This is a genomic window from Mesorhizobium loti (assembly GCF_003148495.1).
Lineage (GTDB): Bacteria > Pseudomonadota > Alphaproteobacteria > Rhizobiales > Rhizobiaceae > Mesorhizobium > Mesorhizobium loti.
Genome location: NZ_QGGH01000004.1, coordinates 1 through 115,343 on the forward strand (window position 1 = coordinate 1; position 115,343 = coordinate 115,343).

The following is a 115,343-nucleotide window of genomic DNA, read 5'->3' on the forward strand; positions in this document are numbered from 1 at the left end:
GCTCCAGCGCATGGCCGATCCCGCGGAGATCGCGGCGGTGGCTGCCTTTCTCGCGTCGTCGGACAGCAGCTTCATGACCGCCAGCGAAGTCGCCGTCGACGGCGGCCTGGCGCAACTCTGACCCCGGCGCGATCCCGCATCTGGGCAGCACAACGAAGGATACAACATTATGAAAAAACTTGAAGGCAAAGTCGCAGTCATCACGGGCGGAAGCAGCGGGATCGGGTTGGCCACCGCCAAGCGCTTCGTGGAGGAAGGTGCGCACGTCGTGATCACCGGGCGACGGCAGAAAGAGTTGAAGGAGGCTGCGGGCTTCATCGAGAGAAACGTTACGACGGTCGTGGGTGACGTGTCGCGCTTGGAGGACCTGGACCGGCTCTATGCCGTCGTGAAGGAGAAACATGGTCACATCGACGTTCTCTTCGCGAACGCTGGCGCGGGGACAATCGCACCGCTCGCAGTAGCTACTGAGGCCCACTTCGATCAGACCTTCGACGTGAACGTGAAGGGGCTGTTCTTCACGGTGCAGAAGGCCCTTCCCCTCTTCAAAGACGGCGGTTCGATTATTCTGAATTCTTCGGTTTCGAACGTGTTGGGGTTGCCGGGGTTTAGCACATACGCCGCGAGTAAGGCGGCAGTGCGCAACTTCTCGCGCGCTTGGACACTGGAACTGAAAGACCGCAAAATCCGAGTGAATACGATGAGCCCCGGAGCAATCGAGACCCCCGCGTTGGAGACAACAACGGGCCTTACCCCTGAGCAAGCCGAGCAAGCGGTCGCCCAGTTTGCTTCACAGATCCCAATGGGTCGCAGGGGCAAACCAGAGGAAATCGCGGCAGCTGTCACGTTCCTCGCCTCCGATGATAGTTCTTACATCACCGGTGTGGATCTCGCCGTTGATGGAGGCATGGCGCAGGTCTGACCCCGGCGCGGTCCCGTGGCTGGCCCTTCAGCCCCGCCAGTAGTGACCCCGCTTCTCAAACGTTAGTTCCAACACAAGATAGGAATAGGAGAAGCATTATGGGCTACGCAATCATCGGCTTCGGCAATATCGGCCGAGCACTGGCCAAGGCGTTTGCTCGCAAAGGCATCGACGTGTCCGTTGCAACCACGCGCGACCCGGAAAGCTTTGCAGCCGATGCGGCCGCGATCGGGCCCACGGTCATTCCAAAAACACTGGCGGACGCAGTCAAGGCGGACATCATCTTTTTGGCTGTCCGTTTCGAGTCGCACCCGGAGGTCGCCAAGGCGCTCGCCACCTGGCAGGGGAAGACCATCATCGATGTGACCAATGCCTACGGCGTGCCCCCCGAAAAACTGGGGGGACAGCCTTCTTCCAAGTTCGTTGCACAGGCATTCTCTGGTGCAAGGCTGGTCAAGGGCTTCAACCATTTGATAGCTGCCACCCTTGACCAAGACCCGGCCGTGCATGGTGGCAGGAGAGTCGTGTTCCTGGCGAGCGACGATGACGCTGCCGCAGCGGAGATCGGTGCGCTCGCGGAAAATCTCGGTTTCTCGCCGATCAAGCTTGGCGGGCTGTCGGAAGGTGGGCTGCTCGTCCAGGCGCGCGGAAATAGCTGGGGTCAGCTGATCTTCAAGGACCTGGTCAAGTTCGATTGATGAACACGACTGCCAACCGGCATGGCCACGATGCACGGATCGGATCGAGCGTGATGCGATCCGAAATGGAGAAATTCCCATGAGCATTGAGAGGAACATCCAGACCGTGAGGGACTTCTTCGCCGCGATCGGCCGCGGCGACAGGGAGGCTCTGCTGGCGCTGGTCGCCGAAGACATCGAGTGGATCATTCCGGGCCAGGACTGGCCGCTGGCCGGAACGCGCCACGGACACGCCGGGCTGGCGGATTTGCTTGAGACGGCATCCAAGTCGATAGAAACGTCCACTGAACCTCGGGAGTTCGTGGCGCAAGGAGACCGGGTGTTGGTCCTCGGCGTCGCTACGGGGAGGATCAAAGCCACAAACAAGACGTTCGAGGACGACTGGATCTTCGCCATCACGGTCCAGGACGGTAGACTGACCAAAATCCGTGAATACGTTGACACGCAAGCGCTGGCCCGGGCCTCGCAGTTGGACGCGCCCGGGCCGGCTTAGAGCTGGCAGACTGCGGCCGACGGTTCGGGTGAATCAGCCGAAAACCGCCTCATTGTTCGCCGCGCACTCGTCGAATGCCCAACCGTAAAGGAGATTCCGATGTACGACCAATCCAAGCTATCCGAGTTGACCCGGTTCGCACGTATAGATGCGGGCTCCACCGTCATTGACGTGTACCCAGGCGACGGAGACTGGACGCGCCTGTTCTCCGACGTCGTGGGACCCAAAGGGCGAGTCTTCAGCTTTGTGCCGGCCGAAGTCGCCCACTTCAAGAACGATCCGGTCGGCCGCATCCAGACGCTCTCGAAGGAGCCGGGCCGAGGGAACGTCGAGGCCGTCTCAGCGGACCTCGTGGCGATGTCAGAGGTCACGCAACCAGCGGATGTGCTGTGGCTGCACCTGTTCTACCACGATCTCCACACCGCGCTGATCCAGGCGAGGGGCGCGACGGCGGCCGACTTCAATCGAGCCGTCTACGATCGGCTGAAGCCTGGTGGGTCCTACGTCATCGTAGACCACGCCGCCGGCGTCGGGGCGGGCACGAGCGACGCCCAGTCGCTGCATCGGATTGAGCCTGCATCTGTTCGCGAGGAGGTCGAGGCGGCCGGCTTTGTACTGGACGCGGAAAGCACCATCCTCGCGAACAATGATGATGCGCATTCGATCAAGGTGTTTGATCCCTCGATCAAGGGCGAGACCGATCGCTTCGCCTACCGATTTTTGAAGATCTAACACTGAGCTATTCGCCAACGATGAGGTCGGCACTCTTACGGGACGCGGCTTTGACAAGTGCGACGACCGATTGTGGGTTGGTTTCGGAACGACAGCTCACCGCAGAAGCTGGTTGAAACCGGATCGTCCGCTGTCGGCGGCGGGTTCAACCGATCGCTGCAACACACTCAGCGAACTTCTCCGCTGGGGTCTGATAGAGCAAGGTCTTTCTGGGGCGTTCGTTGAGCTGCCGCGCGATGGCGCTGAGCTTTGCCTGGCTGTGCAGGGACAGGTCGGTGCCACGTGGCAGATATTGGCGCAGCAGTCGGTTGGTGTTTTCATTCGAGCCGCGCTGCCAGGGTGATCGAGGATCGCAGAAGTAGACCTCGACGTCCGTGGCCAGTGTCAGCCGCTGGTGGTCGGCAAGCTCTTTGCCTCGGTCCCATGTCAGCGATTGATAGAGTTCCCCGGGCAATTTCTGCGACTGCTTGATTAGGGCTGAGACGACGCTTTCGGTATCTTTGTTGGCGACCTTGATCAGCATCACATAGCGCGAGTGACGCTCGACCAGCGTCGCCACGTAGCTGTTCTTGGACCCGCCGATGAGGTCGCCCTCCCAGTGGCCGGGAACTGCTCGATCTTCGACGGTTGCGGGCCGTTCGCTGATGGAGATTGCATCCTTGATCTGGCCCAGCCCACTCCGCTTCATGCTGGCGTGCCGGGAACGGCGGATCGTGCGCCTGGCTCTAAGATGCTCCAGCAGCTCCTTTTTCAGCACTCCACGTGCCTGGATGAACAGGCTGCGATAGATCGTTTCGTGCGACACCTGGTTATGCGGCTCCCCTGGGTAGGTGCGCTTGAGCCAGCCGGCAATCTGCTCTGGCGACCATTTCCGCTGCAGCTTGACCGATACTGTCCGGGCTAGGGACGGACAGCAAGCCAGCTTGCACAGCTTGGGGCGCAGGGCCCGATCCCAAGCGGCGTGATCGGAACGTGCTGCTCTATACCGATCAGGCCCGCCATTGCGAAGGATCTCACGACTGATCGTGGACGGCGATCGACCCAGTGTGTGGGCGATCGAACGCAAAGAGCACCGCGTACTGAGCCCTCGGGATATCTCCTCCCGCTCGCCCCTTGGGCGCCCGTCGCCGCTCGGCTGGGCGAATGCCGCCGGCTGGGGAGATCACCGAGAACACCGATGATGACGCCCGATCAAACCGCCGCCCAATCGACTTCATCGACTCGCCAGCCTGCCATCGATCCCAGATCTCCGATCGCTGGACAGCAGAATAATAGATGCGACGTCGCTGCTTCATGGCCCACACTCCATCTTTGATGAAAGACTAGTGTGTTGCCCTCACCGATTGAGCCCACCGCCCATCCCGGTCATTCGACAACCGGTGGCGAATGACTGTTCTGATTTAATGTAGTTACTGCGCGTGCCAGCCTCGGGCTTCCGCTGCCCACCCGTCTCAGCCATTGGCGGCAGTCAGTTGATTGAGTTTTGACCCAAACCCACTTCGACTGACCTTTACTCCTTTGCCGCCGCCTTGATATCCAGCAGCCCGTAGCCAAAATCATTGTCGCGTCCCTTGGGGCCGAGATCCCTGGCCGTTGCCGCCAGCGCCTTTTCGATGTCGTCGGCCGAGCGGTCGGGCGCGGCATGGATGAGATTGGCGATGGCGCCGCTCACGATCGCAGCCGCAAACGAGGTGCCGGTGACCACGTCCGAGCCGGCGCCGCTCGGTGCCACCATCTCGACGCCGGGCGCCGAGATGAAGACATAGGCGCCGCGATTGGCCTGCGGCATCAGCCCGTCCTTCGCGTCGGTGGCGGTTACCGCGATGACGCCGTCGAAGGCGGCCGGATAACCGTAGGGTGCTTTCGGCCCGTTGTTGCCGGCGGCAGCTACCAGCACCATGCCGAGCGCGCGGGCATTGCGGCAGGCGATGCCGAGCAGGTCGTTCTTCGGCCCGACAAAGCTCATGTTGATGATGCGAACGTCTTGGCTCGCCGCCCAGTCGAGCGCCGCCAGGATGACGTCCATGGTCGACTTGCCGCCCTCGAAGGCACGGGCGTGGTAGATCCTGGCCCCGGGCGCCATGCCCTCCAGCGCGCCGACGCCGGCGATCAGGCCGTCGATAGACGTACCGTGATCGCGCTTTTCGATCGGCACGTCGGGCATGGCGTCGAACTGCCCGGCAATGACGCCTGACAGCGCCGGATTGGTGTCGTCGATGCCGGTGTCTATGACCGCGATGCGGACGTTTTCGCCGCTCGCCTGTTTGGCATCGAGGGCGATGCGGTCGAAGGCATAATTGACGATGCCGGCGGCCTGCTGCAGCGAATAGACATGGTTGGGCTCGCGCCGCTGGGTGCGGCCGTCGGCAGCCAGTTGCGCCAGCACGACGCCGACGGGCCGGCCGTCGGGAATTCCGAAGCGCACCAGCGTGGTGCCAAGCAGCCGCGACTGGCGCTGTGAGCGCACCTGCAGGCCGAAGGAGGCGGCGATCTGCTGGACCGCGCCGGCATCGCCGTCGACGGTCACCAGCACCTCGTCGGGCACGAAATCGCCAACCACCGCGCGCGGTGGCTGAACGGCGATGAGATCGGTCGGCGAGACGATCGGGCCACTAGTAGGCGGAGGGCCTGCCTGAGTGTCGGCAGGTGGCGTCGCCGGTTCTGGCCGTGGCGTCGGCACCGGTGCCGGAGGTGCCGCCGGGTTGGGGAACAGGTCGACGATCAGCGCCGGCAGGAACACCGCGCCGGACTGCGCCGCATCCGATCCGCTCTTTGTGTCAGTGCCATCCTTGGCGCAGTCGGCTCCCGCCGCGTTGGTCCCGTTGCGGCAGTCGATTTTCGTCTGATCTGGATTGGGGTCGTTGGTTTGCGCTGACGCAGGCACGGCGGCGATTGTCATCGCCGCCGCAAGCATTGCCGCAAATCGAATGACTGCCTCAGCCGCCATCAACCGGTTTCCTTCCCTCGATCACAGTCTCCGTAAAAGGCTGGGCGGCAATAAGGCCGATTTGCTTCGTGTAGTCGGCTGCGTTGGCGGCCGGCATGCCAAGCCGGAACACGCCGTCGGCGGTCGGTCCACCGATGATCTTCAGACCGTTGCTGCCGAGGAACCCCGAAATGTCCGACATCCTTGCATCCGGCTTGAACTTGACCAGGGCGAACGGCATTTTCGCCAGATCGTCTTCAGCGCCGGCAATCTCGAAATCATTTCCCTTGCCGCCAGGCTCGACAAACGACTGCACCATGACCAGGGCCAGCAGAACCGCGGCCGCGGCCCAGGCGACACCGACCGGCACCGCCATGAAGCGGCCCCAGGCCTGCGCCAGCCAGGATGAACCTGCCGGCTTGCGCGCAGGTCCAGCCTCGGCGTCCAACGCCTTGGCGAAGCGGCTGAGTGCATCGGCCGGCGGCCGGATCGCTTCGTTGGCGGCCGTGGCGCCGGAGAATTCGGCTTCCGCCTCGCCAAGGGCGGCAAGTGCGGCCGGATCGCTGGCCAGCCATTCTTCGATCGCTTCCAGATCCGAACCTTCCAGCGAGCCGTTCAGATAGAACGGCAGCAGCGTTTCCATTTGATCGCGGCGCGACATCTTTTCAGCGGCACTCATGGCCACCCCCTGTCGTAACCGGCGGCCTTGAGGGCTTCGCCGAGTTTCTTGCGGGCGTAGAACATCCGGGTCTTGACCGTCGCGACCGGAATGTCGAGCACCTCGCCGATCTCGCTCACCGACTGTCCGTGATAATAGGCAAGGTCGATCACAACGCGATGCTCTTCCGGCAAGGCGTCGACGAAGCGTCGCAAGGCGGCGGCCTTGTCTTCCTTCATGGTGACGACTTCCGGCGTGTCGGCGCCGTCGGGCACCGCGGCGGCGGCCTCGTCGTCGATCCAGTCTTCCTTCTTCTTGCGCAGCAAGGACAGCGCCTTGAAACGGGCGATGCCGAGCAGCCATGTCGAGACTTCGGAGCGTCCCTCGAAGCCTGGCGCCTGGCGCCACAGTTCGAGGAACACTTCATTGGCGATATCGTCAGCCATCATTTCCGATCCCGTCTGGCGCGCCACGAAGCGGTAGACCCGCGCGTGGTGACGCATGAACAGGAGCCGCACGGCGGCACGGTCGCCCTTCGCGACCCGGTCGACGAGCGCGCGATCGGTCTCCGTCGCTGCCGTCATGGCCGGTTGAGCCGCCTGGCTCCTGTCTGCTCTGTCGCCGATCGGTCCAAAAAGGTTCATCCTCCGCCAAGGAATTTTGCGGAGGCTAACCGAAGTCATTAGGTGTTGCCAGAGGCAGGACCTTCCCTTCTCCCACAACAAGGGGAGAAGGGAAGAGCTCTGCGACCCGCTTCTCACCCCAAGAACGGCTTCGCCTTCATCGTCGCTGGCACGGGAACACCCAGCCGGCTCAGCACTGTCGGCGCCAGCTGCAGCTGGTCGAGCAGGGTGTCAGCCTGCGGACCCTTGCCGGCCCCGAAATAATACAGCGCGAAATCCTGCATCTCGTCGTCATGGCCGCCATGATGGCCACGATCGGTCTGGCCGTGGTCGGCGGTGACCATGACCTCGTAGCCGGCTTCGATCCAGCGCGGCAGGAAGGCCGCCAGCATGCCGTCCATCGCATAGACGGCATGGTCCATCTCGTGGCAGTCATGGCCGAAGCGGTGGCCCATCGAATCCAGCGTGCAGGTGTGCAGGATGCCGTAGTCGATGCCGTGGCGTTTGGTCAGCATGGTCAGGGTCGCGAATAGGTCGACGTCGCTCGGCGTCATCTGGTTGCGAGCGTTGTAGCCGGTCATGGTGTGGAAGCGGCCATGCGTGATCGGCCCGCTCGGCTCGTCGAATTCCATGTCCTCGACCAGGTCGAACGGATAGGCGCGGAAGAACTCCGACCAGTAGGAATGTGTCACCGCACCCGTCTTGCCGCCCGCCTTGCTGACTTCGGAGAAGATATCGGGCTGCGCGACGCGGAACCGGTTCTCGTTGGACAGGATGCCGTGCACCTGCGGCGAAACCCCGGTATGGATCGAGGCGTAGCAGCAGGCCGAGGTCGACGGCAGCACGGAGCGCATCTTCCAGACCCGCGCCTCGCCCGATTGCACCCAGCCTTCGAGGTTGCCCATCAGCCGGCGCCAATTGCGATAGGGCACGCCGTCGAGGATGATCAGCAAAAGCTTGGATTTGAGCGCCATGGGCGGCTCCTTGCAATTTGGCAGTTGAAACGGGAACGCCGTGTGCCGTTTGGGCACACAGCGTTCTTGATAAATGAAATCGGACGATCAGATTTCGGCTAAGCGTTGAGCCAGCACTCGCCGAGCGCGTAGCCGTCCATCATTTCGCCGATCGGGCTCTTGGCAAAGCCGCTGATCTTGTTGGTGGCGGCAGCGTCGATGAACTGGTTGAAGAAAGGCACGATCAGCCCGCCTTCGTCGCGCATCATCACCGCCATGTCGTGGTAGATCGCCTTGCGTTTGGCCTGGTCGAGTTCGCCGCGCGCGGCAAACAGCATCTTGTCGAATTCCGGCCGCTTGAACCGCGTGTCGTTCCAGTCGGCGGTTGAGACATAGCCGGTGGAGTACATCTGGTCCTGCGTGGCGCGTCCGCCCCAGTAGGAGAGCGAGAAGGGCTGCTTGTTCCAGACCTCCGACCAGTAGCCGTCGCCGGGCTCGCGCTTGATCTCGATCTTGATGCCGGCCTTGGCGCAGGACTGCTGATAGAGCTGGGCGGCATCGACGGCGCCCGGGAAGGCGACGTCCGAGGTGCGCAGCACGATCGAGCCGCTATGGCCTGACTTCTTGTAGGCCGCCGCCGCCTTCTCCGGGTCGAACTTGCGCTGTTCGATGTCGGTGGAAAACAGCGGATAGGCCTCGTTGATCGGGAAGTCGTTGCCGACCGAGCCATAGCCGCGCAGGATCTTTTCCAGCATCTCCTCGCGGTCCATGGCAAGTTTCAGCGCCATCCGCAGGTCGCTGCTGTCGAAGGGGGCTGTGTCGCAGAACATGTTGAACGGGTAATAGCCCTTGCCCGATACGTTCTCGATGGTGACGCCCGCGATGCGCTTGACCAGATCCACGACCTTGGGCTCGACGCGGTTGATCATGTGCACCTGACCACCCTGCAAGGCTGCAAGCCGTGCGGTCGCATCGTTGATGACGACGATCTCGATCTGGTCGGCATGGCCGGCCTTGTCGCCTTGCCAGTAATTGGCGAAGCGCTCGCCGCCATGGCGCACGCCTGGCTGGTTGACGGTGACCTTGTAGGGGCCGGCGCTGATGCCGGCATTCGGGTTGTCCTTGCCGCCATTCGGCTGGATGACGAGATGGTAGTCGGCCATCAGATAGGGGAAGTCGGCATCGGCGTCGCCAAGCGTGACGATCACTTCCTTGCCGCTCGCCTTGACGCCCTTGATGTTCTTGAGGATGCCGAGCGCGCCCGACTTCGACTTCTCGTCGGCATGGCGCTCGATGGTGGCCGCGATGTCCTCGGCGGTGACGGTCTTGCCATTGTGGAACTCGATGCCGTCGCGCACCTTGATCGTCCAGGTCTTGGCGTCCTTGGCGGCGCCGATCTCCTCGGCGATCAGATTTATCAGGCTGTTGTCGGGCATTAGCCGGACAAGGTATTCGCCCCACTGCTTGCCGAAGCTGTAGGTGACCTGGCTGAGGTTGAGCGCCGGGTCGAGGCTGTTGGTCGATTCGCCGCCTTGCAGGCCGGCCTTGATTGTTCCTCCCTTGACGGGTGTCTGGGCAAAAGCCTTGCCAGCCAGTGTCGTTGCCAGTGCCGCCGAGACGCCAAGGGCGGCGGTGCGGCCGAGGAAGTCGCGGCGCGATATCCGGCCCTGGCCGGCGAGCTCGGCGAGATGGTCGAGTTCAGTCTTCATGTCCTACCCCTTTTAAGAAAAAAAATTGTACGGGCGCTGCCCGTCCGCAGGACGTGTGGCGCTGTAGTGTTGCATCCGGATGACGGCCGCCGGCTCCCCTGACCCTAGCGGACCGCTGGCTTGCCAGAGCAATTCCAGGAAAAGTGTGAAACGGTTTTCCCGGGAAAAGCGCATAGCGCGCTTTCCCTTGGGAATTGCGTCAAAACAAAGAGTTAGAGCGGTTCGCCGTTCCGTGAAACGCTGAACTGCCCTAGTTCCCCGCGCTGGCCATGCGCCGTCCCTTGATCGCCTTTTCCAGCCAGCCGATCTCCATCTCGGGGACCGATGACAAGAGAAGGTCGGTATAGGCGTCGAAGGGCGGCGCCAGCACCTGGCTCTTGGGGCCGTAGCGCACCACCTCGCCGCGATACATCACCGCGATCGAATCGGCGATCGACTTCACCGTCGCCAAGTCGTGGGTGATGAAGAGATAGGCGACGTTCTCCTCCTTCTGCAGCTCGAGCAGCAGCTCGAGGATGCCGTGAGCGACCAGCGGGTCGAGCGCCGATGTCACCTCGTCGCAGATGATCAGCTTCGGCTTGGCGGCAAGCGAACGGGCGATGCAGACCCGCTGCTTCTGGCCGCCGGAAAGCTCGGCCGGGTAGCGGTCGGAAAAGCCCTTGCCCATCTCGATCTTGTCGAGCAGTTCGGCAACGCGCTTGTCGCGTTCGCGGCCGCGTATGCCGAAATAGAACTCCAGCGGGCGGCCGATGATGGTGCCGACGGTCTGGCGCGGATTCATTGCCACGTCGGGCATCTGATAGATCATCTGCAGCTGGCGCAGATCCTCCTTCGGTCGATCGGCCAGACGGTTTGCCAGCGGGCGCCCGTCGAAGGTGACGGTGCCCTGTTCGGGCGGCAGCAGGCCGGTGATGGCGCGCGCCAGCGTCGACTTGCCCGAGCCCGACTCGCCGACGACGGCAAGCGTCTGTCCCGGATAGATGTCGACCGACACGTTCTTCAGCACCTTGATCTGGCTGCGGCCATAGGCGGCGGTGACGTTCTTCACCGACAGGAACGGCGTCATGCCGGGCTTCTGCTCGGCATGTTCGATCTCATGCACCGACACCAGCGCGTTGGTGTATTCCTGGCGCGGCTCCTTGATGATCTGCCTTGTGCCGCCCCATTCGACCAGCCGGCCATGGCGCAACACCATGATCTCGTCCGAGACCTGGGCGACGACGGCAAGGTCGTGCGTGATATAGAGTGCCGCCACGTGGGTGTCGCGGATGGCGTCCTTGATCGCCGCCAGCACGTCGATCTGCGTCGTCACGTCGAGCGCGGTTGTCGGCTCGTCGAAGACGATCAGGTCCGGCTCGGAGCACAGCGCCATCGCCGTCATCACGCGCTGCAGCTGGCCGCCCGAGACCTGGTGCGGAAAGCGCTCGCCGATGGTTTCGGGATTTGGCAGGCTGAGCTTCTTGAACAGCGCAACGGCGCGCTTCTCGGCCTCGGCACGCGTCGCCGTGCCGTGCAGCAGCGTGGCTTCCACCACCTGGTCCATCAGCCTGTGCGCCGGATTGAAGGCGGCTGCCGCCGACTGCGCGACATAGCAGACCTCGCGGCCGCGCAATTTGCGGAAGCCATCCTTGCCGCCCTTGAGGATGTCGCGGCCATTCAGGATGACCTCGCCGCCGGTGATGCGCACGCCACCGCGGCCATAGCCCATCGACGACAGACCGATGGTCGACTTGCCGGCCCCGGATTCGCCGATCAGGCCGAGCACCTTGCCCTTCTCTAACGTCAGCGAGACATCGTGCACCAGCACGATGTTCTTCGGCGGTTCGCCGGGCGGGAAGACGGTGGCCTCGATGCGCAGATTGCGGATGTCGAGCAGCAGGCCGGGTTTCGCTTTGCTGTCGGCCATCACCCGCGTCCTCCCTTGAGGCTTGTCGTCCGGTTGAGCACCCAGTCGGCGACCAGGTTGACGGAAATCGCCAGCAGGGCGATCGCCGCCGCTGGGATGAGTGCCGCCGCGATGCCGAAGACGATGCCGTCCTTGTTTTCCTTGACCATGCCGCCCCAGTCGGCGTCCGGTGGCTGCACGCCAAGGCCGAGGAACGACAGCGTCGACAGGAACAGCACGGCGTAGATGAAGCGCAGGCCGAGTTCGGATACCAGCGGCGACAGCGCATTGGGCAGGATCTCGCGGAAGATGATCCAGGCGCTGCCTTCACCGCGCAGTTTCGCTGCCTCGACATAGTCCATGACATTGATGTCGACGGCGACGGCGCGCGACAGGCGATAGACGCGGGTCGAGTCGAGAATGCCCATCACCAGGATCAGCGTCACCAAATTGGTCGGCAGCACCGAGAGCACGACGAGACCCATGATCAGCGTCGGGATCGACATCAAAAGGTCGACGAGACGGGACAGCAGCGTGTCGAACCAGCCGCCGAAGACGGCCGCCGAGAAGCCGAGGATGGCGCCGAGCGAGAACGACAGCGCGGTGGCCAGCACCGCGATGAACAGGGTGATGCGGGCGCCGTAGATCATGCGCGAAAGCAGATCGCGGCCGAGATTGTCGGTCCCGAGCAAATGGGTCGCCGACATAGGTTCCCAGACATCGCCGACGATTTCGCCATTGCCGTGCGGCGCAATCCACGGTGCGAAGACCGCCGCCAGCACGAACAGTGCCGTCAGGATTATGCCGATCAGTGCGGGGATGGGGATGCGTTTGATATCGAGCATATCCGCCCCCTATTTCGGATGTCTGAGACGCGGATTGGCGACGATCGCCGCTATGTCCGCAATGATGTTCAGGCTGATGTAGACTGCGGCGAAGATCAGGCCGACCGCCTGGACCACCGGCACGTCGCGTTTGGTGACGTGGTCGACCAGATACTGTCCCATGCCCGGATAGACGAAGATCACCTCGACGACGACGACACCGACGATGAGATAAGCGAGGTTGAGCATGACGACATTGATGATCGGCGCGATGGCATTGGGGAAGGCGTGCTTGCGGATGACGTTGAAGGCCGACAGGCCTTTCAGTTCCGCCGTCTCGACATAGGCCGACTGCATGACATTGAGGATCGCCGCACGTGTCATGCGCATCATGTGGGCGAGCACGACCAGCGTCAGCGCCGTCGCCGGCAGCGCGATCGCCTGCATCCGCTCGCCGAACGGCATGCCGTCATAGACGGTCGAAATGCCGGGGAATATCTGCCATTTCACGGCGAAGAAATAGACGAGCACATAGCCGATGAAGAATTCGGGGAAGGAGGTCGAGGCGAGTGCCAGTCCGGAGATCAGCTTGTCGACCCAGCCGTTGCGGTAGCGCACCGCGATCAGGCCGAGGATGATCGCCAGCGGCACGGCGACGATCGCCGCCCAGAAGGCGAGGAACAGCGTGTTCCACAGCCGTCCCTTGATCGACGTGGCGATATCCTGCCCGCTCGACATAGCCGTGCCGAGATCGCCGGTCAGCACGCCGCCCAGCCAATGGAAATACCTGAGATAGGCTGGCTGGTTGAGCCCGAGTTGCTCGCGCAGGTTGGCGAGCGACTCCGGCGTCGCCGACTGTCCGAGAATGGCTTGCGCGACGTCGCCGGGAAGGATCTGGGTGCCGGCGAAGATCAGGACCGAAACGGCCAACAAGAGGAGAATGCCCAGCGCAACGCGCTGGGCCACCAATTTCAAGATGGGTGAGGACATATCCGCAAGGCCAAGCTCAGGCTTCGAGCCAGCACTTCGCCAGCGCGTAGCCGTTCATCAGCTCCTGATGTGGATCGTCGACCCAGCCGCCGACCTTGGCGCCGGTCGCGTCGATGAACTGGTTGAACATCGGCAGGATCAGGCCACCGTCGTCGCGCACCATGACGGCCATGTCGTGGTACATCTGCTTGCGCTTGGCCTCATCGAGCTCGGCGCGCGCCGCCAGCACCATCTTGTCGAAATCCGGACGGATGAAACGCGTGTCGTTCCAGTCGGCGGTCGACAGATAGGCGGTCGAGTACATCTGGTCCTGGGTCGAGCGGCCGCCCCAATAGGAAGCGCAGAAGGGCTGCTTGTTCCAGACCTCGTTCCAGTAGCCGTCGCCGGGCTCGCGCTTGATCTCGAGCGTGATGCCGGCCTTGGCCGCGCTCTGCTGGAAGAGCTGCGCTGCATCGACGGCGCCGGGGAAGGCGACATCCGAAGTGCGCAGCAGCACCGAGCCGTCGTGACCAGATTTCTTGAAGTGGAACTTGGCCTTGTCCGGGTCGTACTTGCGCTGCTCGATCTCGGTGAACAGCGGATAGGACGCATTGATCGGGAAGTCGTTGCCGAGCGAGCCGTAGCCGCGCAGGATCTTGTCCAGCATTTCCTCGCGGTCGATCGCCAGCTTCAGTGCCATGCGCAAATCGGCGTTGTCGAACGGCGCCGTGTTGCAATGCATGATGAACACGTAGTGGCCGGGACCCGCGTGGTTGCGGATGGTAACGCCCGGCAGGCGCTTGATCAGGTCGACGATCTTCGGCTCGACGCGGTTGATCATGTTGACCTGGCCGCCCTGCAGGGCGGCCGTGCGCGCCGTCGCGTCGTTGATGACGATGACCTCGATCTGGTCGGCATGGCCCATCTTGTCGCCTTGCCAGTAATTGGCGAAGCGCTCGGCGCCATGGCGCACGCCGGGCTCATTGGTCTTGACCACGTAAGGGCCGGCCGAGATGCCGGCATCTGGCTTGTCCTTGCCGCCGTTCGGCTGGACGATCAGGTGATAGTCGCTGAGCAGGTAGGGAAGGTCGGCGTTCGCCTCCTTCAGCGTCAGCACCACTTCCTTGCCACTGGCCTTGATGGTTTCGATGCCCTTCATGTAGCCGAGCGCGCCGGATTTCGACTTCTCGTCGGAATGGCGCTCGAGTGTGGCGGCCACGTCCTCAGCGGTCACCGTCTTGCCGTTGTGGAATTCGACGCCGTCGCGGATCTTCAGCGTCCACACCTTGGCGTCGTCTGACGAGCCGATCTCCTCGGCGATGCGGTTCTCGAGCTTGCCCTCGGGGGACAGCTCGACGATCATTTCGCCCCAGCACTTGCCGAAGGCGAACGGCACCTGTGTCATCATCAGCGCCGGATCGAGGCTGTTGGTGGATTCACCACCGACCAGGCCGGCCTTCAGCGTGCCGCCCTTGACCGGGCCTGCCGCGCGCGCAGCACTTGAAAGCAGCGAGTTGGCGAAGGGTGCGGAGACACCGAGCGCTGCCGCCCGGCCGAGAAAATCACGACGGCTCAGCTTGCCCGATGCGACACGCCGGCTAAGGAATTCGAGTTCGTTTGACATATTGAGTTCCTCACTCTGTTGGTTCGACTCTGCGGTCGTTTTTCTTGTTTCTTGTGAGGAGAATAATGACCGCAAGGGAAAGCGGTAAGCAAGACCGAATGCGACATGCCGTGGCGTAAATCGTACGTCGCAATTGGACCAACGAAATCGGCGCTCAAAGAAGCGCGCGCGGCACCTTCTCCTCGAAATTGCGCTCGAAAACGAGTTTCTCGCCCTCATAGGCCTCGATTCTGGCGCTGACGATGAAGTTTTGCGCGTCCGACCGCATTTCGGCCGATGTCTCGGTGCGCACCGACCATCCATTTCGCGACAGGGTCTGCGTCCAGTGCGTCTTTCCCGAGGCCGACAGCGGATCGTCGGGATGGATCGTCCAGGTCTCGCGAGCGATGCTGCCATTGGCCAGGCCATGAGCGAGATCGCGCACCTCGCCGAAATCATCAACGATGGAAAGTGTCACGATTCCCGTTTTTTCGTCACGATCGACATGACGCTCGGAATTGGCGGCGCGGATCGTCTCTGTTGCCCAGGGGGTGGCCCCCTCCGGCTCGGCGAACGTCACTTCGTCGCCTGTCGCCAGCGGCCGCAGCGGCAAGCTGAGCGTCGCCGCCGACAAGGTGAGCTGGACCGGCTCCGGCGATGGCCAGATGGCAGGCCAATAGGTGTTCGAAACGGCAACGCGCAGCCGGTGGCCGGCCGGGACGCGGTAGGCGCATTGATCGAGCACGGCGCGCACTGAGACGATTTCACCCGGCACCAGTGCTTCCGGGAATTCGTGCGAGTTGCGATGCGTCAGATTGAGCACGCCGTAGGAGATCAGCTCCGAGGCACCGTCGGGATGCACGTCGCACAGCCGGACCGCGATATTGGCCTGCGGACGATCGGAGGATAGCCGCACCTCAACTTCGGGCGCGCCGACGATGTCGATCGCCTCGTTGAGTTCCGGCTGGTCGAAACACACCGACAAGGCATCGTCGGGGCGCTGATCGCCGGGCAGTTCCGGGCCGAAGGTGAACGGGAAATACTCGCCGCCGGCCAGGCCGCAGCTTTGCGGCGATGCGACGATGGCGGGTTCGCCTGCGGGGATCAGATCGACCGTTTGCGTCTTGATGGTTGGCGAGGGCCATTCCTGCTCCGCCACCCAGCGGCCCGGTCGCTCGGGATGCCAGCGTGCCGGACGCACGCTGTCCATCACATAGGCGCGGTAGGCAGGGTCGGCCTCGACGCCGGTGTCGACATCCTTCAGCCAGCGGTCCCACCAGCGCAACGCCTCCTGCAGGAAGCCGATGGCGGGCTTAGGCCCGGCGTAGTGCGGGTATTTGTGGATCCACGGCCCGATGATGCCCTTGACCGGGGCTTCGATGTTGCTGGCCAGATGCGAGACGGTGTTGCGGTAGCCGTCATGCCAGCCGCCGATCGACAGCACCGCGGCTTTGACGGCGGAAAAATCCTCGCAGATCGAGCCGCGCTTCCAGTAGGCATCGCGGTGCTGGTGCTTCAGCCACAGAGGTGCCAGGAAGGACTGGTTCTCCAGCCGGGTCAGCCATAGATCGCGCCATCTGTTGTCGCCGGCCAGCAGCGGGTCCGGCGGCCGCGACGAGTAGGAGAGCATGGTCGAGGCCCAGCCGAAATTCTCGATCAGCAGGCAGCCGCCCTTGTAGTGGATGTCGTCGGCATAGCGGTCGACGGTCGAGCACAGGCTGATCACCGCTTTTAGCGCTGGCGGCTGCTTGGCCGCCACCTGCAGGCAGTTGAAGCCGCCCCAGGAAATGCCCATCATGCCGACATTGCCGTTGCACCAAGGTTGGCTTGCCGCCCAGGCGATGACGTCGCAGGCGTCCTGCAATTCCTGCTCGGAATATTCGTCGTCCATCAGCCCTTCGGAATCACCGTTGCCGCGCATGTCGACGCGGATCGAGGCGTAGCCGTTGCCGGCGAAATAGGGATGCGTCAGCTGATCGCGAAAGATGGTGCCGTCGCGCTTGCGGTAAGGCAGATGCTCGAGGATCGCCGGCACCGGATCATCGCCGGCATCTTCCGGCATCCAGACCCGTGCCGACAGCCGGCAGCCATCCGGCATGACGATCCCCATATCCGGGAATTCGACGACTTTGCGGGGAAATTCGGTGACGGTTTTCATGGCATGCTCCAGGATTGCCAGATGATGGAGCCTGCCGTACCGCGTCGTGGGCCAGCCAACGAATTCTGCTGGTCAATCCGCGTCAGTTCAGCGGAATGTCGTTATCGTCCTTGTTCGCCTGATAGACGCCGGACAGATCATCGTAGCGCGCCGAAATCGCGCCAATACGTGTTTCCAGCCGTTGCCGCTCGGCCGCGGGCAAAGCTCGCACCAACCGACGTATGGAAAAGCTCTTCCAGTAGGCGTTCTCGGCATTGTAGCCGCCGGGATCGAGAGTGAAGACCTCTTTCAGGATTTTCAGATCGTGCGGGATGGCAAAACTGTCGCGCGAATCCTCATGGCTGAACAGATAGTAGAAATTGTCGAAGCCGGTCCAGGTGATCGCCGACAGGCACAGCGAGCAGGGTTCATGCGTGGCGATGAAGATGGCGTCTTTCGTATCGACGCGCTCGGCCTTCGGCATTTCGTAGAAGCGCTTCAGGCAGTGCACCTCGCCATGCCAGAGCGGGTTTTCCATCTCGTTGTTGGTCTCGGCCAGCACCAGCGAACGGTCGTCCTTTCTCAGGATCGCCGCGCCGAACAGCTTGTTGCCATGGGCAACACCGTCGGCCGTCTTCGGCACGATGTCGTGCTCGATGACGTCGAGCAGGCGGTCGATCAGTGAAATATCGGTCATTACGGGGTCTCCTGCTGCATGTCGCCCAAAAGTGCCCCCGGTTTTGGGGTAACGACACGCACAAAAAATTAAGGGAGATGGATCTCGTAGGCGTGCGAGAAATGGAACTCTTCGAGATTGGAGCCGTCGCCGCCACGGTCGACGATCAGGAAATCCTGCGCCTCGCCAAGCGGCGTCAGCACGCCATGCCAGAGATTACGGGAATAGTTGATGCCTTGTCCGGGTGCGGTGATGAAGGCATGCGGCTCGCCCGGTCCCTGCTCACCGTCATGGCAGACGACGACCAGGAACGGGCGCGGCGACAGCGGGATGAAGGCCTGGCTGCCGAAGGGGTGGCGCTCGACCATGCCTAGCCTCAGCGGCAATTCGTATGGCGTGCCGCGCACCATCGAGATCAGCACGCGGGCGTTCGGCCCGGTCGCCTCGGCGGTTGCGAGATCGTGGTAGCGCTCGGCCCTGCCGCCATTGATCGGGTAGTGGTTGTCGCCGCCCATGTCGATGACATCGCCGAATGGGGCAAAGCTCTCGCGGGTCAGCGGCCGCGCGACGATACGGGTCATGGCGCGCGCTTTGCAATACCGGCGCCGCCGAGCTTGGCGTGCCGGTTGACGTCCTTGTAGAGCAGATAGCGGAATTTGCCCGGGCCACCGGCATAGCAGGCCTGCGGGCAGAAGGCGCGCAGCCACATATAGTCGCCAGCCTGGACCTCGACCCAGTCCTGGTTGAGGCGGTAGACCGCCTTGCCTTCCAGCACATAGAGACCGTGCTCCATGACATGGGTCTCGGCGAAGGGAATGACGGCACCCGGTTCCAGCGTCACAATGGTCATGTGCATGTCGTGGCGCAAATCGGCCGGATCGACGAAACGCGTCGTCGCCCAACGGCCCTCGGTGCCAGGCATCGGCGTTGGCGCGATTTCCTGTTCGCTGGTGAAGAAGGCTTCCGGCACATCAAGACCGTCGACCGCCTCGTAAGCCTTGCGAATCCAGTGGAAGCGGACGTCGGCCTTGCGCTCGTTGCGAACCGTCCAGCCGCTGGCCGGCGGCAGGAAGGCAAAGCCGCCGGGCCGCAAGACATGCTTCTTGCCGGCAAGCAGAACCGTCAGTTCGCCCTCGACCACGAACAGGGCGCCCTCGGCACCGGCATCGGGTTCCGGCCGATCGCTGCCGCCGCCGGGCGCGACCTCGACAATGTATTGCGAGAACGTCTCGGCAAAACCTGATAGCGGTCGCGACAAGATCCAGACGCGCGTCTTGTCCCAGAACGGCAAGGCACTGGTGACGATGTCCTGCATCACCCCCCGGGGGATGACGGCATAGGCTTCGGTGAAGACGGCGCGGCCGGTCAGAAGCTCGCTCTGGCCGGGGTGGCCACCATGCGGTGCGTAATAGGTTCGGTCGGGCATCCTGATCGTATCCATGGGTTCAAACCTATTGCGGAAGCATGTCCTTGAGGCGGAGCAGCGCGATGCGCTCGACCTGTTTGCAGGCGGTCTCGAATTCGACGCCGCGGCTGTTGCCGATGCGCGCCTCGAATTCCGCCAGGATCTCCTCCTTCGTCTTGCCCTTCACCGCGATGATGAAGGGGAAACCGAAGGTGGTGACGTAGGCGGCATTGAGCTTGGAAAACAGTTCGCGCTCCTTGTCGGTCAGCGCGTCGAGGCCTGCAGAGGCCTGTTCCCTGGTCGATTCCGCCGTCAGTCGTTTGGCCTTGGCCAGTTTGCCGGCAAGGTCTGGATGGGCGTTGAGCACCGAAAGCCGCTCGGTTTCGCTGGCGGAACGGAAGATGCGGCAAAGCGCATTGTGCAGGCCGCCTGAAGTGTCGTGCGCCGGGCCCAGTTCCAGCTCGTAGGCGCGCTCAGCGATCCACGGCGAATGCTCGAACACGCCGCCGAATGTGTGGACGAAGGTCTCGAATTCCATCTTCGATGGGCGGAGTGCCGCCGGCTTGTAAGGATTGACCTGTTGCCAGTGCTTGGCGATGTCGATGCGCCGCGCCAGCCAGACCTTGTCATGCGATTTCACATAGTCGACGAAGCGCTTCAGCGCCGCGACCCGCCCCGGCCGCCCGACAAGGCGGCAATGCAGGCCGATGTTCATCATGCGCGGCCGGCCGGCCTGGCCCTCGGCATAGAGCGTGTCGAAGCTGTCCTTCAAATAGGCAAAGAACTGGTCGCCCGAGTTGAAGCCCTGCGGCGTGGCGAAGCGCATATCGTTGGCGTCGAGCGTATAGGGGATGATGAGCTGCGTGCCGCCCTCATGCTCGAACCAGTACGGCAGTTCGTCATCATAGGTGTCCGACACGTAGTCGAAACCGCCTTCTTCCGCGACAATCCGCACCGTGTTGATCGACGTGCGGCCGGTATACCAGCCGGTCGGGCGCTCTCCGGTCACCTCGTAATGCAGCTTGATCGCCGCTTCCAGGTCGCGGCGCTCGTCCTCGGCGCTGTGGTCGCGGTAGTCGATCCATCTCAGCCCGTGCGAAGCGATCTCCCAGCCGGCTTCCTGCATGGCCGTGACCTGATCCGGCGAACGGGCGAGTGCTGTGGCGACGCCGTAGCAGGTGATCGGCACCTCAGCCTCGGTGAACAGCCGAAGCAGCCGCCAGAAGCCGGCCCGCGCCCCATATTCGTAGATGGATTCCATGTTCCAGTGGCGCTGGCCCACCCAGGGTGCCGCGCCGACGATTTCCGACAGGAAGGCTTCAGAGGCCTTGTCACCGTGCAGCACGCAGTTTTCGCCGCCTTCCTCGTAGTTGACGACGAACTGCACGGCGACATGCGCACCGCCAGGCCATTTCGGGTCCGGCGGATTGGCTCCGTAGCCGCGCATGTCTCTTTCGTAACGCATCGTCCCTCCCGCCGGGCATGGCCCGAAGTATGATCAGGATATCGAAAGGGCTGCCTGCGCATTCCCCCGAAAATTTTTGAAAGTGTTTTTGTCGCACTCCGCTCGACCGGGACTTATGCATCGCCTTTAATTGGCGCACAATTCACTGTTGATACTTGATCGTACCGGGCCAATTCGCTCGTACCGGAAATGGGAGGCGGCCAATGGCAGAAACGTCGAAAGCCGATGGCGGGCGTCTGACGACCCATGTCCTCGACACGGCGACCGGCAAGCCGGCAGCGGGACTGTCGATTGCGCTCTATCACCTCGAGGGCAAGGCGCGGACACATCTGAAGACCGTTGTCACCAATGCCGACGGCCGTTGCGACAAGCCGCTGCTCGCCGACGCGGAATTCCGCACCGGCGAATACGAACTGCTCTTCGCCGCGGGCGACTATTTGCGCCAGCAGGGGTTGAGCCTGCCGAAACCCGCCTTTCTCGATGTGATACCGATCCGCTTCGGCATGGCCGAACCGGTGCATTATCATGTACCGCTGCTCGTCTCGCCCTACGGCTACTCGACCTACAGGGGGAGCTGAGGCATGGCCAAGGTCAATATCCGCAACGAGATCCGTTTCATTCTCAATGGCAGGGATGTAGCGCTTTCGTCGGTGGTATCAGATGCGACCCTGCTCGACTGGCTGCGGCTCGACCGTTCGCTGCGCGGCACCAAGGAAGGTTGCGCCGAGGGCGATTGCGGCGCCTGCACCGTGCTGGTCGGCAAGCTCTCGGCCGGCGGGCTGGTCTATGAAAGCGTCAATGCCTGCATCCGCTTCCTCGGCTCGCTGGACGGCACCCATGTCGTGACCGTCGAGCATCTGCGTGGTTCACCCGGCCAGTTGCATCCGGTGCAGCAGGCTATGGTCGATTTCCATGGGTCGCAATGCGGCTTCTGCACGCCGGGCTTCGTCATGTCGCTCTATGGTCTGTGGATGAGATCACCAGACCCGTCGAACGCTTCCATCGAAAAGGCTTTGCAAGGCAATCTCTGCCGCTGCACTGGCTACGAGGCGATCATGCGCGCGGCCCAGGCCATCTCCAGCTACGGCAAGGCGGCGAGGGATCCGCTGGCAGCGGAGCGCAAGGCGATCACCGCGAGGCTAGAGGCTATGCATGACGGCGCCCGGATCGAGATCGGTTCGGCCAAGGCGCGGCTGGTCGTGCCGGCCGATGTCGATGATTTCGCCGCCGTGCTGGACAAGGAACCCGGCGCCACCATCGTTGCCGGTTCGACCGATGTCGGCCTGTGGGTGACCAAGCACATGCGCGATATTTCGCCGGCCATTTTCATCGGCAATCTCGACGGACTTTGCACCATCTCGGAAGACAAGGGCGTCATTTCGATCGGCGCCGGCGTCACCTACACTGACGCCTTCGCGACGCTGGCGAAGCGCATCCCGGCGATGGGGCCGTTGTTCGATCGCATCGGCGGCGAACAGGTGCGCAACATGGGCACGATCGGCGGCAACATCGCCAACGGTTCGCCGATCGGTGATACGCCGCCGCCCTTGATCGCGCTTGGCGCACGCCTCACCCTGCGCAAGGGTAAGAAGCGGCGGACCATCCCGCTGGAAACCTTCTTCATTGCCTATGGCAAGCAAGACCGGCAGCCGGGCGAGTTCGTCGAGGCCGTGCACGTTCCTGTTCCAGCCAAGGATACAAAATTCGCAGTCCACAAGATCACCAAGCGCCGCGATGAGGACATTACCGCGGCCCTCGGCGCCTTCTTCCTAAGGCTGGCCAAGGACGGCACGGTCGCGGAAGTGCGCATCGCCTATGGCGGCATGGCGGCGACGCCGAAGCGGGCGTCCTCTGTCGAAAAAGCGCTGCTGGGCAAGCCGTGGACCGAACAGACTGTTGAGGCAGCGCTGGCCGAATATGCCAGGGATTTCACTCCGCTCACCGACATGAGGGCCTCGGCTGAGTATCGCGCCCTGGCAGCGCGCAACCTCTTGCTGCGCTTCTTCGCCGAGACCAGCGGCACCAGGGAGCCGATCCAGGTTTCAAGGCACGAGGCGGCATGATGAACAAGCACGCCAGCACCAATCTCAAGGCCGAAAAGATCGTCGGAGGCGTCGCCAACGACCAACGTCACGATTCCGCGCACAAGCATGTCAGCGGCACCGCCGTCTATATCGACGACATGCCGGAACCATCAGGCACGCTGCATGGCTGCCTCGGGCTTTCTGCCGCCACGCATGCCACGATTACCAGCATGGATCTCTCGGCGGTGCGTACAGCGCCCGGCGTTGTCGACGTGCTGACGGCCAGTGACGTGCCCGGCGAGAACGACATTTCGCCGACCGGCCGCCACGACGAGCCGGTGCTGGCCGACGGCAAGGTGCAATTCTATGGCCAACCGATCTTCTGCGTCATTGCCGAGACGCGCGAGCAGGCGCGCCGTGCCACAAGGTTGGCCAAGGTCGAATACAAGGAATTGCCCTTCGTCACCGACATTGGTGCGCTCGATCCGAAGAAGGACAAGCTCGTCACGCCGCCTCTCACGCTGAAGCGCGGCGATGCCGCCACAGCAATCCGTCAGGCGCCGCGCCGGCTAAAGGGAAAAATGCGCATCGGTGGCCAGGAACACTTCTACCTCGAAGGCCATATCGCCATGGCCATTCCGGGCGAAGATCAGGACGTCACCATCTATTCCTCGACCCAGCATCCGAGCGAAGTCCAGCACATGGTCAGTCATGCACTTGGCGTGCCGAGCAATGCCGTCACGGTGGAAATCCGCCGCATGGGCGGCGGCTTCGGCGGCAAGGAAACGCAGGGCAATCAGTTTGCGGCATTGGCCGCGATCGCCGCAAAGAAGCACCATCGCGCCGTGAAAATCCGGCCCGACCGCGACGACGACATGATCGCCACCGGCAAGCGCCATGACTTCCTCGTCGACTACGAAGTCGGCTTTGATGACGAGGGCAATATCCTCGGCGTCGATTTCATGTTCGCGGCGCGCTGCGGTTTTTCCTCGGACCTTTCCGGCCCGGTGACCGATCGCGCCCTGTTCCACTGTGACAACACTTATTTCTGGCCAGCGGTGCACGCTAAATCGGCGCCACTCTACACCAACACCGTGTCGAACACCGCCTTTCGTGGTTTCGGCGGCCCGCAAGGCATGGTCGGCGCCGAGCGCGTCATCGACGAGGTGGCCTTTGCCGTCGGCAAGGATCCACTCGAAATCCGCAAGAAGAATTTCTACGGCACATCGGACCGCAATATCACGCCCTACCACCAGACGGTCGAGGATAACGTCATTCAGCGCATTGTCGCTGAGCTGGAGCAAAGCGCCAGCTATGCGCGGCGGCGGCGCGAAATATCGGCCTTCAATGCCAACAGCCGTTTCATCAAGCGTGGCCTGGCGCTGACGCCGGTCAAGTTCGGCATCTCGTTCACCGCCACGCATTACAACCAGGCCGGCGCGCTGGTGCATGTCTACACCGACGGTTCGGTGCATCTGAACCATGGCGGCACCGAGATGGGACAGGGCCTCTACGTCAAAGTGGCGCAAGTGGTGGCGGAAGAGTTCCAGATCGATCTCGACCAGGTGAAGATCACCGCGACCACGACCGGCAAGGTGCCGAACACCTCGGCCACGGCAGCGTCGTCCGGCTCCGACCTCAACGGCATGGCGGCTCAGAATGGCGCTCGTCAGATCAAGGATCGGCTGATCGATTTCGCCGCCGAAAAATATCAGGTGCCGAGCGATCAGGTGCTGTTCCTGCCCAACCGGGTGCGCATCGGCAACCAGGAAATCGCCTTCGCCGATCTCATCAAACAGGCCTATATGGCCCGCATCCAGCTGTCGGCGGCCGGTTTCTACAAGACGCCTAAAATCCACTGGAACCGCGACAAGGGCGAGGGCCGTCCCTTCTATTATTTCGCCTATGGCGCCTCGTGTTCGGAAGTCTCTGTCGACACGCTGACCGGCGAATACATGGTCGAGCGCACCGATATTCTCCATGACTGTGGCCGATCTCTGAACCGAGCCATCGACATCGGCCAGATCGAGGGCGGCTTCATCCAGGGCATGGGCTGGCTGACGACGGAAGAACTGTGGTGGGACGCCAAGGGCCGGCTGCGCACGCACGCGCCGTCGACCTACAAGATTCCGCTCGCCTCCGACCGGCCGAAGATTTTCAACGTCACCTTGGCAGACTGGCCGGAAGCGAGCGAGCCGACGATCCACCGTTCCAAGGCAGTCGGCGAGCCGCCGTTCCCGCTCGGCATGTCGGTGCTGCACGCCCTGTCGGATGCGGTGGCGAGCATTGCCGACCACAAGATTTGTCCGCGCCTCGATGCGCCGGCAACGCCGGAGCGGGTGCTGATGGCAATCGAACGGCTGAAGGACGAGGCCAAGGCCTGAGTCTGGCACCAGGGTCGGCAATACGTGCAATTCAGGCCGAAAAACCCTATGTTTCCGGCACGGGAATGCGAATGATGAATTCGAAAGTGCAAAGCCTGAGAGATTTCCTTGCTGGTCAAGGCCGCATCGCTTTGGTCGAAGTGGCCGGGACAAAAGGCTCGACGCCACGCGAAAAGGGCGCCTTCATGCTCGTCTCGCAGACGGCGATCTTTGGTACGATCGGCGGCGGTCAGCTCGAATACATGGCGATCGACAAGGCCCGGCAGATGGTGGGTAAAGAGGCCCGCATCGAGGTTGACGAGATCTGCGCCACGCTCGACGTGCCGCTCGGGCCGGAGATCGGCCAATGCTGCGGCGGGCGCGTCGAAGTCTTGATCCGGCTTGTCGATGCCGCGCTCGTTGCCGAACTGGTTGTGGCCGCGGAGGCTGAGGAAGCGCATCTGCCGCATGTCTACATCTTCGGCGGCGGCCATGTCGGACAGGCGCTGGCGTCGACGATCGCGCTTCTGCCGGTGCACGGCGTCGTCATCGAGACGCGGGCCGAGGCGCTGGAAGGCATGCCGGAAACCGTCGAGACACGGCTGACGCCGATGCCCGAGGCCGAGGTGCGCAAAGCTCCCCCCGGCACCGCCTTCGCCATCCTCACCCACGATCACGCATTGGATTTCCTGATCGTCGCCGAAGCGCTGAAGCGCGACGACGCGGCCTATATCGGCATGATCGGTTCGAAGACCAAGAAAGCCACCTTCAAGAATTGGTTCCTGAAATCGGCGGACGGTAGCGAACCGGAGTTTGCCCGTCTCGTCTCGCCGATCGGCGGCGATGCCGTCAAGGACAAGCGCCCGCCGGTGATCGCCGCACTTGCGGCCGCCGAGATTATGACGGCGCTGGTTGTTCACGCCGCTGCCTCGGGTGCCGACCATCAGGTTTCGCGTGACAAGGTTATGGCCGGTTAGCCGCAGCTGAACATCGGCTTCTTCGTTTTCCAATCGCCCCAAACATGCGTTTGCTGTATCCACCGGCCTTGCAGCATGGGCGAAGGCATATGGACGTTTTGAAAATCGCGGCCTTTTCGGATGGCAACACCGGCGGCAACCCTGCCGGAGTCTTGATCAGCGATATCTTGCCCGATGCGGCCGACATGCAGCTTCTGGCGGCGCAGGTCGGATTCTCGGAAACCGCCTTTGCCGCTCCTGAAGGCGACGGCTGGCGGGTCCGTTATTTCTCGCCGGAAACGGAAGTTCCCTTTTGCGGGCATGCCACCATCGCGCTTGGTGCGGCGCTGGTCCGGCAGTTTGGCGATGGAGTTTTCCCGCTGACCCTGAACCAGGCCAGCATAACCGTCGAAGGGTTTCGCGATGGTGTAAATGTCGCTGCCGCGCTGCAGTCGCCGCCGACACGCAGCAAACCGGCCTCGCCTGAGCTGATTTCCGAAGCGCTGGCGCTGTTCGGTTACACCTCAAGCGATCTCGATCCGGCCATTCCACCGGCGCTGATCCATGGCGGCGCAGACCATCTTGTGCTTGCCCTCAAGTCGCGGCAGGCGCTGGCCGCCATGCGCTACGATCTGAAAGCCGGGCAAGCCCTGATGCGGCGAGAAGGGTTGGTGACGATCCTGCTGGCCTATGCGGAAACGCCACGGCTTTTCCACACGCGCAATCCGTTTGCCTCCGGCGGCGTCTATGAGGATCCGGCGACAGGTGCCTCGACGGCCGCCTTCGCCGGCTATCTGCGTGACATTGGCTGGCCGCATGGCGGCGCGATTGATGTCGTGCAAGGCGAGGACATGGGCATGCGCTCGCGCCTGCACGCCGACATTCCACCAACGCCCGGAAGTTCGATCAGGGTTTCAGGCAGCGCCCGGATGATGGACGAAGCATAGGCCCACGCATGCTCATGCCGGCCGTTTCAGACCCAGATGGTCGCGCAATGTGCGGCCCTCGTACTCCGTCCGGAACAGGCCTCGCCGCTGCAGTTCCGGCACAACGAGCTTGGCAAAGGCATCGAGTTCGCCGGGGAAGTAAGAGGGCATGACGTTGAAGCCGTCAGCCGCGCCACCTTCGAATCGCGCCTGCAGCTCGTCGGCGACCTGGGCCGCTGTGCCGACAATGCGCCAATGGCCGCGCGCGCCGGCAAAATGGCGGGCGAGCTGGCGAATGGAAAGATTGTCGCGGCGGGACTGCTCTATGACCAGCGCTTGCCGGCTCTTCATCCCCTCGCTCTCCGGCAGTTCCGGCAGCGGCCCATCGATCGGATAGCGCCACAGGTCGGAGATGCTGAGATAACTGGATAAAAGCGCAACGCCGACATCGTCGGGGATCAACTCCTGCAATTCCTCGTATTTTTCACGGGCCTTCGCCTCGGTCTCCGCCACAACTGGCGCGACGCCGGGCATGATCTTGATGTCGTCAGGCTCGCGCCCATAGGTGGCCATGCGCCCCTTGAGATCGTCATAGAAGGCCTTGGCTTCCTCGAAGGTCTGCGCCGCCGTGAACACCACATCGGCGGTGCGGGCGGCAAGGTCGCGGCCGACATCCGAGGCGCCGGCCTGGACCATCACCGGCGCGCCTTGCGGCGAGCGTGGCAGGTCAAGCGGGTCGCGAACCGAAAAGCTCTGGCCGTCGTGGCCAGAGCCGAGCTTCTCACGCCAAAGCCTGGCAACCACTTCGGCGAACTCACGCGCGCGCTCATAACGGTCGGCATGCGGACGCAAGCCGGTCGAGCCGAAATTCGCGGCTTCGATGGGGCTGGCCGAGGTGACCAGGTTCCAGCCGGCCCTGCCGCCGCTCAGATGGTCGAGCGACAGGAAGGTTCGCGCCAGCCCATAGGGCTCGTTGTAGCTTGTCGAGGCTGTTGAGACGAGGCCGATGCGGCTGGTCTGGGCGGCGAGCGCCGAAAGCAGGCTGATCGGCTCGAAACCGATCGAGCGCGATGTCTGGCTGGCGATACCGACATTGGCTTCGCGCAGGCCGGCGGCGTCCTCGCAGAACACCATGTCGAATTTCGCCGCCTCCGCCGTGCGCGCCAGCTGGATGTAATGGTCGATGTCGATGCCGGCGGTTACATGCGCCTTGGGGTGGCGCCAGGCGGCGATGTGATGGCCTGTTGCCCAAAGGAAGGCGCCGAGCTTCATCTGGCCAGCGGTCATTGGTCACCTCCGCCGGCAAGCCCGAGGTGCGAGCGCAAAATTGTCCCGCGATAGTTCTCTCGAAACAGGCCACGCAGCCGCAGCGCCGGCAAGACCAGATCGACGAAATCGTCGAGTGCTGAGAGTTGTGCCGGCATCAGGATGTTAAACCCGTCGCAGTTTTTCGCCCGGAAACCTTTTTCCATGCTGTCGGCAATGGTCGGCTTGGCGGTGCCATTGGTGACGAGCGAGATATTCATCAGAAGCCTCACGGCATCCGGATCGCGTCCGCAGGCGGCGACGCGGCGCTTCAGTTCGTCATAGCGTGCTTGCGCATTCTCGATCGGTTCGTCGTCAAGCAGGATGACATCGGCGGTGCGGGCGGCAATATCGAAGTCGGATTCCCGCAGGCCCGACAAGACCAGCACCGGCGTGTCCTGTGGCGACCGTGCGACGTTCAGCGGTCCGCGCACGGAAAAGAACTCGCCCTTGTGCTCGAGCAGGTGCATCTTTTCGGGATCGTGGAAGCGGCCGCCGCTCTGGTCGAACAGGAGCGCGTCCGCATCCCAGCCGTTCCACAGGCCCTGAACGATGTCGATATATTCTCCGGTGCGGCGGCGGAAATCGCCTGATGAAAACCCCTCCGGCCGGCTAAAATTGGCCGCTTCGCGCGGATTCTGCGCCATGGTCGCGTTCCAGCCGGTGCGGCCATGGCTGATGATGTCGAGTGAAGCAAAACGGCGCGCCAGATTGTAGGGCTGGTGGGCAATTGTCGAGGCAGCGGCAACGAGGCCGATCCTGGTAGTCACTGTGGCCAGTGCGGCCAGCAACGTCGTCGCTTCGAAGGGCATCTGCCTACTTGCTGCATCGTTACTCGAAGCCGGCACGGAATCGGCAAGGAACACCATGTCCAGCCCAGCTGCTTCGGCCTTTTGCACGAAACCAGCCAGGCGGCTGAATTCCGGCTCCGGTGATGGATCGGCGGTTCCCGCAAACAGCGAAACGGCAAGATGCATTGTGGCGCCGTTGTCCATCGATGGTCCCTGCAAGACGAAAATCGACCTGAACTATGTTCGCCACGTCCTGGGATGGCAACCGCCGGCGCTGGGCCAACCGCCGCTCACTTGCCGGCCAGTCCTATTTGCCAGCAAGCAGATCGTTGATCAGCCGCTGGCAGCGCTCGGCCATGAAGTCGAGCAGCAGCCGCACTTTTGGATCCTGCAGCTTCTTATGCGGATAGACGGCGGCGAATTGCACCGGTGTCGGCGGCGTGCTGCTAAGGATCACCTTCAGCCGTCGGTCGCGGATAAACGGCTCGACCTCGAAGCGCGGCTTGTTGATGATGCCGCGGCCGGACAGTGCCCAGCCGGTCAGCACGTCGCCATCGTCGGTGTCATACGGCCCGTGCACCTCGAATTTCTGCGGGCCTGTGGGGGTCTGCAGCGTCCACACATATTCGCGCGCGCCGGAATAGCGCAGCATCAGGCAGTCGTGCTTCTTGCCGATCAGTTCCTGCGGCTCCATCGGTTCGCCGCGCGCCTCGAGATATTTCGGCGCCGCCACCAGCACGCGTTCGCATTCCATGATGCCGCGCATCCTGAGGCTGGAATCCTCGATGATGCCGAGCCGGAAGGCGACGTCGATGCCTTCCTTCATGATGTCGACATTGTGGTCCGAGAGCCTCAGCCGCACCTCGATATCAGGATATTTGTCGTGAAAATCCGGAATGCCCGAAGCCACCAGCCGGCGCCCGAGGCCGAGGGGCGCGGTCACACGGATGGTACCGCGCGGTTGCCCGGAAAGCGCCGAGACCGCCGCTTCCGCCTCGGTGATCGCCTCCAGCACCTGCTTGGCGCCTCCGTAAAAAACCGTGCCATGCTCTGTCGGCATCAACTGCCGTGTGGTGCGGTTGAACAGCCGCACCCCCAGATGCTTTTCCAACTCCTTGATGCGGTTGGAGGCGACCGCTGGCGAGATGCGCATGTCGCGGCCGGCCGCCGACAGATTGCCGAGTTCGACGACACGAACGAAGACGGCGATGTTGTCGAGATAGGCCATACGGAGCACCTTCGCCGGTTTGCAGCGATCAGCCTAGTATTTTCCATTTTTTTTTGAAAGTCATCGTGCACCTCGCCTCTTTCCGTTTGCGCTCCAGCCCGTAAAGTCACCGGATCGGCAGGGACGACTTCAATGATGGATTTCGCGATTTTCTGGGACTGGCTGAGCTTTGCCGTGCGCTGGCTGCATGTCGTCACCGGCATCGCCTGGATCGGCTCGTCCTTCTACTTCGTCGCGCTCGATCTCGGCCTGCGCCAGCGTCCGGGCATGCCTGTCGGCGCCTTCGGCGAGGAGTGGCAGGTGCATGGCGGCGGTTTCTACCACATCCAGAAATATCTGGTGGCGCCTGCCGAGATGCCGGAACACCTGACCTGGTTCAAATGGGAATCCTACGCCACCTGGCTGTCCGGCTTCGCCATGCTGTGCGTCGTCTATTATGCCGGAGCCGATCTGTTCCTGATCGATCCGAATGTGCTGCCTATATCTGTGCCGGTCGGCATCCTGCTGTCGCTGGCGACCATAGGCGTCGGCTGGGTGGTCTATGATCTGCTGTGCCGCTCGCCGCTGGGCAAGAGCGATACCGGGCTGATGCTGGTGCTCTACTGCGTTCTGGTGTTCATCGCCTGGGGGCTGACGCACCTGTTCACCGGCCGCGCCGCCTTCCTGCATCTGGGCGCCATCACCGCGACGATCATGTCGGCCAATGTCTTCATGGTCATCATCCCCAACCAGAAGATCGTCGTCGCCGACCTCATCGCCGGCCGCAAGCCTGACCCGAAATACGGCAAGATCGCCAAGCAGCGTTCGCTCCACAACAACTATCTGACGCTACCGGTGCTGTTCCTGATGCTGTCGAATCACTATCCGCTGGCGTTCGGCACTGAGTTCAACTGGGTCATCGCCTCGCTGGTGTTTATCATCGGCGTGCTGATCCGGCACTATTTCAACTCCATCCATGCGCGCAAGGGCAATCCGACCTGGACCTGGATGGCAGCACTTGTCCTGTTCATCGTCATCATCTGGCTGTCGACCGCGCCGAAGGTGCTGACCGGCGAGCCCAGGGAATCGGCGGCGGCGCAAATCTATGTCGCTTCAGCGCATTTCCCGGCCGTGCGCGACACCGTGCTCGGCCGCTGCTCGATGTGCCATGCGGCGGAGCCGGTCTATGAGGGCATCTATCATGCGCCGAAGGGCGTGATGCTCGACACCGACGCTGATATCGCCAACCACGCCCGCGAGATCTATCTGCAGGCCGGCCGCAGCCACGCCATGCCGCCCGCCAACGTCTCGCAGATTACCGACAAGGAGCGGGCGCTGCTGGTGGCCTGGTTCGAAGGCGCGGGAAAATAGCATGACCTCCACGCTTCTGCGCGGCCGCACGCTGTCCTTTGTGCGTTGGCCCGAAACCATCGACGACCATTCCGCCTGGCGCTACGAGGAGGATGGCGGTCTGCTGATCCGCGACGGCAGGATCGTCGCCGCGGGCACCTATGCCGAAGTTGAAAAGCAGGCCGGCGAGGCGGTGAAAAAAATCGACCATCGGCCGCATTTGCTGCTGCCGGGCTTCATCGATGCGCATGTGCATTTTCCGCAGATGCAGGTCATCGCCTCCTATGGCGCCGAACTGCTCGACTGGCTGAACACTTACACTTTTCCGGAAGAAACGAAGTTCGCCAACGCGCAGCATGGCCGCCGCATCGCGCGGCTGTTCCTCGACGAAATGGTGCGCCACGGCACAACGACGGTCGCCGCCTACTGCTCGGTACACAAAGCCTCGGCGGAGGCGTTCTTTGCCGAGTCGCATGACCGCAACATGCTCAACATCGCCGGCAAGGTGATGATGGACCGCAATGCGCCGGACGGCGTGCTCGACACGCCGCAATCCGGCTACGACGACAGCAAGGCGCTGATCGTGCAATGGCATGGCAAGGGGCGGCAACTTTATGCCATCACGCCGCGCTTCGCCATCACCTCGTCGCCGGAGCAGATGGAGATGGCCGCAGCACTCTGCCACGAGCATCCCGACCTGCACATGCAGACGCATCTGTCGGAAAACCACGCCGAGATCGCCTTCACGCGGGAGCTCTATCCGTGGTCGCGCGACTATACCGATGTCTACGAGCATTACGGGCTGTTAGGAAAGAAGAGCCTGTTCGGCCATTGCATCCATCTGTCGGAGCGTGAGGCTGATGCGCTTTCGGACTCAGGCTCGGTGGCGGTGTTCTGCCCGACTTCGAACCTGTTCCTCGGCTCCGGCCTGTTCGATTACCAACGCTTTCGCCGCCGCGACAAGGCGATCCGGATCGCCGCCGCCACCGATGTCGGCGGCGGCACCAATTATTCGATGCTGCGCACCATGGACGAGGGCTACAAGGTGATCGCGCTGAACGGCGAGAAGCTCAATCCGTTCCAGTCCTTCTGGCAACTGACACGCGGCAATGCCGAGGCGCTGTCGGTGGCGCAGAAGATCGGCACGCTGGACGAGGGCACCGATGCCGACATCGTTGTGCTCGACGCCAGGGCAACGCCGGCGATGCGGCTCAGGATGGAAACGGTCGAGACGCTGGCGCAGGAATTGTTCCTGCTGCAGACGCTGGGCGACGACCGCGCCGTGCGCGAGGTCTATGTCGCCGGTAAAGCGGCGAAGACCGACATGGCGATTTAGAGCGCTCCAATGTGTTCCTTGCTTGACCCGGCGGCGGCCATCGGTCAAAGCGTGCGGCGAAGTTGACAGGGGAACGACATGGCCGTTGCTGACGACATCGCTCTGATCAAGAGACAGGAAGAAGTCCTGGTCTTCGCCGCCTTTGACGAGGCCGTTGCTTTCAGGATCGGTTCAGCCATCCGCGACCGCGCGCTCGCCGAGAACCTGCCTGTTATCGTCGATATCAGGACCTTCGACCGGCCGCTGTTCTATGCCGCGCTGCCGGGCTCGAACGCTTCCAATCCGGATTGGGCACGGCGCAAGATCAATGTCGTCAAGCGGTTCCTGAAAAGCACCTATCGCATGGTGCTGGAGCAGCAGCGCCCCGACCGCACCTTCAAGGTTGGCGAGGGTCTCGACATTTCAGACTATGTGCTGGCTGGCGGCGGCTTTCCGGTGACGGTCAAGGGCGCCGGCGTCATTGGTGTGATCGCCGTTTCCGGACTGCCGGAGCGCGAGGATCACGGCGTCGTGGTCGATGCGCTGTGCGATCATTTGGGCGTCGACAAGCGCGGCCTGGCATTGCCTCGGGAAGCCGAATGACCGTACTCGACCCCAAATCGTTCCTCACCTCCATTTTCAACGCGGCCGTCGCCGCTGCCGATCCGGAACGAACCATCCGGGATCATTTGCCGGCCAAACCCAAGGGCCGCACCATCGTCATTGGCGCCGGAAAAGGCTCGGCGCAGATGGCGGCGGCGTTCGAAAAGGCGTGGGACGGCCCCATCGAAGGGCTGGTCGTCACCCGCTACGGCTATGGCGCAACCTGCGAACGCATCGAGATCATTGAGGCGGCGCATCCGGTGCCGGACGCTGCCGGCCTGGAAGCCTCGCGTCGCCTGCTCGCCAAGGTCCAGGGGCTGACAGCGGACGATCTGGTCGTGGCGCTGATTTCGGGTGGCGGCTCGGCGCTCTTGCCGTCGCCGGCCGGCAGCCTGACGCTGGCCGACGAGATCGCCGTCAACGAGGCGCTGCTCGCCTCCGGCGCGCCGATCGCGGCGATGAACACCATCCGCAAGCACCTTTCCGCCATCAAGGGCGGCAGACTGGCGGCGGCCGCCTGGCCGGCCAAGGTGGTGTCGCTGGTCGTTTCCGACATTCCCGGCGACAATCCGGCGCTGGTCGCCTCCGGCCCGACGGTACCGGATACCGGCAGCCGCGAAGACGCGCTGGCCTCGATATCAGCCTATGGCATGAAACTGCCGGCCGCGGTGATGGCTCACATCAATTCGCCGGCCGCCGATGCACCAAGCCCGGATGACAAGCGCTTTTCGCGCAACGAGGTCCACCTGATCGCTTCGGCCGGCGTGTCACTCGAAGCAGCAGCGGCGGAAGCGAAACGGCAAGGCGTCGAAGCGGTTATCCTCTCCGATGCCATCGAGGGCGAAGCGCGCGAGGTTGGCGGCGTCCATGCGGCCATCGCGCGCGAGGTGGCGACGCGCAACCGGCCATTTTCGAAACCGGTTCTGATCCTGTCGGGTGGCGAAACCACGGTGACGTTGCGGGCAAAAGGCAAGGGCGGCCGCAACTCGGAATTCCTGCTCGCCTTCGCCATCGGCATCAATGGCGTCGACGGTATCCACGCGCTGGCCGCCGACACCGACGGCATCGACGGTTCGGAAGACAATGCCGGTGCCTTCGCAGATGGCTCCACCGTGGCGCGCATGCGCGCAGCCAGCGTCGACGCCAAGGCGATGCTGGCCGGTAACAATGCTTGGACGGCGTTCAATGCCGTCGGCGATCTTTTCGTGCCTGGTCCGACCGGCACGAATGTCAACGATCTCAGGGCGATCCTGATCAGATAGCTTTTTAGGCGGCCATCAGCCGCTTGACCTGCTTCATGTCGTGCAGGAACCGCTCGCGTTCAGCTTCCTTGTCCGCCGGCTCATGGATGCGTAGGATGAAGGACGGGTGGATGGTGATGAAGACGCGCAAGCCATCCTCGCGCTCGATCACCTGGCCACGCATTTTTGTCACCGGTATCGCCTTGCCCAGCAGCGACAACGCCGCCGTTGCGCCCAGCGCTACAGCCAGCTCCGGCTTGATCAGCGCGAACTCCCTGTCGATCCACCAGCGGCAGGCCTGAACCTCGCCGGCATTTGGCTTGGAATGAATGCGGCGCTTGCCGCGCGGCTCGAATTTGAAGTGCTTGACCGCGTTGGTGACATAGATCTTTTGCCGGTCGACTCCGGCCTCATCGAGGATGGCATTGAACACCTTGCCCGCCGGGCCAACAAAAGGTTTGCCGGCGAGATCTTCCTGTTCGCCCGGCTGTTCGCCGACAAAGACCACCCTGGCATCATCAGGACCCTCGCCGAACACGGTCTGGGTCGCGTCGTGCCACAGCGGGCAGCGGCGGCAACCTTTCGCAGCCTCGCGCAGTTCCGTGATCGAGATGGCATCGGTCTCGTCCGATATCGGCTCGGCGCGCGGCGCGGAAACGCGCCGGGCCGGCATCTTCGCCTTACGCGGAAGGCCTGTGGTCGCCATCATCTTGCCTTTCCATTTCGATATTGAAAATGGACAAGGCCGAGGATGGTTCCTCCCTCACACCTCGTGCAAATAGAGGTGGTAATCCAGTTCGCTGACCGTGCGCGCCACGCGCAGATACTCGGACTGCTTGATCGCCACGAAGGTCCGGTGCAGGTCCTCGCCGAGCGCGCCTTTCAGGAAGCTAGATGCTCGCGCCGCTTCGATCGCGGCGCGCCAGTCGACAGGCATCGTCGTGCGTGTGACCGCCGCCTCGTAGCCGTTGCCGGTGGTTTCCGGGCCGGGGTCGAGACCTTCATCCAGACCTTTGATGATGCCGGCCAGCACCGTTGCGGCGATCAGATAGGGGTTGGCGTCGACGCCAGACGGCCGGTGCTCGATGCGCCGGTTTTTGGCATCGCCCGCCGGCACGCGCAGCGCCACCGAACGGTTGTTGACGCCCCAGGTTGGGGCCACCGGCGCATAGGATTGCGAGACGAAGCGCCGCCAGGAATTGGCGTGCGGCGCAAACACCAGCATCGATTCCGCCATCGTCTGGATCAGACCGCCGAGCCCCTGCAGCAGCGGCAGCGACCAGCTCTCGCCGCCGGCTTCCGCAAAGACGTTTCGGCCGGCCTTGTCCTGCAGCGAGACGTGGAAATGCATGCCAGAGCCGGCATATTTCTCGATCGGCTTGGCCATGAAACAGGCGGTGACGCCATGGCGGCGCGCCTGCGCCCGCACCAGCCGCTTCAGCATGACTAGGTCGTCGGCCGCCCGCATCACGTCCTTGCGGTAGTTCAGCGTCAATTCGTACTGGCCGGGCGCATATTCGGAAATCACCGTCTCGGCCGGAATGCCTTGCGCCTTGGCCGCTGCATAGATGTCGGAAAACAGCGGCTCCATGCCATGCAGATGATCGACGGAATAGACCTCGGTCTTGCCCGAGACGCGACCGTCGAGCACGGCGCGCGCCGGCTGCACCTTACCGTCGGCGTCGCGCTCATTGGCAAGCAGAAAAAATTCGAGTTCGAAGGCGCCGGCCGGATAGAGACCCTTGGCCGCCAAGATGTCGACCTGCCGTGCCAGCGCCAGCCGCGGATCCGACGACATCGGCCGGCCGTCGAGCATGTACATAGCCATCAGCAACTGGCCGCGCGGCGGATTTGTGCCGTAGAGCGGCACCAGCGTGCCGGGGATCGGCCATGCCCTGAGGTCACCGTCGCCAGTCGTCCAGATCAGCCCGGTCTCGTGCACATCCTCGCCGGTGATATCGAGGCCGAGGATCGAGATCGGCATATGGCGGCCGCCCTCGAAGATGCTCTTCAGCTCATGCCGGCGCACGATCTTGCCACGGCCGACGCCATTGGCATCGGTCAGCACGATATCGAAGGCTTCGATCTCGGGATGGGCGTCGAGAAAGGCTTGCGCCTCGGCGGGTGTCGAGCCCGAAGGTGAGGTCGTCATGGCATTGGGATGGTCCATCGCCGCTTGTCTCATGCCGCAAGCTTTGCCGCAACCGCGCCGAAGGCGGTGATCAGCCGGTTGACCTGGGCACCTGACGTCGCCGGCGAAATCAGCATCATGTTGTGGAACGGGGCGATCAGCACGCCGCGATTGACCAGCGCGACATGGATTGCGGCCTCCAGTTCCGGCGCATGCGCCACTTCCGCCTCGGCGCCATTCCTCAAGGGGCCGGGCGCGCAGATGAACTCGACACGAGCGCCGACACGGGAAACATGCCAGGGCAGGCGATAGCGGTCGATCACGCCGGTCAGCCCGGCATCGAGCCGCCGCGCCAGATGATCCATCCGGTCATAATTTTCCTGCGTCATCACCTCTTCAAGCGTGGCGCGCATCGCTGCGAACTGTAGCGGGTTGGCCGAGAGCGTCGTGCCCATACCGGAATAGCCCGGTTCCTTGGTCCTGTTGTAATCTGCATAGCGCGAGGCAACGTCGTCGCTCATGCCCCACACGCTTGCAGGCACACCGCCGGCAATCGGCTTGCCGAGCACGAAGAAGTCCGGCTCCAGCCTGTATTTCCTGGTGTAGCCGCCGGGACCGGTCGAGATCGTATGTGTCTCGTCGATCAGAAGCAGTGTGCCGGCTTGGCGCGTTAGTTTGCGCAGCGCGTCATGGTAGCCCGGATTAGCCAGCACCATGCAGGAATTGGTCAGCACCGGTTCGGCGATGACGCAGGCCACATCCTTATCCCTGAGCGCGGCTTCGAGTGCTGAAACATCGTTGAACTCGATCACCTTGGCCGTGCGGGTCAGGTCGCGGAACTCGCCGGCCAATCCCGGCCGGTTGACGGGCTTGCCGTCGATCAGCCGTATCATCGTCTCGTCGACCGAGCCGTGATAGCAGCCATTGAAGACCAGGATCTTTTCCCGGCCGGTGATGGCGCGGGCAACGCGCAATGCAAAGCGGTTGGCGTCGGTCGCCGTCGTCGCGATCTGCCAGAACGGCAGGCCGAAACGCTGCTGCAGCAGCGGCCCGATGGCGAGCGCGTCTTCCGAGGGCAGCATATAGGTCAGGCCTCGCCCGGCCTGGCGGCGAATGGCGCGCGCCACCGGCGGCGGGGAATGGCCGAACATCGAGCCGGTGTCGCCAAGGCAAAAATCGTCAAGCCTGATACCGTCGATATCGGTGATGGTCGCGCCTCTGGCGCTGTCGACCAGGATCGGAAACGGCGTTGGCCAGTCGTTCATCCAGTGCATCGGCATGCCGCCGAAGAAGCCGGGCAGGCCGTTGCCGACCTTGGCTTGCGACTTTGGCCGCGCCTTGCGGAAAGCAGCCCCCTCTGTGTCGCGCAACTCGGCAATGCGGTCGCGGCTGATGCCGCCGATGGACGTCTTGGACGTGTCGCTATGCATGAAAACCCCTCTGGTCGATCCCTCTTAGACAATCCGTGTCCGCATCCGCAATTGGCCGCGCGTCTGTCCTGCGTTGGCTCAGCCTTTGGCAGCGGCGCTTGACCATGCTGCCGAAGTCAGCGCCAATACGAGCGGGAATTGAGGTGGGACAGCAAAAATGCGGACGATCATCTGTGTGGCAACGCTGCTGTTGTCGGCCAGCGCCGCTTTCGCCTCCGGCGGCATCTGGTGCAATGTCGACGATCCGGCTGTGACATTCGACCTCGGTGCCGGCGTCACCAGAGGCATGGGCGGCCCGACCTTCAACTTTCGCGGCGATCTCGAAATCAAGGCGAGGCCGGTCGGCGATCATCTGCGCAAGACGGTGTTCGAGGATTCCAACCTGACCCAGTACTGGCTGGACGGCAAGGAGTTGCGGCTGAACATCTACCGCGAGCATCAGCTCGCAGATGCTTACAACTATGTTGAGCTGACGATCCTGACCAAGGCCAGCGACGAAGGCGTCTATGACGGGCAGTACACGCTTGCCATCTATGACAATGCCGCCGACACGGACAAGGACGGCAAGCCGGCTGAGTTGACGGGCAAGGTGTCGTGCGGGGCTGAATAAGTCCTGAACTACGCCGTGATGTCGATGACGCCGCAATCTCCGGCCGCACTGCCGAAAGCGACGCGGCGTTCTTCCTTGTCCCACATCATCGAGGTGATGGCGCCCTTGCCCGGTCGCCGCAACAGCACTTCCTTGGCGTCGGCAAAACGCACCGCCATCACCATGCCGTCATCATAGCCGATGGCGACGACATCCTGGCTCGGGTGGCAGGTGACAGCCGTCACCATGGCGTTACCGCGCGTGCCGAGTTCCAGTGGCGCCTTGCCCATTGGCCCGTCCTTGCCTGAAAACGGCCAGACGATCGCCGCCGGCGCGCCGGAACTCGCCAGCCACTTGCCCTTCACGCTCCACGACAGGCTTTTGACCTTGCCGGGATAACCGGTCATGCGCATGTGCTTGCCGTCGGCGAGCTTCCAGCCGTGCAGCGCGTTTTCCTGCATGGTGGTGACGAGGAAGGCGCCATCGGGCGAGAAGGTGATGCCGGTGTGGGCGCCGGCCCATTCAAGTTCCACCGGCTTGCCCTCGGCGGCCGGGAAATGCAGCGTCGCGCCATTGTAGCGGGCAACGCCAAAGCGCATGCCCTTGGGCGAGAAGGCCAGCCCCTCGACCGAACGCGGATGGACGAATTCCCTGGTCTTGCTATCGGCAAAGCGCACGAAGGCGGTCTTGCCCGTCGCATAGGCGATGGCGCCTTGCGGTCCAGCGGCGACGCTGGTGATCCACTTCTTGGCCGCGCTTGCCAATTCCGTGGCCTCGCCGCTCGCTTTCACGGCAAACACCTTACCGTCCTCGCCGCCGGTGATCAGCCGGTCATTGGCCGCATCATGGAAGGCGGCGAGCAGCCCGTCATTGGCCTGAACTGTCTTGTGACCATGGTCGAGCCGATGGACGGCGCCATCGGCCATCGCGAAATGCGGCACGTCGCCGAGGAAGACGGCAGCGATGCAATGGCCTTCGAGATCAAGCGGGGCGACGGTCGGCATGGCAAATCTCAACGGTCATTCGTTCGTTCCAGCGTAGGATAACGGTTTCCTCGATCGGAACCGGGCCGCCTTGATAGGTGAAGACGAACCATTTGTCCCAGTTTTCGATCAACCAAGTTCTCGAAAGCCCGGGTTTTTTCTCGAACCGGCTTTCCTCGGGCAGCACCGCGAAGACCAGCCCTGCCTTGTAGCCGGATGTGACCATGAGACCGAGCCCGGCCTCGTCTTCGTGGGGATCGAAGATCAGAAGATCGACCGGGCCGGAGCCCGGCCCGAGATCGTAATTCTCGGAAAGTCTGATGACATCGCCGATGGTCAGGAAATCATCGGCGAGATCGAGCAAACGGGGCATTTTATTGCGGTCAGCCCACCTGGCAGGCGTCGAAGCTCTTCTTCAGCCGCTCGGCGTCGAGTTCACGGCCGATGAACACCAGTCGGCTCTCATGTTTCTCGCCGTCCTTCCAGGCGCGCTGGTGGTCGCCCTCGATGATCATGTGCACGCCCTGGATGACATAGCGCTCGTCGTCGCCTTTGAGCGCGATGATGCCCTTCAGCCGCAGGATGTTGGGGCCTTCCATCTGGGTGATCTTCTCGATCCACGGGAAGAACTTCTTCGGGTCCATCTCGCCGCCGCGCAGCGACACCGACTGCACTGTCACGTCATGGATGTCGGAAGCATGCGCGTGATGGTGGTGGTCGTGCCCGTCATGATCATGGTGATCGTGGCCGTCATGGTCATGGTCGTGGTGGTCGTGATCGTCATGCGCCTCGAGGAAATGCGGGTCGTTTTCCAGCGCCCTGGACAGGTCGAAGGCACCGCGGTCGAGCACTTCGGACAGGTCGACGCCGGCGCGGGTGGTGCGATGGATCTTTGCCGCCGGATTGATGGCGCGGATCGTCGCTTCGACCTTGGCGAGCTCTTCCGGAGTGACGAGGTCGGTCTTGTTGAGCACGACGACGTCGGCAAAGGCGATCTGGTCCTCGGCTTCCCTGGAATCCTTGAGCCGTAGCGGTAGGTGCTTGGCGTCGACCAGCGCCACCACCGCGTCCAGCCTGGTCTTGGAGCGTACGTCGTCGTCCATGAAGAAGGTCTGCGCCACCGGCACCGGATCGGCGAGCCCGGTGGTCTCGACGACGATGGCGTCGAAGCGGCCGGGTCGGCGCATCAGGCCCTCGACGACACGGATCAGATCGCCGCGCACCGTGCAGCAGACGCAGCCATTGTTCATCTCGTAGATTTCCTCGTCGGATTCCACGATCAGGTCGTTGTCGATGCCGATTTCGCCGAACTCGTTGACAATGACGGCGTAGCGCTTGCCGTGGTTTTCCGACAGGATGCGGTTGAGCAGTGTCGTCTTGCCCGCGCCGAGATAGCCGGTGAGAACGGTTACGGGGATCTGCGTCTGTGCGTCGCTCATGGCTTGCCTCGAACTGTCTGGGCCGCGAGAAATCCGGCCCTCGAAAAAGGGGTTGTCGGTTCCATATAGGATGTGTGCCGGGCTTTTGCACGGGGCAAACCGATGGGCCAAACAGGCTTGCCGACATTACCGAATTTTGGCTGGCGAGAGCTGCGATCACAGCCTAAATCAGGGTGCGGGAGGCCAATTCGAGAGGCAACACATGTCCGGCAAGCCATCCTTCTCATTGAGCCGGCGCCAGGCGCTCGGTTTGATCGCGGTCACCGCCGGAGGTGGTGCCTTCCTGCCGGCCTCGGCAATGGCCGCCCAATCTTCGGCTCCCCAGGCCTCGCTTTATGCCGGACTGGCGCTGTTCGAAACCGGTGCGGGCGTGTGCGCCATTACGCCTGAAGTGACCGAGGGGCCGTTCTATTTCGATCCGAAACTCGAACGTGCCGATGTCACCGAGGGCAAGAAGGGCATAGCCCTCGCTGTTCGGCTGCAGGTTGTCGACGCGGGCTGCCGCCCGCTTGCCGGCGCTCGTGTCGACATCTGGCATTGCGACGCGCAAGGTGCCTATTCCGGCTATCCGGGACAAGGTGACGGCCGCGACGTCGACACGTCGGGCCAGACCTTCCTGCGTGGCTGGCAGAAGACCGACGCGCGCGGCATCGTTTCCTTCGCGACCATCTATCCCGGCTGGTATCGCGGTCGCACCACCCATATCCATTTCAAGGTTTTCCCCGACGACAGGTCGGTGATGACCGGCCAGTTGTTTTTCCCGACAGTCTCAGCGAGCAGATCTTCACCTCTGTCGCGCCCTACAATGACCGGCCCGGCAAGCGCGACACCTCAAACGCTGCAGACGGCATTGCCAGGCAGGCCGGCCCGCAGTCGCAGGCCGCACTGCGCGAGGTCGAGGATGCCTATCAGGCGCTGATGATCGTCGCGGTGAAGCCCGGCTGAGCGACGTTCCCTTCCCCACCCTGCTCCCGACGAAAACTCCGGCCGCGAAAACTCGTTTGTCATCTAACTGAAATAAACATCTGGCATTAGCCACGGCGGACACCACAATGCTTGCCGGCAAAGCTGTTTGAAGCTCCGGAAACTTTTTGATCGTCGATTGCCAACCGGCCGGCTGTCTCTATGCTGCCCGCACCGGTACGGCCGAAGAGGGATGACCATGGCCAAGGCGGACAAGACTGCGACAATGAGCCGGCTGCATTCGGCGGCAAGACTGGCAAGAACCGCGCTGGCGGCTAGGCTTCTGGCGCATGGCTTCTATGCCGGCCAGGACCAGATCATGTTGGCGCTCGACCGCGAGGATGGCCAGACGCCGGGCAATCTCGCCGGCCGCCTCGGCGTGCGCCCACCCACCATCACCAAGACCATCAACCGGTTGCAGGCCCAGGGTTTCCTGGAGAAGCGCGCCTCGTCGGCGGATGCTCGCCAGGCGCATATTTTCCTCACCGACACCGGTCGCGACATCATCCACGCCATCGAGAAATCGGTGAAGAAGACCGAGAAGCAGGCGCTGAAGGGCCTCGACAAGAAGGACCAGAAGGCGCTGTTCAAGCTGCTTGCCCGCATCGAGGCCAACCTCTCGAACGAGGAACTGGTGCTCATCGACGACGACGCCGAGTCGGACGACTGATCAGCCGATCGTCGCGGCAGGCGATCAGGCCGCCTTTGCGGTGGATCCGTGGACCAGCGACGACCAGCGCCCCGGCGTCATGCCGAACGCCTTCTTGAATTGCCTGATAAAATGGCTCTGGTCGCTGAAGCCGGCTTCGATAGCGATCTGCGCCAATGGCTCGCCGGCGGCGATCATCCGCCGCGCGCACTGAAGCCGGCGCATCACCAGGAAGCGATGCGGGCTGGTTGAGAAAGCGGCGCGGAAATGCCGTGACAAGGCATAGCGGTCGAGCCCGGTTATCGCTTCCAGTTCGCCGGAACGCACCGGCCGGGTCAGGTTTTCCGTGAGATAGTCGCGCGCCAGTGTCGCCGCCCGCCACGCTGTCTTGGTAATCGGCTTCGCCGGTTGGCCGGCATGCCGTGTCAGGCTTTGCATCAGTTGCGTCAGGAAGTCGTCGACGAACAACTCGTCGAGTTCCTGCTCGAGCGGTCCCAGCGCCGAAAGCAGCGTCGCGCAGAAGGCGGTGTCCGTCACCACGCCATCCCTGACAAAAGGCAGCGACGCGCCGTCAAGGCAGCCGAGCATCAGCGACGGCTCCAGGTAGAGCATTCGGTAGCGCAGGCCGTCCTCGGTCCCGGCGCCGCCGTCGTGCAGCTCGTCGGGATGCAGCACGATGATCTGGCCGGGCAGGCTGTGGCGCGTAGCACCGAGATAGCGAAACGTCTGCACCCCGTGCAGCGTCACCCCGATCGAATAGGTATCGTGGCGATGCAGGTCGAACGCGCTGCCATGGAAGCGCGCCTCGATCCGCTCCATGCCGGTGGGGTCGGGGGCGGAGATGATGCAGTTCTCCGCAACATCAACGCACAAACGTCCAAGACCCCTGAAGGCCTGGCTGTCTAGATCGTGCGACATCGTCTCCTTCAGCCTCGCATTGGGGCACAAGCTCGAATGGCCAATGTCTCATGTTCGATACGAAATTTGCAATCGTGCTCAGGGAAGATCTGCCGGTCTGGCAGAAACTCAACGTCACGGCCTTTCTGACCAGCGGCATCGTGGCCCAGTTTCCGGACATCATCGGCGGGCCCTATCGCGACCGCGCCGGCAATCTCTACAACCCGCTGTCGATCCAGCCCGTCATCGTGCTGTCCGCCGACCAGGCAACGTTGGGCACCATCCACCGGCGCACGCTGGAGCGCGGCGTGACCACCTCGCTCTATGTCGAGGAGATGTTCGCGACCGGCTTTGACGCGGCCAACCGTGCCGTCTTCGCCGAATTCGCGCCTGAAGACGCCAAGGTGGTCGGTATTGCGATACGCGCCGAGAAGAAGCTGGTCGACAAGATCACCAAGGGCGCCCGCATGCACGCCTAGTTTTCCGAAGCATGGACCAAACCCGCCTGGGCTCTTGTTATGCCAGCCGGCTTTGGTGTGGCGGCAGGCGACAATTGGCTTGCCGGGAGCCGGCAATTCCCGCAAAGGTGGGCTTCAGCCCAGCTTCCCACCCGGCCTGCAAGTGAGTGCTCCCCAAAGACATCCAGAAAGCGCAACGCCCCCGGTGGCGATCCTGTGCATGCTTTCCACCTACGTCTTCTTCACCTTCCTCGACACCTCAAGCAAATACCTCGTCCTTGCCGGCGTTTCCGTGCTGATCGTTGCCTGGGTGCGCTTTGCCGTGCATGTGGTGCTGGTCGGCACGCTGCTGCGCGGCTGGCGCCAACCGGTGCGGTTCCGCCCGGTCAACCTGCCGGCACATGTCCTGCGCGGCCTGTTCCTGTTCGGCTCGACCATATTCAACGTCCTGGCGCTGCGCTCCCTGCAACTGGCCGAGACCACCTCGATCTATTTCTTCGGGCCGATGGTAATCACGGCGCTGGCCGGTCCGCTGCTTGGCGAGTGGGCAGGCTGGCGGCGCTGGCTGGCGATCCTGGCGGCCTTCGCCGGTGTCCTCATCATCACCCGGCCGGGCGTCGGCGTTTTCGGCATCGGGCATCTTTTCGCTCTCGGCTCGATGCTGTCGAACTGCTTCTACGTCATCATGACGCGCCGCATGTCGGCGACCGAGACGTCGGAAAGCCTCATCCTGTTCTCGGCGCTGGCGCCGGCGCTGCTGCTGTTGCCCTTGCTGCCATTTTCGTTTTCGCTGCCGCATGACGGCTGGCACTGGTTCGTGCTGCTCATGCTCGGCGTGTTCGGCGGCGTCGGCCACTGGCTGCTGGTCCAGGCCTACCGGCTGGCGACAACCACGGCATTGGCGCCCTATCCCTATTCGCAGATGGTATGGATGATCATTTCCGGCTGGATCGTCTTCAAGCAGTTTCCCGACCGCTGGACGCTGGTCGGCGCCGCCATCATAGTCGCCAGCGGCCTCTACATCGTCCATCGTGAGCACCGGCTTCGGCTGCAGAGCCGCGCGGCCTCCGATGTCGAGGCCGAAGCGCTGGCAAAAAAACTTTGATTTGCCCCCGATCGGTGGCATAACGCCGCCTTTAAACAGTTTAGGTCTGGAAATTCAGGTCCGGGGAGCGCAAGGCGCTGGCACAGAAAATCAAGCTTTCGACGATCGCGGATGCGCTCGGCGTGTCCACGGCCACGGTCTCGCTGGCGCTGCGCGACAGCCCTCTGGTTGCCGGGGCCACCCGCGACCGCATCAAGGAACATGCCCGCGCCATCGGCTATATCTACAACCGACGCGCCGCCAGCCTGCGCACCTCGCGTTCGGGCATTGTCGGCGTCGTCGTCCATGACATCATGAACCCGTTCTTCGCCGAGATCCTACGCTCGATCGAAAGCGAGCTCGACCGCAGCCGGCAGACCTTCATCCTGTCCAACCACTATGATCAGCTCGAAAAGCAGCGCACTTTCATCGACACGCTTTTGCAGCTTGGCGCCGACGGCGTCATCATGTCGCCGGCCATCGGCACACCAGCTTCCGACATCGTGATGGCCGAGGAGAACGGCCTGCCGGCGGTGTTGATCGCGCGCACCGTCGAGGGCGCCGACGTGCCGGTCTTTCGCGGCGACGATGCCTATGGCACCGGGCTTGCCACCAACCATCTGATCTCGCTCGGCCACAAGCGCATCGCCATGATCGGTGGCACCGACCAGACCTCGACCGGCCGCGACCGCTATCAGGGTTATGTCAACGCGATGGACGCGGCCGGACTGGAAGTCAGGCCGTCCTGGCGCATTGCCGGCCCGCGCACCAAGCAAGCCGGTTTCGAGGCCGCCGGGCAGTTCTTGGCGCTGAAAGACAGGCCGACAGCCGCTTGCTGCTGGAACGATCTTGTCGCCATCGGTCTGATGAACGGCATTGCCCGCGCCGGCCTGGTGCCCGGCGTCGACATCTCCGTTACCGGCTATGACGACCTCGAAGAGGCGGCGATCGCGACGCCGGCGCTGACCACCGTCTGGAACGGCCAGCGCGAGGTTGGCCGCCGCGCCGCCAGCGCGCTGCTCGACAAGCTCAACGGGCAGACGGTGCGGCCTTCGCAAGAATTGATCAAGCCGGAACTGCATGTGCGTCAGTCGACCGGCAAGCCGGTGGAGCGTGCATGACCAAGGCCGAACAACTGCAGACCGTCACCATTCTGGTGCCGGGCGATTTCAACGACCACGCGATCGACCGCATCAACCACACATTCAGGCGCGTCACAGTCGAACGCGCCGATCCGTCACTGGTCACGGACGAGATGCGCAGCAATGTGCGTGGCATCGCTTCGTTCGCCGGCATCAACGCGGCGATGATGGATGCACTGCCCAATCTCGAACTCATCGCCTCGTTCGGCGTCGGGTATGATTCGGTCGATGTCGGCCATGCGGCCGCAAAAAACATCATGGTCACCAACACGCCTGACGTGTTGACCGAGGAGGTCGCCGACACCGCCATCGGGCTGCTGATCAACACTGTCCGCGACCTGCCGCGCGCCGAAACCTGGCTGCGCGACGGCAGCTGGGTGCGCAAGGGCAACTATCCGCTGAGCCGGCTAACCTTGCGCGGGCGCAACGTCGGTATCTTTGGCATGGGTCGCATCGGGCAGGCCATCGCCCGGCGTCTGGAAGCCTTTGGCTTGCCGGTCGCCTACCACAACCGGCGCCATGTCGAAGGCCTTTCCTATCAGTACCACCCGACCCTGAAAGGTCTTGCCGAAGCAGTCGATACGCTGATTTCGGTGGCGCCGGGCGGCGCCTCGACTGAGAAGGCGGTCAACGCCGAAATCCTGTCGGCGCTCGGCGCCAACGGTATCTTCGTCAACATCGGCCGCGGCAGCACGGTCGATGAGGCGGCGCTTGCGGCAGCACTCGCCAACGGCACCATCGCCGCCGCCGGCCTAGATGTCTTTGCCGACGAACCGAACGTGCCCAAGGCGCTGCTCGACGCGCCGAACACCTCGCTGTTGCCGCATGTCGGTTCGGCCTCGGACCATACGCGCCGCGCCATGGCGGATCTGTGCGTCGACAATCTGGTGTCCTGGTTCACCGAGCGCCGGCCGCTGACGCCGGTACCGGAGACGGTGAGTGTGAAGGCTCGAGGCTAGCCAAAGGGCAATCCGATGGCTGTGAAGCTGCCCGAAAACTCCACCATCTCGGTCGCAACCAGTGGCCGGGAGCAGGTCGTTTCGATCCCTTACCCAAAACCGCCCGCCGCCACCTATATGGCAGGCGTATTCATGCTTTTCTGGCTTGGCGGCTGGGCTTTCGGAGAGATTTTCGCCGCCCACCAGATCATGACGATGCCGGTTGGAGGCGGAACGGCATTTCTCGTATTCTGGCTTTGTGCCTGGACGATCGGGGGCCTCTTTGCGGTGCTGACGGTTCGCCGCGTTTTCCAGAGATCCGTGCCTGAAATGATGAAGCTGGAGGTCGCTGGGCTCGTCTATGATCCGGGAGTACCGCCCTTCAAGATGCCTAGCTCCAGGTCCTTCCCTGTATGGCCCTCTCTATTGCCGAAACGAACCGAACTCAAAATCGACCGGACGCAGCTCAAATCGCTGAAACTACGCGAGGGCGATACGTGCAACCGCCTGACAGTCGACGCGGGTGCCCAGAGGGTCCAACTTGCCTCAGCCGCCACCGATGTCGAGCGGGAGTGGCTCTTCAAGCTCCTTTCAGATCGCTATTCGTTGGCAGTCCCGCAATAGTCCGACGGTTTCGTCCTCGACATCCGTTGATATCAGGAGTGGCGCCGCCACACTTATTAACGTCAGCTTAACCCTTTGGAATCATTCTCCATCCTGTCCGTGTGCGTGGATGAAGAAGATGAAAGCACTTTCCGCATTGATCGCTGTCACAGCGCTGTTTGGCGGCGTTCAGCTGTTTCATCTAGGCAGCGGGGAAAGCGTGGCCAACGAGGCCGCCCCGTCCAACAGCTACAGGCTGGTCGCCAATGGCGATGAGGCGGCCTGTGCGGTCAGCCGCGGGGCCGAAATTTCGGACGGGTTGTCGCTGCTCACCGTTGCTCCGAAATGCCGCCGGCTCTTGCCGGGCATAGAGCAGGCGAAGTTCTGGCGCGAGCAAAACGACGGCACGGTCGCCTTCAGCGCCAACGGCGTCGATCCGATAGTTACCTTCGCGGCTGCCGACGGCGACGGCTACGAATCCTATGCCCCGGCGCTGCCGCTGCTGTCGCTGGCGGCCACCGGTGATAAGAAATCCGGCGACTGATTATTCCGCTGCGGCCCGCGCGCCAGCCTTCGCTGCGGCGTGCAGCCGAACCGCATCGCCGAAGGCCCGGAATATTTTCACCGAGTTGCTGTCCGACTTGACCCAATATTCCGGATGCCACTGCACGCCGACGGCGAAGGCGCGGGAGTCGCGCACCGAAACCGCCTCGACCGTGCCGTCGCTGGCGACTGCCTCGATCTGCAGCTTCGAGCCGAGCCGGTCGATCGCCTGGCGGTGCAACGAATTGACCTTGATGTCGCCGGCACCGAACACGCCGGCCAGACAACTGCCTGGCTTGATCGAAATGGTCTGGTGGATGGCGAAGCGTTCGTCCTGTTTGTCGCTCACCGGCGCGCGGTGGTCGAGCGAACCTTCGCGCTCCTGGATCTCGGTGCCCAGCGTGCCGCCGAGCGCCACGTTCAATTCCTGGATGCCGCGGCAGATGGCGAGCAGCGGCACGCCGCGTTCGATCGCCCGGCGAATCAGCGGCAGCGTCGTGGCGTCGCGCGCCGGGTCATAGGGGCCATTGGCTTCGCAGGCATCGCCGCCATAGAGCGATGGATGCACATTGGATTTCGAGCCGGTGACCATGACGCCGTCGACTGACGACAGAAGTTCGTCGAAGTCGAGCCGGTCGCCAAACGATGGCACCAGCAGCGGGAACACGCCGGCGCCGGTGATCGCCGCTTCCAGATATTGCTGCGGGGCGGCATGCCAAGTGTAGTTGTCGAACTGACGGACGTCGGTCGATATGGCGACGAGCGGCTGATGCATTTTGGCTCTGTGTTCCATCTGGGCAAGGGATGTCCTGCCTCTAAAATAGGCGATCCCTGGTTATTTTTCCATGCCAAGTTTCAGCGTGTCGCATGGGCCACGAAACGGCCTGTTAGACTATAGTTGCAGGGCAGCTGGGCTTCGCTGTCAAATCGGGCCGGCGTGCTGGACTCGACTTCTTGCCTGTGTATTGTCTCGAACGAACCGACACGGAAACCGAGGATTTCCCGTACGTCGGTCTGTTGATCCAAAAGGGAGGAACTTCATGGATCGTCGTTCATTCATTCGCAAGGCCGGTGTCACCGGCGTCGGTGCCGCAGCGGCGGCGGCCACGCTGGCGGCGCCCGCAATAGCCCAGTCCAATCCCAAGGTGACGTGGCGGCTGGCGTCGTCCTTCCCGAAGTCGCTCGACACCATCTATGGCGGCGCCGAGGTATTTTCCAAGATGCTGTCGGAAGCCACCGATGGCAATTTCCAGATACAGGTCTTCGCCGCCGGCGAGCTGGTGCCGGGCCTGCAGGCGGCCGACGCCACCACGGCCGGCACGGTCGAGGCCTGCCACACGGTGGCATATTATTACTGGGGCAAGGACCCGACATGGGCGCTCGGTGCGGCCGTTCCCTTCTCGCTCAACGCGCGCGGCATGAATGCCTGGCACTACCATGGCGGCGGCATCGACCTGTTCAACGAGTTTCTCGCCACGCAGGGCCTTTTCGGCCTGCCGGGCGGCAACACCGATGTGCAGATGGGCGGCTGGTTCCGCAAGGAGATCAACACGGTGGCTGACCTTTCCGGCCTCAAGATGCGTATCGGCGGCTTTGCCGGCAAGGTGGTGCAGAAGCTCGGCGTCGTGCCGCAGCAGATCGCTGGCGGCGATATCTATCCGGCGCTGGAAAAAGGCACCATCGACGCCGCCGAATGGGTCGGCCCCTATGACGACGAGAAGCTCGGCTTCTACAAGGTCGCGCCCTATTACTATTATCCCGGCTGGTGGGAAGGCGGCCCGACCGTCCACCTGATGTTCAACAAGGCGAAATACGACGAGCTTTCGCCGACGTACAAGTCGCTGCTGCGCACTGCCGCGCAGGCTGCCGACGCCAACATGCTGCAGAAATACGATTATTTGAACCCTGCGGCGGTGAAGCGGCTGGTGGCTGGTGGCGCGAAACTGCGGCCGTTCAGCCAGGAGATCATGGCCGCCTGCTTCGAAAAGGCCAACGAGGTCTATGCCGAAATGGAAGCCTCCAACGCCCCGTTCAAGAAGATCTGGGAATCGATCAAGGGGTTCCGCAAGGAGCATTATCTCTGGGCACAGGTGGCCGAATACAATTACGACACCTTCATGATGGTCCAGCAGCGCAACGGCAAGCTCTAGAGCAATTCCAGGAAAAGTGCGCCGCGGTTTTCCGTCCGGAATTGCGTCAAACAAAGAGATAGAGCAGCCCATCGCCTTCATCCAAAGACCCCGGGCCTGCTCGCCCGGGGTCTTTCTTTTCAGGCCGGCGAGGAACTGACCTCGACCAGTATTCCGCCTGGCGCGTGGCAATAGAAGGTCGTCGAGCTGACGCCGCCGCGCGTCAGCTCTTGCACCTCGCCAGGCGCGAAGCCCGCATCGGCAAGCTCGGCCTGTTTTGCATGCACGATGTTCGGTTTGCCGACGAGGAAGCCGATGTGAAAGCCGCCGGGATAGTTGGCGGTCCCTCCCTTGCCCGGAATCATCAGGTTGAGGATGAAGCCATCGGTCCCGCGCAGCACGGCTAAAGCATCCTTGCCGCGCTCAGCGAGAAGCTCGAAGCCGAAATGGCTGGTGAAGAAGCCGGCAAGAGCCGTGACTTCTGGCGTAACGAGATTGGCGTGGTTCAGTTTCATGGTCGTTGTCCTGTCGCGGGTTGAAATGCGGACAGGCTTGGCTGCAGACCGTGAACCGGTGGGGCCGTGGCATCAGGAAATCCGGACATGACCCAACCGGCCCACGGGCTTTCGCCTCGCTTGCCGGCCGCGGGTTCTCCCGCAAATCATGCGGTGAACAGGCTTCCGCCAAACATGATCCCGAAAAGTGGCGTCCGGTTTTCACGGACAAACGGTTTCCGTTTGTCCAGAGATCATGCTCGAAAACAGAAACGGAAGAGACCGGACTACCGGACCGGTCATGTCTTTTTCGGCGCCCCCCAATAGCCGATCAATGGGTTGCCGGCAAGCATGCGCGCAAGGTCGGATGACGGCCCGGGCAGCTCAGTCTCGGCGCGGCACCACCAGCACCTTGACCTCGCCGGGCGCCGGTGGATTGGCGACTACTGCCGCCGCGTCTTCAAGCGGCACCTGCCTGGAGATCAACCTGTCGATCTCGATTGCACCCGATGCAATGAGTTCGGCGGCGCGGCGATGGGTGTAGGGATTGAGGAAGGAACCGAGCACTTTCAGTTCCCGGAACAGCAGGTCGAAGGGCTCGAATTCCGCTTTCATGCCTTGCGGCGTCACGCCGACGATGACGACCGTGCCACCGGCGCGGGCCAGCCGTATCGACTGCTCGACGGTCTCTCGCACGCCCGCGCATTCGAAGACGACGTCGACACCACCTGGCACCAGACCGGCCGGTCCGGCGATGGCCTTGACGACATCGGCGGCGGTCGGATCGACCGTCACTGTCGCGCCGAAATCCCTAGCAAGGGCGCGCCGCGAGGCTTGCCTGGTCGACAGGATGATGGTCGTGGCCCCGGCCAGTCTTGCCAGTTGCACGGTGAGCAGGCCGATCACGCCGCCGCCAAGCACGACCACCGAGCTGCCCGGTTTGATCCCGGCAAGGTCCACGCCATGCAGGCAACAGCCGAGCGGCTCGCAGAAGGCACCATGTGTCGGCTTCAGATCGGCGGGAAGGACAAAAGCCTGCTTCTGCGGCAAGGCAAGATAGTCGGCAAAACCGCCATCACGATGGATGCCGATGGCGCGCAGATTGCTGCAGAGGTTGACCCGCCCGGCGTGACAATGCGCGCAACGCCCGCAGGCAATGTTGGGGTCGCCGGTGACGCGATCGCCGACGGCAAAGCCCGAGACGGATTTGCCGATCGCTTCGACGATGCCGGAAAACTCATGGCCGGGCGTCACCGGCGGCGTGCACGGGAATTCGCCGTGAAACAGATGCCGGTCCGTGCCACAGACACCGCAGGCTTCGATCCGCACCAGAAGCTCGTCCGGTCCGATGTCAGGCCTGGCGACGTCGCGCAGCGCGATGCTGCCCACCGCCTCAAGCCTCACCGCTTTCATCATCGTCGCCATGGCGGTCTCAGTTGAAGCTTGGTGGCTGCGACAGGTCCGGCTGTGGCGCTGCCGGCTTGGCCGGCGGCGCGTCGCCGAAACTCGGCGGTTGCGAAAGGTCAGGGGCTGCCGGCGCCGTGCCGCCACCAGCAGGTGCTGCACCATCCGCCGGCGGCGTACCGAGCGGCGACAGGCCGGGCACCTCCGGCACCTTGTAGTCGATGGTGCCCGGATCGACGGTCGTTCCCTTGTAGTGCATCACCATTTGCGGGAAGGTGATGGTCAGCCCGATCATGATCACCTGGATACAGACGAAGGGCACCGCGCCCCAATAGATCTGTCCGGTGGTGACCGGCGCGATCTGTTTGCCGGTGAGGCGGTCAAGATAGGGCACGCGGGCGGCCACCGAGCGCAGGTAGAAGAGCGCGAAGCCGAAGGGCGGGTGCATGAAGCTGGTCTGCATGTTGACGCCCAGAAGCACGCCGAACCAGATCAGGTCGATGCCGAGCTTGTCGGCGGCCGGCGCCAGCAGCGGTACGATGATGAAGGCGAGCTCGAAGAAGTCGAGGAAGAAGGCGAGGAAGAAGACGAGAATGTTGACGCCGATGAGGAAGCCGACTTCGCCGCCCGGCAGCGAGGTCAAGAGGTGTTCGACCCAGATGTGGCCGTTGACGCCGTAGAAGGTCAGCGAGAACACCCGCGCGCCGATCAGGATGAACAGCACGAAGGACGACAGCCGCGTCGTCGAGGTCAGTGCCTGTTTGACCACGTCCAGCGACAGCCGGCCCTTTGCCGCCGCCATGATCAGGGCGCCGACAGAGCCCATGGCGCCGCCCTCCGTCGGGGTGGCGATGCCAAGGAAGATGGTGCCCAGCACCAGGAAGATCAGCGCCAGCGGCGGGATCAGCACGATGATCACCTGCTGGGCCAGCCTGGACATCATGTTGAAGTTCAGGCCCTTGTCGGCGATCGCCACGATGTAGATGAAGAGCACCCCGGCAGTGGCGCCGAGAATGTCGGCATTGTCGCCATGTGCCGGCGCGAGATAGCGATACGCCGCGTAGGAAATCGCGACCGTGACCGCCAATGCCACCAGCAAGGACATGACGCCATGGCCGAGCGTGCGCGCCTCCAGCGGCAGCGCCGGCACCATTTTTGGCCGGAAGATCGAAACGATCAGGATGTAGAGCGCGTAGAGACCGGTGAGAACGAGACCGGGGATCAGCGCGCCGGCATACATGTCGCCGACCGAGCGGCCGAGCTGGTCGGCGAGCACGATCAGCACCAGCGAGGGCGGGATGATCTGGGCAAGCGTGCCCGACGCGGCAATGACCCCGGATGCCAGCCGGCGGTCATAACCATAGCGCAGCATGATCGGCAGCGAGATCAGGCCCATGGCGATGACGGAAGCCGCCACCACGCCGGTGGTTGCCGCCAACAGCGCGCCGACGAAGATCACCGCGTAGGCGAGGCCGCCGCGGATCGGACCGAACAGCTGGCCGATCGTGTCGAGCAGGTCTTCGGCCATGCCCGATCGTTCGAGCACGATGCCCATGAAGGTGAAGAACGGAATGGCCAGCAGCGTGTCGTTCGACATCACCCGGCTGCCGTAGAAATTATCCGGCAATGCGTGCAGGAGCGGCCAGGCGAGGTTGATCGACCCACCGGAATAGGGCGACAGGAGCACGCCGATGAAAAAGAACATCAAGCCGTTGGCTGCCAGCGAAAAGGCGACGGGATAGCCGATCAGCAGGAAGATGATCAGCGAGGCGAACATGATGGGCGCCATGTTCTGGGCGATGAACTCCATCACGAGCGCACCTCGTCGGCCAGCGCCTTGGCTTCGAGCTCGGCCTGCTCATGTGCCGATATGAAGGGATTGGGGTCGTCCATGTCGCCGCGCATGATGGCGATCTTCTTGACGATCTCGGAGATGCCCTGCAGCGCGAGCAGGAAAAAGCCGACGAGCAGGATTGCCTTGGCCGGCCAGATGATCAGCCCGCCGGAATTGTTGGACATCTCGCCGCTGCGAAACGACAGCGATACATAGGGAACGAAATAGACCACCATCAGCGTCACGAACGGCATCAGGAAGAAGACATGGCCGAAGAGGTCGATCCAGTGCTGCACGCGGCGTGGGAACAGGCCGTAGACGATGTCGATGCGGATATGTTCGTTCTGCTTCAGCGTATAGGCGGCGGCCAGCATGAAGGCGGCGCCGAACAGATACCACTGCAGCTCGAGCCAGGCGTTCGAGGATATGTCGAAGACCTTGCGGATGATGGCGTTGGCGGCGCTCACCAGGATCGCCAGCAGGATCAGCCACGACACCCATTTGCCGATGAATTCGTTGGCGCGATCAATGGTCCTGGATAGAGCGAGCAGCCCTGCCATGCATTCCTCCCTTGTACCGGAGGCGTGCCGGCTTCCCCCTTCTTGTCCGTCACGCCGCGTGGTCCAACGGTATGCCGCGCGTGGACTGACGGGTCAACAAGGATGGAAGCAACAAAACACCATCAAATAGATGCGAGCGCCGGCTGTGGGACGTTTGCCGCGACGTCATGCAACCAAAGTCTGATGGTTCAGGCGATCTTGCCGGTGTCGCGGCCGGCGCCGATCAGTATCAGCGTCGCGACCAGGAACAGATACATCCACGCATCGCGCCATTCGACCGGGAAATAGCCGGCCCACAGCGATTCGGCCATGCCGAAGGCGGCCGCGCCCAGCGCCGCCCGCGGCGGCGAGAGATAACCGCCGACCGCCGTCACGAACAGGATCTTCAACCCGTAGACGAGGCCCGAGCCGAAGCTGACATTGCCGTAATAGAGGCCGGCCATGACGCCGGCCAGCGCGGCGCAGAAGCCGCCGAACAGCACCGCATGCCGGAACACCGCGCGAACGTCGACGCCGCACATCGCCGCCGCCTTGGGATCGTCGGAGACGGCGCGCCAGCGCCGGCCGAAGCTCGAGCGGGCAAATGCCCAGCTGGCCAGCGCGATTGCCGCCAGCACCACCGCGCAATCGATGAGCTGGATGAGCGTGAGCGTTGCCTTGAAGGTCGCGCCCTGCGCGAAAACGACGGGCTGCGCCAACATAGGCGGCAGCCACAGATCATGCGTGTCGGCAGCGATGCGGCTTGCCTCCGACAACAGCAGCAATATGCCGAGCGTCGTCACCACGATCGCATTGGGTGTACGGTCGGCCAACGGTTCGAAGACGCTACGCGACAGCACGTGGCTGATCAGCGCGGCATAGAGGAAAGCCGCGACGACGCCGAGCGCCACCGCCGCAAGCAGTGTCAGCCACAGCACTTGATAGCCGAAGGCTGCGGTCAGGATCATCGTCTGGCCGCAAAAGGCGAACAGCGCGCCATAGGCGAGGTTGGTGCGGTGCAGAATGCCGTTGGTCAGCACATAGCCGAAGGCGAGCAACGCGTAGAGCGCGCCCGAATGCAGCCCGTTCAGCACCTGCTGGAAGAAGTAGAGCATGCGAAACCCTCGGAGCATGTCGCCCAAAAGTGCAAAGCGGTTTTGGTACAACGACACGCTCAAGACAAAGGCTGCGGAGTCCGCGCCCGGCAGAGAACCTGCATCGCTGAATCTAACTTGTCAAATGCGATTTATCGGTTAGATTTCAGGCATGACGGTATCCTGGACCCCGCACCGCTTCACCGGCGGCCTGCTTGCGCTCGACACGGCGAACACCGTCGTGCTGCGCGGCGATCCGGAGCGGACCTTCGACCGTTTCGATGATCCGGCCGAGATTGCCCGCTTCGCCGATGCGGCGAGCCGCTTTCGCGCCGCCGAGCTTGGCGACAGGCCGCTGGCTGCACCGTCACCGGAGACGATCGCACCCGTCGTGCTGTCGATCCGCGAGGCGACGGACCGGCTGTTTCGCGGTGCCGTGTCGACGGGCGCGGTTGTCACCACCGATCTGCCGGGGTTCCTGAGAGCCTGCGCCGAGGGTCTGGCCGGCAGCCGGACAGAGATCGGTGCGCCGGGAAGGCCGTTCGGTGATCCCCTGACGCCGATCGCCTTCGAGGCGGCGTTGGCGGTTTCGGCACTGTCGCTGCTGCGCGACGACACTGTCGCAAGGCTCAGGATCTGTCCCAACTGCACCTGGCTGTTCGTCGACAGAAGCCGCAATTCCAGCCGCCTTTGGTGCGACATGGCGGTGTGCGGCAACAGGCAGAAGGCAAGTCGTCACTATCGTCGCCGCCGCATGGCGGAAAATGAGGTCAAGGATGTCTAGAGGTCTTTCCCGTTCGATCGTTGTCGGCGCGGCACTCATTGCCGCCGTGGCGCTCGGCGCCTGCCGCGATACCGGCAACGCCGAAGGCAAGCTGTTCGAGATTTCCGGCAAGATATTCGTCTTCAACTACCGCCTCGCCAGGGCGACCTACGTGGTGACGCTGCGGCCGCTGCAGCCGATGGGAGAGGGCCAGGTCGCGATCGCCAGCTTCCAGGATCCCGCAGGTGGCGCGCCTCTGGTGGTCGAGCAAAAGGTGTGGCCAAAGCTCGACAAGGTGACGCTGGAGAGCCCGGCGCTGACCTGCGTCGTCAAGAACAAGCCCTATGCGATTGCCATCAGCATCAAGGATGCCGACGGTGCGGTTCTGCAGAAGATCGACACCACGCTGATGTCGACGGAAGACCAGTCGGTCCTGCCCGACCGGCCACTGGTCATCGACCAGCTCTATACCGCCAATCCCGATCTCGTCGGCCATCCCGACGGCAAGCTGCCGGGCGAACCGAAGCCGGATTGCTCGAAGGGCAGCTGACGCATCGCTGCCGGCCCTGGCTGCAGCTGAAATTTTCGTGCGCCGGGAAACATCCGCTGGTCGGTTTCGTGCGGGATTCGAGATGGCCACGGACTGTTCGTTGCGCGTTGCCTGGTACCTGCGATTTTGTTTGACCTGCCTTGCAAGGGGAGAAAGGATGCGTCATCCGACCCCGACGTTGGCTGCCTGCCCCCGCGCGGCCTCCGCAGAGGAAATTCCTGATGACGCTGCATGACGTCGCGCTCGACGACAAGTTCGACCTTGGAAAGGAGCGCATCTTCCTGTCCGGCGCGCAGGCGGTCATCCGCATGCTACTGATGCAGCGCGAGCGTGATCGCCGCGCCGGCCTGAACACGGCCGGCTTCGTCTCCGGCTATCGCGGTTCGCCGCTCGGCGGCCTCGACATGCAGCTGTGGAAGGCGAAGAAGCAGCTCGCTCAGGCCGACATCGTCTTCCAGCCCGGGCTCAACGAGGAGCTTGCCGCCACCGCTTGCTGGGGATCGCAGCAGACCGAATTGCTGGGCGAGGGCACCCATGACGGTGTCTTTTCGGTCTGGTACGGCAAGGGGCCGGGTGTCGATCGCTCCGGCGATGTGTTCCGCCATGCCAATCTCGCCGGCTCGTCCAGACATGGCGGTGTGCTCGCCCTGATGGGCGACGACCATATGGCCGAATCCTCGACCAATGCGCATGCCACCGAATTCCTGTTCGTCGACACGATGGTGCCGATCCTCAACCCGGCAGGCGTCCAGGAGATTATCGACTACGGGCTCTACGGCTTTGCCATGTCGCGCTTTGCCGGCACCTGGGCGGCGATCAAATGCGTCAAGGACAACATCGAATCGACGGCCTCGGTCGATGCCTCGCTCGAGCGGCTGAACATCGTCGTGCCTGAGTTCGATATGCCGCCCGGCGGTCTCAACATCCGCCACGAGATCGACATGCTCGGCCAGGAGGAGCGGCTGCATGAGCACAAGCGCGCCGCGGCCTCGGCGTTCATCCATGCCAACGGGCTGAACCGCATCGTCTATTCGGGCGGCCGCAACCCGAAAATCGGCATCATCACGCTGGGCAAGAGCTATCTCGATGTCCGCCAGGCGCTGGAGGACATCGGCATCGACGAGGCGGCCGCCAACCGCATCGGTGTGCGGCTGTTCAAGGTCGGCTGCCCCTGGCCGCTCGATCTGCATCACATCGCTGATTTTGCCCGCGGCCTCGACACCATCGTCGTCGTCGAGGAAAAGCGCTCGCTGATCGAGGTGCAGCTGCGCGAAAGCCTTTACGGCACCGCAACGCAGCCGGTCATTGTCGGCAAGAAGGATGAGCGCGGCGACTGGCTGTTCCCGGCCAAGGGTGCGCTCGACCCCAACGAGATCGCCATCGCGCTTGGCGAGAGGATCGTCAAAACCATCGGTCCGTCCGAAGAGATCTCGGCGCGGGTGGCAAAGCTGCGCCAGTTCCAGGCAATGCTGGCCGACGCCACCGACATCGGCTCGCGCACGCCGTTCTTCTGTTCCGGTTGCCCGCACAATTCGTCCACCAAGGTGCCGGACGGCTCGATCGCCGCGGCCGGCATTGGTTGCCATTTCATGGCGCTGTGGATGGACCGCAACACCGTCGGGTTCACGGCCATGGGCGGCGAGGGCGCGCAGTGGGTCGGCCAGGCGCCGTTCTCGAAGCGTGGCCACATCTTCCAGAATCTCGGCGACGGCACCTACAACCATTCCGGCACGCTGGCGATCCGCTTCGCGCTGTCGACCGACGCCAACATCACCTACAAGATTCTCTACAACGACGCCGTCGCCATGACCGGCGGCCAGCCGCACGAAGGCGGCCTGACCGTCGACATGATCGCCCGGCAGGTACGCGCGGAGGGCGTCGACCGCATCGCCATCGTCACCGATGAGCCGGACAAATATGCCGGGAAGGCTGAATTCCCGGCCGGTGCCAGCATTCATCACCGCGACGACCTGGATCTCGTCCAGCGCCAGCTGCGCGACGTCCAGGGCGTTTCCGTGCTGCTCTATGACCAGACCTGCGCCGCCGAAAAGCGCCGCCGCCGCAAGCGCGGCACATTCCCTGATCCCGACAAGCGGGTCTTCATCAACGAGCTGGTCTGCGAAGGCTGCGGCGATTGCGGCGTGCAGTCGAACTGCGTCTCGATCCAGCCGGTCGAAACCGAATTCGGCCGCAAGCGCAAGATCGACCAGTCGAGCTGCAACAAGGATTTCTCCTGCGTCAACGGCTTCTGCCCGTCCTTCGTCACCGTGCACGGCGCCAAGATCCGCAAGGCCGAGGGCCTGGCCGGCAAGGCCGATCCGCTGGAAGGCGTGCCGGTGCCGGCCGAATTCCCGCTTGGCGAGCAGGGCTGGGCAGCGATCATCGACGGCGTCGGCGGCACCGGCGTCGTCACCGTCGGTGCGGTGCTCGGCATGGCGGCGCATCTCGAGGACAAGGGCTGCGGCATGATCGACATGGCCGGCCTCGCACAGAAGGGCGGTTCGGTGTTCACCCATGTCCGCATCGCCCGCACCCCGGACGACATCCATGCCATCCGCGTCTCGGCCGGCAAGGCCGATCTCGTGCTTGGCTGCGACCTCGTCGTCTCGGGCGCCAAGAAGGTGCTGACCGCGGTGCGTGAGGGCCACACCATCTTTGTCGCCAACACCGCCGAGATCATGCCCGGCGAGTTCGCCCGTTCGGCGGATTTTTCGTTGCCGATAGAGCGGCTGAAGAAGGCGATCCGTGCAGCCGCGGGCGACGACAAGGCGCATTTCTTCGACGCCACCCGCACCGCCACAGCACTTTTCGGCAATTCGCTCGGCGCCAACATGTTCATGCTCGGCTTTGCCTTCCAGCATGGCGGCCTGCCGCTGTCGGCCGAGGCCGTCGAGAAGGCGATCGAGCTCAATGGCGAAGCCGTGGCGATGAACATCGCCGCCTTCCGCTGGGGCCGCCGCGCCGCCCATCAGCCGGATTTCGTGCACGGCCTCGTCGCCCAGCCGGGTCCAACCGTCGCTGGCAAGACCGGCCAGGCTACCGATGTCGCCGAGACGCTGGACGATATCATTGCCCGCCGGGTCGCTTTCCTGACCGCCTATCAGAATGCCGCCTATGGCAGGCGTTATGCCGAGAAACTGGCCGTTTTGCGCGCCGCCGAAACGAAGGCCGTGCCTGGTTCGACCGTGGTGTCGGAAGCTGCCGCCAGGAACCTGTTCAAGCTGATGGCGATCAAGGACGAATACGAGGTGGCGCGTCTTTACACGGACGGCTCTTTCGCCGCTGAACTGGGAAAACAGTTCCAGAGCTACGAAAAGCTCGAATTCCATCTCGCGCCGCCGATCATGGGCCGCCGCGGCAATGACGGCAGCCCTAGGAAATCGAGCTTCGGGCCCTGGATGATGAAGGGTTTTCGCCTGCTGGCGGCGATGAAGGGCCTGCGCGGCACCGCCTTCGACCTGTTCGGCTACACCGCCGAGCGGCGCATGGAGCGGCAGCTTCTTGCTCGGTACGAGGCGGATCTGGAACTCATCGCCGGATCGCTGGCCCCGGCCAGGGTCGATGCGGCGGTTGCGCTGGCATCGGTGCCAGCTCTCATTCGCGGCTATGGCCACGTCCGCCAAGCCAGCGCGGAAAAGGCCGCCGGCGAGCGCCAAAGACTGCTCGAACGCCTGTCGGGCACGCCTGCGCGGCCGAAACTTCAAGCCGCCGAATGATCGATACGCCTTGTTTACCTGAACGACAGTTTCCTCACTTTCCGTTGCGTCACCCGGCTTGACGGCGGGGGCGTGAGGGCCTCTCTAAATCTTTCTTAAGGCGGATGTGACACTGCTTGGGTCCCCAAGGGTTGGGATTCAGGCGTTGAATCTGAGAAAAAAGAACGAGATCCCGGTCGACGTCTACATTCCGTTCGTGGAAACCCTGTTTCGCGACGGGCTGACGCTTTCGATCGGATTCTTTGCCCAAACGCTGCTGGTAGTGCTGGTTTACTGGAAAACCAGGGATCCGGCCTATCTCGCGGTCACCCTCGGATTGCTGACCGTCGCCTTCCTTCGTCTTCGCAACATCAGGAAATATCGTCACGCTCCGTCGCCTCAAAATTGGGAAGAGGCGCGTCGCCGCGAGAACGACTACATACTGTACGGCTCGATGCATGGCTTCATGCTTGGTGCCTTTTGCTTTGTCGGCATCTACCTTGCCTATGACTCATTCGCGGAGATAGCTGCCGTCTGCGTGACGCTTGCCTCCGCCACGTCTATTGCTGGCCGGAACTATGGTTCGCCCAGGATGGTCGTGATCTTCATCATGACCATGACCTGGCCGATCTCGCTGGGCTTCATCCTGCGTGGCGATCCTTATCACTTCATTCTCGGCCTGCTTTCGGCGCCATTTCTTTTTGCCATCAAGCGCTTCGCCGATCTGGTCCGCGAGGTGCTTTTCGCTGCCCTGTCCGAGGAAAAGAAGGCCAATCGCATCGCCCAGCGCTTCAACCGGGCGCTCAACACCATGTCGCATGGGCTTGTCATGCTTGGCCCTGACGGCCGCGTCGCGGTGGCCAATGCCGAGGCCGCGCATCTGATGTCGCTGAAGTCGCCGGACGCGCTGCTCGGGCGGTCGATCCATGGTCTTTTGATGCGTGGCGTCGCCGGCGGCATGCTGGCGCCCAAGGATTGCCGCTATATCGAAGCTCAGCTGACCCGCGCCCTGCGCGAGGGCCGCGACCGCAAGGTGCTGGTTTCCCTCGCCAACGGCCAGCACTACGAATTCTCGGCTCGCGAAGGCAGCCAGGAGCTGGGTGTCATCACCTTCGAGGACGTCACCGCCCGTGTCGAGGCGGAAGACAAGATCCGCTTCATGGCACGCTACGACAATCTCACCGGCCTGCCCAACCGCGCCTATTTCCACGAACTTATCGGCGAGGCCATGGTATCAGGCGATCGCGACCGTCTCTGCGGCCTTGCGGTGCTTGACCTCGACGATTTCAAGAGCGTCAACGACACGCTTGGCCATCCGATCGGCGACGGCTTGATCTACGCCGTTGCCGAGCGGCTTGCCGCCATTGCCGGGCAAGGCATCACGGTCAGCCGTTTCGGCGGCGACGAGTTCATGATCTTCTTCGACCGCGTCGAGGACGAGAGCCATCTGACCAGCCAGCTCGACGAGATTTTCGCCGAACTGCAGGGGGAGGTGGACGTCGCCGGTCACGGGCTGCGCATCCAGGCCAGCGGCGGCGCGGTGCTGTCGCGGGTCAAGGACACCGATGTCGACGCCATGATCGTCAAGGCGGACCTGGCGCTCTACAAGGCCAAGGAGCTCGGCAAGAACAGCTGGCGGCTGTTCGAAGCCTCGATGGATGCCGCCTTCCGCAACCGTCAGCTGATGAAGGCGGATCTGCGCAGCGCGGTGGAAAGCAAGGGCTTGCGGGTGGTCTATCAGCCGATCGTGGCGATGAGCACCATGCGTATCGCCAGCTGCGAGGCGCTGTGCCGGTGGGACCATCCCGATCTCGGACCGGTCTCGCCCAGCATCTTCATTCCATTGGCCGAGGAAATGGGCATCATTTCCGAGATCAGCACCTTCGTGCTGCAGGCAGCCTGCGCCGAATGCGCCAAATGGCCGGACCAGACCAGCGTCTCGGTCAATCTTTCCGCCAAGGATTTCCGCAACCGCGACGTCATCCAGAAGGTTCGCGATGCGTTGGCCAGCACCGGCCTCGCGGCCGGCCGGCTCGAGATCGAGGTCACCGAAACGGCGCTGCTCGACGACAAGTCGCTGACGCGCCAGTACATCGAGGAGCTGAAGCAGATTGGCGTGCGCATCGCGCTCGACGATTTCGGCACCGGCTATTCGAGCCTGAGCTACCTGCACAAGCTGCCGCTCGACAAGATCAAGATCGACCGCTCGTTCCTGATGGACGTCACCCAGAATCCCCGTTCGCTCGAGCTGCTCAAGGGCATCGTCAACCTGTCGCGGCCGCTGGGGCTTTCGGTGACCGTCGAAGGGGTCGAGACCTTCGAGCAGCTCAAGATTCTGGCGCTGCAGGTCAAGCCCGACCTTGTCCAGGGGTTCCTTTTCGGTTCGGCGCTCAGCGCCTCCGGCATCGAGACCATGTCGACCACGGTCTGGCCCTTCGCCAAGGACATCAACACAGCCAAGAGGGCGGCGCGCCGCTGATCTACTGACAGAGAAGTGATGCTTTTTCGTAAAATTTTACGAATTGTTAACGTTAACGATGAGTAAACAACGCCTGTCCCATTTTCATCTTTACATCCCGGGGGCCTGTCGTAGGGTTGAACTGCGGCGGCAACTTACGGGGATGCACGATGGATGCGCAGTTGACAGCGCTTCGCCAAGCGGCGGGCGCGGACGGAGAAAATTCGTCCGATAGCATGTCGAGATTTGCTCGAAATGTCTCGGCAATGCTAGAACGCACAGAGTATCGCCGCTGCGACAAGGGCGAAGATCTCGAAGACATCTACAGGTTGCGCTACAAGTCCTATCGGCTGAGCGATATGGTGGTGGAAAACCCAGATCATATTGTGCATGACGAGCTCGACGAAGCCGAAAATTGCTCGAAGTTCGGCATTTACATTGACGGGGAACTGGTCAGCACGCTCCGCATCCATCATGCCTGCAGCGCGACCCCGCAATCGCCCTCAACCACGGTCTATGGTGACATCTTGCGGCCGATGCTCGCCGCCGGCGCGCATTTCACCGACCCGAGCCGCTTTGCCGCCGACCCCGACTGGTCAAAGGTCTATCCGCAGATTCCCTATCTGACGTTGCGCCTCGCCGGTATGGCTTGCTTCTATTTCGATGCACCTTACTGCCTGTCGACCATCCGGCCGGAACATGCGGGTTTCTACCGTCGCATCTACTGTTCGGAGCAGATCGGCGAGCTGCGCGACTATCCAGGCCTGAACTACAAGGTCGTGCTCTACAGGGCCAACGTCAACGCGATCCGCGAGCGCTCCTTCTCTCGGTTCCCGTTCTTCCGCTCGACATCTATGGAGCAGCGCATGCTGTTCGAGACGCCTGGTGCGGGCGAACTGGCGCCGCTGACCATCCTGCCAACGGCAAAGTATTTTCGCGAAGCCGCTTGAGGCCACGCGATTTTTGGCGAATGCCTGGAGCTTTCCGGCCGGATTCGCGTTCTGATGACGGCGGGGCGTTGCCCCCCGGCGTCTCCATTTCGACGGATTTGTCAAAAGGAACCCGACATGACCATTTCCACGCTTGCGCTCACCCCGCTCATCTCGCTGATCGCCGGCGTGCTGATCCTCGTGATGCCAAGGCTGTTGAACTACATCGTCGCGCTCTATCTGATCGTCGTCGGACTGCTCGGGCTTTTCCCGCATCTTGTCGGCTGACAGCGCCGTTTGAGGCGGCGCCAGCGTTCGCCTAGACCGCTTTCGGAGGATCTTTCCGATCAGGCACCCGGATCCGGGGCGGATTCCAGCGCGCGTCGGCAGCCGGCTTCAATTTTCCTTTGAGGCAGTTGTCGGCTGCGATGCGGCAATAGCGCCATTGCTCTCGGCCCGGCTTTTCGCTATGTGCCTGAAAGATGTCTTCGAAGGGGTATTCCTATGGCTGATCACTCGCCGACCGGTCCTGTCGAACTGGGCGCGAAGATGGACTATGCAGAGCATGACCGCACCTATGCGGGCTTCCTCGCACTGGCCAAGTATGGATCGCTTTTCTGCGGAGCCCTGCTTCTGGCGATGGCCTTCGGCTTCTTCGCGGGCGGCTTCTTCTCGGCGACCATCCTGTTCGTGCTGATTTTGGCCGTCGGCGCCTTTATCCTCCGATAGATTTTTCCGACACCTTGTCCATGGCGCCGCCGCGAGGCCGGCCGGCGTCTTGCGGGAAACAGCTTCCGGCCGAAAGGATCATGCGGTGGGACAGACGGTTTTCATCCCTCGTGAACTCGATGCCAACGAGCCGCGCGTCGCGGCCTCGCCCGATACGGTGAAACGGTTGGCGGCGCTGGGCTTCGACGTCGTTGTCGAGGCGGGTGCCGGTCTGAATTCACGCATCGTCGATGCCGATTATGCGAGCGCCGGCGCCGCCATCGGCAAGGCTTCAGATGTCGCCAAGGCCGATGTGGTGCTGAAGGTGCGTCGGCCCAGTGATGCCGAACTGAAGAGCTACAAGCCCGGTACGGCGGTCATCGCCATCATGGATCCCTACGGCAATGATGCCGCCGTTGCAGCTCTTGCCAAGGCCGGCGTCACCGCCTTTTCGATGGAATTCATGCCGCGCATCACCCGCGCCCAGTCGATGGACGTGCTGTCTAGCCAAGCCAATCTTGCCGGCTACCAGGCGGTGATCGACGGCGCTTCGGAATATGATCGCGCATTGCCGATGATGATGACAGCGGCGGGCACGGTGCCGGCGGCAAAGGTCTTCATCATGGGCGTCGGCGTTGCCGGCCTGCAGGCGATCGCCACCGCGCGCCGGCTTGGTGCGGTCGTCACCGCCACCGACGTTCGTCCCGCCGCCAAGGAACAGGTCGCCTCGCTCGGCGCAAAGTTCCTCGCGGTCGAGGACGAGGAATTCAAGGCGGCCGAAACGGCTGGCGGCTACGCCAAGGAAATGTCGAAGGAATACCAGGCCAAGCAGGCGGCACTCACATCAGAGCATATCGCCAAGCAGGACATCGTCATCACCACGGCGCTGATCCCGGGCCGGCCAGCACCGAAACTGGTGTCGGCGGCCATGGTCGCCTCGATGAAGCCGGGTTCGGTGCTCGTCGATCTGGCGGTCGAACGCGGCGGCAATGTCGAGGGCGCGGAAGCCGGCAAGGTCGTCACCACCGCCAACAACGTCAAGATCGTCGGCCATCTCAATGTGCCCGGTCGCATCGCCGCGTCGGCCTCGCTGCTTTACGCCAGGAACCTGTTTGCCTTCCTCGAAACGCTGGTCGACAAGACGACCAAGACGCTTGCCATCAATCGCGATGACGATCTGGTCAAGGCAACGATGCTGACCGATGGCGGCAAGGTGGTTCATCCAGCCTTCGCCAAGGCCGACCAGCAGCCGCGTGTCGAGCCGGCCGCGATCCCGGCCACCACTATGGTCGCCGACGCTTCAGTCAAACCTGCCACTGCAAAGAAGGCCGCGCCCAAGAAGGCGGCCGCACCCAAGTCGCCCTCGTCGAAGCCGAAAGGGATCGCGTGATGGACCAGACCCTGCAGAAAGCCCTCGACCAGCTCGACCAGGCCTCCGCCGCAGTTCGGCTGGCAGTGCACAATATGGCGACCATGCCCGGTGGCGCCGATGCGGCGGGTGACGCCGCGCATGCGCTCTCCGGCGGCGCCATCGATCCCTTCGTCTTCCGCTTCGCCATCTTCGTGCTGGCGATCTTCGTCGGCTATTACGTCGTCTGGTCGGTGACGCCGGCGCTGCACACACCGCTGATGGCCGTCACCAACGCCATCTCGTCTGTCATCGTCGTCGGCGCACTGCTGGCCGTCGGCATCGCCGCTTCCGGCATCGCCGCCGGCTTCGGCTTCGTCGCGCTGATGCTGGTGTCGGTCAATATCTTCGGCGGCTTCCTCGTCACCCAGCGCATGCTGGCCATGTACAAGAAGAAGGACAAGTAGAGCGCCATGAACGCCAACTTCGCGTCCTTCCTCTATCTGGTCTCCGGCGTCCTGTTCATCATGGCGTTGCGCGGCCTGTCGCATCCGACCACCAGTCGGCAGGGCAATCTCTACGGCATGATCGGCATGGGCATCGCCATCGCCACCACACTGGCGCTAGCGACCCCGTCCGCTGGCCGTTTCGGCTTGATCGTGCTCGGCCTTGCCATTGGCGGCGGCGTCGGTGCGGTCACCGCGCGCCGCATCGCCATGACCTCGATGCCACAGTTGGTCGCTGCTTTCCACTCGCTGGTCGGCCTCGCCGCCGTCATGGTGGCGGCAGCCGCCATCTATGCCCCGGAAAGCTTTGGCATCGGCACGGATGGCGACATCCACGCCCAGGCCCTGATCGAGATGAGCCTTGGCGTTGCCATCGGCGCCATCACCTTCACCGGCTCGGTCATCGCCTTCCTCAAGCTCGATGGCCGCATGTCGGGCAAGCCGATCATGATCGGCGGCCGTCACTTCATCAACGCAGCACTTGCCATCGCGCTCGTCGTCTTGATCGTGCTGCTGGTCACCACCGAGTCCAAGCTGGTGTTCTGGCTGATCGTTGCCGCCTCGCTGGTGCTTGGCATACTCTTGATCATCCCGATCGGCGGCGCGGACATGCCGGTCGTCGTCTCGATGCTCAACTCCTATTCGGGCTGGGCGGCGGCGGCCCTCGGCTTCACGCTCGGCAATCTGGCGCTGATCATCACCGGCGCGCTGGTCGGCTCATCCGGCGCGATCCTGTCCTACATCATGTGCAAGGGCATGAACCGCTCCTTCATCTCGGTCATCCTCGGCGGCTTCGGCGGCGAGACGGCTGCTGCGGCCGATGACGGCATTGAGCGTACGGTCAAGCAGGGCTCGGCCGACGACGCCGCCTATCTGATGATGAACGCGCAGAAGGTCATCATCGTGCCCGGCTATGGCATGGCGGTTGCCCAGGCGCAGCACGCGCTGCGCGAAATGGCCGACAAGCTCAAGGCCAATGGCGTCGACGTCAAATACGCCATTCACCCGGTCGCCGGCCGCATGCCCGGCCACATGAACGTGCTGCTCGCCGAAGCCAACGTGCCTTATGACGAAGTATTCGAACTCGAGGACATCAACTCCGAATTCGCGCAGGCCGATGTCGCCTATGTCATCGGCGCCAACGACGTCACCAACCCGTCCGCGCGCGACGACAAGTCGTCGCCGATCTACGGCATGCCGATCCTCGACGTCGACAAGGCCCGCACCTGCCTGTTCGTCAAGCGCTCGCTCGGCTCCGGCTATGCCGGCATCGACAACACGCTGTTCTACAAGGACGGCACCATGATGCTGCTCGGCGACGCCAAGAAGATGACCGAGGAAATCGTCAAGGCCATGGATCACTGATAGGCGATCAGCACTGAGACAAGAAACGCCCGGCTTCGCGCCGGGCTTTTTCTTGGCTGACAGCGGTTTCAAGGCTACGATGACGACGTCCCGTCTCACCGACGGGATTGTCGTCAACGGAGACGCTGATGCCCGATCCCGTCGCATCGCCGGTCACCGCAAAAGCACCGCACAAGCTGAGCCAGGCGGTGGTGATCGTGCATGGCATGGGCGAACAGCGGCCGATGGATACGTTGCGCGGCTTTGTCCAGGCTGTCTGGAGCCATGATCCCAGCCGCGCGCCGTTTTATGCCCATGTCGCCGATCCCGCCGATCCCACCGGCGCGAAGATCAACCAGAGCTGGATCACCCCCGACAGCCGGACAAATTCATACGAACTTCGCCGCATCACCACGCCTTACGATGTCGAAGGCCGTCGCACCGATTTCTACGAGCTCTACTGGGCCGACATCACGCAGGGCACGACGCGGGGGCGGCTTGCCGCCTGGGTGACAAACCTGCTGTGGCGCAAGCTCGCCGACATTCCGCGCGACGCCCGCAAGCTCTATCTCGTCACTCTTCTGGCCGTCGTCGTCGTCCTGTGCGCGATGCTCGCGCTCGCGACCTCGGTTTGGCAGCACTATATCTCCTGGGCCGCCGCTCTGTTCGTCACCATCCTGGCCTCGTTCATCATCTGGGCGGTGGACCGGTTTGGCCTTCCCTATTTCGGCGATGTCGCGGCCTATGTGCGCGCCGAAGCGGCAACGGTCGAGAAGCGCGCGCTGATCCGCGACCGCGGCCTGAGGCTGCTGAAGCGTCTAATGATGGACGACAGCTACGACCGGATCGTGCTGGTCTCGCACAGCCTTGGGTCGATGATCGCCTATGACCTGCTGCAGATATTGTGGGCCGATTTCAGGCCCCGAAAACTAGAGGCCATCCGCGACAAGGCGAAACTGAAGGCGATTCACGCTATCGACAAGGCGACGCTTGTTGCCGACGGTTCGGCTTGGCCCGGCAGCCTGGACGATCTCGCCGGCTTCCGGCGCGATCAGTGGGAGCTCTACCGGCAGCTGCGCACTGGCGATGCCGACCATCGGCCCTGGAAGATCAGCGATTTCGTCACGCTTGGCAGTCCGCTGACCCACAGCGAATTTCTGGTGACGTACAATCTCGCCGAATTCAGGCGCGGCATTGCCGAGCGGCTGTTCTCGGCGTGCCCGCCGATTGCCGAAGGGGCAGCGGCTGGCGGCACCGTGCTCTATCAGGAAGGCCGCAACCGTTCGGGCAAGCCGCAGCGCGCCGTGCATCATGGTGCGGTGTTTGCGGCGACGCGCTGGACCAACATCTTCGACCGGGGCAATGGCTGGCTTACGGGCGATCCGATCTCCGGGCCGATGGCGGAAAATTTCGGTCCGGGTGTGGAGAATATCCAGGTCGAGCTGCGCGGCTCACTTGGTCGCGTCTTCACCCACACGCTGTACTGGTCGTTGGCGGCGACCGGTGTCGAAGTCGCAGCCGGCGCTCGCTCGCATCTTGCCGTGCTGCGCGACGCTGTCGACCTTGGCCGCAAACTGGAGCCGAGCCAGGCGGAAGCGCCGGCTATGACTTCCGAAAAATGAGAACGGCGAACGGGATCGATACTCCACGCGCCGCCTGGCAATTCAAACAGAAAATCCACCCCGGGGCTTTGGCCCGGAGTGGATCGATCTGCTTCAGGTCCAGATCAGCGGCTGGTCAGGAACACCGCTTCTTCATCATCGCGCTGCCTGCCGCCGAGAGCGGCTGCCGCACTGGCGATGAAGGCGCCGATCACCAGCGACAAGGCACCGAGCAAGGCAAAAGTCGCGCTGCCCTTCCTGGCGGTGTCGGCGGCCTGCTGTGCCTTGACCTTGGCGTCCTGGACCTTGGCGACTAGGGCATCGACACGTGCCTTGGCGTCGGCCTCGGAGAGGCCGGTGCGGGCGGCGACCAGTTGCGACAGATAGGTCCTGTCGTCGGCCGAGATTTCGCCTGCCGCGGCACTGGCGACCAGGATACGCGAGGCTTGCCCGATCGCGGCCGCATCGCCGTCTGGACTGACCGCCGTGAGCTTGCTCGGATCAGCCGGACGAAACAGCGAGTCCACCAAGTAGGACGTCGCATTGTCAGCAGCAGCGCCACCGGCATTGGCGGATGCACCGGCCGACGCACCCATGGCGGCGCCCGACGCCACGGTCGAGACTGCCTGCACGCCTGAACCCACCGCAGCGGAAAGCGCCGAGCCCAGGACACCGACGACGATCAGGGTGGCCAGCGCCCAGGCCAAAAAGCCGTGGGCAGTGTCACGGAAATAGACCTCGTCGGTGTGGATGCCGACCCATTTCGTGCGCAGGCGTCCGGCAAGGTAGCCTCCGACACCGGAGGACAGCCATTGCACGATGACCAGCCAGATCGCGGTAGAGACCGCGAAGGTCGTGACCGACGCGCCGGAGCCAGACCAGGGTGACACCATGCTCAGCCCAAGGCCTGAACCAAGCAGCATGAGGATGAAGGTCAACGTCGAGGCCGCGAAGGCGCCGGCGATGATCGGTCCCCAACTGACGGCAGTAGTAGAGGATTCTGTTGAAGTGGAAACGTCGACAGCCGATAGAGTGGACTGCATGAGTTCCCCCTATCGTACGAAAAGCATGATCAGAATGATGATTGGAATCGGGATTCCGAGCAACCAGAGCAAAATGCCACGTCCCATGAAAGCCTCCTGTGAGAAATTGTGATCGATGTTGTCACAATGTCCCGAGGGGACTTCCGTTCCGGCGGGTTATAAAATGATTTTGTTTGCCATGGATGGAACAATTGGCGCGCCGCGGCGCGCCAATGTCAGAGACTATCGAGATCAGATATCCAGATTGGCGACCGACAGCGCGTTGTCCTGGATGAACTCACGCCTGGGCTCGACCTCGTCGCCCATCAGCCGCGAAAACAGACTATCCGCATCCGTCGCGTCATTGACCTTGACCTGCAGCAGCGAGCGCACGTTCGGATCGAGCGTGGTTTCCCAGAGCTGTTCGGCGTTCATCTCGCCGAGACCCTTGTAGCGCTGCATGGTCAGGCCCTTGCGCCCGGTCGCGAAGACCGCGTTGAGCAGCGCCATCGGTCCCGAGATGGTCTCCGAGACATCCTTGCGGCGCAGCACCGGTGGCTCGCCATAGACTTCCGTAAGGCGCGGCGCATAGCGGTCGAGCTGACGTGCATCGGCCGAATTGATCAGCCCCAGATCGAGATGCGCGTATTCCTTGACGCTGCGCACCGTGCGCTCGAACACATAGCCGCCAATGCCCTCGTTCGAGGTCGACATCCGACCGGTCCAGCCGCGTTCGGTGTCCTCGGCGATGATGTCGAGACGCTTGGCGATGCGCTCGGCCATAGCATTGGCCTGGGCGAGATCGGTAAAGACGTCCGGGTTGAGGCCGCCAGCGATCGCCGCCTGTTCGACCACGCCCCTGTTGTAGCGCGTGTGCAGGCCGTTGATCAGCTGGCGCACCGCCAGCGCGTCGTCGATGGCGCCGCGCAGGTCCTGTCCGATGCGAACCTCGCCCGAGCCGAGCGTAAGCGATGCTTCCTCCAGTCCCGAGCCGATCAGGAATTCCTCGAAGGCGCTCTCGTCCTTGATGTATTGCGAACTCTTGCCGCGCGTCACTTTGTAGAGCGGCGGCTGGGCGATGTAGAGATGGCCGCGTTCGATCAGCTCCGGCATCTGCCGGAAGAAGAAGGTGAGCAGCAAGGTTCTGATATGGGCGCCGTCGACGTCGGCGTCGGTCATCAGGATGATCTTGTGGTAGCGCAATTTGTCGGCGTTGAATTCGTCCTTGCCGATCGAGGTGCCGAGCGCGGTGATCAGTGTGCCGATCATCTCGGATCCGAGCATGCGGTCGAAACGTGCCCGCTCGACATTGAGGATCTTGCCACGCAGCGGAAGGATGGCCTGGTTCTGGCGCGAACGGCCGCCTTTGGCCGAGCCGCCGGCGGAGTCACCCTCGACGATGAAGATCTCGGATTTCGCCGGGTCGCGTTCCTGGCAGTCGGCCAGCTTGCCGGGCAATGAGGTGATGCCGAGCGAACTCTTGCGGGTGATGTCGCGGGCCTTGCGTGCCGCCTCGCGCGCCGCGGCAGCCTGGATCACCTTGTCGATCACCACCTTGCCTTCGGCCGGATGTTCCTCGAGCCAGGTGCCGAGAGCCTCGTTGACCAGTCCTTCAACCACCGGGCGGACCTCGGACGAGACCAGCTTGTCCTTGGTCTGCGAGGAGAATTTCGGGTCGGGAACCTTGACCGACAGCACTGCCGTCAGGCCTTCGCGGCAATCGTCGCCGATCAGCCCCACCTTTTCCCTCTTGGTCAGTCCGGAGGATTCGCCATAGCCGGTGATCTGGCGTGTCAGCGCGCCGCGGAAACCGGCCAGATGGGTACCGCCATCGCGTTGCGGGATGTTGTTGGTGAAGGCCAGCACGTTCTCGTGGTAGCTGTCGTTCCACCACATCGCCACTTCGACGGTGATGCCGTCGCGCTCGGCCTTGATGGCGATCGGCTTGTCGATCAGCGGTTTCTTGACCCGGTCGAGATATTTGACGAACTCTTCCAGCCCGCCATCATAGTGCAGTTCATGGCGCACGATGTCGGCATGACGGGCATCGGTCAAAATGATGCGCACGCCGGAATTCAGGAAGGCGAGCTCGCGCAGCCGGTGTTCCAGCGTGCCGAAATCGAACTCGACCATGGTGAAGGTCTCGGACGACGGGAAGAAGGTGATCTCGCTGCCGCTGCGCCCTTCATAGGTGCCGGGCTGCTTGTCCTGCTCATAGCTGCCGGTGGCCTTCAGCGGCGCGTCGGCATTGCCATGCGTGAAGCTCATCTCGAAGATCTGGCCGTTGCGGCGAATCCTCAGCTTCAGCCAAGCCGAAAGCGCATTGACCACCGAGACGCCGACGCCATGCAGGCCGCCCGAGACCTTGTAGGAGTTCTGGTCGAACTTGCCGCCCGCATGCAGCTGCGTCATGATTACTTCGGCCGCCGAAATGCCTTCTCCGGTGTGGATATCGGTCGGAATGCCGCGGCCATTGTCGATCACGGTGACCGAACCGTCGGGGTTGAGCGTCACGGTGACGAGGTCGGCGTGACCCGCCAGCGCCTCGTCGATGGCGTTGTCGACCACCTCATAGACCATGTGGTGCAGGCCCGAACCGTCGTCAGTATCGCCGATATACATGCCGGGGCGTTTGCGGACAGCATCCAACCCCTTCAAAACCTTGATGGAATCGGCGCCGTATTCGGCTTCAGCGCCGTTGTTGTTGTCGATCTGATCGCTCATGAAAACCTGTTGTCTGGATGCCGCTCGCACGGCGCTAAAAATCGGCCCCGAATCGCGCCTCTGATATGCATTAGATATAGGCGCTAAAGGCGGTTTTTCCAAGGTTTGCGAGCATTTCGGGGGCGAACGCCCAGCCGGCAGCCGGCTATTTTTTTCGGCCGCCGAATTTGGCGAGAAGGCCGCGCAAATACTTGATCGTGGATTTGTCTCTCGGCGCCAGCCGACCCGTGCGGTCGAGCTCCAGCGTCAGGTTAAGCGCCTTGGTCAGCACCGCCTTCGGATCCTTCGCCACATAGGCGTAGTTGATGTAGGCCTGTACCAGATCAAATTGCCAGATCGCATTGTCCGGATCGGACTGGGCCAGTTGCTGGCGGATGCCGAGGCTGGTTTCGAAGGCTTTCCTGGAGCCCTCGAAGTGGCGCTGCTTGGTCTCCAGCATGCCGATTTCCGAGAGCGTGATCGACAGATCGCGTTGCCAGTCGGAATTGGCTGGGTCGAGCTTGGCCAGACGGTCGGCAATGGCAAGACTGTCCTGATAGTTTTGCAGTGCGCCGCTGATATCGCCCTGGACACCAAGCACACCGGCGACCTTTTCCAGACAAACCGACAGAACCCGCTGCCAGTTTGTGTTGCCAGGATCAGTGGCGGCGAGTTCACGCGCTATATCAAGCGCTTGCTGATAGGAAGCCAGTGCCGGCGACCAGCTCTTCCGGTCGCTTAGCGCATTGCCGGCCTTGGCGTAACCGATCGACAGGTCGCGCTTCAAGTCGGTATCGTTGGGGTCGCGGCGCACCAGCTCTTCGGCGATCGCCTGGCTCTTTTTGTAGGCCACGAGTGCACCGGCGGGGTCGCCGCGCTCGCGCAGCACGTCACCGATCCTTTCATGGCTGACGGAGACAGCGCGCTGGCGCTCGGGATCATCGGGTTTGTTCTCGGCCAGCGCCAGCCGAATTCTCAGGCTCTCTTCAAATGCCGTCTGGGCGCTATCCAGCTGTCCGGCGGTGCGGGCAAGGTCGCCGATTTCATCATAGGTGATGGTCAGATCGCGCAGCAGATAGGCGCGGTCTGGCTCCGCATCGGCCAATTGCTGCTTGATCGACAGGCTTTGCTGATAGGCTTGGGCGGCCGCGCCAACATCGCCTTGCGTCGCCAGCACGTTGCCGATCTTGTCATTGGCCATGGCCAGATCGCCAAGCCAGTCTTTCTTGTCCGGCAGGCTTGCGGTCAGACCCTGCAGCACGTCCCTGGCGGCCTCGTAGTTTTCCAGGGAGGCCGGCAGGTCGCCTTGGGCCATCTTGATGTTGGCGAGCTTGATATGGCTGATGGCGAGATCGCGTTTGACGCTGGGATCGGTTTCCTGACGCGACCGCTGCTCGAGGTTTGCCAAAAGGGCCGTGAAGGCGCGGCCGGCTGCGTCGACATTGCCGACCGTCGTATAGAGGATGCCGAGCTCCTCCAGTGTGCGGCTCTGGCGGTCGGCCTGTTCCAGGCTGAGCGAGGTCTGCCCGGCCTCGCCATAGAGCGACAGCACGGTCTCGTAGCCCTTGATGGCTGCCGCATAGTTGAGGTCGGCGCGCGATGCGCCCGCCGACAGGAACAGCGTTGCGGCCTGCGATAGCGTGCGGTCGACAAAATTCACCTTCAGCGCCTTGCGCGACACGTCGTCGATATCGACCGCTTCCGCCAGTTTTGCCTGTGCCGCGCCGAAGGCGCCCAGGGCCAGCTGCTCCTCGGCCTGCCGACGCAGTTCCGTCACACGTGGATCGTCGGCGGCCAGCGTCTTCATCTCGCCGCGCACCTTGACGAAAGCGTCCGCCGCCTCGCGCAGGCTGGCGTCCAGGCTCTCGGCGGAAAGGTGCTTGGTGTCGAGACCGATCAGCGCGCCATAAAGCGGCGCCAGCGGCATGTCGGCGTCACTGGCGATCTGCTCCACCTTGCCGCGCATTTCGGGCGTCACATCGGCCATGGCGAGCAACAGGCGCTCGCGCTCGGGCAAGTCCTGCCTGGCCTTCGCGGCAAAGAAGAGTTGCGGCAGGGCGCTCTCGACATAAGGCAGCTGTTTTCCACGCGACAGGTCATAGACCTCCTGCTGCACCAGTGTCAGCACCGAGCGGATTTCGAGCCCGTCGGTGCCGAGATATTTGGTCAGCGCCGTCGTGAACGGCGAGTTCTGGCCGGTTCCGTCGGCGGCCGTCTCACCCGGTGCGGCGGAAAAGGCAAACAGGATGTTTTCGGCGCGGCCAGTCCGGCCGAGACCCGGCCGAACTTTTTCCGCGACATCCTTTGCCAGCGATGTCGCACCTCGACCTTCGCCCACCGTGCCCGAAAACGGATCGCTGCGGCAGGCGTCGAGCATGATCAGGCCGACCTTGGCCGTGGCGGCCACGGTGTCGCGCACCTCCTCCAGCGGCAGGCTGGTTTTCTCCAGCGCATCGAGCGAGGAAGCGTCGGCATCGACCGGCAGCAGCCGGTTGTCGCCCGAGATTTCCACGCCGTGGCCGGAGAAATAGACCAGCGCCACGTCGGCGCCTTTGGCATCCTGGCGAAAATCGTCGAGCGCGCGGCGCATGCGCCGCAGGTCGCGATTGGTTTCGAGGACAACCTCGAAGCCGAGCTTCTTCAGCACCGCTCCCATTGCTTCGCCGTCATGGACCGGATTGGCAAGCGGCCGGATCAGGCGGTAGTCGTCGTCGGCGATGACCAAGGCCACGCGCCGCTCGGCCGCCACGGTGGCGGTGGTCGTGAGCATCAGCAGCAAGGCAAGAAGCAAACGCAAGTCGAACCGCCCCCCGGCTTGTTCATTTGCGCGAACATTCCACCTCTTTATGGCATGAGCAAGTCGGGCTTTTGCCGGAAAACCAGCGCTTTCAGGCGGCCCGCATCGGCTTCAGAGCCTCGCTCCAGCGCAACAGCTCGTCGAGCATGGTTTTGGCTCCGCCCTGCACCTGTTCGCTGGCGTTGAAAGCGCCGTTCACGTCGAGCAGTTTCTGATACATCGGCAGCGCGACGCCTTCCGAGATCGGCATGACACCCACCGAGGTCAGCAGCGGCTTCAGCGCTTGCGCCGCACGCAGGCCGCCGGAGACGCCGCCATAGCTGAAAATGGCGGCGGCTTTGTACTTCCATTCGCGCGAGAGATAGTCGATCGCGTTGACGATCGCCGGCGCCACGAAATAGTTGTATTCCGGCGCCACGAACACGAAGGCATCGGCGGCGTCGATCGCCTTGGACCAGGCCTTGGTATGGTCGTTCTGGTAGTTGCCGAGCCTTGGATGGTGCGGTTCGTCCAGCACCGGAAGCTTGAACGTATCGATGTCGGTCAGTACCGGCTCGAACTTTCCATGCTCGCGCGCGAACCTCTCCAGCCACTCGGCGAAAACCGGTCCGGCGCGGCCTGGCCGCGTGCTGCCGATGATGATGTTCAACTGGTGCTTCAAGGCGGGCTCCTGCGGTGGCGGTATCTATTGGTGACTGCCACCTAAGGCATGCCGCTCGGGGCAACAAGAAGGCACTTCGCGGTAACCGGTCACATTCCGGAGAGCAGGGGCCCGGAAAGCAGGGGCCCGGAGAGCAGGGGCTTTGCCGTTCGGTCACATGGACGCCTGCTTTGCGGCCCACTACATTGGGTCATCAGCGGAGCACAGCATGGACATCCAGCCCGCCCCTTTCGTCCCGCCGGCGCCGAAGCCGCGCACGACGCCGCCCTCGACGCTGGAGATGATCCGCATCGTCTACCGCAACCCGCTCGAACTGTGGGGCGAGCATACCTACAACGAGCCCTGGATTTCGGCGAATGGCGTTGGCGGACATCTGATCGTCGCCAACGATCCAGGCCTGATCCGCCACGTGCTGGTCGACAACGCCAGGAACTACAAGATGGCGACGGTGCGCCAGAAGATCCTGCGGCCGATCCTTCGCGACGGCCTGCTGACCGCCGAGGGCGAAGTCTGGAAGCGGTCGCGCAAGGCGATGGCGCCGGTGTTCACGCCGCGCCACATTTTCGGCTTCGCCCAGCCGATGCTCAGGCGCACGCAGGAGTTCGTCACCCGCTACGAAGACGGCGGTACGTCAGACATCGCCCATGACATGACGCTGCTCACCTATGACATCCTGGCCGAGACGCTTTTTTCCGGCGAGATCGCTGGCGAGCCGGGCAGTTTCGCCAACGAGATCGACCGCCTGTTCGAGACCATGGGCCGCGTCGACCCGCTCGACCTGTTGCGCGCGCCCGACTGGCTGCCGCGTCTCACCCGCATCCGCGGTCGCAAGACCATGGCCTATTTCCGCAAGATCGTCACCGACACGGTCAAGATGCGCGAAGGGAAATTCAAACGCGACCCCGATGCCGTGCCGCAGGATTTCCTGACGCTGCTGCTCAAGGCCGAAGGGCCGGAGGGACTGACGCGGGCCGAGGTCGAGGACAACATCATCACCTTCATCGGCGCCGGCCATGAGACGACCGCGCGCGCTCTCGGCTGGACGCTCTATTGCCTTGCGGAATCGCCGTGGGAGCGCAACCGGGTCGAACAGGAGATCGACCGGGTGCTGGCGCGCGAGCCCGATCCGACGAAATGGCTGGACGCCATGCCGTTTACGCGTGCGGCCTTCGACGAAGCGCTCAGGCTCTATCCGCCGGCACCGTCGATCAACCGCGAGCCGATCGAGCCGGAAATGTGGAAGGATCTTTATATCCCCAAGCACGCCGCGGTGCTGGTGATGCCATGGGTCGTGCATCGCCACAGGAAACTGTGGGACCGGCCGAATGCCTTCCTGCCGGAACGCTTCCATCCAGGAAATCGCGAAAAGATCGACCGTTTCCAGTATCTGCCGTTTGGTGCTGGCCCACGCGTCTGCATCGGCGCCAGCTTCGCCATGCAGGAGGCGATCATCGCGCTGGCGATCATGCTGTCGCGCTTCCGCTTCGACACCACCGCCGAAACCAAGCCCTGGCCGGTACAGAAACTGACCACCCAGCCGCAAGGCGGTCTACCGATGCAGGTCACGCCCCGCCAGGTGCGCTGATATTCAGGTGATGCCGGCCTGCGAACGATGGCTTCCTGCGCTTCCGGTACTCACGTACCAAAAGTACGCTCCGTTCCGGTTCTCGGAATCCACCGGTCTCGGCTCGGCCTGACCTGAATCTCAACACACCTTCAAGCTGTGGTAATGAATTAAGCCGCAGGCTTGCGCTGCTGGAACTGTCCGGCGGCGCGGTAGCGCCAGAGGTAGCTAGGCAGGATCGTCGCGATCGATTGCGGCTGGATGCCGAGCCCGGCGAGTGTCCGGTTAGCCTTGGCGGCCGCGTCCGAAACGATGTTGTGTTCGCGCAGCTGCATCACCTGGTCCTTGGTCAGCAGCGGATTGGGCAAGAGGCCGAGGATCGAGGCCTGGATATTGGCCACCCACCACGGCACCGGCACCAGCAGGCGCTTGCGCTCGATCACCTCAAGCATCTCTTCCATGCACTCCTTGAAAGTGAGCACCTTCGGCCCGCCGAGCTCATAGATCTGGCCGCCATCGACCTTGCCGTCGACCGAGCGCGCCACCGCTTCGGCGACGTCGCCGACATAGACCGGCTGGAACTTGGTCTGGCCGCCGCCGATCAGCGGCAGCACCGGCGAATAGCGTGCCATGTTGGCGAAGCGGTTGAAGAAGCCGTCCTCGGGCCCGAAATTGATCGACGGCCGGAAGATGACGGCGTCCTTGATCGTCTCCAGCACGGCCTTTTCGCCAAGCGCCTTGGTGCGCGCGTAGTCCGATTCGGAGTTCGCATCCGCGCCCAGCGCCGAGACATGGGTGAGGCCGGCGCCGACGGCACGAGCCGCTTCGGCCACCGCACGGGCACCGAACTCGTGGACGGCGGGGAATTTCTGCCGGCCGCTTTCATGCAGGATGGCGACGAGATTGACGACGTGATCTGCGCCCTGCACAGCACGGTCGACAGACCAGCGCATGCGCACATTGGCCTGCACCGGCTGGATCTGGCCGACATTGCCAAGCGGCTGCAGATGCCCGGCGAGATCGGGCCGCCGGCAGGCGACGCGGATGCGATAGCCGCGCTTGGCCAGCGCGCGCACCACATGGCGTCCGACAAAGCCTGATCCGCCAAAGACGACGACGAGCTTTGGGGTCTGCAGGATTTCGGTCATGGCTGGCTCCGGCGCTCGCAAGCTTGGCTGAAGCCGTTTCATAATCCGTTTCGCGCCAAAGGCAAAGGGCGACGCGTGGTCGCTGCCGCCCTTGTTTTGGCCTTGTCAGAACGCCCTGTCAGAACGCCTTGCCGATGCGAGCGTCGACCGAATGGCGGTTGCCGCCGCGAATGACGAAGAAGAGCAGGATTGCCGCCCACAGCAGCGACTTTTCCGCGCCCGAAAAACCCTGGCTCATGGTCACCCAGTGGAACCAGACCGTGACCAGCAGCACGAACAGCCCGGCAAAGGCGGCCGGCCGTGTCAAGAGCCCGATGGCGATGAAGATGCCGCCGAAGAATTCGGTGCAGGCCAGGACCAACGACCACAAGGCGCCCGGATAAAAGCCGAGGCCCTCGACCATTTCAGCGGCGCCGAAAGGATTGCTGATCTTCTGCGAACCATGAATGGTGAGAAACGCACCGGCGACGACGCGAAGGACGGTTTCGCCAGCGTCATGCAGCGACGAATACAGGCGGCCAAGCACCGGAATGATCAGCTTGCCGCGGGAAGCGTCGGTGGTTGCGGACATCGTGGCTCCTGTTGTTGTGATGATCCCTTGCAAACGCCCGATGGTCCCCCATCAAGTCAAGTTAACAAAAGTTAACTATTGCAATCATGTTTATTTGTGCGATGACGAAACGCAGAAAACCCCGCCGAAGCGGGGTTTTCCGGGTGAAGTTCATGTCGAAATCAGGGTCCAACGAGGCGGCCTGACCTGAGACGGTATCAGTGGCGTGAAGCAAGTACGCCCGCCCCAGCCCTGGACGCATCCGACAGAAGACACCGACCGGGCAAACCCGACCCGGACAGCTATTGGTCGTCGTGACGCGCGGGAAGGTTCACCGAGGCGCGGAAAAATTCTCGTCAGGAAGAATAGCGGGAAGCGAATTCGGAAATGCGCTGCACCACCGCCTTGGACGCGGTGATGCCGCGCGCTTGCGCCTTCTCGGCGGCCTCGGCCCGGGCACGGCCGGGCACGTGCACGCCGAAGCGCCGCCGCAGCCGGTCGAGCTGGTCCTTCATCCGCTGCTCGAAATCGGGATCGAGCAGCTTGGGCTCGACCGCGAGCACGAACAGCCCGGTGCCGGGGCTGTCCGGCCCGCCGCTGAACCATGGCGCGTCGAGCGACCAGTTGGCGCCCGACAGGCCCGCCGCCAGCACCTCGACCATCAGCGCGATGTTGGCGCCGCGCTGGCCGCCGAAGGCAAGCATGGCGCCCTTCATGGCAGCAGCCGGGTCGGTGGTCGGGTTGCCGCTGGCGTCCAGCGCCCAGCCTTCTGGGATTGTCTTGCCGTCCTCGGCCGCCTTGCGGATGTTGACGAAAGCGGTGGCGCTCGACGACTGGTCGATGATCAGCGGCGCGCCGTCGGCGGCGGGTGCGGCAAACGACATCGGGTTGGTGCAGTAGACCGGCTTGACCGAGCCGGAGCCGGCAAGCACGGCCGGGCCGTTGGTGGCTGCGAATGAAACCAGTCCTTGGGCTGCCAGCCTTCCGGTGAAATAGCCGAGCGCCCCGCATGTATAGGCGTTCTTCTGCGAGAAGATGGCGACGCCGAACAGTTTTGCCGCCTTGGCGAGGTCGTCGATGGTGCGGTCGAAGCCGGTATGCGCCAGCCCGCCGCGTGCATCGGAGAGATAGACCGCGAGCGCCGGCCGGGTGATCACCGGGTCGGCATTGCCGTCGATGCGTCCGGCTTCCAGTGCCTCGAGGTAGTCGATGAAATGCGACAGTCCGACGGAGGAAAGCCCTTCGGCCTCGGCGGCGATGATCGAAGCAGTGAGCGATTGTGCCGCTTCCTCATTGGCGCCGGCGCCAAGTGCCGCCATCCGGCACAGTCCTTTTGCCTGGTCGAGACTGAGTTGCATCATGGCCGTCCTGAGATCGCGCATTGCGGTTATGGGGTTGGGTTTGTGAGTAGCAGCACATGAGGGGGCTTTTGTGTTGAAAATCGTCCGCAACTGCAAGAAAAGCGGCGAGCGCGTCCGCCGCCGCCGTCTGCCGTGCGACTCGTGCGCCACTAACCGATCTTGTTCGGGATCCTGGCCTCTATCCTGCTGAAGGCGAAGACCAGAATACCGGTGATCGTCATGTAGATCAGCGCCAGCAGCAGCAAGGGTTCATAGGTGAGGTAGGTATCCTGCCGCACCTTGGACGAAACGGCGAAGATGTCGATGACGCTGATCGTCGCCACCAGCGGCGTCGACTTCAATTGCAGCACGGTCTCGCCGGTCAGTGTCGGCAGCGCCCGGTAGATGGCTTGCGGCAGCCAGATGCGCCGGAACGTCTTCCAGCGGCTCATGCCGAACGCGCGCGCCGCTTCGAGTTGCCCCTTGGGCACGCCGGCAAAGGCGCCGCGCATCACCTCGCCCTCATAGCCGGCGAAAGACAGGGTCAACGCCAGCACGCCATAGGGCCAGGCTTGCCTGAGATACGGCCACATCCAGGATTCGCGGATCCACGGATATTGCGGGAACAGCGAACCCAGGCCGTAATAGAGCAGCCACAGCTGGATCAGCAGCGGCGTGCCCCGGATCACCGTGCAGAACACCTTGGCAGGCGCGGCGAACCAGAAGGAGCCTGTGGCCTGCGCCAGCCCCAGCGGCACGGCGAGCAGGAAGCCCAGCACGCAGGTGACGGCCAGGATCCACAACGAGCGCCAGATGCCGATCAAGCCCATTTCATAATATTGCGGCAGCCAGTCCCAGCGCATGAAAAAGGCCGCCGACAGAACCAGGCCGAGTGCGATCAGGATCAGCACGATGCGGTGCGGCTGCAGCCACAGCGACGTGCGCGCGACGGCGTTGATGATGGCCGCCTCGTTGGCCATCAGCGCGCCTCCTTGAGCGAAGGCATGCCGCGCCGCGACCAGGCCTCGACCCGGCCGATGATGAGATTGGAAAACAGCGACAGCAGCAGATAGAGCACGCCCGCTGCGAAAAAGAAGGTGAAATAGGCTTTGGTGACACCGGCGGCCTGCCGCGTTGCCAGCGCCAGCTCGTAGAAACCGACGACCGCCAGCAGCGCGGTGTCCTTGGTCGCGATCAGCCAGAGATTGGCGAGACCCGGTATGGCGAAGGGCAGCATTGCCGGCAAGGTGATGCGCCGCAAGAGCAGGCCGGGAGACATGCCATAGGCGCGGGCCGCTTCGATCTGGCCTTGCGGAATGGCCAGGATCGCGCCGCGGATCACCTCGGTCGAATAGGCGCCCTGGACAAAGCCGAGCACGGCGATGCCGGCGGCAAGGCCGCTGATGTCGACACGTTGATACCCCATTGCCGTCAGCGCCTGATTGATCAGGTCGGTCCCGGCATAATAGAGCAGCAGGATCAGCACCAGTTCGGGCACGGCGCGCACGATGGTGGTGTAGACCGCCAGCAGGTCGCGCACCACCGGGCCGCCATAGAGCTTGCCATAGGCGCCGCCTGTGCCGATCAAAAGACCGAGGCAGGTGGCGCCCAGCGCGATCTCGATCGAGTGGAGCAGTCCAACCAAAAGGGTCCCGCCCCAGCCCGGCGGATTGGGCGAGAGAAGTTCGATGATGCCGGCCGCCGAGGCCGAAAGAAGTGCGTCGATCAGCGTCGCCCCCGAGGTGCTGGCTCTAACCGCCGACGGCTGCGTCGGCGGCAAACATGCCTGGGAAAGATCGGCAGGAGGGGCATGGCGCTGACGCCATGCCCCTCAGCTCATGCGAGGGTCGTCAGTTCGACTGCGCGCCGCCGCCGCCGTAAATATCGAAATCGAAGTACTTCTTCGAGATCTCGTCATATTTGCCGTTGGCGCGGATCGCCTTGATGCCGGCGTTGATTTTGCCCTTCAGCTCGGTGTCCTCCTTGCGCACACCGGCGCCGACGCCCGGTCCGAGCACTTCGTCGTCCGGAGCGACCATCCCTTTCAGGTCGCAGCAGGCCTTGCCCTGGTCGGACTTCAAGAACTCGCCAAGCGCGATGGAATCGGCCTGAACCGCATCGAGGCGGCCGGCGGCAAGATCGTTGTTGGCTTCGTCCTGGGTCTGGTATTCCTTGATCTCGGAAGCTGTGCTGCCAAAGTGCTTCTTGGCGTAGACGGCATGCACCGTCGAAACCTGCACGCCGACCACCTTGCCCTTGAGATCGTCCGGAGCGGAGCCGAATTTCTGGTCCTTCGGGCCAATGATCGCCGTCGGGGTGTTATAGTACTTGTCCGAGAAGTCGATCGTCTTCTCGCGTTCGGCGGTGATCGACATCGAGGAGACGATGAGGTCGATCTTCTTGGTCGTCAGCGCCGGGATGATGCCGTCCCAGGCAACCGGCGTGATGACGCAGTCGAGCTTCTCTTCGGCGCACACCGCGTCGATGAACTCGATCTCCCAGCCGACCCATTTGCCGGAAGCGTCCGGCGAGGTGAAGGGCGGATAGGGCTCGGCGGCGACGCCGATCTTGACCGGATCGGCCTTGGCCACGCCCATGGCGGCGACGCCGAGCAGCAGCGCTGCGGCGAATGTCTTCAGAAAAGTCTTCATGTCACGACTCCCAGTTTGTTGTTGGTTCCCGGTTTTCTTCCGTCCCGGCCTGTCCTAGCCGATGTTGCGGATGAACTGCTTCAGCCTTTCGGATTTGGGCGCGCCGAAGATCTGCTCGGGCGGGCCTTCTTCCTCGACCAATCCATTGTAGAGATAGACGACATGCGTCGCGACCTCGCGGGCGAACTTCATCTCGTGCGTCACCAGCACCATGGTGCGGCCTTCGCGCGCCAGGTCGCCGATCACCTTCAACACCTCGCCGACCAGTTCGGGATCGAGCGCCGAGGTCGGCTCGTCGAACAGCATGACGCGCGGATTGATGGCCAGTGCCCGGGCGATCGCGGCGCGCTGCTGCTGGCCGCCCGACAGATAGGCCGGATAGACGTCGCGCTTTTCGGCCAGGCCGACGCGGGCGAGCAGCTTTTCGGCCTCGCTGATCGCTACATCGCGCTTGATGCCAAGCACATGCACGGGAACCTCGATGACGTTTTCGATCAGCGTCATGTGGCTCCACAAATTGAAGTTCTGGAACACCATGCCGAGCTTGGAACGGATGCGCTCGATCTGCTTGCGGTCGGCCGGAATGGTGTGGCCGTGGCTGTCGGCCTTCAGCTTGATCTCCTCGCCATTGACGCGAATGATGCCGCTGGTCGGGTTTTCCAGGCAGTTGATGCAGCGCAGCAGCGTCGATTTGCCCGAGCCTGAGCCGCCAATGATGGCGATCACCTCGCCGTCGCGCGCCGACAGCGAGACGCCCTTCAGCACATGCAGCTCGCCGAACTTCTTGTGCAGGTTCTCGACATGGATGGCTTCGGCGGCGCCGTCCTGCGCCGTGTGTTTCAATACGGGTGCGGCGCTTTGCACCATCATCCCTTCGACGCTCCGCGGAGCGGTCGAGCCCGTCGCTGCTGGTATCTTTTACCCATTACCCGTCACTGGACAGAGTTCCCATTCTCAGGATGGACCGTTCCGCTTGCCTCCGTCAACCATGGTTTTTGGACTATTGATCACAGCTTGCTGTAGTGGTTAGTGGCGGCAACGGACGTTTCGGGAGAATTTAGTGGGCAAATCATACGGGTCGCAGTCCATGGCCGGACCCCTGAAACGTGTGCTGATGCGGTCCGCCGCCAGCGCCATGCGTCATGCCAAAGCGCAGGAATGGCACTACGGCCCGGGTTTTGATTCGCAAAAGGCCGCAGCCCAGCATGAGCAGTTGACCGGCATGGTCGCGGCTTCCGGCGCCGAGATCGAATGGCTGACGGATGCCGATGACGGGCTGGCCGATTCCGTCTTCACCCATGATCCGTCGCTGATGACCGATCATGGCGCGATTATTCTCTCGATGGGTAAGGCGCTGCGCCGTGCCGAGCCTGGTCTGCACGAAGCAGCTTACAAACGCATGGGCATCCCCATCCTTGGCCGCCTCGAAAGCCCTGGCCAGGTGGAAGGCGGGGACTGCGTCTGGGTCGATCCAAACACGCTGGCCGTCGGCCGCGGCGTGCGTACCAACCAGGACGGCATCCAGCAGCTTTCGAACCTGCTTTCGCCCAAGGGCATTTCGGTTTTCGGTTTCGATCTGCCGCTCTGGCACGGCGAGGAAGCCTGCCTGCATCTGATGTCGGTGATCAGTCCGCTCGCCGACGATCTCGCGCTGGTCTACGCGCCCTTGCTGCCGGCCGCCTTCTATCAGTTGCTGCGGGCGAGGGGCATCAAGCTGGTCGAGGGCGATGCCGACGAGTTCTTCGCCTCCAATGGGCTCAGCCTCAACGTGCTGCCGACCGCGCCGCGCCAGGTCATCGCCGTTGCCGGGTTTCCCAGGACAGCGGCCGCCATGCAGGCGGCTGGCTGCGTGGTTTCCACCTTCGAGGCGGATGCGCTCTGCGTCGCCTGCGAAGGCGGCCCGACCTGCCTGACGCGCCCGGTGCTGCGCCAATGACCACCATTGGGACCACCGTCGGCGAGGCGCTCATTTCGCTGCTCGAAGCCCATGGCGTCGACACGGTCTTCGGCATTCCCGGTGTGCACACGGTCGAACTCTACCGCGGGCTGGCGCGCTCCAAGATCCGCCATGTCACGCCGCGCCACGAACAGGGCGCCGGCTTCATGGCCGACGGCTATGCGCGTGCCAGCGGCAGGCCGGGTGTCGCCTTCGTCATCACCGGACCGGGGCTGACCAACACCATCACCGCCATGGGACAGGCACGCGCCGATTCGGTGCCGATGCTGGTGATATCAGGCGTCAACGCTATGCCGACGCTGGGCAAGGGGTTGGGTTTTCTGCACGAACTGCCCGACCAGCGCGGCATGATGGAGAAAGTGGCGTTGTTTTCGCAGCGCGTTACCGAGGCCAGCGAATTGCCCGGTGCTCTGGCGCAGGCCTTCGCCTTGTTTTCATCGGCTCGGCCCGGTCCGGTGCATATCGAGATCCCGACCGACGTCATGGTCAAGCCGGCGGATGGCATCGCTGCCATGCTGAGCAATGTGACGCCACCCGCGCCGGAAGGTGCTGCAATTGCCAGCGCTGCCAAACTCATCACTGCTGCGCGCCGCCCGCTGATCCTGGTCGGCGGCGGCGCCAAACGCGCCGAGGCGCCATTGCGGCGTCTGGCGGAACGTCTGGGAGCGCCGGTCGTCCAGACCGCCAATGCGCGCGGCCTGCTGCATGGCCATCCGCTTTGCGTGCCGGCCAGTCCCAGCCTGAAGGCAGTGCGGGCGCTGATGGCCGACGCCGACCTGGTGATTGCCGCCGGCACCGAATTCGGCCCGACCGACTATGACGGCTACAGCGATGGCGGCTTCGTCCTGCCCGCCAATCTGATCCGCATCGATATCGGCGCCGATCAGCTTGCCCGCCGCCCGGCGACGGTTTCGATCCAGGCCGATTGCGCCGAGGCGCTCGAAGCGCTGCTTCTGGAAACTGGCCATGTCCCGACAAGCGAGGGCGGTTCGTCGCGCGCCGCTGCTACACGAAAAGCAGCCTTTGCGGAGCTCAATCCGACCCTGCAGGCGCAGGTGAGCGCGGTCGAGGCGATCCGCGACGCCTTGCCGGGCGCGCTCATTGTCGGCGATTCGACGCAGCCGATCTATGCCGCCAACCTCTATTATGACCATGACCGGCCGGGCGGCTGGTTCAATGCCGCCACCGGCTTCGGCGCGCTCGGCTATGGCCCGCCGGCGGCGATCGGCGCTGCCCTTGCGGTGCCCGATGCGCCGGTCGTCTGCCTGACCGGCGACGGCGGCTTCCAGTTCACGCTGCCGGAACTGGGTGCCGCGCTCGACGCAGCAGCAGCTGTCATCTTCGTCGTCTGGAACAATCGTGGCTACCGCGAGATCGAAACCTCGATGCTCGATGTCGGCGTCGAGCCCGTCGGCGTGTCGCCGGCGCCGCCGGATTTCTGCAAGCTGGCCGAGGCCTATGGTATCGGCGCCGAACGGCTTGCCGATATCGACGCTCTGGCGGGCGCGCTGAAACGCGCGCGGGCCACCGGACTGCCGCGCGTCATCGAAATCGCGGTTGACTGAACATCGGTGGCGCGTGCTTCCCGTCCCGGCTGGCATGACCTATGGCCGACCGGTGGGCGGACGCATGCAAAGACGCGACAACTGCCATGTCGAGATTTCAATTGAGTGATGGCGCGAAAGGCGCGACGCTTCGCGTCGGCGTGGCATAGAAACGACCTAACGATAAAAAAATGACAGGAGCGTCCAAGATGACGGAAACACTTGAAGGCAAGCATATCGTCGTGACCGGCGGAACCGGTGCGCTCGGCGGTGCGGTTGTCGGCAAACTGCTGAGTGACGGCGCAATCTGCCATGTGCCCAATGCCCATGCCGCCGCCCCTACGCATTTCCCCTTCACTACGCATGATCGTGTCCAGCTGGTGCACAATGTCGATCTCTCGGACCCCGCCAAGGTCGAGGCGTTCTACAGTCAGGTTCCAGGCCTCTGGGGCTCGATCCACCTGGCCGGCGGCTTCACCGCCGCACCGGTGGAAAAGATCGAGTCGGCCTCCTTTGCCGAGATGATGGACACCAATGCGCGCACCGCCTTCCTGTGCTGCCGCGCCGCGATCCGCTCGATGCTGTCGTCGGACATCGCGGGCCGCATCGTCAACGTTACGGCGCGCGCCGGGCTCGATCCGCGGCGCGGCGCCGGCATGGTCGCCTATGCCGCCAGCAAGGCCGCGGTGGCGGCGATGACGGTGGCGATGGCCGAGGAGCTGAAGCACAAGGGCATCCTGGTCAATGCTGTGGCGCCGTCGACGCTCGACACCCCGACAAACCGCGCCGATATGCCGGATGCCGATGCCACCAGATGGGTCAGCCTCGAAGCTGCCGCCGAGGCCATCGCCTACCTTGCCTCGCCGGCCAACCAGGCGATGAGCGGCACGCTGGTGCCGCTTTACGGCAGGGCGTAACCTTCCAACTTTTACGTCGGTCAAAGAAAAACCCCGCCGGATCGCTCCGGCGGGGTTTTGTTTTCGAGCCTATGCGAAGGGCTTCGCGGTGCGAAGGGCTTAGCTGCCCTGCTTCTTCAGCGCGGCGCCCAGGATGTCGCCCAGCGAAGCGCCGGAGTCGGTCGAGCCGTACTGAGCGACCGCTTCCTTCTCCTCGGCGATTTCCAGCGCCTTGATCGAGACCTGCAGCTTGCGGGTCTTCTTGTCGAAGGCGATGACGCGAGCGTCAACCTTCTGGCCGACGGTGAAGCGCTCGGGGCGCTGCTCGTCGCGGTCACGGCTCAGATCCGAGCGCTTGATGAAGGTCTCGATGCCGCTGTCGACCAGCCGCACTTCCAGACCGCCATCCTTGACGCCGATGACTTCGCAGGTGACGACCGCGTTCTTGCGCAGTTCGCCCGAGGTCGCCGCTTCGCCGACCGTATCCTTGGCCAACTGCTTGATGCCGAGCGAGATGCGCTCCTTGTCGATGTCGACGTCGAGCACCTGCGCCTTGACCATGTCGCCGCGATTGTACTCTTCGATGACCTGCTCGCCCGGACGGGTCCAGTCGAGGTCGGAAAGGTGCACCATGCCGTCCACGTCGCCTTCGAGGCCGATGAACAGGCCGAACTCGGTCTTGTTCTTGACCTCGCCCTCGACCTGGCTGCCGACCGGATGGCTCGAGGCGAAAGCCTGCCACGGATTCTCGAGCGTCTGCTTGAGGCCGAGCGAGATGCGGCGCTTGGCCGGATCGACCTCGAGCACCACCACGTCGACTTCCTGGGTCGTCGACAGGATCTTGCCGGGATGCACGTTCTTCTTCGTCCACGACATTTCCGAAACGTGGATGAGACCCTCGATGCCCGGCTCCAGCTCGACGAACGCGCCGTAGTCGGTGATGTTGGTGACGGTACCCTTGATCTTCTTGCCGATCGGGAACTTGGTGCCGATCTCGGACCACGGATCGCTCTCGAGCTGCTTCATGCCGAGCGAGATGCGGTGGGTTTCCTGGTTGATGCGGATGATCTGCACCTTGACCGTCTGACCGATGTTGAGGATCTCGGTCGGATGGTTGACGCGGCGCCATGCCATGTCGGTGACATGCAGCAGGCCGTCGATGCCGCCGAGGTCGACGAACGCACCGTAATCGGTGATGTTCTTGACGACGCCTTCGACAACCTGGCCTTCTTCGAGGTTCTGCACGATTTCCGAACGCTGTTCGGCGCGGCTCTCCTCGAGCACGGTACGGCGCGACACCACGATGTTGCCGCGGCGGCGATCCATCTTGAGGATCTCGAAGGGCTGCGGGTTGTGCATCAGCGGGGAGACATCGCGGATCGGGCGGATATCGACCTGGCTGCGCGGCAGGAAGGCCACGGCGCCGTCGAGGTCGACGGTGAAGCCGCCCTTGACCTGGTTGAAGATGACGCCTTCGACGCGCTCACCCTTGGTGAACTTCTCTTCGAGACGGACCCAGCTCTCTTCACGGCGGGCCTTCTCACGGCTGAGCATCGCTTCGCCAAGTGCGTTCTCGATGCGCTCGACATAGACTTCGACGGTGTCACCAACCTTGAGGGTGGTGTCCTTGCCCTTGACGCCGAATTCCTTCAGCGGCACGCGGCCTTCGACCTTGAGGCCGACGTCGATGATGGCCATGTCCTTTTCAATGGCGGTGATGATGCCCTTGACGACTTGGCCTTCGCCGGAGTGACCGGCGGTAAAAGATTCTTCGAGCAGGCTCGCGAAATCATCGCGAGTGGGATTTGCAGCTGACATTGTTTCTCCTGGAGTGCCCCGCATCTCAAGCGGGACGGGCGCCGTGGGTTAGCGTTGCGTTGGCCTGCCGGCGTTCCGGGCTACAAAAGCCCTGGGCCGCTCTTTAAGCGGCAATTCCGGCGCATGAAGAATGCTGGCAGGCTGGTTCGTGCCCGATATGGGTATTTTCTTCGCCTCCGACAACGGAAACACGAGGGAAAAACCCGGATCAGGCCTTGTCTCTCTTGGCCAGCACGTCGTCTATGATCGCCATGGCTGCAAGAAACGCGGCTTCTATAGCCATTTCGCTGGTATCAAGCAAGTGCGCGTCGGCCGCCGGCTTCAAAGGTGAGTCCGCACGGCCCATGTCGCGCTCGTCGCGGCGCACGATATCGGCGAGAATCTCGGTGAAATCAGCGGTACCGCCGATGCTCTCGATCTCCGCCAGCCGCCGCCGTGCCCGCACCTCGGCGCTCGCCGTCACATAGAGTTTGATGTCGGCCTCGGGGCACACCACGGTGCCGATATCGCGCCCGTCGAGCACCGCGCCCGGCGGCGTCTTGGCGAAGTCGCGCTGCTTTTCGACGAGGATACGCCGCACGGTCGGATACACGGCGACCTTCGAGGCTGCCTCGCCGACCGCATGGGCTGACAGCACCGCCCGGTCGAGATTCGCCAGATTGACCTGGCGGGCAGCGGTTTCGGCGGCCGAGACATTGTCGAGCGGCAGCGCGTGCTGGATCAGCGCATAGGCCACGGCACGATACGTGAGGCCGGTGTCGAGCAGGTTCAGCCGGTAGTGGTCGGCAAGCCGGCGGGCGAGGGTGCCCTTGCCGGCGCCTGCCGGGCCGTCGATGGCGATGGTGAAGACGTGTGTCATGTGCAGGCCACCGGCCCCCGCGCCGTCGCTTCGCTCCAGGATGACGAAGCGAGAGATGATAGGCGCCACTTTCCCAGGGCTGCGATTGCCACGACTGTCACCCGATCTCAGCGCCCAGCCCCGTCATCAGGCCCATGAATTCCGGAAAGCTCGTTGCGATCATCGCCTGATCGTCGATGGTAACAGGCTTTTCCGTCGCCAGCCCCATCACCAGAAAGCTCATGGCGATGCGGTGGTCGAGATGGGTCTGCACGGTCGTGTCCTGGCCGTTGGGATGACCGCCAAGTCCCTTGCCGCGCGGTTTGCCGCGCACGGCAAGCGACGCCTCGCCCTCGGTGCAGTCGACGCCGTTGAGCTTCAGCCCGTTGGCGACGGCCGATAGCCGGTCGGACTCTTTCACGCGCAGTTCTTCCAGCCCCTGCATCAGCGTTTCGCCCTCGGCGAAGCTGGCAGCGACGGCGAGCACCGGGTACTCGTCGATCATCGACGGCGCCCGTTCGGGCGGCACGGTGACGCCCTTCAGCTCGGAGTAACGCACGCGCAGGTCGGCGACATCCTCGCCGCCGGCATTGCGCGCGTTGAGGATGTCGATCTTGCCGCCCATTTCCTGCAGCGTCAAAAGCAGGCCGGTGCGGGTCGGGTTCATCAGCACGTTCTCGATGACAATGTCAGAACCCGGCACGATCAGTGCCGCCACCAGCGGGAAGCCGGCCGAGGAGGGGTCGCCCGGCACCGCGATCGTCTGGCCGGTCAGCTTGCCCTGTCCCTCGATGAAGATGTGGCGCACGCCGCGCTCGTCGGTCTCGACCGACAGGTTGGCGCCGAAGCCCTTCAGCATCTTTTCGGTGTGGTCGCGCGTCATGACAGGTTCGATGACGGTGGTGATGCCCGGCGTGTTCAGCCCGGCGAGCAGCACCGCCGATTTCACCTGTGCCGAGGCCATCGGCACACGATAGGTGATCGGGGCGGCATGCTTTGGTCCATGCAGCGTGATCGGCATGCGGTCGCCCGGCGTCGCCTTCAGCACCTGCACGCCCATCTGGCGCAAGGGTTCGAGCACGCGGCCCATCGGCCGGCCCGACAGCGAGGCGTCGCCGATGAACGTCGTTTCCATGTCATAGGTGCCGACGAGGCCCATGGTCAGCCGCGAGCCGGTACCGGCATTGCCGAAATCGAGCGGGCCTTCCGGTTGCAGCAGCGCGCCATTGCCGGTGCCGCGGATTACCCACTCGGCGCCGCGCTTCTCTATATGCGCGCCCATTGCCTTCATGGCCGCACCCGTGCGCATCACATCCTCGCCTTCGAGCAGGCCGGTGATGCGGGTCTCGCCGGAGGCGAGGCCGCCGAACATGAAGGAACGGTGCGAGATCGACTTGTCGCCCGGCACGCGAGCGGTGCCCGAAAGGGCTGGGGATCGGCGGGCGGTGGCCGGCTTGGGGGCGGCGGCGTGAGACATGGAATTTCCCTGGACGGAATGCCGGCAGGCCGGCGCTTTTCATTTGTTGCGGCGGTCTCGTATCACGGCGGGCCGAAATGGTCATCCCCATGGTCGTCACTTGACGCGAGGCCTTTCAATGCATGGTTTTGTGACGCCGGCTTTTCGCTTTGACAGCGCTGCAAACTGTGGTTAAGGGGACCACTCTTTTATTGACGAGGCTTGCCGTGGCAAAAACCGAACTTGGCACAAAACGCATCGACCCGGAGACGGGCCGAAAATTCTACGACCTGAACAAGGACCCGATCGTCTCGCCCTACACCGGCAAGACCTATCCGCGTTCCTATTTCGAGGAAGGCAAGATTGCCGCTCTCGAGGAGGAAGAGGAAGTGGCCGAGAAGGAAGTGGACGCCGAGGAGGAAGAGGGCGTTGAGGTCGTCTCGCTCGAAGAGGCGGACGAGGACGTCAAGGCCGATGATCTTCCCGATCTCGGCGATGACGAGGACGATGTCGACCTCGGCGACGACGAGGATGACACTTTCCTTGCCGACGAAGAGGAAGAAGACGACGACGTCGCCGACATGATCGGCGTTGGCGACGACGACGACGAGGTCTGATCGGCCTTGAAAGCGGGCGTTTGCGGGCTTTCGTGGCCTGTGAAGAAAAAGCGGCTCTCGAAGGCTTGATATTGACGAAGGGCGGGGTTAGAAGCCGCCTGCACTAACGGCGCGGTCTCCAACCCGCGCCGGATCTCTTCGCCGGAAACGGTGCCGGTTGACTGCCGGAAGTGGGGCCATAGCTCAGTTGGGAGAGCGCTTGAATGGCATTCAAGAGGTCGTCGGTTCGATCCCGATTGGCTCCACCAAACAGTCTTTCTGCAAAACTGGCTATCTCCTTGCTGAAATAACCGCGCCTCTTCAAAGGCTTGCCAGCGTCGCGTTACAACGCCTGACAGGGACTGCGCTTGTCTCGTGCCGTCGGATTTCAGCCCCAGATACCCAGGCCTTGGCCGGATCGGCGACGCTCTGATACAACTCGCGACAGCATCGAATGGGCAGCAATTGCACCCGGCAAAGGAATGGTATTGCCTGTTGAGCCGGAATTCCGCGACGATAGTTCGTCAGTCCAGTTGGTGGCGGCTGTCCGGCAGTTGGTTGGCCATGGCCTCGTCGTCGAGGGCGGCGATCTCACACCAGCCGATCGCGACCTGCTGCTCGAGGAAGAACTTTCGCTCGGCAATGTCGTGCCGGCGCGACGCCGTGAATTTCGCGCAGGACGCTTCTACGCCCGGCAGGCGTTGCAGGGCCTTGGCGCAGGCGGCAGCGTCATCCCGATCGGGGACAATCGTGCGCCAGTCTGGCCGACAGCTATTGTCGGTTCCATTTCTCATACCCGAAGCCTGTGCGTCGTCGCCGTCGGATCATCCACCGAATTCCTCGGCGTCGGCATCGATATCGAGGAGGATTCTCCCCTTTCGTGCGAACTGGCGCGATTGGTGTCCGACGCCGCCGAACTGGAGGGGCGGGAAGAGATCGAAAGGGGTCTGGGCTGCGACCTGCCAAAGCTTCTGTTCGTGATCAAGGAAGCGTTCTACAAAATGTATTTCCCGCTTACCGGCCGTTTTCTGGCGTTTCACGACGTTCGCATCGAACTGGATGTAGAGAAACACGCCGCCAAGGCCTGGATCGTCCCATCAAAGCACCTGGCGGCGATCGACAGCCGCTGTTTTGAGGGTCGCTTCGGCAGCAGCGGCGGAACCCTGTTTTCATGTTTTGAGCTCTCCGCGCGTTGACAGCCGCGCCGCCAGCAAGCACTCAGGGAACCGGGCACAGGCTATTTGGGTTGAACGGTGGGTATTTCTGATCGACGTCGATCCCGGATCGGGATCTGATGGGCACAATACGTGACCATGTGAACCGGCATGCCGGATACAATTCGCAGACGGTGGCCCTTCTGGCCGCGGCACAGCCTGCGCTTACCTTTGCAGGGTTGGCTGCCCAGATCCACTATGTCGGCGAAATACTGGCGCTGGAGGGCATCGGCCTATCCGACCGTGTCGCGTTGCTGTTGCCCGAGGGTGCGGAAGCCGCGGTAGCGATCGTGGCCGTCGCAGCCAACGCGGCATGCGCTCCCTTGAACCCCGCATGGCCGATGCGCGAACTTGAATCGCAGCTGGCCGCGCTGCGCGCCACGGCGCTGATCGTGCCGCATGGCTGGCAATCGCCGCTGCTTGCCGTGGCGGCCTCGCTCAATATCCGGGTCGTGCAATTGCTTGCCGAGCCGGGTGCGGCGGCAGGGCGCTTTTCGCTGACCGGTGTCGGCGAGACACTTCGGGATGATCAGCGCAAGGCCTCACAACAGAATGCGGCAACGCCGGACGATACCGCGCTGCTGCTGTTCACATCGGGCACGTCGGCGCAGCCCAAGCTGGTTCCGCTCACCCATCGAAACCTCTGCGTTTCGGCGCAGGACATCTGCGTGGCACTGGATCTGCGGCACACCGACCGCTGCCTGGGCGTGATGCCGCTGTTCCATATCCACGGCATCAGTAGCCTTTTGGCGTCGCTGGTTTCAGGCAGTTGCTACGTCAGCCTGGCGGGCTTTTCCGCCGACTGCTTTTTCAGCGGCCTCGAAGAATTCAGACCGACCTGGTATTCGGCCTCGCCGACCATTCATCGCACAATCCTCGACCAGATACGTCTTTACTCGGGAGACCCGCGCCGGGCCGGGCTGCGCTTCATTCGTTCGGCGTCTGCGCCAATGCCACCCCAATGGATCGCGGATATCGAAGGCGTGTTCGGCGTGCCGTTCGTCGAGGCCTACGGGATGACCGAGGCGGCGCCGCAAATTGCCAGCAACGGCCTGCCGCCGTTCGAACGCAAGCGCGGCTCCGTCGGCAGGTCCGCAGGTCCGCAGATCGCCATCATGGATCAAGCCGGGCGTCTCCTGATGCCGGGCCAGAGCGGCGAAATTGTCATTCGTGGCGCCAATGTCATGCCTGGCTACGATGGCGACCCTGCTGCCAATGAGGCCGCTTTCGTCGATGGCTGGCTGCGGACAGGAGACAGAGGACATCTCGACGCTGACGGCTATCTGTTCGTTTCCGGCCGCCTGACGGACACCATCAATCGCGGCGGTGAAAAGATTGCGCCGGCGCTGGTGGAGCAAGTCCTGCTCGACCATCCCGACATCGAAAAAGCGGTCGTCTTCGGCATCCCCCATCCAGTGCTTGGCGAGACCGTTGCCGCAGCGGTCGTCCCCAAGCCGGGGAAAGCGCCGTCGGCGCAGCAGATCCGCGGCTTTGTCGCCGAGCGGCTGGCGCGCTCCAAAGTGCCCCAGCGGATCGTGCTGGTCGATGAGATTCCGATCAATGCCAGCGGAAAGATCAATCGCAGGCATCTGGCTCTGGCGCTGAACCTGCAAGAACAGGACGGTCAACCTGTTTCGCCGCAGACCGGCAAGGTGGTTGCGCGAACCGCGATCGAGCGCCGGGTAGCGGCGGTCTTTGCCGAGGTTCTGGGAACCGAGCCGCCCGGCATCGATGACGACTTCTTCGACCTTGGCGGTCATTCGCTGACCGCGATGCAGGTTCTCGTCCGGCTGCATGCCATATTCGAGGTCACATTGCCGGTCGATTGCATGTTTGACTGCCCGACCGTGGCGCGGCTTTCCCAGCGCATCGGCGAAGAGATGGCCAACCTCGTCGCGGATGGCCTGGCGCGGCTGGAGCGGGGGCCGACGTCCGAGCGGGAAACCACACGCATTCCTCGCCGACAGGAGGGTGAGCCCGCACCGCTTTCCTCAGCCCAGCAGCGCGTCTTTTTTCTCGACCGGATGGGCGCCGGCAGCGCTTACACCATGTCGGCCTCGCTGTGGCTGAGAGGCGCGCTCGATAAGCGTGCCTTGGCGTTGGCGCTCGATGAGATTCGCCGCCGCCACGACATCTTGCGCACGACCTTTCACCTGCGCGACGGCGACCCGGTCCAGGTCGTTTCCGGATTTCGGGAAACCAGGCTGGAAATAATCGACCTGACCGGCCACGCGGCGGACGCGCGAACCACCGAGGCCATGCGCACTGCGACGGAGGAAAGTGCTGCACCGTTCGACCTGGCGCAAGGTCCGTTGTTTCGCGCCAGTCTGGTTCGGCTGGCAGAGCAGGACCATGCCTTGCTGCTGACGATGCACCACATCATCTGCGATGGCTGGTCGATCGGTGTGCTGCATGCCGAGCTGAAGCAGCTTTACCAGGCCTTTCATGACAACAGGGCGTTGCCGCTCGCGGAACTGCCGCTGCAGTTCGGCGACTTCGCCACCTGGCAGCAGCGCGGCATCGAGACCGTGGAAATCGAACGCCAGACCGCATACTGGGTCCGGCAACTCAAGGCTCTGCCGCCGACCTGCACGCTGCCCACGGACCGGCCTCGCCCGGCGGTCCAGTCCCATCGCGGTGGCACGGTTCAGGTCGAGATCGATCGTCAAACGACGGATCGCCTGAAAATCCTCGGCCGAAGCCAGGATGCGACCGCGTTCATGGTCTTTCTGGCGGCCTTCAAGACATTGCTCTTCCGCCACAACGGTCAGGATGATTGCGTCGTCGGCGTGCCGATCGCCAATCGCCCGAGGAAGGAACTGGAGCCGCTCATCGGCTTCTTCGCCAACACGCTGGTTTTGCGCACGACGCTGGGCGGTGACCCGTCCTTCGTCGAATTGCTCGGCCGCATCCGCTCGATGGCGCTCGACGCCTACGCGCATCAGGATGTCCCCGTCGAACGCGTCGTTGACCAACTGAAGATCGCGCGCGATCCCGGCCACATGCCCCTGTTCCAGGTCATGTTCGCATTCCAGAACGTCCCGGATCATGTGGCGGGACCGTCTTTCGATTTCGCGCAGGATCTTGCGGCACGGAAGCTGAGCGTCGACAAGGCGATGGCGAAATTCGACCTCGCTTTGTACCTGTCGGAAACCCCGGACGGGATGGTCGCGGCCTGGCAATTCAACGCCGATCTCCATGAGCCAGCCGCCATCGATCGGCTGGCCCGGCAGTTCCAGACCTTGCTCGAAGGCATAGCAAGCGATCCCGCGCAAACGCTTTCGCAATTGCCGCTGTTGCCCGAGGTCGATCGTCGCCAGATCGAGACCGACTGGAACCGCACGCAAGCCCGAGAACTGTTGGGGCAGGACTATATCCAGCTGTTTGAGGCGCAGGTCGAGCGAACGCCCGATGCTGTCGCCGTGCTGGACCAAGATCAGCGGTTCACCTATCGCGAGCTGAATGAGCGGGCCAACCGCTTCGCGCGCTATTTCAGCAGTTGCGGCGTCGACCGCGAGACATTGACGGCGGTCTGCCTGCCAAGGTCGGCCGAGGTGCTGGCGGTGCTGCTTGGCGTGTGGAAGGCGGGCGGCGCGTTTCTGCCGCTCGATCCCGACTACCCGCCCGATCGCATTGCCTTCATGCTGGCCGATGCGGGTGCGGCACTGCTCATCACCGAGACGTCGCTGTTGCCGAAATTCGGCGCCGCGTTTCAGCCGGAGGCATCGGGCCAACCCGCCGCCAGGCCGGCCATTTGCATCGACGCCTGCCGGTCGTCCGTTGCGGAGCAGGATCCCGGCAATTCGGGTGTCATCGCTGTACCCGATGCGCTCGCCTACGTCATCTATACGTCGGGCTCCACCGGCCGCCCCAAGGGCGCGATGATCACGCAGGCGAATGTCGGCCATTACGCGGAGGCGATGGTCCGCGCGATCGGACTTGGACCAGACGACATCTATTTGCACACCGCCTCGTTTTCGTTTTCCTCGTCTATGCGGCAGTTTGCCGTTCCCTTGTCGTGCGGTGCGACGGTTTCGATCGCTTCGGTCGAGGAAATCAGCGACCCGCATGTGCTGTTCGAGATGGTGCGCCGCCAGCGCGTGTCGGTGGTGGATCTCGTCCCGTCCTTTTCGGCCGGCTGCCTGCATATGCTGATGTCGCTCGATCCATCCGTGCGCCAAAGACTGCTCGACAATCGGGTGCGGCTGATGCTGTCGGCCAGCGAGCCTCTGCCGGGCGCCCTGGTCGAAAAATGGCGGCGCCTCTGCAAGCCGGCGACAGAATTCATCAACATGTTTGGCCAGACCGAGACGACGGGAATCGTGACGGTCTACCCCATTCCGGTCGAGGCCGGCTCGGCGGCAATGATCCCGATCGGCCGGCCGATCGCCAATACGCAGGCCTATGTGCTGGACCCATTCCGCCGTCCGGTTCCGGTCGGCATCAGCGGCGAGCTGTATATCGGCGGCGCGGGTGTCGGCAGTGGCTACATCAATGGCTCCGAGGCCGGCAACCTCGTGCCGAACCCGTTCAGCGCGGGCGAGCGGTTGCAGCGAACCGGCGATCTGGCGCGCTGCCTGCCTGACGGGACGATCGAAATTGTCGGTCGTGCCGACGAACAGATCAAGATGCACGGCTTCCGTATCGAACCGGGTGAGATCGAGGCTGCGATCCACACGCATCCGGAGGTACGCGAATGTCTCGTCGGTGTTGTCGAGGATGCCATCGAGGATGACGATATCGGCGATCGCAAACGCCTGGTCGCCTTTGTTGCGGTCAATGCCCCGCATGACGCGCAAGCGTCGGCTCTCTCTCGGCAACTGCGCGATTTTCTGCGGCGGCAGCTGCCGCGATACATGCTGCCTCAACGCATCGTCATCCTGGATCGCTTGCCGCGCACGCCAAACGGCAAGATCGACCGGCGGGCTCTGCTCGCCAGCCAGCCGCGAGCGGCGACGCGGCCAATTGCCGGCATACCTCCCCTAAGCCAGGCCGGGTTGCATGGCGTGGCGCGAGCGGAGGCCGAGACGATCCTGGTGGCGGTCTGGAAGAAGGTTCTGAGGCTGGAGGAGGTGGGCCTGCACGACAATTTCTTCGATCTCGGCGGCAACTCCCTCCTCAGCATCAACATCGTCGTCGAAGCCGGCAAATCCGGCTTGGCCATCGATCTGCGTCAGCTCTACCAGCACCAGACGATCGCCGATCTGGCGCACGCTGCCTCCCGGGCGGGCCTTGGGCAAACTGTTGCGGTTACACCGGTGGGTGCGGACGCGGCGAAAGTTCTGGTGACGATCGAAAGCCTCCGTGCCTATGGCCGCGAAGCGCTGACGCGGGCCGGACTGAGCGCGCAGGGGGCGGCGATCGTCACCGAAGTGCAGCTCGAGGCAAGCCTGCGCGGACAGCCGACGCACGACATTGTCAGCATTCCCCGCTACGCCACGCGGATTGCCTCGGGCAAGATCAATTCGCACCCGCAAATCCGCATCGAACATGACAGCGCCACCATCGCGCGCATCGATGGCGACAACGGCCCCGGCCAGTGGGTCAGCACGGTGGCGATGGACCTCGCCATCGAAAAGGCGGGCAGGCACGGCGTTGGCATTGTCGGTGTCCGCCGCTCCAACCATTTCGGCGCCGCCGGCCACTATGTCTGGCAGGCGGCACGGAAAGGGCTGATCGGCCTGTGCACGACCAACGGACCGCTGATCCTGGCGCCGACCGGCGGCGTCACGCCGACATTCGGCAACAATCCGCTCGGCGTCGGCATTCCGGCGGGGCGGCATTTTCCCATCCTTCTCGACGTTGCCATGAGCGTAGCGCCGCGCGGCAAGATCGGCCTGTCGGTCGCCGAAGGCAGTCCGTTGCCGGCTGGCTGGATTCTGGACCGGCTCGGGCGGCCTTCGACAGACCTTAGCGATCTCGCATCCGGGCTCGGCGTACCGATCGGCGGACACAAGGGCTATGGCCTGGCCATGGTGATGGAAGTGCTTGCCGGCGTGCTCACAGGCGCCGGTTTTGGCAGCGACCACCATCAGGACAGGTTGCGCGAAGGCTCTCACACGCCGGATTACGGCCATTTCTTCATGGCGCTCGATCCCGAGCGGTTCATGCCCTTGGCCGACTTCACCGAACGCGTCGATCGTCTCATCGAGCAGACCAGGAATGGTGAACACGCCGAAAACGCCACTGAAATCCTCATCCCGGGCGAAATGGAATTGCGCACCAGGCAAGAGAGCCTGAGCCTAGGTGTGCGGCTGAGGTCATCGACTTACAAGGTACTCCTCGCCTACGCCCGCAAGGCCGGGTTCGATCCCGGACTGGAGATCGTCGGGGAAAACCAGCTTGCCGAAAGCCATGGCTGAGCTGCCGACATTCGATCGAAGCGAGCTGGACGGGAGCATCCCGGCGCGTTTCGGCAAAGTGGTGCACAGCTTCGGCTCGCACGTGGCGATCGGTGGCGGCGACCGGCCATGGACCTATGACGAGGTCGACCGGCGGACCAATCAACTGGCCCGGGCGATCCTCGAACGCACGCAGCCCGGCCACGGATGCGTCGCCTATCTTGTCGACCATTCGCCCGAGATGGTGATATGCGCACTGGCCGTGCTCAAGGCGGCGAAGGCGTTCCTGTGCGTCCATCCGGCTATGCCGCTCAAAGCGCAACGTGACATCGTCGGCGATGCCGTCCCGGACCTGCTGCTGACCGACGCGGCTCACGCGGCTGCGGCGCGTGATCTTGTCGGCGATGACAGCCGGGTTCTGCTGCTGGAAGATATCGACGTGCGGTATTCCGCCGATGCGCTGCATGTTTCGGTCGACCCGCGTGACCCGGCGGCGATCTTCTACACGTCGGGAAGCACCGGGCGGCCGAAAGGTGTGGTCAAAAGCCATCGCACCGTGCTGCACAGGGCGTGGCTTTGTGCAGGGTATGACGGGTTGGCCCCCACAGACCGGCAGTCTCTTCTGACCTATTGCAGTTTCGCCTCGTCGGAGGCGGATGTCTTCGGCGCGCTGCTAAATGGAGCCACGCTGGAACTCTACGATGCCGCATCGCGCGGTCTCGGCGATCTCGGCGCGTGGATCGACGAGCGTCGCATCACGCTGCTGCACCCGCCCGTCATGCTGTTTCGCAAATATCTGGAGATGATCGACGGCCAGGGCCTGCATCCCTCGGTCCGGCTGGTGGCGCTGGCAGGCCAGACGGTCATTGCTTCCGACATCGAGCTATGGCGCCGCCACTTCGCCCTGTCCTGCGACTTGCGCCATCGTTTCTCTTCCACCGAGGCCGGCCACATCGCCGTGGCATCGGTGGCTCCGGGCGAGACACCTGCGCCAGGCACGGTGCCAGCGCCTCGACCCGTCGCCGACAAGTTTCTTCTGGTCGTCGACGAGGACGGGCAACCGGTCGAACCGGGCGCTGTCGGCGAACTCGTCGTGCGCAGTGCCTTTCTGGCCGACGGCTATTGGCGCCAGCCTTCCGAAACGGCGAAATATTTTCGCGACGCTCCCGGTTTCCCCGACCAGCGCCTGTTTCACACCGGCGACATCGGCCGTTTGTCGAGCGATGGCAGTCTTGAATTCCTCGGGCGCCGCGACGACCAGGTCAAGGTTCGCGGCTATCGCGTCGAAACGCGGGAAATCGAGCAGGCTCTCCTGCAGCTTCCAACGGTGGATGAAGCCGCCGTCATCACCGAACTCCGCCAGAATGCGCACTCGATTGCCGCCTTCGTCGTGATGAAGCAGGGAGCCTTGTTCCGGGCTGACGCTCTGAGGGCCGGCTTGAGGCCGATACTGCCGCCGTGGAAAATTCCAGGCCGAATCCATGCGATCGAGTCGTTGCCGCTGACGCCAACCGGCAAGATCGACAGGCCACGTCTCCAGCAAGTCCTGCAGGCACGTGACGGCTCCGTCGAAAACAGTCAGGCCGCGCAATCGCCCGACGCGACAATGACGGTGGCCACCGCAAAACGGGTCAGGACGTGGAAGCGGCTTTTTACCCGGACCGGTAACCGGTGAAGGGCGAGCGACAATTCCATCACCACTCGGCGAAGGAGCCATCCTTGTGGCGCCAGATCGGGTTGCGCCAGCGGTGGCCTTCCTTGGCGCGTTCCTTGACATAGTCCTCGTTGATTTCGACACCCAGGCCCGGGCCGTCGGGAATGGCGACATAGCCATCCTCGTAGCGGAAGACGTCCTTGTTGGCGGCGTAGTCGAGCAGGTCGTTGGCGGCGTTGTAGTGAATGCCGAGGCTCTGCTCCTGGATGAAGCAGTTGTAGCTGACCGCGTCAAGCTGCAGGCAGGCGGCAAGTGCGATCGGCCCGAGCGGGCAGTGCGGCGCCACGGCCACGTCATAGGCCTCCGCCATCGCAGCGATCTTGCGGCATTCGGTGATGCCGCCGGCATGCGACAGGTCTGGCTGGATGATGTCGACGACGCCCTCCTCGAACACCGACTTGAAATCCCAGCGGCTGTAGAGCCGCTCGCCGAGCGCGATCGGCGTCGAGCCGAGCGCGGCGATCTCCTTCAGCGCCTCGCGGTTTTCGCTGAGCACCGGCTCCTCGATGAACATCAGCCTGTAGGGCTCGAGCTCCTTGACCAGGGCGCGCGCCATCGGCCGGTGCACGCGGCCATGAAAATCGACGGCGATGCCGATGTTGGGCCCGACGGCCTCGCGCACCATGGCTACGCGTTCGACAGCGGCGTCGATCTTGTCATGGCTGTCGACGATCTGCAGTTCTTCGGTGCCGTTCATCTTGAGAGCCAGGAAGCCGCGCGCCACCATTTCCCTAGCGCCCGCCGCGACCTCCGCCGGCCGGTCGCCGCCGATCCACGAATAGACCTTGATCGTGTCGCGCAGCTTGCCGCCGAGCAGTTCATGCACGGGCACGCCGAGCGCCTTGCCCTTGATGTCCCACAGCGCCTGGTCGATGCCGGCAATGGCGCTCATCAGGATCGGCCCGCCGCGATAGAAGCCGCCGCGGTGCATCACCGTCCAGTGGTCCTCGATCAGGCGAGGATCCTTGCCGATGAGATAATCACCAAGCTCCTTGACCGCTGCCTCGACGGTCAGCGCCCGGCCTTCGACGACTGGCTCACCCCAGCCGGTGACGCCGGCATCGGTTTCGATCTTCAGGAACAGCCAGCGCGGCGGAACGATGTAGGTGGTGAGCGAGATGATTTTCATGCGCAGTCTCAGTTGCTCTTGAGTTTCTTGGCGCTGACGAGGTCGCGCGCCGCGAGGTCGAGGATCTTGTTTGCCGCCCCACGTGCCGCCTCGGCATCGCGCATGCGCAGCGCCTCGACCACCTCGCGGTGCGCCGCCACGGCCTCCATGCGCCGGTCGAGCGAAATCACCGCCGTCGCCTCCAGCGAGAATTTCAGCCCTGTGTCGATCAGATTGCCGATCTGGCGAAAGATTGGGTTGTGGCTCGCGGCATAGACGATCTGGTGGAAAGCGATGTCGCTGCGCGAGAAGGCTGCGAGGTCCTCGCCGGCGCCTGCCATGCCGCGCCAGGCGGCTTCGAGATCGGCGATCTCCTGCAGCGTCGCGCGGGTGGCAGCGAGTTCTGCGACCAGCGGCTCGATGGCCCGGCGCGTTTCAAGAATGGCATCGAAGAGCTTGTCGTCCAGCGCATGCGGCGCGTGCCAGGCAAGCACCTGCGGGTCGATGATGTTCCAGTCGTCCTCGTTGCAGACGATCGTGCCGATGCGCGGCCGCGACAAGACCAGCCCTTTGGCGGCCAGCACCTTCAGCGCTTCGCGGATGACGGTGCGGCTGACGCCATACTCGACACCGAGTTCGTTTTCCGTAGGCAAGGACGATCCGGCCGGGTAGCGCCCGGAAAAGATGTCCGAGGCTATCGCCTTGGTCACATCGGGCATCACGCGCGGGCGGCGAGTGGTCGTATCTCCCGGGGCCTTCTTCAGAATCTCGGTCACCCCAGCCCTCCTCCAAGGCGGCGAACTCGCTGGTTTCGCACAACCGATCCGGCCTTAGCGGATGCGGGTGACTTGCGCCAGCGATCGTTGGTCGGAGCATGTACATTAATTATCATACCAGATCAATTGACGAGTATGATAAAAACGAATAGAGACTCCGACATCCGGGCTGAGCGCCCGGCCTATCGCTGGGAGGAAATCATGCGACTTTTGAAGACCGCGCTCGTTGCGGGCGCGCTTGCCGTGCTGTCCGTCACGACCATCGCTGCATATGCTCAGGACACCAAGATCGGTTTCATCGTTAAACAGCCCGAGGAGCCGTGGTTCCAGGACGAATGGAAGTTCGCCGACCAGGCCGCCAAAGAAAAGGGCTTTACCCTGGTCAAGATCGGCGCCGAGGACGGCGAGAAGCTGATGTCGGCGATCGACAATCTCGGCGCCCAGGGCGCCCAGGGCTTCATCGTCTGCACACCCGACGTGAAACTCGGACCCGGCATCGTCGCCAAGGCGGCTGCCAACAATCTCAAGCTGATGACTGTCGACGACCGCCTGGTCGGAGCCGACGGCAAGGCGCTGGAAGACGTGCCGCATATGGGCATCTCGGCCACCAAGATCGGCGAGGCCGTCGGCCAGGCGATCGTCGACGAGATGAAGGCGCGCGGCTGGAAGGCCGAAGAGGTCGGCGCCATCCGCGTCTCCTATGACCAGCTGCCGACGGCGGTCGACCGTGTCGAAGGCGCCATCTCGGTGCTCAAGGCGAACGGCTTCAAGGCCGAGAACATCTTCGACGCGCCACAGGCAAAGACCGACACGGAAGCTGCCCTCAACGCAGCGACGGTCGTGCTCAACGCCCATGCCGACATCAAGAAGTGGGTTTCTTTCGGCCTCAACGACGAGGCGGTGCTGGGTGCGGTGCGTGCAGCCGAAAGCGTCGGCATTCCGGCGGATGGCATGATCGGCGTCGGCATTGGCGGCGCGGATTCGGCGATCAACGAGTTCAAGAAGCCGACCGCCACCGGCTTTGTCGGCACGGTGATCATCTCGCCGAAGCGTCATGGCTATGAGACGGCGCTCAACATGTATGACTGGGTTGCCAACAACAAGGAACCGGAGAAGCTGATCCTGACCTCGGGTGCACTCGCCAAGCGCGACGACTACCAGAAGGTCCGCCAGGGTCTCGGCATCCAATAATCCTCCCTGTACAAACAGGCGGCGGCTCATCCCGCCGCCTGTTTGCCATGCACAAGAAGGATCGGCTCCGTGTCCTTTCTCGACTTTTCGCACATCACCAAGACCTATCCGGGCGTCAAGGCGCTGTCGGACGTCTCGTTCGGCGTTGACAAGGGCGCGGTGCATGGCCTGATGGGCGAGAACGGCGCCGGCAAATCCACCCTGATCAAGATCCTGTCCGGCGACCAGCATGCCGACGAGGGCGAGATAAGCATCGACGGCAAGGTCCAGGCCTATGCCTCGACCAGGGACGCCTTCGACAATGGCGTCATCGTCATTCACCAGGAGCTGCAGCTGGTTCCGGAACTCACGGTTGCCGAAAATCTCAGCCTCGGGCGTTTCCCCGCCAACGCCGGCATCATCGCCGGCCGCCGGATGCTGGACGATGTCGGCGCCAAGCTGAAATCGGCCGGCATCGACATCGACATGCGCCGTAAGGTCAAGACGCTGTCCATCGGCGAACGCCAGATGATCGAGATCGCCAAGGCGATCATGTTGGATGCACGCGTCATTGCGCTGGACGAGCCGACCTCGTCGCTGTCCTCGCGCGAAAGCGAAATCCTGTTTGCCCTGATCGACCGCCTGCGCGGCGAGGGCAAGGTCATAATCTACGTCTCGCATCGGCTCGACGAAGTGTTCCGCCTCTGCGACAGCCTGACCGTGCTGCGCGACGGCAAGCTCGCGGCGCACCACGCTTCGCTGAAAGGCGTCACCCGCGATCAGGTCGTCGCCGAAATGGTCGGCCGCGAAATCTCCGACATTTGGGGTTTTCGTCCGCGCAAGCCCGGAGATATCAGACTGAAGGTCGAGACCCTGTCCGGAGCCAAGCTGAAGACACCGGCCAGCTTCGAGGCTCGCGCCGGCGAGATCGTTGGTTTCTTCGGCCTGATCGGGGCCGGGCGCTCGGAACTGATGCGGCTGGTCTATGGCGCCGATCCGCGCTCGGGCGGCACCATCACCGTCGACGGCAAGCTGGTCCGCGCCACCGATCCGCGTGGCACGATCCGGGCCGGCATCGTGCTGTGCTCGGAGGATCGCAAGCATGACGGCATCATCCAGGGCCGCTCGGTCGAGGAGAACATCAACATCTCGTCGCGGCGCCATCACACACGCTTCGGCGTGCTCAACCGCGTCAACGAGATCGCCACGGCCGAGACCTTCATCAAGAAGCTGAAGGTGCGCACGCCGTCGCGCAAGCAGGACATCATCAACCTCTCCGGCGGCAACCAGCAGAAGGTCATTCTTGGCCGCTGGCTGTCCGAACAGGGCGTGCGTGTCCTCATCGTCGACGAGCCGACGCGCGGCATCGATGTCGGTGCCAAGTCGGAAATCTACGAATTGCTTTACCAGCTTGCCGAGGACGGCATGGCGATTGTCGTCGTCTCGTCCGAACTGCCGGAGGTGATGGGCATCTGCGACCGCATCCTGGTGATGTGCGGCGGCCGCGTCAGCGCTGAACTCACCCGCGATCAGTTCGCCGAAAGGGCGATCCTGGCCGCCGCTCTCCCCGATCAGAAAACCCCCGACGCGATCGCATCCTGAGGACTTTTGGCATGACCGACCAGTTGAAGAAGCTCTTGCTCGGCGAACAGGGCCTCGTCGTCATCTTCGTCGTCGCCTTCGCGCTGGTGTCGCTCCTGGTGCCGAACTTCCTCACCGACCGCAACATGCTCGGCCTGCTGCAGTCGGTGGTCACTGTCGGCATCGTCGCCTGCACCATGATGTTCTGCCTTGCCGCCCGCGACTTCGACCTGTCGGTAGGTTCCATCGTCGCCTTTGCCGGCATGGTCGCGGTTATGGCGTCGAACGCCACCGGCTCGATCCTGCTCGGCCTCCTGGCGGCAATCGCCTGCGGCGCCTTCGTCGGCTTCATCAACGGCGTCGTCATCGCCAAATTCCGCATCAACGCGCTGATCACGACGCTGGCCACCATGCAGATCGTGCGCGGCCTTGCGCTGATCGCGTCCGACGGCCGCGCCGTCGGCATCAACAGCCCGGATTTCTACCAGCTCGCGCTGTCGAAACTGCTCGGCATACCGACACCAGTTTGGGTGCTCGCCATCCTGTTCTGCATCTTCGGCTTCGTGCTCAACCGCACCGTCTTCGGCAAGAACACGCTGGCCATCGGCGGCAATCCGGAAGCCTCGCGTCTTGCCGGCGTCAATGTCGACCGCACGCGCATCTGGATCTTTGCACTGCAAGGCGTCGTCTGCGGCATCGCCGGCATTCTGCTCGCGTCGCGCATCACCTCGGGCCAGCCCAACGCGGCGGTCGGGCTCGAACTTTCGGTCATCTCGGCCTGTGTGCTCGGTGGCGTTTCGCTTGCCGGTGGCCGCGCCACCATGTCGGGCGTCATCGTCGGCGTGCTGATCATGGGCATCGCCGAGAACGCCATGAACCTGCTCAACATCCCGGCCTTCTACCAGTACATTGTGCGTGGCGTGATCCTGCTGCTGGCCGTGCTGCTCGACAATCTGCGCTCGTCGGCACTGGGTCGGCGTTAAGCTGGAGGGACAAAAATGGCTGAGCGCCTTTCCGGCAAACGCATCTTCCTGACTGGCGCCGCGCAAGGCATCGGGCTCGCCATCGCCGAGGCCTGCCTTGCCGAAGGCGCAAAGCTGGTTCTCGTCGACCACGACGGCGCGTTGCTAGACAAGGCCGTCGCTGGCCTCGCCGCACCGCAAGGCCGTGTCGGGCATGCGGCAGCCGACATCAGCGACGGAGCCGCGATTGCGGCTGCCGTCAGACAAGCGACCGCCGAGATCGGCCCGGTCAACGCGCTGATCAACAACGCCGGGGTCAATGTGTTCTCGACGCCACTCGATACCAGCGAGGAGGAGTGGAACCGCAATTTCGACGTCAACGTCAAGGGCGCCTGGAATTGCAGCAAGGCGGTGCTGCCGGGCATGATCGCGAGCGGCGGCGGCGCCATCCTCAACATCGCCTCGACGCACAGCTTCACCATCATCCCGCACACCTTCCCCTATCCGGTCGCCAAGCACGCGCTGCTCGGCCTGACCAAATCGCTGGCGCTCGAATATGCGGCGCAAGGCGTGCGCGTGAACGCGCTGGCGCCGGGCTATGTCGAGACGCAGAAGGCGATCGACTACTGGAACAGCTTTGCCGATCCGGTGGCGGCGCGCGCCAACACCATGGCGCTGCATCCCGGCGGCCGCATCGCCACGGCGCGCGAGATCGCGCTGGCTGCGGTGTTCATGATTTCCGACGAGTGCCCGTTCATGAACGCGGCCACGCTCGTCGTCGATGGCGGGCTGAGCCAGCTCCAGCATCCTGCCTGAATTCCGGGAAAACCATGACCAAGAGACGATCGCAGCACTGGTTCGGCGGCCAAGGCAAGGATGCCTTCATCCACCGCAGCTGGATGAAGAACAACGGCCTGCCCGACGACGCTTTCGACGGCCGCCCGGTGATCGGCATCTGCAACACCTTCTCCGAATTCACGCCTTGCCACGTGCATTTCCGTGGCCTGATCGAGCACATCAAGGCAGGCGTGCTGGAGGCCGGCGGCTTGCCGCTGGAATTTCCGGTCTTCTCCTGCGGCGAGTCCAATCTGCGCCCGACGGCGATGCTGTTTCGCAACCTCGCCTCGATGGATGTCGAGGAGGCGATCCGCGGCAACCCGATGGACGGCGTCGTGCTGATGGCCGGCTGCGACAAGACCACGCCGTCGCTGGTCATGGGCGCGGCCTCCTGCGACCTGCCGTCGATCGTCATTTCCGGCGGGCCGATGCTCAATGGCCGCTTCCAGGGCCGCGAGATCGGTTCCGGCACCGATGTCTGGAAATTCTCCGAGGATGTCCGCGCCGGCGTGATGAGCGAACAGGATTTCGCCAATGCCGAGAGCGCCATGTCGCGCTCGCCCGGCCATTGCATGACCATGGGCACCGCCTCGACAATGGCCTCGATGGTCGAGGCGCTGGGCCTGGCGCTGCCCGGCAACGCAGCCTATCCCGCCGTCGACGCGCGCCGCAGCCGCATTGCTCGCATGACGGGGCGGCGCATCGTCGAGATGGTCAACGAAGATCTGCGCCCGTCGGCGATCCTCCAGAAAGAAGCCTTCGCCAACGCCATCCGCGTCAATGGCGCCATCGGCGGCTCGACCAACGCGGTCGTGCATCTGCTGGCGATCGCCGGTCGCGTCGGCACCGAGCTGACGCTGGACGATTGGGACAGATATGGCCGCGATGTGCCAACCATCCTCGACCTGATGCCGTCAGGCCGCTTCCTGATGGAGGATTTCTGCTACGCAGGCGGCATTCCGGCGGTCATGAGGGAGATCGGCGATCTGCTCGATCTCGACGTGCTGACCATCACCGGCAAGACCGTGCGCGACAACATCGCGGATGCCCAAAACTACAATCCCGAGGTGATCCGTCCGCGCGACAAGGCGCTCACGCCCAATGGCGGTATCGCGGTGCTGCGTGGCAATCTGGCGCCCGACGGCGCCATCATCAAGCCGTCAGCCGCGTCGCCAGCTCTGATGAAGCATCGCGGCCGCGCCGTCGTCTTCGAGGACATCGACGACTACAAGGCGCGCATCGACGATCCCTTGCTCGACATCGACGACGGCTCGATCATGGTGCTGAAGAATTGCGGCCCCAAGGGCTATCCGGGGATGGCCGAGGTCGGCAACATGGCATTGCCCCAGAAGCTGCTGAAGCAAGGCGTCCGCGACATGATCCGCATCTCCGATGCCCGCATGTCCGGCACTGCCTTCGGCACCGTCGTTCTGCATGCCGCACCCGAAGCCGCCATCGGCGGCCCGCTGGCGCTGGTCCGCAGCGGCGACATGATCGAGCTTGATGTCGAAGCGCGGAAATTGCATCTCGACGTGTCCGAACAGGAACTCGCAAAGCGGCGGACATCCTGGGCCCCGCCGGAACCGGCGATGCGCGGCGGCTATCAGGGGCTTTACGTCGACCATGTCCTGCAGGCGGATCGCGGCGCCGACCTCGACTTTCTCGTCGGAAGCCGTGGCCACGCCATCCCACGCGAAAGCCATTGAGGCCGACCGGCGTGCCCAATTTCCAGCCTGATGATTTCCACGGCATTCACGCTATTCTCTACGCGCTGTTCGACAGCGACGAAAAACTAGACCGCGCTGCGATGCGCAGGCAGGTCGAGATTTGCCTGGCAAGCGGCGTGCACGGCATGGCGGCGCTCGGCCTGGCAACGGAAGTCGCCAAGCTGACCGGAGCCGAGCGTCGGATGATCATGGACTGGACGGCGGAAGACACCACCGGGAAAGTGCCGCTCGCCTTCACCATCTTCGGCTCTTCGGTGGCCGAGCAGGTTGCACAGGTTCGCCATGCTGAAAGCGTGGGAGCGGACTGGGTGATCCTGCAGCCGCCGCCGGCCGGATCCTATGGTGCGCCGGAATACATCAAGTTCTTCGGCCGCGTCGCCGAGGCGACCGATCTGCCTGTGGCGATCCAGAATGCGCCGGCTTTCTTCGGGCGCGGCCTGTCATCAGACGAAATCCGCGAACTTGTCACGCTTCATCCTAACATAAGGCTGATCAAGGGCGAGGGCCCGGTCACCGACATTGCCGGCTTGATCGAGCGCACCGAAGGCCGGATACCGGTGTTCAACGGACGTGGCGGCCTGGAGCTGATCGACAATTTCCGCATCGGTTGCCGTGGCATGATCCTGGCGCCTGATAGCATCGACCTCGCCGTGCGCGCCTACAATGCGTTCCGCGCCGGAGACGAAGCAGCGGCCGAGGCCGAGTATGCAAGAATGCTGCCGGCAGCGGTCTTCGTCATGCAGGGCATTGAAAACCTGATCTGCTACGGCAAGCGGCTGTTTGGCGCCCGTGCCGGCATCCCGATACACGACCGGTCTCCGGCGATGCGGCCAAGCGAGGTTGGCCTTGCGATGGTGACGCGCTTTTCGGATGGCCTCGGCCGGTTGCCGGGCTGAACGGCAATTCCCGCTAATAGGTCGTCCGCCACGATCCACGCGACGATGGCGGCAAGCCCTGAGGCTAACCGAGAAGGTCGGCTGCGACTTCGAGCGTGTTGCGCAACGACGTCTCGAGATGGCGTTCCATCGCTTGCGCGGCGCCCTCGGCGTCGTGATGCTTCAAAGCCTCGAAGATGGCTTCATGCTGCTCGATCGTCTGTTCGCCATAGCCGGGCTTCGGAATGACGAGATGGCGGCCGCGATCCATCTGCGCCTTGGAGATGTCGACGGCTCTCCAGATCATCGGCAGGCCGCAGATTTCGGCGATAGTGCGGTGAAAGACGTCGTCGAGCTGTATCGCGGTGGCATATCTGCCCTGCGATATAGCAAGCCGGTGCGCCGCCATATTGTCCTCCAGCAATTCGCCGGCAGCCGGTGAGAACCTGGCGGCCGCGCGTCGGGCGCTTTCCATCTCCAGGGCCCGGCGGATGACGTAGGCTTCCTCCAGGTCGGCCCGGCTGATCGGTGCGACATAAATGCCGGTCTGCGCCAGGATGTTGACCAGACCCTCGTCGCTGATGCGCTTGACCGCCTCGCGCACCGGGGTACGCGAAACACCGAGCGCTTCCGCGATGGCCACCTCATTGATCACTTCCCCGGGCCTCATCTGTCCGACGACGATCAGGTTGCGAATCTGATGATAGATCTGATCGCGGAGCGGAAGAGCCCGATTGAGCGCCGAAGGATCCAGGTCCATGGGAAATCCGTGGCTTAAGTCGCCGGAAATGGTCAGTTTAGAATGAAAATCAGAAAGCCTCTAATACGAGGGGCGGCTCGGGCGTGCAACTCGCCCATGGCTTCCGGAATCCGATGCCGAGGACAAGAGGCCAGCCGTCGGGGGACCTGGCCGCCCGAGGAAGGCGTGGCAGCCAATGAATTCGGATTCGGACGGATGGAGAGAATTTCTAATCCCGTCAGCGGATTTAGAATAAACTAACTCTACAGAATTTGTGGAATAAGCAATCTGCACTGGGGATCTGGTTTTCCTCGGACAGGACACGCCATGCCTACTCTTTTGCGCTCGCCCTTAGCCAAAGCAGGGATATCCGGCCGCCTCCGCCAGGCAGCAGGAGAAAGGCCATGAGCCGGGATGTGCCAGAACACATCAAGGTGCTCTGGTTCCTGCCGACGCATGGCGACAGCCGCTATCTCGGCACGACAGAAGGCGGCAGAGCCGTCGATCTGCCCTACCTGACACAAGTGGCGAAGGCCGCCGACACGCTGGGTTACTACGGCGTGCTGCTGCCGACCGGCCGGGCATGCGAGGATTCCTGGGTGATCGCATCGGCGCTTGTGCCGCTGACCGAGCGCTTGCGTTTCCTTGTCGCCGTGCGGCCGGGCCTGCAGTCGCCGACGCTGGCCGCGCGCATGACGGCGACGCTGGATCGCATCTCGAATGGACGCCTGCTGATCAATGTGGTCACTGGCGGCGACCCGCTGGAGAACAAGGGCGACGGCATCTTCCTGTCGCATGCCGAGCGCTATGAGGTGACGCAGGAGTTCCTGCAGATCTACAAGCGGGTGTTGAGCGGCGAGACGGTCGAGCACGAGGGCAAGCATTTCCGCATCGAGGATGGCCGACTGCTGTTTCCGCCGGTGCAGACGCCCTATCCACCGCTCTATTTCGGCGGCTCGTCCGACGCCGGATCCGTGGTGGCGGCGCAGGAGATCGACAAGTATCTGACCTGGGGCGAGCCGCCCGCCGATGTCGAGCGCAAGCTGGATGGCATGCGTGAACTGGCCGAAAAGGCCGGCCGCAAACTCTCCTTCGGAATTCGCCTGCATGTCATCGTGCGTGAAACCACCGAGGAAGCCTGGGCTGCCGCCGACAGGCTGATCAGCCGGCTCGACGATGCGACGATCGCCTCGGCGCAGAAAGTCTTTGCCCGCATGGATTCGGTCGGCCAGGCGCGGATGAGCGCGCTGCATGGTGGCAACCGCGCGAAGCTCGAGATCGCGCCCAACCTCTGGTCCGGCGTCGGCCTGGTGCGCGGCGGCGCCGGGACCGCACTTGTCGGCGATCCCGACACGATCGCCGAGCGCATCGACGAATACCGGCGTCTCGGCATCGATACCTTCATCCTGTCCGGCTATCCGCATCTGGAAGAAGCCTATCGCTTCGGTGAGCTGGTGCTGCCGAAACTGCCGACCGATCATCCGGTCAAAGTTGCCGCTTCGTCCGTCAACACCGGCCCGTTTGGCGAGACCATCGCCGGCGACCACCGGCCGAAGTCGCTCGCCAGCGCTTCATGAACGCGCTCCCTCCGATCCGCCGGTTGCGTGTCGCCATAATCGGCGGCGGTTTTTCCGGCGCGGCGGTGGCCTGGCACCTGGCGTGGTCACATCGACCGGCGCACCTGTCGATTTCCGTGATCGAGCCGCGACCGTTGCTTGGCGGCGGCCTTGCCTACTCCAGCAAGGAACCTGCGCATCGGGTCAATGTCCCAGCGACAAGAATGAGCATGGCTCCGGAAGATACGCAGCACTTTGCACGCTGGTTGACGGACAGTGGGGAACTCGAGCGCGACGCCGACGCCATCTGGAAGAATGGCGACGCCTATCCACGCCGGCGCGTGTTCGGTCGCTATGTCGCCGAGCATCTGGCGCCCTATCTCAATTCCGGCGTTGTCCATCATGTTGAAGGTTCCGCCACACGCGTGACGCGCGATGCCAGTGGCGCGGGCTGGACCGTGCACACGCCCAGTGGGCCAATTGGCGCCGACATCGTCGTCCTGGCGGCGACGCACCCGCAGCCCGCGATTCCAGCCGCGCTGATCCACCTGGCGGAAGCGCCGGGTTTCATCGCCGATCCGTACGCGCCATCAGCACTTGCCGGGATCGGTCCGGACGCGTCGGTGTTGATCGTCGGCTCTGGCTTGACCTCGGCCGACATGGTCGCCGAACTCGACCGCCGCGGCCATTGTGGCCGCATCCTGTCGTTGTCGCGCCGCGGCTTACGCTCGCGCGGCCACCCGGATGTCAGGGGCGAGCCCTTCGGCGATTTTGTCTCGGCCCCGGCCATATCAGCGCTTGGCCTGCTCAAGACCATTCGTGCGACGCTGGCGGGGGCGCGCGCGGCCAATGTCAACTGGCAGTCGGTCTTCGATCAGTTGCGCCTGCAGGGGCCGGTGCTGTGGGCCGCACTTTCCCCGCCGGAGCGGGCAAGGCTGGTCCGCCAGCTGCGCGTGTTCTGGGACGTTCATCGCTTCAGGATCGCTCCACAGGTCGCTTCCGTGCTCGACCGGCGTCATGCAGCCGGCACGTTCGACACCATTGCCGCCAGGCTCGTCGCATCGAACGATGAGGATGGCAGCCTGGCGGTCAGCTTTCAACGGCGCGGGCAGACGCGGATCGAGACGGCGCGCTTCGATGCCGTCATCAACACCACGGGTCCGGCCCATGGGCAGGCACTGCAACTGAATCCGGCGCT

General features: G+C 63.4%; 98 protein-coding genes, 1 tRNA gene and 1 pseudogene (1 of these 100 running past the window's edge). 52 read left to right on the forward strand and 48 right to left on the reverse strand.

Annotated features, from left to right (window positions below):
* From C8D77_RS16975 to C8D77_RS16995, 5 genes are all read left to right on the forward strand, one after another.
* Positions 1 to 121, forward strand: a 121-nt coding sequence (locus C8D77_RS16975) for an SDR family oxidoreductase (protein WP_146211791.1), incomplete at its 5' end; no start/stop codon positions are given.
* A gap of 48 nt (positions 122 to 169) precedes the next feature.
* On the forward strand, positions 170 to 922 hold the full coding sequence (locus C8D77_RS16980) for an SDR family NAD(P)-dependent oxidoreductase (RefSeq protein ID WP_109665523.1): 753 nt from the start codon (positions 170 to 172) through the stop codon (positions 920 to 922).
* A 98-nt stretch (positions 923 to 1,020) separates the two neighbouring features.
* On the forward strand, positions 1,021 to 1,620 hold the full coding sequence (locus tag C8D77_RS16985; RefSeq protein ID WP_109665528.1) for an NADPH-dependent F420 reductase: 600 nt from the start codon (positions 1,021 to 1,023) through the stop codon (positions 1,618 to 1,620).
* Positions 1,621 to 1,699: 79 nt separating this feature from the next.
* The gene (locus tag C8D77_RS16990) at positions 1,700 to 2,113 is read left to right on the forward strand and encodes a nuclear transport factor 2 family protein (protein ID WP_109665531.1); all 414 of its coding nucleotides are present in this window, start codon (positions 1,700 to 1,702) and stop codon (positions 2,111 to 2,113) included.
* Between the two features lie 99 nt (positions 2,114 to 2,212).
* A complete protein-coding gene (locus tag C8D77_RS16995; RefSeq protein ID WP_109665537.1) occupies positions 2,213 to 2,845 on the forward strand; it encodes a class I SAM-dependent methyltransferase in 633 nt (210 codons plus the stop codon).
* Between the two features lie 145 nt (positions 2,846 to 2,990).
* Here the strand turns inward: C8D77_RS16995 and C8D77_RS17000 are convergent.
* From C8D77_RS17000 to puuE, 15 genes and pseudogenes are all read right to left on the reverse strand, one after another.
* Positions 2,991 to 4,140: pseudogene (locus C8D77_RS17000) on the reverse strand (IS30 family transposase).
* 215 nt (positions 4,141 to 4,355) lie between these two features.
* A complete protein-coding gene (locus tag C8D77_RS17005) occupies positions 4,356 to 5,792 on the reverse strand; it encodes a S8 family serine peptidase (RefSeq protein WP_109665541.1) in 1,437 nt (478 codons plus the stop codon).
* On the reverse strand, positions 5,782 to 6,450 hold the full coding sequence (locus C8D77_RS17010; RefSeq protein WP_109665545.1) for an anti-sigma factor: 669 nt from the start codon (positions 6,448 to 6,450) through the stop codon (positions 5,782 to 5,784). Before C8D77_RS17010 ends, C8D77_RS17005 begins: the two co-directional genes overlap by 11 nt.
* Positions 6,447 to 7,013: a sigma-70 family RNA polymerase sigma factor gene (locus tag C8D77_RS17015; protein ID WP_109666682.1), complete on the reverse strand. Its 567-nt coding sequence runs from the start codon at positions 7,011 to 7,013 to the stop codon at positions 6,447 to 6,449. Before C8D77_RS17015 ends, C8D77_RS17010 begins: the two co-directional genes overlap by 4 nt.
* A gap of 173 nt (positions 7,014 to 7,186) precedes the next feature.
* A complete protein-coding gene (locus C8D77_RS17020) occupies positions 7,187 to 8,026 on the reverse strand; it encodes an alkaline phosphatase family protein (protein WP_109665548.1) in 840 nt (279 codons plus the stop codon).
* A 98-nt stretch (positions 8,027 to 8,124) separates the two neighbouring features.
* Positions 8,125 to 9,714 (reverse strand): ABC transporter substrate-binding protein, encoded by a 1,590-nt coding sequence (locus tag C8D77_RS17025; protein WP_109665553.1) that lies wholly within the window; start codon positions 9,712 to 9,714, stop codon positions 8,125 to 8,127.
* Positions 9,715 to 9,964: 250 nt separating this feature from the next.
* Positions 9,965 to 11,620 (reverse strand): ABC transporter ATP-binding protein, encoded by a 1,656-nt coding sequence (locus C8D77_RS17030; protein ID WP_109665556.1) that lies wholly within the window; start codon positions 11,618 to 11,620, stop codon positions 9,965 to 9,967.
* On the reverse strand, positions 11,620 to 12,444 hold the full coding sequence (locus tag C8D77_RS17035; protein WP_109665561.1) for an ABC transporter permease: 825 nt from the start codon (positions 12,442 to 12,444) through the stop codon (positions 11,620 to 11,622). Before C8D77_RS17035 ends, C8D77_RS17030 begins: the two co-directional genes overlap by 1 nt.
* Before the next feature lie 9 nt (positions 12,445 to 12,453).
* Positions 12,454 to 13,413, reverse strand: coding sequence for an ABC transporter permease (locus C8D77_RS17040; protein WP_013528249.1), 960 nt, complete (start codon positions 13,411 to 13,413; stop codon positions 12,454 to 12,456).
* 16 nt (positions 13,414 to 13,429) lie between these two features.
* Positions 13,430 to 15,016, reverse strand: a complete 1,587-nt coding sequence (locus C8D77_RS17045) for an ABC transporter substrate-binding protein (RefSeq protein WP_109665565.1) — start codon at positions 15,014 to 15,016, stop codon at positions 13,430 to 13,432.
* Between the two features lie 154 nt (positions 15,017 to 15,170).
* On the reverse strand, positions 15,171 to 17,153 hold the full coding sequence (locus tag C8D77_RS17050; RefSeq protein WP_109665568.1) for a CocE/NonD family hydrolase: 1,983 nt from the start codon (positions 17,151 to 17,153) through the stop codon (positions 15,171 to 15,173).
* Between the two features lie 82 nt (positions 17,154 to 17,235).
* Complete coding sequence (locus tag C8D77_RS17055; RefSeq protein ID WP_109665571.1) at positions 17,236 to 17,829, reverse strand: nucleoside deaminase; 594 nt, start codon at positions 17,827 to 17,829, stop codon at positions 17,236 to 17,238.
* A 68-nt stretch (positions 17,830 to 17,897) separates the two neighbouring features.
* Entirely contained in the window at positions 17,898 to 18,389 is a 492-nt protein-coding gene (locus tag C8D77_RS17060; RefSeq protein ID WP_109665575.1) for an ureidoglycolate lyase, read from the reverse strand.
* On the reverse strand, positions 18,386 to 19,249 hold the full coding sequence (locus C8D77_RS17065; protein ID WP_109665579.1) for a bifunctional allantoicase/(S)-ureidoglycine aminohydrolase: 864 nt from the start codon (positions 19,247 to 19,249) through the stop codon (positions 18,386 to 18,388). Before C8D77_RS17065 ends, C8D77_RS17060 begins: the two co-directional genes overlap by 4 nt.
* Positions 19,250 to 19,259: 10 nt before the next feature.
* Positions 19,260 to 20,678, reverse strand: a complete 1,419-nt coding sequence (gene puuE / locus C8D77_RS17070; protein ID WP_109665582.1) for an allantoinase PuuE — start codon at positions 20,676 to 20,678, stop codon at positions 19,260 to 19,262.
* A gap of 203 nt (positions 20,679 to 20,881) precedes the next feature.
* Between puuE and uraH the strand changes: the two genes are divergently transcribed.
* From uraH to C8D77_RS17095, 5 genes are all read left to right on the forward strand, one after another.
* Positions 20,882 to 21,256, forward strand: coding sequence for a hydroxyisourate hydrolase (gene uraH, locus C8D77_RS17075; RefSeq protein WP_109665587.1), 375 nt, complete (start codon positions 20,882 to 20,884; stop codon positions 21,254 to 21,256).
* A 3-nt stretch (positions 21,257 to 21,259) separates the two neighbouring features.
* Positions 21,260 to 22,741: a xanthine dehydrogenase small subunit gene (gene xdhA, locus C8D77_RS17080; protein ID WP_109665592.1), complete on the forward strand. Its 1,482-nt coding sequence runs from the start codon at positions 21,260 to 21,262 to the stop codon at positions 22,739 to 22,741.
* Entirely contained in the window at positions 22,741 to 25,086 is a 2,346-nt protein-coding gene (gene xdhB, locus C8D77_RS17085; RefSeq protein ID WP_109666684.1) for a xanthine dehydrogenase molybdopterin binding subunit, read from the forward strand. The genes xdhA and xdhB overlap by 1 nt, the downstream gene beginning before the upstream one ends.
* A gap of 74 nt (positions 25,087 to 25,160) precedes the next feature.
* Positions 25,161 to 26,042 (forward strand): xanthine dehydrogenase accessory protein XdhC, encoded by an 882-nt coding sequence (gene xdhC / locus C8D77_RS17090; RefSeq protein WP_109666687.1) that lies wholly within the window; start codon positions 25,161 to 25,163, stop codon positions 26,040 to 26,042.
* Between the two features lie 89 nt (positions 26,043 to 26,131).
* A complete protein-coding gene (locus tag C8D77_RS17095) occupies positions 26,132 to 26,968 on the forward strand; it encodes a PhzF family phenazine biosynthesis protein (protein WP_109665597.1) in 837 nt (278 codons plus the stop codon).
* Between the two features lie 12 nt (positions 26,969 to 26,980).
* Here C8D77_RS17095 and C8D77_RS17100 read toward each other — a convergent pair whose 3' ends face one another.
* From C8D77_RS17100 to C8D77_RS17110, 3 genes are all read right to left on the reverse strand, one after another.
* Positions 26,981 to 28,234: an LLM class flavin-dependent oxidoreductase gene (locus C8D77_RS17100; RefSeq protein WP_109665601.1), complete on the reverse strand. Its 1,254-nt coding sequence runs from the start codon at positions 28,232 to 28,234 to the stop codon at positions 26,981 to 26,983.
* The gene (locus tag C8D77_RS17105; protein WP_109665604.1) at positions 28,231 to 29,247 is read right to left on the reverse strand and encodes an LLM class flavin-dependent oxidoreductase; all 1,017 of its coding nucleotides are present in this window, start codon (positions 29,245 to 29,247) and stop codon (positions 28,231 to 28,233) included. Before C8D77_RS17105 ends, C8D77_RS17100 begins: the two co-directional genes overlap by 4 nt.
* 103 nt (positions 29,248 to 29,350) lie before the next feature.
* A complete protein-coding gene (locus tag C8D77_RS17110) occupies positions 29,351 to 30,271 on the reverse strand; it encodes a LysR family transcriptional regulator (RefSeq protein ID WP_109665609.1) in 921 nt (306 codons plus the stop codon).
* Between the two features lie 132 nt (positions 30,272 to 30,403).
* On the opposite strand from C8D77_RS17110, the gene C8D77_RS17115 reads away from it, so the two are divergent.
* From C8D77_RS17115 to C8D77_RS17130, 4 genes are all read left to right on the forward strand, one after another.
* Positions 30,404 to 31,621 (forward strand): urate hydroxylase PuuD, encoded by a 1,218-nt coding sequence (locus C8D77_RS17115; protein WP_109665613.1) that lies wholly within the window; start codon positions 30,404 to 30,406, stop codon positions 31,619 to 31,621.
* A 1-nt stretch (position 31,622) separates the two neighbouring features.
* Positions 31,623 to 32,936 carry a guanine deaminase gene (guaD, locus tag C8D77_RS17120; RefSeq protein WP_109665618.1) on the forward strand — a complete coding sequence of 438 codons (1,314 nt, stop codon included), beginning with the start codon at positions 31,623 to 31,625 and terminating at the stop codon, positions 32,934 to 32,936.
* A 78-nt stretch (positions 32,937 to 33,014) separates the two neighbouring features.
* Positions 33,015 to 33,518, forward strand: coding sequence for a heme-degrading domain-containing protein (locus C8D77_RS17125; protein ID WP_109665623.1), 504 nt, complete (start codon positions 33,015 to 33,017; stop codon positions 33,516 to 33,518).
* Positions 33,515 to 34,780, forward strand: coding sequence for a glycerate kinase type-2 family protein (locus tag C8D77_RS17130; protein WP_109665627.1), 1,266 nt, complete (start codon positions 33,515 to 33,517; stop codon positions 34,778 to 34,780). The genes C8D77_RS17125 and C8D77_RS17130 overlap by 4 nt, the downstream gene beginning before the upstream one ends.
* 4 nt (positions 34,781 to 34,784) lie before the next feature.
* Here C8D77_RS17130 and C8D77_RS17135 read toward each other — a convergent pair whose 3' ends face one another.
* The 3 genes from C8D77_RS17135 to C8D77_RS17145 are packed head-to-tail and all read right to left on the reverse strand — an operon-like array spanning position 34,785 to position 38,320.
* Positions 34,785 to 35,468: a UdgX family uracil-DNA binding protein gene (locus C8D77_RS17135; protein WP_245951802.1), complete on the reverse strand. Its 684-nt coding sequence runs from the start codon at positions 35,466 to 35,468 to the stop codon at positions 34,785 to 34,787.
* 54 nt (positions 35,469 to 35,522) lie between these two features.
* Entirely contained in the window at positions 35,523 to 36,944 is a 1,422-nt protein-coding gene (locus C8D77_RS17140) for a glutamine synthetase family protein (protein ID WP_425453738.1), read from the reverse strand.
* Complete coding sequence (locus C8D77_RS17145) at positions 36,941 to 38,320, reverse strand: aspartate aminotransferase family protein (protein ID WP_109665631.1); 1,380 nt, start codon at positions 38,318 to 38,320, stop codon at positions 36,941 to 36,943. The genes C8D77_RS17140 and C8D77_RS17145 overlap by 4 nt, the downstream gene beginning before the upstream one ends.
* Before the next feature lie 157 nt (positions 38,321 to 38,477).
* Between C8D77_RS17145 and C8D77_RS17150 the strand changes: the two genes are divergently transcribed.
* On the forward strand, positions 38,478 to 38,930 hold the full coding sequence (locus C8D77_RS17150) for a hypothetical protein (protein WP_109665635.1): 453 nt from the start codon (positions 38,478 to 38,480) through the stop codon (positions 38,928 to 38,930).
* An 8-nt stretch (positions 38,931 to 38,938) separates the two neighbouring features.
* On the opposite strand, the gene C8D77_RS17155 is transcribed toward C8D77_RS17150, so the two are convergent.
* Genes C8D77_RS17155 through C8D77_RS17165 form a run of 3 tightly spaced genes read right to left on the reverse strand, consistent with a single transcriptional unit; the run spans position 38,939 to position 41,331 of the window.
* Entirely contained in the window at positions 38,939 to 39,913 is a 975-nt protein-coding gene (locus tag C8D77_RS17155) for a WD40 repeat domain-containing protein (protein WP_109665639.1), read from the reverse strand.
* On the reverse strand, positions 39,891 to 40,265 hold the full coding sequence (imm45, locus tag C8D77_RS17160; protein ID WP_109665644.1) for an Imm45 family immunity protein: 375 nt from the start codon (positions 40,263 to 40,265) through the stop codon (positions 39,891 to 39,893). The genes C8D77_RS17155 and imm45 overlap by 23 nt, the downstream gene beginning before the upstream one ends.
* Before the next feature lie 10 nt (positions 40,266 to 40,275).
* A complete protein-coding gene (locus C8D77_RS17165) occupies positions 40,276 to 41,331 on the reverse strand; it encodes a CobW family GTP-binding protein (protein WP_109665647.1) in 1,056 nt (351 codons plus the stop codon).
* A 202-nt stretch (positions 41,332 to 41,533) separates the two neighbouring features.
* On the opposite strand from C8D77_RS17165, the gene C8D77_RS17170 reads away from it, so the two are divergent.
* Both C8D77_RS17170 and C8D77_RS17175 read left to right on the forward strand, forming a co-directional pair.
* The gene (locus tag C8D77_RS17170; RefSeq protein ID WP_342770044.1) at positions 41,534 to 42,250 is read left to right on the forward strand and encodes an intradiol ring-cleavage dioxygenase; all 717 of its coding nucleotides are present in this window, start codon (positions 41,534 to 41,536) and stop codon (positions 42,248 to 42,250) included.
* 243 nt (positions 42,251 to 42,493) lie between these two features.
* The gene (locus C8D77_RS17175; protein WP_109666695.1) at positions 42,494 to 42,964 is read left to right on the forward strand and encodes a MarR family winged helix-turn-helix transcriptional regulator; all 471 of its coding nucleotides are present in this window, start codon (positions 42,494 to 42,496) and stop codon (positions 42,962 to 42,964) included.
* Positions 42,965 to 42,988: 24 nt separating this feature from the next.
* On the opposite strand, the gene C8D77_RS17180 is transcribed toward C8D77_RS17175, so the two are convergent.
* The gene (locus tag C8D77_RS17180) at positions 42,989 to 43,861 is read right to left on the reverse strand and encodes an AraC family transcriptional regulator (RefSeq protein ID WP_109665650.1); all 873 of its coding nucleotides are present in this window, start codon (positions 43,859 to 43,861) and stop codon (positions 42,989 to 42,991) included.
* Between the two features lie 50 nt (positions 43,862 to 43,911).
* Between C8D77_RS17180 and C8D77_RS17185 the strand changes: the two genes are divergently transcribed.
* The 6 genes from C8D77_RS17185 (at position 43,912) to C8D77_RS17210 (ending at position 48,609) form a co-directional block, all read left to right on the forward strand.
* Positions 43,912 to 44,319, forward strand: coding sequence for a DUF2000 family protein (locus C8D77_RS17185; RefSeq protein WP_109665653.1), 408 nt, complete (start codon positions 43,912 to 43,914; stop codon positions 44,317 to 44,319).
* A 199-nt stretch (positions 44,320 to 44,518) separates the two neighbouring features.
* Positions 44,519 to 45,403, forward strand: coding sequence for a DMT family transporter (locus C8D77_RS17190; RefSeq protein ID WP_164548558.1), 885 nt, complete (start codon positions 44,519 to 44,521; stop codon positions 45,401 to 45,403).
* A gap of 77 nt (positions 45,404 to 45,480) precedes the next feature.
* Complete coding sequence (locus tag C8D77_RS17195) at positions 45,481 to 46,503, forward strand: LacI family DNA-binding transcriptional regulator (protein ID WP_109665662.1); 1,023 nt, start codon at positions 45,481 to 45,483, stop codon at positions 46,501 to 46,503.
* Entirely contained in the window at positions 46,500 to 47,483 is a 984-nt protein-coding gene (locus C8D77_RS17200) for a 2-hydroxyacid dehydrogenase (protein WP_109665667.1), read from the forward strand. The genes C8D77_RS17195 and C8D77_RS17200 overlap by 4 nt, the downstream gene beginning before the upstream one ends.
* 15 nt (positions 47,484 to 47,498) lie before the next feature.
* The gene (locus C8D77_RS17205) at positions 47,499 to 48,086 is read left to right on the forward strand and encodes a hypothetical protein (protein WP_109665671.1); all 588 of its coding nucleotides are present in this window, start codon (positions 47,499 to 47,501) and stop codon (positions 48,084 to 48,086) included.
* A 118-nt stretch (positions 48,087 to 48,204) separates the two neighbouring features.
* The gene (locus C8D77_RS17210) at positions 48,205 to 48,609 is read left to right on the forward strand and encodes a hypothetical protein (RefSeq protein WP_109666697.1); all 405 of its coding nucleotides are present in this window, start codon (positions 48,205 to 48,207) and stop codon (positions 48,607 to 48,609) included.
* Here the strand turns inward: C8D77_RS17210 and C8D77_RS17215 are convergent, their stop codons facing one another.
* Positions 48,610 to 49,383, reverse strand: a complete 774-nt coding sequence (locus C8D77_RS17215; RefSeq protein ID WP_109665675.1) for a gamma-glutamyl-gamma-aminobutyrate hydrolase family protein — start codon at positions 49,381 to 49,383, stop codon at positions 48,610 to 48,612.
* 265 nt (positions 49,384 to 49,648) lie between these two features.
* Here C8D77_RS17215 and C8D77_RS17220 point away from each other — a divergent pair, with 265 nt between their 5' ends.
* On the forward strand, positions 49,649 to 50,758 hold the full coding sequence (locus C8D77_RS17220; protein ID WP_109665677.1) for a TRAP transporter substrate-binding protein: 1,110 nt from the start codon (positions 49,649 to 49,651) through the stop codon (positions 50,756 to 50,758).
* Positions 50,759 to 50,877: 119 nt separating this feature from the next.
* Here C8D77_RS17220 and C8D77_RS17225 read toward each other — a convergent pair whose 3' ends face one another.
* From C8D77_RS17225 to C8D77_RS17245, 5 genes are all read right to left on the reverse strand, one after another.
* Positions 50,878 to 51,252 (reverse strand): VOC family protein, encoded by a 375-nt coding sequence (locus tag C8D77_RS17225; RefSeq protein ID WP_109665679.1) that lies wholly within the window; start codon positions 51,250 to 51,252, stop codon positions 50,878 to 50,880.
* Between the two features lie 363 nt (positions 51,253 to 51,615).
* Positions 51,616 to 52,644, reverse strand: coding sequence for a zinc-dependent alcohol dehydrogenase family protein (locus tag C8D77_RS17230; RefSeq protein ID WP_170136773.1), 1,029 nt, complete (start codon positions 52,642 to 52,644; stop codon positions 51,616 to 51,618).
* 19 nt (positions 52,645 to 52,663) lie between these two features.
* Positions 52,664 to 54,445 (reverse strand): TRAP transporter large permease, encoded by a 1,782-nt coding sequence (locus tag C8D77_RS17235; RefSeq protein WP_109665686.1) that lies wholly within the window; start codon positions 54,443 to 54,445, stop codon positions 52,664 to 52,666.
* Positions 54,445 to 55,029 carry a TRAP transporter small permease subunit gene (locus C8D77_RS17240; protein ID WP_109665689.1) on the reverse strand — a complete coding sequence of 195 codons (585 nt, stop codon included), beginning with the start codon at positions 55,027 to 55,029 and terminating at the stop codon, positions 54,445 to 54,447. Before C8D77_RS17240 ends, C8D77_RS17235 begins: the two co-directional genes overlap by 1 nt.
* 188 nt (positions 55,030 to 55,217) lie before the next feature.
* Positions 55,218 to 56,123: a branched-chain amino acid ABC transporter permease gene (locus C8D77_RS17245; RefSeq protein ID WP_109665693.1), complete on the reverse strand. Its 906-nt coding sequence runs from the start codon at positions 56,121 to 56,123 to the stop codon at positions 55,218 to 55,220.
* A 151-nt stretch (positions 56,124 to 56,274) separates the two neighbouring features.
* Here C8D77_RS17245 and C8D77_RS17250 point away from each other — a divergent pair, with 151 nt between their 5' ends.
* The 11 genes from C8D77_RS17250 (at position 56,275) to C8D77_RS17300 (ending at position 70,025) form a co-directional block, all read left to right on the forward strand.
* Positions 56,275 to 56,886 carry a CGNR zinc finger domain-containing protein gene (locus C8D77_RS17250; protein WP_109665696.1) on the forward strand — a complete coding sequence of 204 codons (612 nt, stop codon included), beginning with the start codon at positions 56,275 to 56,277 and terminating at the stop codon, positions 56,884 to 56,886.
* Positions 56,879 to 57,415, forward strand: a complete 537-nt coding sequence (locus C8D77_RS17255) for a hypothetical protein (RefSeq protein ID WP_109665700.1) — start codon at positions 56,879 to 56,881, stop codon at positions 57,413 to 57,415. Before C8D77_RS17250 ends, C8D77_RS17255 begins: the two co-directional genes overlap by 8 nt.
* Before the next feature lie 221 nt (positions 57,416 to 57,636).
* Positions 57,637 to 61,131, forward strand: coding sequence for an indolepyruvate ferredoxin oxidoreductase family protein (locus C8D77_RS17260; RefSeq protein ID WP_109665704.1), 3,495 nt, complete (start codon positions 57,637 to 57,639; stop codon positions 61,129 to 61,131).
* Between the two features lie 145 nt (positions 61,132 to 61,276).
* Entirely contained in the window at positions 61,277 to 63,589 is a 2,313-nt protein-coding gene (locus C8D77_RS17265; protein ID WP_109665708.1) for a putative bifunctional diguanylate cyclase/phosphodiesterase, read from the forward strand.
* 149 nt (positions 63,590 to 63,738) lie between these two features.
* Entirely contained in the window at positions 63,739 to 64,518 is a 780-nt protein-coding gene (locus C8D77_RS17270) for an N-acyl amino acid synthase FeeM domain-containing protein (RefSeq protein ID WP_109665710.1), read from the forward strand.
* 117 nt (positions 64,519 to 64,635) lie between these two features.
* A complete protein-coding gene (locus C8D77_RS17275) occupies positions 64,636 to 64,785 on the forward strand; it encodes a DUF3096 domain-containing protein (RefSeq protein WP_109665714.1) in 150 nt (49 codons plus the stop codon).
* Positions 64,786 to 65,001: 216 nt separating this feature from the next.
* A complete protein-coding gene (locus C8D77_RS17280; RefSeq protein ID WP_013528204.1) occupies positions 65,002 to 65,226 on the forward strand; it encodes an aa3-type cytochrome c oxidase subunit IV in 225 nt (74 codons plus the stop codon).
* Positions 65,227 to 65,311: 85 nt separating this feature from the next.
* Complete coding sequence (locus tag C8D77_RS17285; RefSeq protein WP_109665718.1) at positions 65,312 to 66,595, forward strand: Re/Si-specific NAD(P)(+) transhydrogenase subunit alpha; 1,284 nt, start codon at positions 65,312 to 65,314, stop codon at positions 66,593 to 66,595.
* Positions 66,595 to 67,020, forward strand: coding sequence for a proton-translocating transhydrogenase family protein (locus tag C8D77_RS17290; protein ID WP_109665722.1), 426 nt, complete (start codon positions 66,595 to 66,597; stop codon positions 67,018 to 67,020). The genes C8D77_RS17285 and C8D77_RS17290 overlap by 1 nt, the downstream gene beginning before the upstream one ends.
* 6 nt (positions 67,021 to 67,026) lie before the next feature.
* The gene (locus tag C8D77_RS17295; RefSeq protein WP_109665727.1) at positions 67,027 to 68,424 is read left to right on the forward strand and encodes an NAD(P)(+) transhydrogenase (Re/Si-specific) subunit beta; all 1,398 of its coding nucleotides are present in this window, start codon (positions 67,027 to 67,029) and stop codon (positions 68,422 to 68,424) included.
* 128 nt (positions 68,425 to 68,552) lie between these two features.
* A complete protein-coding gene (locus tag C8D77_RS17300) occupies positions 68,553 to 70,025 on the forward strand; it encodes a hypothetical protein (protein ID WP_109665732.1) in 1,473 nt (490 codons plus the stop codon).
* Between the two features lie 104 nt (positions 70,026 to 70,129).
* Here the strand turns inward: C8D77_RS17300 and C8D77_RS17305 are convergent, their stop codons facing one another.
* From C8D77_RS17305 to C8D77_RS17320, 4 genes are all read right to left on the reverse strand, one after another.
* Positions 70,130 to 71,047: a hypothetical protein gene (locus C8D77_RS17305; protein WP_109665737.1), complete on the reverse strand. Its 918-nt coding sequence runs from the start codon at positions 71,045 to 71,047 to the stop codon at positions 70,130 to 70,132.
* A 231-nt stretch (positions 71,048 to 71,278) separates the two neighbouring features.
* The gene (gene gyrB, locus C8D77_RS17310) at positions 71,279 to 73,750 is read right to left on the reverse strand and encodes a DNA topoisomerase (ATP-hydrolyzing) subunit B (protein ID WP_109665740.1); all 2,472 of its coding nucleotides are present in this window, start codon (positions 73,748 to 73,750) and stop codon (positions 71,279 to 71,281) included.
* Positions 73,751 to 73,895: 145 nt separating this feature from the next.
* Positions 73,896 to 76,526 carry a caspase family protein gene (locus tag C8D77_RS17315; protein WP_245951803.1) on the reverse strand — a complete coding sequence of 877 codons (2,631 nt, stop codon included), beginning with the start codon at positions 76,524 to 76,526 and terminating at the stop codon, positions 73,896 to 73,898.
* 91 nt (positions 76,527 to 76,617) lie between these two features.
* Positions 76,618 to 77,187 (reverse strand): NADPH-dependent FMN reductase, encoded by a 570-nt coding sequence (locus C8D77_RS17320; protein ID WP_109665745.1) that lies wholly within the window; start codon positions 77,185 to 77,187, stop codon positions 76,618 to 76,620.
* 208 nt (positions 77,188 to 77,395) lie between these two features.
* Between C8D77_RS17320 and C8D77_RS17325 the strand changes: the two genes are divergently transcribed.
* On the forward strand, positions 77,396 to 78,772 hold the full coding sequence (locus tag C8D77_RS17325; RefSeq protein WP_109665750.1) for a cytochrome P450: 1,377 nt from the start codon (positions 77,396 to 77,398) through the stop codon (positions 78,770 to 78,772).
* A gap of 149 nt (positions 78,773 to 78,921) precedes the next feature.
* Here C8D77_RS17325 and C8D77_RS17330 read toward each other — a convergent pair whose 3' ends face one another.
* The 7 genes from C8D77_RS17330 to C8D77_RS17360 all read right to left on the reverse strand — a co-directional run bounded on the left by C8D77_RS17330 (position 78,922) and on the right by C8D77_RS17360 (position 85,310).
* Positions 78,922 to 79,899, reverse strand: coding sequence for a complex I NDUFA9 subunit family protein (locus C8D77_RS17330; RefSeq protein ID WP_109665755.1), 978 nt, complete (start codon positions 79,897 to 79,899; stop codon positions 78,922 to 78,924).
* Positions 79,900 to 80,017: 118 nt separating this feature from the next.
* Positions 80,018 to 80,470: a DoxX family protein gene (locus C8D77_RS17335; protein WP_109665759.1), complete on the reverse strand. Its 453-nt coding sequence runs from the start codon at positions 80,468 to 80,470 to the stop codon at positions 80,018 to 80,020.
* Positions 80,471 to 80,805: 335 nt separating this feature from the next.
* Entirely contained in the window at positions 80,806 to 81,807 is a 1,002-nt protein-coding gene (locus C8D77_RS17340; RefSeq protein ID WP_170136774.1) for an Ldh family oxidoreductase, read from the reverse strand.
* Positions 81,808 to 81,959: 152 nt separating this feature from the next.
* A complete protein-coding gene (locus C8D77_RS17345; protein ID WP_109665767.1) occupies positions 81,960 to 82,769 on the reverse strand; it encodes an ABC transporter permease in 810 nt (269 codons plus the stop codon).
* Entirely contained in the window at positions 82,769 to 83,482 is a 714-nt protein-coding gene (locus C8D77_RS17350) for an ABC transporter permease (protein WP_206438806.1), read from the reverse strand. Before C8D77_RS17350 ends, C8D77_RS17345 begins: the two co-directional genes overlap by 1 nt.
* Before the next feature lie 157 nt (positions 83,483 to 83,639).
* The gene (locus tag C8D77_RS17355) at positions 83,640 to 84,440 is read right to left on the reverse strand and encodes a transporter substrate-binding domain-containing protein (RefSeq protein ID WP_109665771.1); all 801 of its coding nucleotides are present in this window, start codon (positions 84,438 to 84,440) and stop codon (positions 83,640 to 83,642) included.
* A gap of 54 nt (positions 84,441 to 84,494) precedes the next feature.
* Positions 84,495 to 85,310: an ABC transporter ATP-binding protein gene (locus C8D77_RS17360; RefSeq protein WP_425453739.1), complete on the reverse strand. Its 816-nt coding sequence runs from the start codon at positions 85,308 to 85,310 to the stop codon at positions 84,495 to 84,497.
* A gap of 217 nt (positions 85,311 to 85,527) precedes the next feature.
* On the opposite strand from C8D77_RS17360, the gene C8D77_RS17365 reads away from it, so the two are divergent.
* From C8D77_RS17365 to C8D77_RS17375, 3 genes are all read left to right on the forward strand, one after another.
* The gene (locus C8D77_RS17365) at positions 85,528 to 86,376 is read left to right on the forward strand and encodes a dimethylarginine dimethylaminohydrolase family protein (RefSeq protein WP_109665779.1); all 849 of its coding nucleotides are present in this window, start codon (positions 85,528 to 85,530) and stop codon (positions 86,374 to 86,376) included.
* Positions 86,373 to 87,962 carry a 5-guanidino-2-oxopentanoate decarboxylase gene (locus C8D77_RS17370; RefSeq protein ID WP_109665784.1) on the forward strand — a complete coding sequence of 530 codons (1,590 nt, stop codon included), beginning with the start codon at positions 86,373 to 86,375 and terminating at the stop codon, positions 87,960 to 87,962. The genes C8D77_RS17365 and C8D77_RS17370 overlap by 4 nt, the downstream gene beginning before the upstream one ends.
* 188 nt (positions 87,963 to 88,150) lie before the next feature.
* On the forward strand, positions 88,151 to 88,858 hold the full coding sequence (locus C8D77_RS17375) for an SDR family NAD(P)-dependent oxidoreductase (protein WP_109665788.1): 708 nt from the start codon (positions 88,151 to 88,153) through the stop codon (positions 88,856 to 88,858).
* A 99-nt stretch (positions 88,859 to 88,957) separates the two neighbouring features.
* Here C8D77_RS17375 and rpsA read toward each other — a convergent pair whose 3' ends face one another.
* The 3 genes from rpsA to aroA all read right to left on the reverse strand — a co-directional run bounded on the left by rpsA (position 88,958) and on the right by aroA (position 92,970).
* Positions 88,958 to 90,655, reverse strand: a complete 1,698-nt coding sequence (gene rpsA / locus C8D77_RS17380; protein WP_023811516.1) for a 30S ribosomal protein S1 — start codon at positions 90,653 to 90,655, stop codon at positions 88,958 to 88,960.
* 208 nt (positions 90,656 to 90,863) lie between these two features.
* The gene (gene cmk, locus C8D77_RS17385; protein WP_109666705.1) at positions 90,864 to 91,514 is read right to left on the reverse strand and encodes a (d)CMP kinase; all 651 of its coding nucleotides are present in this window, start codon (positions 91,512 to 91,514) and stop codon (positions 90,864 to 90,866) included.
* Positions 91,515 to 91,611: 97 nt separating this feature from the next.
* Positions 91,612 to 92,970 carry a 3-phosphoshikimate 1-carboxyvinyltransferase gene (gene aroA, locus C8D77_RS17390; RefSeq protein ID WP_109665793.1) on the reverse strand — a complete coding sequence of 453 codons (1,359 nt, stop codon included), beginning with the start codon at positions 92,968 to 92,970 and terminating at the stop codon, positions 91,612 to 91,614.
* A gap of 206 nt (positions 92,971 to 93,176) precedes the next feature.
* On the opposite strand from aroA, the gene C8D77_RS17395 reads away from it, so the two are divergent.
* From C8D77_RS17395 to C8D77_RS17415, 5 genes are all read left to right on the forward strand, one after another.
* The gene (locus C8D77_RS17395) at positions 93,177 to 93,566 is read left to right on the forward strand and encodes a TIGR02300 family protein (protein ID WP_109665797.1); all 390 of its coding nucleotides are present in this window, start codon (positions 93,177 to 93,179) and stop codon (positions 93,564 to 93,566) included.
* Positions 93,567 to 93,738: 172 nt separating this feature from the next.
* Positions 93,739 to 93,814, forward strand: a tRNA-Ala gene (locus tag C8D77_RS17400).
* Between the two features lie 219 nt (positions 93,815 to 94,033).
* Positions 94,034 to 94,741 carry a 4'-phosphopantetheinyl transferase family protein gene (locus C8D77_RS17405; RefSeq protein WP_170136759.1) on the forward strand — a complete coding sequence of 236 codons (708 nt, stop codon included), beginning with the start codon at positions 94,034 to 94,036 and terminating at the stop codon, positions 94,739 to 94,741.
* A gap of 98 nt (positions 94,742 to 94,839) precedes the next feature.
* Positions 94,840 to 101,121, forward strand: coding sequence for a non-ribosomal peptide synthetase (locus tag C8D77_RS17410; RefSeq protein ID WP_109665803.1), 6,282 nt, complete (start codon positions 94,840 to 94,842; stop codon positions 101,119 to 101,121).
* Complete coding sequence (locus C8D77_RS17415; RefSeq protein WP_146211792.1) at positions 101,102 to 102,775, forward strand: AMP-binding protein; 1,674 nt, start codon at positions 101,102 to 101,104, stop codon at positions 102,773 to 102,775. Before C8D77_RS17410 ends, C8D77_RS17415 begins: the two co-directional genes overlap by 20 nt.
* Before the next feature lie 19 nt (positions 102,776 to 102,794).
* Here C8D77_RS17415 and dgoD read toward each other — a convergent pair whose 3' ends face one another.
* Both dgoD and C8D77_RS17425 read right to left on the reverse strand, forming a co-directional pair.
* Positions 102,795 to 103,943, reverse strand: coding sequence for a galactonate dehydratase (dgoD, locus tag C8D77_RS17420; protein WP_109665812.1), 1,149 nt, complete (start codon positions 103,941 to 103,943; stop codon positions 102,795 to 102,797).
* Positions 103,944 to 103,951: 8 nt separating this feature from the next.
* Positions 103,952 to 104,641 carry a FadR/GntR family transcriptional regulator gene (locus C8D77_RS17425; protein WP_245463070.1) on the reverse strand — a complete coding sequence of 230 codons (690 nt, stop codon included), beginning with the start codon at positions 104,639 to 104,641 and terminating at the stop codon, positions 103,952 to 103,954.
* A gap of 258 nt (positions 104,642 to 104,899) precedes the next feature.
* Here C8D77_RS17425 and C8D77_RS17430 point away from each other — a divergent pair, with 258 nt between their 5' ends.
* From C8D77_RS17430 to C8D77_RS17455, 6 genes are all read left to right on the forward strand, one after another.
* Positions 104,900 to 105,889: an arabinose ABC transporter substrate-binding protein gene (locus C8D77_RS17430; RefSeq protein ID WP_109665818.1), complete on the forward strand. Its 990-nt coding sequence runs from the start codon at positions 104,900 to 104,902 to the stop codon at positions 105,887 to 105,889.
* Positions 105,890 to 105,958: 69 nt separating this feature from the next.
* Entirely contained in the window at positions 105,959 to 107,470 is a 1,512-nt protein-coding gene (gene araG, locus C8D77_RS17435; protein ID WP_109665821.1) for an L-arabinose ABC transporter ATP-binding protein AraG, read from the forward strand.
* 11 nt (positions 107,471 to 107,481) lie between these two features.
* Positions 107,482 to 108,432: an L-arabinose ABC transporter permease AraH gene (gene araH, locus C8D77_RS17440; protein WP_109665824.1), complete on the forward strand. Its 951-nt coding sequence runs from the start codon at positions 107,482 to 107,484 to the stop codon at positions 108,430 to 108,432.
* 15 nt (positions 108,433 to 108,447) lie between these two features.
* Positions 108,448 to 109,227 (forward strand): SDR family oxidoreductase, encoded by a 780-nt coding sequence (locus tag C8D77_RS17445; RefSeq protein WP_109665827.1) that lies wholly within the window; start codon positions 108,448 to 108,450, stop codon positions 109,225 to 109,227.
* Positions 109,228 to 109,241: 14 nt separating this feature from the next.
* The gene (araD, locus tag C8D77_RS17450) at positions 109,242 to 110,954 is read left to right on the forward strand and encodes an L-arabinonate dehydratase (protein ID WP_109665829.1); all 1,713 of its coding nucleotides are present in this window, start codon (positions 109,242 to 109,244) and stop codon (positions 110,952 to 110,954) included.
* Positions 110,951 to 111,871 (forward strand): dihydrodipicolinate synthase family protein, encoded by a 921-nt coding sequence (locus C8D77_RS17455; protein ID WP_245951804.1) that lies wholly within the window; start codon positions 110,951 to 110,953, stop codon positions 111,869 to 111,871. The genes araD and C8D77_RS17455 overlap by 4 nt, the downstream gene beginning before the upstream one ends.
* 64 nt (positions 111,872 to 111,935) lie before the next feature.
* Here the strand turns inward: C8D77_RS17455 and C8D77_RS17460 are convergent, their stop codons facing one another.
* Entirely contained in the window at positions 111,936 to 112,610 is a 675-nt protein-coding gene (locus C8D77_RS17460) for a GntR family transcriptional regulator (protein WP_109665832.1), read from the reverse strand.
* 383 nt (positions 112,611 to 112,993) lie between these two features.
* On the opposite strand from C8D77_RS17460, the gene ssuD reads away from it, so the two are divergent.
* Complete coding sequence (gene ssuD, locus C8D77_RS17465; RefSeq protein ID WP_109665835.1) at positions 112,994 to 114,166, forward strand: FMNH2-dependent alkanesulfonate monooxygenase; 1,173 nt, start codon at positions 112,994 to 112,996, stop codon at positions 114,164 to 114,166.
* Positions 114,163 to 115,343, forward strand: partial view of an FAD/NAD(P)-binding protein gene (locus C8D77_RS17470; protein ID WP_109665838.1) — the 5' portion only. 271 nt of this gene lie beyond the right edge of the window; 1,181 of the gene's 1,452 nt are visible here — the first part of the coding sequence; its start codon is at positions 114,163 to 114,165; the stop codon falls past the right edge of the window. Before ssuD ends, C8D77_RS17470 begins: the two co-directional genes overlap by 4 nt.

Excerpts from the sequence above, each read along its gene's own strand:
- C8D77_RS17375 (WP_109665788.1), top strand. The coding sequence starts at position 88,151 with ATGACGGAAACACTTGAAGGCAAGCATATCGTCGTGACCGGCGGAACC.
- araD (WP_109665829.1), top strand. The coding sequence starts at position 109,242 with ATGACCAAGAGACGATCGCAGCACTGGTTCGGCGGCCAAGGCAAGGAT.
- C8D77_RS17110 (WP_109665609.1), bottom strand. The coding sequence starts at position 30,271 with ATGGCCTATCTCGACAACATCGCCGTCTTCGTTCGTGTCGTCGAACTC.
- C8D77_RS17255 (WP_109665700.1), top strand. The coding sequence starts at position 56,879 with ATGTCTAGAGGTCTTTCCCGTTCGATCGTTGTCGGCGCGGCACTCATT.
- C8D77_RS17025 (WP_109665553.1), bottom strand. The coding sequence starts at position 9,714 with ATGAAGACTGAACTCGACCATCTCGCCGAGCTCGCCGGCCAGGGCCGG.
- C8D77_RS17370 (WP_109665784.1), top strand. The coding sequence starts at position 86,373 with ATGACCACCATTGGGACCACCGTCGGCGAGGCGCTCATTTCGCTGCTC.
- C8D77_RS17275 (WP_109665714.1), top strand. The coding sequence starts at position 64,636 with ATGACCATTTCCACGCTTGCGCTCACCCCGCTCATCTCGCTGATCGCC.
- C8D77_RS17100 (WP_109665601.1), bottom strand. The coding sequence starts at position 28,234 with ATGACCGCTGGCCAGATGAAGCTCGGCGCCTTCCTTTGGGCAACAGGC.
- C8D77_RS17215 (WP_109665675.1), bottom strand. The coding sequence starts at position 49,383 with ATGCATCAGCCGCTCGTCGCCATATCGACCGACGTCCGTCAGTTCGAC.
- C8D77_RS17055 (WP_109665571.1), bottom strand. The coding sequence starts at position 17,829 with ATGACCGATATTTCACTGATCGACCGCCTGCTCGACGTCATCGAGCAC.
- C8D77_RS17355 (WP_109665771.1), bottom strand. The coding sequence starts at position 84,440 with ATGAAGACTTTTCTGAAGACATTCGCCGCAGCGCTGCTGCTCGGCGTC.
- C8D77_RS17170 (WP_342770044.1), top strand. The coding sequence starts at position 41,534 with ATGTCCGGCAAGCCATCCTTCTCATTGAGCCGGCGCCAGGCGCTCGGT.
- guaD (WP_109665618.1), top strand. The coding sequence starts at position 31,623 with ATGACCTCCACGCTTCTGCGCGGCCGCACGCTGTCCTTTGTGCGTTGG.
- gyrB (WP_109665740.1), bottom strand. The coding sequence starts at position 73,750 with ATGAGCGATCAGATCGACAACAACAACGGCGCTGAAGCCGAATACGGC.
- C8D77_RS17135 (WP_245951802.1), bottom strand. The coding sequence starts at position 35,468 with ATGATGGCGACCACAGGCCTTCCGCGTAAGGCGAAGATGCCGGCCCGG.
- C8D77_RS17425 (WP_245463070.1), bottom strand. The coding sequence starts at position 104,641 with ATGCCCGATGTGACCAAGGCGATAGCCTCGGACATCTTTTCCGGGCGC.
- C8D77_RS17040 (WP_013528249.1), bottom strand. The coding sequence starts at position 13,413 with ATGTCCTCACCCATCTTGAAATTGGTGGCCCAGCGCGTTGCGCTGGGC.
- araH (WP_109665824.1), top strand. The coding sequence starts at position 107,482 with ATGACCGACCAGTTGAAGAAGCTCTTGCTCGGCGAACAGGGCCTCGTC.
- C8D77_RS17115 (WP_109665613.1), top strand. The coding sequence starts at position 30,404 with ATGATGGATTTCGCGATTTTCTGGGACTGGCTGAGCTTTGCCGTGCGC.
- C8D77_RS17240 (WP_109665689.1), bottom strand. The coding sequence starts at position 55,029 with ATGGCAGGGCTGCTCGCTCTATCCAGGACCATTGATCGCGCCAACGAA.
- C8D77_RS17020 (WP_109665548.1), bottom strand. The coding sequence starts at position 8,026 with ATGGCGCTCAAATCCAAGCTTTTGCTGATCATCCTCGACGGCGTGCCC.
- C8D77_RS16980 (WP_109665523.1), top strand. The coding sequence starts at position 170 with ATGAAAAAACTTGAAGGCAAAGTCGCAGTCATCACGGGCGGAAGCAGC.
- C8D77_RS17140 (WP_425453738.1), bottom strand. The coding sequence starts at position 36,944 with ATGAGACAAGCGGCGATGGACCATCCCAATGCCATGACGACCTCACCT.
- C8D77_RS17340 (WP_170136774.1), bottom strand. The coding sequence starts at position 81,807 with ATGCAACTCAGTCTCGACCAGGCAAAAGGACTGTGCCGGATGGCGGCA.
- C8D77_RS17445 (WP_109665827.1), top strand. The coding sequence starts at position 108,448 with ATGGCTGAGCGCCTTTCCGGCAAACGCATCTTCCTGACTGGCGCCGCG.
- C8D77_RS17230 (WP_170136773.1), bottom strand. The coding sequence starts at position 52,644 with ATGAAAGCGGTGAGGCTTGAGGCGGTGGGCAGCATCGCGCTGCGCGAC.
- C8D77_RS17245 (WP_109665693.1), bottom strand. The coding sequence starts at position 56,123 with ATGCTCTACTTCTTCCAGCAGGTGCTGAACGGGCTGCATTCGGGCGCG.
- C8D77_RS17345 (WP_109665767.1), bottom strand. The coding sequence starts at position 82,769 with ATGGCCAACGAGGCGGCCATCATCAACGCCGTCGCGCGCACGTCGCTG.
- C8D77_RS17250 (WP_109665696.1), top strand. The coding sequence starts at position 56,275 with ATGACGGTATCCTGGACCCCGCACCGCTTCACCGGCGGCCTGCTTGCG.
- C8D77_RS17130 (WP_109665627.1), top strand. The coding sequence starts at position 33,515 with ATGACCGTACTCGACCCCAAATCGTTCCTCACCTCCATTTTCAACGCG.
- C8D77_RS17175 (WP_109666695.1), top strand. The coding sequence starts at position 42,494 with ATGGCCAAGGCGGACAAGACTGCGACAATGAGCCGGCTGCATTCGGCG.
- C8D77_RS17360 (WP_425453739.1), bottom strand. The coding sequence starts at position 85,310 with ATGATGGTGCAAAGCGCCGCACCCGTATTGAAACACACGGCGCAGGAC.
- xdhC (WP_109666687.1), top strand. The coding sequence starts at position 25,161 with ATGAATTCGAAAGTGCAAAGCCTGAGAGATTTCCTTGCTGGTCAAGGC.
- xdhA (WP_109665592.1), top strand. The coding sequence starts at position 21,260 with ATGGCCAAGGTCAATATCCGCAACGAGATCCGTTTCATTCTCAATGGC.
- C8D77_RS17185 (WP_109665653.1), top strand. The coding sequence starts at position 43,912 with ATGTTCGATACGAAATTTGCAATCGTGCTCAGGGAAGATCTGCCGGTC.
- C8D77_RS17050 (WP_109665568.1), bottom strand. The coding sequence starts at position 17,153 with ATGAAAACCGTCACCGAATTTCCCCGCAAAGTCGTCGAATTCCCGGAT.
- cmk (WP_109666705.1), bottom strand. The coding sequence starts at position 91,514 with ATGACACACGTCTTCACCATCGCCATCGACGGCCCGGCAGGCGCCGGC.
- C8D77_RS16995 (WP_109665537.1), top strand. The coding sequence starts at position 2,213 with ATGTACGACCAATCCAAGCTATCCGAGTTGACCCGGTTCGCACGTATA.
- C8D77_RS17145 (WP_109665631.1), bottom strand. The coding sequence starts at position 38,320 with ATGCATAGCGACACGTCCAAGACGTCCATCGGCGGCATCAGCCGCGAC.
- C8D77_RS17095 (WP_109665597.1), top strand. The coding sequence starts at position 26,132 with ATGGACGTTTTGAAAATCGCGGCCTTTTCGGATGGCAACACCGGCGGC.
- C8D77_RS16985 (WP_109665528.1), top strand. The coding sequence starts at position 1,021 with ATGGGCTACGCAATCATCGGCTTCGGCAATATCGGCCGAGCACTGGCC.
- C8D77_RS17105 (WP_109665604.1), bottom strand. The coding sequence starts at position 29,247 with ATGGACAACGGCGCCACAATGCATCTTGCCGTTTCGCTGTTTGCGGGA.
- C8D77_RS17330 (WP_109665755.1), bottom strand. The coding sequence starts at position 79,899 with ATGACCGAAATCCTGCAGACCCCAAAGCTCGTCGTCGTCTTTGGCGGA.
- C8D77_RS17010 (WP_109665545.1), bottom strand. The coding sequence starts at position 6,450 with ATGAGTGCCGCTGAAAAGATGTCGCGCCGCGATCAAATGGAAACGCTG.
- C8D77_RS17460 (WP_109665832.1), bottom strand. The coding sequence starts at position 112,610 with ATGGACCTGGATCCTTCGGCGCTCAATCGGGCTCTTCCGCTCCGCGAT.
- C8D77_RS17430 (WP_109665818.1), top strand. The coding sequence starts at position 104,900 with ATGCGACTTTTGAAGACCGCGCTCGTTGCGGGCGCGCTTGCCGTGCTG.
- dgoD (WP_109665812.1), bottom strand. The coding sequence starts at position 103,943 with ATGAAAATCATCTCGCTCACCACCTACATCGTTCCGCCGCGCTGGCTG.
- uraH (WP_109665587.1), top strand. The coding sequence starts at position 20,882 with ATGGCAGAAACGTCGAAAGCCGATGGCGGGCGTCTGACGACCCATGTC.
- C8D77_RS17325 (WP_109665750.1), top strand. The coding sequence starts at position 77,396 with ATGGACATCCAGCCCGCCCCTTTCGTCCCGCCGGCGCCGAAGCCGCGC.
- C8D77_RS17365 (WP_109665779.1), top strand. The coding sequence starts at position 85,528 with ATGGCCGGACCCCTGAAACGTGTGCTGATGCGGTCCGCCGCCAGCGCC.
- C8D77_RS17015 (WP_109666682.1), bottom strand. The coding sequence starts at position 7,013 with ATGACGGCAGCGACGGAGACCGATCGCGCGCTCGTCGACCGGGTCGCG.
- xdhB (WP_109666684.1), top strand. The coding sequence starts at position 22,741 with ATGAACAAGCACGCCAGCACCAATCTCAAGGCCGAAAAGATCGTCGGA.
- C8D77_RS17205 (WP_109665671.1), top strand. The coding sequence starts at position 47,499 with ATGGCTGTGAAGCTGCCCGAAAACTCCACCATCTCGGTCGCAACCAGT.
- imm45 (WP_109665644.1), bottom strand. The coding sequence starts at position 40,265 with ATGCCCCGTTTGCTCGATCTCGCCGATGATTTCCTGACCATCGGCGAT.
- C8D77_RS17030 (WP_109665556.1), bottom strand. The coding sequence starts at position 11,620 with ATGGCCGACAGCAAAGCGAAACCCGGCCTGCTGCTCGACATCCGCAAT.
- aroA (WP_109665793.1), bottom strand. The coding sequence starts at position 92,970 with ATGTCTCACGCCGCCGCCCCCAAGCCGGCCACCGCCCGCCGATCCCCA.
- ssuD (WP_109665835.1), top strand. The coding sequence starts at position 112,994 with ATGAGCCGGGATGTGCCAGAACACATCAAGGTGCTCTGGTTCCTGCCG.
- C8D77_RS17305 (WP_109665737.1), bottom strand. The coding sequence starts at position 71,047 with ATGCAGTCCACTCTATCGGCTGTCGACGTTTCCACTTCAACAGAATCC.
- C8D77_RS17165 (WP_109665647.1), bottom strand. The coding sequence starts at position 41,331 with ATGAGCGACGCACAGACGCAGATCCCCGTAACCGTTCTCACCGGCTAT.
- C8D77_RS17045 (WP_109665565.1), bottom strand. The coding sequence starts at position 15,016 with ATGTCAAACGAACTCGAATTCCTTAGCCGGCGTGTCGCATCGGGCAAG.
- C8D77_RS17410 (WP_109665803.1), top strand. The coding sequence starts at position 94,840 with ATGGGCACAATACGTGACCATGTGAACCGGCATGCCGGATACAATTCG.
- C8D77_RS17260 (WP_109665704.1), top strand. The coding sequence starts at position 57,637 with ATGACGCTGCATGACGTCGCGCTCGACGACAAGTTCGACCTTGGAAAG.
- C8D77_RS17200 (WP_109665667.1), top strand. The coding sequence starts at position 46,500 with ATGACCAAGGCCGAACAACTGCAGACCGTCACCATTCTGGTGCCGGGC.
- C8D77_RS17225 (WP_109665679.1), bottom strand. The coding sequence starts at position 51,252 with ATGAAACTGAACCACGCCAATCTCGTTACGCCAGAAGTCACGGCTCTT.
- C8D77_RS17035 (WP_109665561.1), bottom strand. The coding sequence starts at position 12,444 with ATGCTCGATATCAAACGCATCCCCATCCCCGCACTGATCGGCATAATC.
- C8D77_RS17300 (WP_109665732.1), top strand. The coding sequence starts at position 68,553 with ATGCCCGATCCCGTCGCATCGCCGGTCACCGCAAAAGCACCGCACAAG.
- C8D77_RS17150 (WP_109665635.1), top strand. The coding sequence starts at position 38,478 with ATGCGGACGATCATCTGTGTGGCAACGCTGCTGTTGTCGGCCAGCGCC.
- C8D77_RS17290 (WP_109665722.1), top strand. The coding sequence starts at position 66,595 with ATGGACCAGACCCTGCAGAAAGCCCTCGACCAGCTCGACCAGGCCTCC.
- C8D77_RS17190 (WP_164548558.1), top strand. The coding sequence starts at position 44,519 with ATGCTTTCCACCTACGTCTTCTTCACCTTCCTCGACACCTCAAGCAAA.
- C8D77_RS16990 (WP_109665531.1), top strand. The coding sequence starts at position 1,700 with ATGAGCATTGAGAGGAACATCCAGACCGTGAGGGACTTCTTCGCCGCG.
- C8D77_RS17335 (WP_109665759.1), bottom strand. The coding sequence starts at position 80,470 with ATGTCCGCAACCACCGACGCTTCCCGCGGCAAGCTGATCATTCCGGTG.
- C8D77_RS17065 (WP_109665579.1), bottom strand. The coding sequence starts at position 19,249 with ATGGATACGATCAGGATGCCCGACCGAACCTATTACGCACCGCATGGT.
- C8D77_RS17235 (WP_109665686.1), bottom strand. The coding sequence starts at position 54,445 with ATGGAGTTCATCGCCCAGAACATGGCGCCCATCATGTTCGCCTCGCTG.
- C8D77_RS17125 (WP_109665623.1), top strand. The coding sequence starts at position 33,015 with ATGGCCGTTGCTGACGACATCGCTCTGATCAAGAGACAGGAAGAAGTC.
- C8D77_RS17270 (WP_109665710.1), top strand. The coding sequence starts at position 63,739 with ATGGATGCGCAGTTGACAGCGCTTCGCCAAGCGGCGGGCGCGGACGGA.
- C8D77_RS17180 (WP_109665650.1), bottom strand. The coding sequence starts at position 43,861 with ATGTCGCACGATCTAGACAGCCAGGCCTTCAGGGGTCTTGGACGTTTG.
- C8D77_RS17280 (WP_013528204.1), top strand. The coding sequence starts at position 65,002 with ATGGCTGATCACTCGCCGACCGGTCCTGTCGAACTGGGCGCGAAGATG.
- C8D77_RS17220 (WP_109665677.1), top strand. The coding sequence starts at position 49,649 with ATGGATCGTCGTTCATTCATTCGCAAGGCCGGTGTCACCGGCGTCGGT.
- C8D77_RS17155 (WP_109665639.1), bottom strand. The coding sequence starts at position 39,913 with ATGCCGACCGTCGCCCCGCTTGATCTCGAAGGCCATTGCATCGCTGCC.
- C8D77_RS17210 (WP_109666697.1), top strand. The coding sequence starts at position 48,205 with ATGAAAGCACTTTCCGCATTGATCGCTGTCACAGCGCTGTTTGGCGGC.
- C8D77_RS17295 (WP_109665727.1), top strand. The coding sequence starts at position 67,027 with ATGAACGCCAACTTCGCGTCCTTCCTCTATCTGGTCTCCGGCGTCCTG.
- puuE (WP_109665582.1), bottom strand. The coding sequence starts at position 20,678 with ATGCGTTACGAAAGAGACATGCGCGGCTACGGAGCCAATCCGCCGGAC.
- C8D77_RS17005 (WP_109665541.1), bottom strand. The coding sequence starts at position 5,792 with ATGGCGGCTGAGGCAGTCATTCGATTTGCGGCAATGCTTGCGGCGGCG.
- rpsA (WP_023811516.1), bottom strand. The coding sequence starts at position 90,655 with ATGTCAGCTGCAAATCCCACTCGCGATGATTTCGCGAGCCTGCTCGAA.
- C8D77_RS17060 (WP_109665575.1), bottom strand. The coding sequence starts at position 18,389 with ATGACCCGTATCGTCGCGCGGCCGCTGACCCGCGAGAGCTTTGCCCCA.